Raw genomic sequence first — 100,911 nt, 5'->3', positions numbered from 1 at the left:
CCGGGCCGAACGCGAGGAGAAGGTGCGCCGCGCGCTGGGCATGGTGCGCATGGAGGGCTTCGAGGGGCGCCGGCCCGCCCAGCTCTCGGGGGGCCAGCAGCAGCGCGTGGCGCTCGCCCGCGCGCTGGTCTTCGAGCCCGACCTCGTGCTGATGGACGAACCCCTCGGCGCGCTCGACAAGCAGCTGCGCGAACACATGCAGTTCGAGATCAAGCACATCGCCAACAATCTCGGGATCACGGTGGTCTATGTCACCCACGACCAGACCGAGGCGCTGACCATGTCGGACCGCGTCGCCGTGTTCAACGACGGCGTCATCCAGCAGCTCGCCCCTCCCGACGAGCTCTACGAGCGTCCCCTCAACAGCTTCGTCGCCCAGTTCATCGGCGAGAACAACACGCTCGACGGCACCGTGGCCGCCATCGACGGCGACCGCTGCGTGGTGCGGCTCGATTCGGGCGAGGAGATCGACGCGCGCCCCGTCAACGTCTCGCGCGTGGGCGAGCGCACGAAGGTCTCCATCCGCCCCGAACGGGTCGAGTTCAACAAGGCGCGTCTGCGCCCCGGTGCCCACACGCTCAAGGCGCGCGTGGAGGAATTCGTCTACATGGGTGACATCTTCCGCACGCGCCTGTCGGTGGCCGGCCACGACGACTTCGTGATCAAGACGCGCAACGCCCCCGACCAGGTCCGCCTGCAGCCCGGCCAGGAGATCGAGATCGGCTGGCTGCCCGAGGATTGCCGCGCGCTCGATGCGGCGTGACAGACGACCCAACAAGAACAGGGAGTTCACGATGACGATCCGACATCTTCTGGGCACCGCCGCGCTGGCGCTCGCCCCGGCCGGGCTTGCGCTCGCGCAGGACGTGCCCGAGCTGCCGCCCTGCGAGAACTGTGCCGATTCCATGGTCATCATGTCCTGGGGCGGCGCCTACCAGAACTCGCAGCTCAAGGCCTATGTGGAGCCCTACGTGGCCGCCACGGGCATCACCGTGACCTGGGACGAATCCTCCAACGAGGCCGTGGCCAAGCTGCGTGCCGCGCAGGAGGCGGGCAACCAGCCCTTCGACCTCGTGGACGTGGAGGGCCCCGATTCCCAGCGGGCCTGCGACGAGGGTCTCGCCATCGAGATCGACCATGACGAGGTCCTCGCCCCCGCGCCGGACGGCACGCCGGCCTCCGAGGATTTCGGCGAATCCATCGTCAACGAATGCTTCATCCCGCAGATCGTGTTCTCGACCACCTTCGGCTACCGCACCGACGTGGCCGAATGGGAAGGCCGCACGCCCGACGACCTGTGCGACGTGTTCGACCTCGAGGCCTTCCCCGGCCGCCGCTCGCTCCAGGCCAGCCCCAAGAAGAACCTCGAATGGGCGCTGATCTGCGATGGCGTTCCGGCCGACGAGGTCTATGACGTGCTCTCCGAACCCGAAGGGGTGGAGCGGGCGCTGGCCAAGCTCGACACGATCCGCGACCAGGTGATCTGGTGGAATGCCGGCGCCGAGACGCCGCAGCTTCTGGCCGACAAGGAGGTGGTGATCGGCTCCACCTACAACGGCCGGCTGTTCTCCGTCATCGCCGAGCAGGGCCAGCCGGTGGACATGCTGTGGGACTGGCAGGTGTTCGACTTCGACGGCTGGATCGTGCCCGCCGGCCTGTCGGAAGAGCGCATGAACCGCGTCATGCACTTCCTCCGCTTCGCCACCGACACCCAGCGTCTTGCCGACCAAGCCAAGTACATCGCCTACGGTCCGGCGCGCGCCTCCTCGCAGCCGCTCGTCTCCACCCATGCCGAGCTGGGCATCGAGATGGCGCCGCACATGCCGACCAACCCGGCGAACCAGGTCAACTATCTCGTCAACAGCATCGACTGGTGGGCCGACAACCAGGACGAGGTCGAGGCCCGCTTCCAGAACTGGCTCGCCCAGTAGGCATGCCCCGGCGGGGCCCCCGGGGCCCCGCCCCAGCCGAGGGGAGGCTCCCGCATGGCCGACGCAACTCTGACGGGGCCGATCCCGCCCGCTCCGGGCGGCGCCGCCGCGCGCCCGCCCGAGGCGGGTCCGATGCTGGCCGCCGACGGCACGCCCCTGCGCCTGAGCCTCCAGCGCTCGCTGCGCCGCCAGAAGCTGCGCGCGCTGCTGCTGATCGCGCCCCTGTTGCTGTTCGTGCTTGTCACCTTCGTCTTCCCGATCGGCGACATGCTCATGCGCTCGGTGGACAACCGCATCGTCCCCGAGACCCTGCCCCGCACCGTCGAGGCGCTGGCCGCCGACCCCTCTCCGGTGCCGGGCGAGCCCGTGTTCGAGGCGCTGCTTCTCGATCTCGCCATCGCCGAGGAGCGCAAGGTCCACACCCGCCTCGGCACCCGCCTCAACTACGAATGGGCCGGCGCGTCCTCGCTCTTTCGCGCCGCCGGGCGCGAGGTCGGACGGTTCGACCACTACGCCGACCAGATGCGCGCGCTCGATCCCCGGATGGGCGACGGCGCGGCCTGGGCGGCCTGGATGGGCACGCCCGACGCGCCCGGCCCCCTGCGCGGCCTCGCGCGCAGCCCGGCCGCCTACGACGAATGGGCGGCGCTGACCGCGGCGGCGGGGCGCGACCCGCTCGACCGCGCGCCGGCCGACTGGGTGCTGACCGCGCTCGCACTCGACCTGCGCGGGCCCCTCCCGCCCGAGGCGGCCTCCGCGCTCGCCCCCTTCGACCCCGCCGCGCTCGAACGCGCCCCCATCCGCGACATCTTCCTCGAACAGGACCGCAAATGGGGCGAGCCGGGCATCTGGAACGCGATCCGCCTCTATTCGGGGCCGTTCACGCCCGGCTACTATCTCGCCGCGCTCGACCGCCAGCTCTCGCCCGAGGGCGGCATCGTCCTGCGGCCCGCGACCGAGCGCATCCACGTCTTCCTGTTCGTGCGCACGCTGGTGATGTCGCTCGTCATCACGGGCTTCTGCATCCTGCTCGGCTATCCGGTCGCCTATCTCCTGGCCTCGCTGCCCGCGCGCACGGCGAACCTGCTGATGATCCTCGTGCTGCTGCCCTTCTGGACCTCGCTGCTCGTGCGCACCTCGGCCTGGAAGGTGCTGCTCCAGCAGCAGGGGGTCATCAACGACATCCTCGTCTGGGCGGGGATCGTGGCCGACAACGCGCGCCTCGTGATGATCAACAACCAGGCGGGCACGATCATCGCCATGACGCATATCCTGCTGCCCTTCATGATCCTGCCGCTCTATTCGGTCATGAAGGGCATCCCGCCCAGCTACGTGCGCGCGGCCAGGTCGCTCGGGGCCAACGACTGGACGGCCTTCTGGCGCGTCTATTTCCCGCAATCGGTGCCCGGCATCGGCGCGGGCTCGATCCTCGTGTTCATCCTCGCGATCGGCTACTACATCACGCCCGAACTGGTGGGCGGCACCAGCGGCGTGTTCATCTCCAACCGCATCGCCTATCACATCTCCACCTCGCTCAACTGGGGGCTCGCGGCCGCGCTGGGGGCGCTGCTGCTCGTGTTCGTGCTGATCCTCTACTGGACCTACGACCGCCTCGTGGGGATCGACAACGTCAAGCTGGGGGGCTGAGACATGGCGCTGCCGGCCTATGCGAGCGCGGGCCAGAGGATCTGGCACTACGGCTTCCGCATCCTGTGCGGGCTGATCTTCTTCTACCTGATCGCGCCGATCCTCGTGATCATCCCGCTGTCGTTCAACGCCCAGAACTTCTTCACCTTCACGCCCGAGATGCTGGCGCTGGACCCCGCGGGCTACTCGCTGCGGCACTACCGGGACTTCTTCACCAACATCGACTGGCAGCTTCCGCTCTGGAACTCGCTCAAGATCGCCCCGATGGCGACGCTGATCGCCGTGACCCTCGGTACGCTCGCCGCCGTGGGCCTGTCGCAGAGCCATGTGCCCTTCCGGCGCGCGATCATGGCGGTGCTGATCTCGCCCATGATCGTGCCGCTCATCATCTCGGCCGCGGGGATGTACTTCTTCTATTCCCGCATCGGGCTCCAGGGCACCTATTGGGGGGTGGTGCTGGCCCATGCGGCGCTCGGCATCCCCTTCGTCATCATTACCGTGACGGCGACGCTGGTGGGGTTCGACCGCTCGCTCACGCGGGCGGCCGCCTCGCTCGGGGCGGGGCCGCTGCGCACCTTCTGGCGGGTGCAGCTGCCGCTCATCCTGCCGGGCGTGATCGCGGGGGGTCTGTTCGCCTTCGTCACCTCCTTCGACGAGGTGGTGGTGGTCATGTTCATGGGCGCGGCCGGACAGAAGACGCTGCCCTGGCAGATGTTCACGGGCCTGCGCGAGCAGATCAGCCCCACGATCCTCGCCGCGGCGACGGTGCTGGTGGCGGTGTCGGTGGTGCTTCTGGCCGTGCTCGAACTGTTGCGCCGGCGCAACGAACGGCTGCGCGGCCTCGCCCCGTCCTGACATCGGGGCGCGCGTTAACCGGATCTTAACGTCCTTCTGGCAGAAGGGGGGCAGAGGCCGGGGGCGGATCAATCCCGGCCCGTCATGCCGGGGGGCCGCTCCCCCCCTCAGCGGAGCCAGGACAGCCAGGCTGCCGCGCTCAGAACCGACAGGGCCGTGCCCAGGATCACGGCCGACGCCGCCACGCGCTGCGCGCGCGCGTACATGGCCGCGAACAGGTAGGTATTCGCCCCCGGCGGCATGGAGGCGGTGACGACGGCCGAGCGCAGGCCGTCCTGCCCCAGCCCCGCCCACCAGCCGAAGCCCCAGGTGAGGGCCGGATGCAGGACGAGCGACAGGGCGACAACGAACAGGATCGTGGGCATGTCCCCCTCGGGCCGGTAGCGGGCCAGCACACCCCCGAGGCCGAACAGGGCGGCGGGGATGCCCGCCCGGATCAGGAGGTCGATCCCCTCCCACAGCACGCCGGGCAACGGCAGGCCCGACAGGTTGACCGCGAGGCCGAGGAGGATGCCCACCACCAGCGCGTTGCCGGCCATCGCCCGCAGGACCTTGCCCGGCACGGCGCCCGCGCCCGCGCCCCGCGCGCGCACCATCTCCATCGCGGCGATACCCACCGCATAGCAGAAGGCCGGATGGATGGCGACGATGGCAAAGTTGCCCACCAGCGCTTCGGGTCCGAAGGCCCGTTCGGTGATCGGCAGACCGAGGAGGACCGAGTTCGAGAACAGGGCGACGAAGCCGATCGCGACCGCATCCTCCCATTCGCGCCCGAACAGCAGCCGTGCCCCGAAGAGCCCGGCCAGAAAGCACAGGGTGGAGCCCGCATAGAAGCTGCCCAGAAGGGCCGGATCGAACCCCGCGCCAAGATCGAGCGTGGCCAGCGCACGGAAGAGCAGGCAGGGAATGGCAAAACCTTGCGCGAAGTGCATCAGCCCGTCGATGCCCTCCGGGCCGATCATCCCCCGTCGGGCCGCCAGATAGCCCGCGCCGATGACAACGAAGACCGGCAGGATGACGTCGAGAAGCGCGCTCACGGCTCGAAGGGGATCTGCAGCCCGTCATGGGCGGGAATGACCCCCGGCGGCAGGCGCCCGGCGAGTTCCGTGTGGTCGAGGTCCACATGCATGTTGGTGATCACAGCCCGCCGCGCCCCCACCCGGTCGATCCAGCCCAGCGTGCGCTCCAGATGGGCATGGGTGGGATGGGGCCTGTAGCGCAGCGCGTCCACCACGAAGCAGTCGATCCCCTCGAGGACGGACCAGGCCCCGTCCGGGATCTCCGACACGTCCGGCAGGTAGGCGAGATTGCCGATGCGGAAGCCCAGCGCGCGCACCGAGCCGTGCTCGACCGCGAAGGGCCGGAAGGTCAGCGGACCCCCCCGGCCCTCCACCGTCACCGGGCCGCCGAGGGCGCGCAGCTCGCAGATGGGCGGGTAGTCCGAGCCGGGTGGGGTCTCGAAGGCATAGCCGAACCGCTCGCGCAGCGCCCGCGCCGTGGGTTCGTCCGCCCAGACGGGCAGCCGGCCGCCGCTGTTGTGTACCACCAGCCGCAGGTCGTCGATCCCGTGCACGTGGTCGGCATGGGCATGGGTGTAGAACACCCCGTCGAGCAGCCCCACGCCCGCGTCCAGAAGCTGCGCCCGCAGGTCGGGCGAGGTGTCGATCAGCACCCGCGTCGCCCCACCGGGTCCCCCGCGCGTGACCAGGGCCGAACAGCGCCGGCGCCGGTTGAGCGGATTGGCCGGGTCGCACGCCCCCCAGAGCGGGGCGCCGTCGGCCCCGATCCGCGGCACCCCGCCCGACGAGCCGCAGCCGAGGATGGTCAGGATCGCGCTCACGCGGCGGCCTTCCGGAACAGCCGGTCGAAATTGGCGGTGGTGGTACGGGCGAACTCCTCGGCCGAGAATCCCCAGAGCGGCGCCAGTGCGCGGGCGGTATGGGCGACATAGGCCGGCTCGTTGCGCCGCCCGCGCCGGGGCGGGGGGGCCAGATAGGGCGCGTCGGTCTCGACCAAGACCCGGTCCGGCGGAGCAGCCGCGAAGATGCGACGGAGGTCCTCGCTCCGGGGAAAGGCGGCGATGCCGGAGGCCGACAGGTAGAATCCCATCTCCAGGGCTTCCCGTGCCAGCCGTTCGCCCGAGGAGAAGCAGTGCATCACGCAGGCGAAGGGACGCCGCGCGACACCCTCCCGCAGCAGGCGTGCCACATCCTCGTCCGCGTCGCGGGCATGAACCACCAGCGGCAGCCCGGTCGCCTGCGCCGCCTCGATGTGGCGGCGAAAACTCTCCTGCTGGGCGCCCTTGGTGTCTGGCGTGTAGTGGTAGTCGAGGCCCGATTCTCCGATGGCGACCAGACGGGGATGGCTGGCCAGCGCCACCAGCTCCTCCGGCTCGACCATCGGCTCCTCGGCGGCGCTCATCGGGTGCGTGCCGGCTGCCCAGAAGACGCCGGGATGGTCCTCCGCCAGGGCGCGGACGCGATCCGCATAACGCAGCCGGGTGCAGATCGTGACCATGCGCTCCACGCCCGCGGCCCGGGCGCGGCCGAGAAGATCCGGCAGTTCCCCGTCGAAATCGGGAAAGTCCAGGTGGCAGTGGCTGTCCACCAGCGGAGCGAGGGGCGGGGGGGCATCGGCTTCGGTCATGGCTCAGGCTGCGGCGGCCTGGCGCGCCGTCCGATCAATGGCCAGAAGCGTATCGAGGATGAGCGCCGCAGGGTCAAGATTGACCGCAAGTCCGGCCCGACCGGCCGCCATCGCCGCCGCATGACCCTCGGCCCAGAGGCGGGCGGCTGCCGCATGGGGCGCGAGCTGCCTCAGGACAGCCGTCTCGCCCGGAACGATCTCGACAGCCGGAGGCCGCAAGGGCGCCTGCGCCAGCCGCGCCATGAAGGTTCCCAGAAGGTCCAGAAGGAGGGTTGCCCGCCCCTCCGACCCACGGGAGGCGCCCGCGGTCTCGGCCAGCTGCACCATGGCGGCCCGGTCGGGTCGGCGCGCGGCAAACAGCGACACGATGGTTGCGTAGAGATCGAGGCCGCCGCCCGCGATCAGCCGCACCGCGCGCCCCGGCGAGCCGCCGGCGAGTTCGGCCAGGGCCTCGGGGCGGTCCGTCTCGAGGCCGATCGCTCCGAGGGCGGCGCGGAACGCGGTGGGGGCGAGCGGCTCGAGCCGCAGCAGCCGGCAGCGCGACCGGATCGTGGGCAGGAGGCGTCCGGGCGCATGCGAGACCAGCACGAGCACCGAACGCGGCGGCGGTTCCTCCAGGATCTTGAGGATGGCATTGGCGGCATGCGCGTTGAGGTCGTCCGCGACGTCCACGATGACGACCCGCCATCCGCCATCCGCCGCCGACAGACCGAAGAAGTCCCGCAGTTCGCGCACCTCGTCCGCCGTGATGACGTTGCGCGGCCTGCCATGAGCGTCCTGGCCTCGCCGCAGCACGAACAGCCGGGGATGGGCTCCCGAACGGATGAGGCGCAGGTCGGGATGGTCGGGCGGCAGGTCGAGCGGGCCGGGTCCCAGCCCGCCGGGTCTCCGGGCCAGGAGGGCGCCGGCCATCCGGTAGGCGAGGGTTGCCTTGCCGATCCCTTCCGGCCCCGCGAGAAGCCAGCCCGACGGGATCCGGTCGCCCTCCAGCGCGGCGCAGAGCGCGGCCACGGCCTTCGCCTGTCCGTGGATCGCGGCGGCATCGCGCGGATGGGGCGCCCCGTCCAGACGGTCCGTCTCGGCCGCGACCTCGGCGCCCCGGCGCGCCATCAACGCCCCTCCAGCGCCGCCAGCACCAGGCCCGCGACGGTATCGGCCACCTCCTGTGGCGCGCGGGTGCCGTCAACCACCCGCACCCTGTCGGGCCATCGGCGCGCCAGCGCCAGAAAGCCGGTGCGAAGCCGCTCCTGAAAGGGCAGTCCCATGGTTTCGAACCGGTCCTCGTCCGTCCCGCGGGCGATGCCGCGGGCCAGAGCCGCCGCGGGCTCCGTGTCGATCACGAGGGTGAGATCCGGCTCCTGCCCGATGACGAGGGCATGGAGCGCGTCCACCAGTTCCGCCGGCGCCCCGCGCGCCACGCTCTGATAGACGCGGGTGGAATCCGCGAACCGGTCGGAGACGACCACCGCGCCGCGCCCGAGCGCGGGGGCGATCGTGCGCTCCCAGTGATCCCGCCGGGCTGCCGTGAAGAGCAGCGCTTCCGTTTCGGGGGACCAGCGGTCCGCCCCTCCCGTCAGCAGCAGGCGCCGGATCTCCTCGGCGCCGGGACTGCCGCCCGGCTCCCGCGTCAGGACGACCGCGCGCCCGGTGGCGCGCAGCCGCTCGGCCAGAAGCCGCGCCTGCGTGGACTTGCCCGAGCCGTCGATCCCTTCGAGGCTGACGAAGAAGCCGCGCCGGCTGCGATCAGGCTCCGTCATCGGCGGCCGGTTCGACGGTCTCCGGGTCCGCGGCGGGGGCGGCGGCGCCGACGGGCAGAGAGGGCAGGGCCGGAACGCCTAGACCCGTCTTGCCGAGCAGCACGCTCATCGCGGTCTGCACCCGGGGACCGAATCCCCCTCGCGGGACGTCGGTCTCCGCCACGAGCGGCAGGCGCATGGGCGGCAGCCCTTCGCGCTCGAGGACAAGATGGGCGAGTTCCTGACCCGCCTCGATCGGCGCGGGAACAGGCCCCTCGTACACGACCGAGGCACGCACGCTGGCATCGCCCAGCGTCGGCACGAGGATGCTGGTATCGCGCGGCAGGACCAGACCGACCCGAGGCTGGGCCCCCATCCAGACCTGCGCCTCGCCGAAGCGGGTGCCCGCGTCGCCGAGATCGCGGATGGCGAACTGCCGGAAGGCCCAGTTGACGATACGCTCCGACTCGGTGCGGCGCGCCTGTGCCGAGGGCAGGCCGGTGATGACGAAGATCACGCGCCGGTCGCCTTGGGCGGCCGAGCCCACGAGACCATACCCTGCCTCCTGCGTGTGGCCGGTCTTGAGCCCGTCGGCCCCCGGCACGACCCCGAGGATCGGGTTGCGGTTGAGGTTGTTGGAGGGAACGCGGTTGTCGAAGGCGAACTCGCGCTCGGCGAAGAGGGGGTAGAATTCCGGGAAGTCCTCGATCAGTCGCTCGGCCAGGAGGCCGAGGTCGTGCATGGACATCACCTGCCCCTCGGCCGGCCAGCCGTTGGAGTTGACGAAGTGGCTGTCGGTCAGGCCGAGCTCGCGCGCGCGGGCGTTCATCAGCGTGGCGAAGCCGGCCTCGGTGCCATCCGGCGACAGCGCCTCGGCGATGACGACGGTGGCATCGTTGCCCGACTGGACGATGATGCCGCGGATCAGATCCTCCACCGTCGGGCGGTCCAGCGTGTTGAGGAACATCGACGATCCGCCATAGCTCATGGCGTGCTCGGAGACGGGCAGCTGGGTGTCGAGCGTCAGGTGGCCGTTCCGCACCGCCTCGAAGGCCATGTAGAGGACCATGAGCTTCGACATGGAAGCCGGCGGAAGCTGGTCGTGGGCGTTCTTCTCGAGAAGCACCGTGCCGGTGGTCTGGTCATAGACCCAGGCGGCGCCGGCGGCCGTCTCGAAGGCCTGCGCCCAGGCGGCCGGGGCGGCGACGACAGCGAGAGCGGTCAGGATGTGTCGCATCATCGGGTTCTCCCCATTCAGTTGCGCACGGCATAGGCGTCGGCGAAACCCTCGGCGCGGACGCGATCAAGGAAGCGGGCCCGCTCCGCCTCGGTGGCGGCGGGGCCGACCAGCACGCGCCAGAAGCTCTGACCCTGGGTCGAGGAGCCGGCGATGCGTGCCGGCAGTCCCTTGGCCTCCATCTGCCGGACGAGGCTGCGGGCATTCTCTTCCTGGCTGAAGATGCCGAGCTGGATGAAGGGCCGGTCGAGCGCGGACGCCGCAGCCGCCGGGGCGGGAGCGACGGGCGCGCCCCCGGTCAGGGCCGCCGTGGCGGCTGCGACGGCGGCCGCACCCGGATCGCCGCCCGGCGTGTCGAGCGGGGCGGTGGCGACCGCTTGCGGTGTCAGCGCGGCGGCACCCTCGTCCGGGATGGCCACGGGGGCGGTCGCCTCGGTCGGCACCGGAGCCGTCGCCTCCTGCCGGCGCAGGGCGGTGACGTTGAGCAGGGTGGGCGCCCCCGCCAGCATCCCCAGCGCCTCGGCCGCGTCGGAAGAAACCTGGAGCGCGGGTCCGGGATTGTCGCGTTCGCGCCGGAACAGGGCGCCGATGACGAATTGTCCGTTGGCCTGGTTGCGGATGATGACCCGCTCCGGGTCGCGGGCGGAGGGATGCGCCACCCAGACCCCGCCCAGCGAGGGGCGGCCGTCCCAGAGCCCCTGTTCGGTCACCTGGAAGGCGTCCGGCGCCTCCACATCTGTTTCCACGAGCTGGGTGGTTCCCGGTCCGAGGCCGCCCGGCGCGGGGGCGCCGTCCTCGCCGCAGCCGGCCAGCGCCACAAGCCCGATCAGGGCCGTCACGCGCGGCCCGATCCTGCGCCATCCCCCCATGCTCGTGCCCATTCCCGCCCCTCAGCTTCTGTCGTCCGGGCTGCCTGCACCCGATGGAGGCCGTTGAAGCGGCCCACCCTGTCTGATCCTGCCGTCCCCGCGGCAGCGCACGGACCATAGCCGCCGCCGCGTGCGATGCAAAGCGCCTCGCCGCAGGGGGGGCAGCCTTCCCGCCGAAGTGATCGCCCCCGCCACGGGACGGAGGAGCCGCAGGTGATTCGGCCCTCGGGAGCAGAATGCCACGGAAAGGTTAAGAAATGCTGAAGAACACGGCGAGGCAGCGGCCTGAGCCGTCCTGATCGGCCATGCGCGGGGTGGTACCGCCTCCCCGGCTCGAACGGGGGACCCCCAGATCCACAATCTGGTGCTCTAACCAACTGAGCTAAGGCGGCACGGGAGGGGTCTAGCGATCCGGGCGGGCGATTGCAAGGACCTTGCCCGGCGCAGGGCCGGCGCGCTAGGCCCCGGTCAGCACAGAAGAGGCCGCCATGGGCATCAACAAGCCAAGCGACGTGACCGCCAACCTGCAGATCGGGCCGACCACGCTCGGCATGGTGCGCATCTATGTCGAGGCGGAAGGCGGCATCGAGCTGCCGCTCGACTTCGATCCCGACGAGGCCGAGGAGATCGCCGACGAGCTGCGCGCGGCCGCCGCAGCGGCGCGGGCTTCCGGGCGCAAGGGGCGCTGACGCCTCAGACGCCGCGGGGTCGGATCACGCGGCGGCGGAGCGCGCGCAGCCGCGCCTCGCGCAGGCCGTCGAAGAAGACGGCGAACAGGATCACCGCGCCCTGGATCAGCGGCTGGAGGTAGAGGTTGATCCCCGCGAAGACGAGCCCGGCCTTGACGGCCTGGATGGTCAGCGCGCCGATCACGGCGCTGCCGGCTCCGCCGATCCCGCCGAAGAGCGAGGCGCCGCCCAGCACGGCGGCGGCGATCACGTCGAATTCGCGCCCCCGCCCGAATCCGGCATCGAGCCGCCCGATCTGGGAGATGACCACGAACCCCGCCAGCGCCGCGAGCGTGCCGGAGATCACATAGACGGCCGCCTGGACGCGCCGGACGGGAAGACCGGCCTTGACGGCGGCCGCCGGGTCGTTGCCGAAGGCATAGATGTGCCGCCCGAAGGCCGTGTGCCGGAGCACCACATGGGCCGCCACCGCCACGGCGGCAAAGACGAGGATCGGCACCGGCACGCCGAGGACCGAGGCGAGGCCGAAGCCGCGGATCGCGTCGGGAAAGTCGAGCTGGCGCGACTGGGTGAGCCAGGCGCCGAAGCCGCGGAACAGAAAGAGCGTGGCGAGCGTGGCCACGAAGGGCACCACGCGCAGGCCGACGATGAAGAGCGCGTTGAGCGCGCCGAGCGCTGCTCCGGTCAGGACGCAGACCCCGAGCGCCGCCGCCACCCCCAGCCCCGCATCGCGCATGAGCAGGCCGGCGACCAGCGGGGCGAGATACATGACCGATCCGACGGACAGGTCGATGCCGGCCGTCAGCAGGACAAAGACCATGCCCACGGCCGCGATGCCGATGAAGCTCGCCTGCTTGGCGGTGTTCGACAGGCTCTCGGCGGCGAGGAAGGAGGGGGTGAGCAGGCCGAACACGAGAACGATGACGACGAGGATGAGCACCGGACCGGCGCGGGTGGCGAGGTCGATCGTCGACTGGGGGGCGAGGGGCCGGGCGCTCATCCTTCGGTCCCCGTGGCCGGTTCGGACGCGGGCGCGGCCCCGCTGCGGAAGGCGGCCGCGAGAAGGCGGCGCTCCTCGAAGGCGGGGCGCGCGAACTCGGCCACGATCTCCCCGCGGCTCATGACCGCGATCCGGTCGCACAAGCCCATCAGCTCCTCCATCTCGGACGAGATCATCAGGATGCCCGCGCCCTCGGCGGCCAGCCGGTCGGCGATGGCGTAGATCTCGGACCGGGCGCCCACGTCCACGCCCCGCGTCGGCTCGTCCAGGATGAGCAGGCGCGGCCTGACGGGAAGCCACTTGCCGATGACCACCTTCTGCTGGTTGCCGCCCGACAGCGCCCGGACGGGCTGACGCCCCAGATCGCCGGCCTTCAGGCGCACCGTCTCGCGCAGGGCTTCGGCCGTGGCCGCGATCCGGCCACGGTCGAGACCCGCCGGGCCCGAGAAGCTCTCGATGCCGGGAAGCGCGAGGTTCTCGCGGATGGTGGCGTCCATCATCAGCCCCTCCTCGCGGCGGTTCTCGGTGACAAAGGCCATGCCGGAGCGGACGCGGTCGCGCGGCCCCCCTGCGAGGGGCCGGCCGAGAAGGCGGACCTCGCCCCCGGCGGCCCGGTCGAGTCCCATCAGGAGGCGGGCGAGTTCGCTGCGTCCCGACCCCATCAGGCCGAAGAGGCCGAGGATCTCGCCTTCGCGGACGGTGAGCGAGATGTTCTCCACCACGCCCGGCGCGGACAGCCCCGTCACCTCGAGGACGGGGCGCGATCCGGGGGCGCGGGTGCGTTCGGGGAACACGGCGGCCAGATCGCGGCCGATCATGGAGCGGATCATGCGCGGCACGTCGAAGGAGGCGGCCGGACCCTCGTCCACGAGCCGGCCGTCGCGCAGGACCGCGATGCGGTCGGACAGGCGGCGGACATCGCCGAGGATGTGGGAGATGTAGATGACGGTGCGCCCCTCGGCGCGCAGCCCCTCGATGACGGCGAAGAGGCGCTCGGTCTCGCGCGGGGTGAGCGAGGTGGTGGGCTCGTCGAAGATGATGAGCGACGCCTCGCGGTGGAGGGCACGCGCGATCTCGACGAGCTGGCGCTCGCCGGGAGCGAGCGTGTCGAGCGTCCGTTCGGGCGGCACGTCGAGGCCCAGCCGCGCGAGAAGCCCGGCCGCCCGGCGCTGCATGGCGCCGCGGTCGATGAGACCCCGCAGGAGGCCGCCGCGGCGGGGAAAGCCGTCGATGAACAGGTTCTCCGCCACGGTGAGGTTGGTGAAGAGGTTCAGCTCCTGGTGGATGAAGGCGATTCCGGCCGCGCTCGCCTCGGCTGCGGAGGCGGGAGCATAGGGGCGGCCGCGCCACAGCATCCGGCCGCGCGTGGGCTCGGTGACCCCCCCGATCATGTTCATCAGCGTGGACTTGCCGGCGCCGTTCTCGCCGATCAGGCCGAGGACCTGCCCCTCTGGCACGTCGAGGGTGAGGTTGGAGACGGCGGGCACGCCGAACCAGTCCTTGCCCAGCTCCTCGAAGCGGAGGATCGCGCTCATCCCGTGCTCCGCGCCAGACGGTTGCGGGCGACGTCGAGCAGGGCTGCCGCGAGGATGACCGCGCCCTTGACCATGTCGATGTGGAAGGCCGACAGGTTCATCATGTTGAGCGTGTTCGACAGCAGGACGAAGAAGAGAACTCCCCAGACCGTCCAGAGGATCTTGCCCTTGCCGCCGAAGAGCGAGGTGCCCCCGATGACGGTCGCGCCGATCACGTCGAGCAGGAAGGTCCCCTCGCCGAGGGTGGGGCGGCCGGCCTCGAGCCGCGCGGAATAGAGGATGGCGCCGACCGTGGCACAGAGCGCCGACAGGACGAACACCAGGACGATGACGCGGCGCACGGGCACGCCCGCGATCTCGGCCGCGCGGCGGTTGGCGCCGACGGCCACGACCTGACGGCCGAAGGCCGTCCGCTCGAGCAGCCAGTGCAGCGCGAGGGTGAGCGCCACGGCGATCAGGGCGGCCTGTCCGATGACGGCGTGCAGCTCGCGGCGCGGGATCTCGGGGCGGTCTTGGGGGCCGAAATAGACGGACACGATCTGACCCTTGCCGAGCTGCACGTAACCCTCGGGCAGGTTGCGGATGTTCTCGGACTGGGTGAGCCAGATGGCAAAGGCGCTGACCGTCATCATCGCCACGAGCGTGACCATGAAGGGCGGCATCCGCAGCAGCGCCACGAGCGTTCCGTTGACCAGACCGACCAGTGCGCCCACGGCGAGCATGGCGAGGATCCCCACCCAGACCTGGCCGGCGAAGATCCCGCCCTCCTCGGCGATGAGGGTGCCCCAGATGGGCGCGCGCCCCAGCACCTCGGGCGGGGCCGCGGTGGCGATCAGCGCGGCGGCCACGGTGGAGGTGAGCCCGATCACGGCGCCCTGGCTGAGGTCGATCCCCCCGGCCGTCATCACGAAGGTCTGACCCAGCGCCACCACGAGGAGCGGCCAGGCATTCGACAGAAGGTTGGCGAGGTTGGCCGGCGTGCCGAGCGTGGGCAGAAACGGCAGGAGGACAAGGAAATAGCCCAGCGACAGCCAGAGCACGAAATGGTCCGACAGCAGCACGCGCGCCGCCGCCCTCCGGATGCGGCCGGTCTGCGGGCGCAGGAGCCCGGTGCCCGCCTGGGCCTCGGTGGTCGCCGTCATCGCATCTCTCCGGACGGATGGGGGAGGGCGCGCGGGCCCTCCCCTCGGGTGGCGCTCAGCGCTCGAGGAAGCCCTCGGCCAGCAGGACGCAGCCCCACATGTCCATCTCCCGCTCGCCGATGTTCTCGGACGTGAGGGCGAAGCCCGGGTCCTCGATCACCTCGTTGGGCTGGGTCTCGCCGGCCTCGATGGCGGCAAGAATGGCGTTCATGGCGCTTTCGGCCTCGAAATAGAGGTCCTGCACCCCGGTCGCGTCCACATAGCCGTCCTTGATGAGCTGGCAGGCCGTGGCGTCCCCGTCGAGACCGGCCATCAGGATGTGCCCGTCCTCGCCCCGCGGCACCCACATGCCCCGCGGCTCGAGCACCGAGCGGATGGTGGGAAACAGGAAGTCCGACGAGGTGAAGATCAGGTCGATCTGCGGGTTCGCCGTCACCGCGGCCTCCAGATTGGCCAGCGCGGTCGCCGCGTCCCACTGCGTCGCCACCTCGATGGGCGTGGCGAAGCGGTCGCCATGCGGCTCGAGCGCGGCATAGAAGCCGTCGCGCCGGCCCACCGCGTTCGGGTCGCCGAGATTGCCCACGAGGATCAGCGACTGGATCGGACGGTCGGGAATCTGCTCCAGCGCCTCGGCGGCGACGAACTCGACGGCCTGTCGCGCGATCTCCTCGTTGTCGGCCACCACGACGATGCCGCGCGACAGGTCCGAGGGCGGACGGTTGAACACGGCGATCGGCACGTCGTTGTCCTGCGCCTCGGCGACGATCGTGGTGGCGCTCTCGCCGTCCTGCGGGATCAGGATGATCCCGTCCACGCCCTGGGCGATGCAGTCGCGGACCTGCTCGAGCTGGCGGTTGGCGTCTTCCTGCGCGTTGCGCTCGATCACCGTGTGACCCGCCTCGGTCAGGGTTTCGGTGATCGCCTGGTGGCCTGCGACCCAGAACTCGGTCTCGAGATCCTGGAACGCGAAGCAGATGGTGGCCGCCTGCGCGGCCGGCGCCGCGAGGGCGAGGGCGAAAGCCGCGCCCGCGGTGCCCAGAAGCATGGTACGGATGGTCATGGAACTCCTCCCTGGTTCAGCCCGACCTGGCTGTTGGTGTCGCTGCGATGCGGAGCGGGCGGCGGATCCAGCGTCACGCGCCTGCCCCCATCGGCGGATTCGTAGGCCGCCAGGCACAGCGCGAGCGTGCGGAGATTGTCCGCGCCCGACGGCTGGGGTGCCTCCGTCCCGTCGAGCACCGCGAGGGCGTGACGCTGGAACGCGAGGACCGAATCCTGCACGGCGTGCCACGGCCGTGCGCCCCAGCGGGGGACGGCCGGCTCGACATTCTCCTCCCGGCGGCCTGTGCCGTCGTGAACGACGAGCCGGTAGTCCGCGCGGAGTTCGATCGTCCCCGCATCGCCCTCCAGAAGCGCGAGGGTCTGGGGAAAGGGGTCCGGGTGGTAGCGGCTCGAGAACGAGACCTCGGTGACGGACACGCCCCCGTCGGCATGAGCGACGAGGGCGCAGAAGGCATCCTCTCCCGCGACGCCGGGGTTCAGGCGGCGCGTCTCGCAGGAGACGGCCGCGGCCTCGCCCATCAGGCGGCGGGCGAGGTCGAACAGATGAACTCCCACATCCATGATGGCGAGGCGCGGCGTGGTGCGCAGATAGGGCTGCCCCGCATAGATGTCGAAGCCGTGGCGGAAGGTCAGCCGCAGGAACCGCGCGCGTCCGATCGTCCCGGATTCGAGCAGCTCGATCATGCGGCGGAAGGGCTTCTGCCAGCGGAAGTTCTCGTGGACGAGGAGCACGGCCCCCGCCGCCTCGCAGGCCGCGACCATGGCGCGCGCATCCTCGATCCCCTCGGCCAGCGGCTTCTGGCAGATGACGAGGCGGACATGGGGGGCGCAGAGTTCGACCAGCGGCCGGTGGCTCGGCGGCGTGGTCGCGATGTCCACGAAGTCGGGGCGGATCGCCTCGAGCATCGCCTCGGCCGAGGCGAAGGGCCGGGACCCGAACCGCTGCGCCGCCTCCTCGGCCCGGGCGGTGTCGCGGTCGCAGATGCCCTCGAGGCGCACCCCCTGGGGTGCGAGGTCGCGCCAGGCTTCCAGATGGTTGCGCGCGAAGAACCCGGCCCCGATGAGGCTGCCCCGCCGCCCGCTGGTTCGCTTCGGCTCCATCCCGTCCGGCCCCCCTCTGCGCCGATCATTATACCAGTGAAGGGTTGTTGCAACTGGTATGATGAGAGGGGCGGGGGGTCAGCGGTTGCCGGTCTGCCGATACAGCGCGTTGGCGCGGGTGAGATGGTCGCGCATGGCGCCCGCCGCGCGGTCCTCGTCGCCGGCCGCGATCGCCTCGAGAATCGCCTCGTGCTCGGACAGGGTGAGGCGCTCGAGGCCCGAGGTGCGGACCGCATGGGTGTGGAAGCGGGCCATCCAGTCGAACACGGCCCTGACGACCGACGACAGGACCACGTTGCCGCTCACGCCGGCGATGGCGGCGTGGAAGTCGCCATCGCGCTGCATGAACTCGGCGGGATCGTTGCGGGCCAGAAGCTGTCGCGCCAGGATGTCGCGCAGCATCTCCAGATCCGCCTCCGTGCGCAGGCTGGCGGCGAGGCGCGCCGTCCCGGTCTCGACCACGATGCGGGCCTCCTTGAGCTGGGCCAGGATGCTCTCGTCATGGGTGAGCACGTGCCGCATCGTCAGGGCGAGCTGCTCGGCCAAAAGGTCGAGGCGCGGCGGCGCGAGACGCGGCCGGTCGCCGTGCCGCACGACGATCAGCCCCAGGGAGGCGAGTTGCTGCATCGCCTCGCGGATGGCGGGCCGGCCCACGCCGTAGCGGGTCATCAGCTCGCGTTCGGAGGGCAGCGGATCGCCGGGGCGCAGGTCGCCCGCATTGATCTGGGCGAGAAGCCGCTCGCGCACCTCGTCCGAGAGCTTGCGGCGGCGAATCGGGGCGTCGGGATCGGCTGTCATGGACCCTCTCTGCCTCCAATGTAGCGCGAACACGAGGGCCTGGCGATCCGGAACCGGCCCGTGCTGGTCGGACCAGCGATCCGCCGTGACGTGCGACGGATTGACCGGACCTCCATGCCCTTCTACTGGTATGATGAGTATGCTCCGCTGGGGAGCAAGGGGAGGGGGCGATGGGGGAACGGGTGGCGGTGCTGGGGGCCGGGGGCAAGATGGGCTTCCGGGTGTCCGGAAAGCTGCAACGGGCCGGCTACGACCTGCGCGCCGTCGAGATCGGCGAGCCGGGACGCGCGCGGTTGCGGGCTGCGGGCATCGAGCCTGCGGATCTGGACGACGCCCTGCGGGACGCCGCGGCGGTCGTGCTCGCCATTCCCGACTCGGCGATCGCGCAGGTCGCGGCCGAGATCGTGCCCCGACTCGATCCCGGAACGATCGTCGTCATCCTGGATGCGGCCGCGCCCTATGCGGGGGTTCTGCCCGAGCGGGCCGACATCACCTATTTCGTCGGCCATCCCTGCCATCCGCCGCTCTATGCCCACGACCTCACCGATCCCGACCAGCGGGCGGATGTCCATGGCGGCGTGGCGCCGCAATCGATCGTCTGCGCCCTGATGCAGGGGCCCGAGGAGCATTACGACAGGGGCCGCGCCATCTGCGAGGCGATGTGGTCGCCCATCATCCGCACCCATCGCGTGACGCTCGAACAGCTGGCCATCCTGGAGCCCGGTCTGTCGGAGATGGTGGCCATGGCGTTCATCGACGCGATGACGGAGGCGCTCGACGAATGCGTGGAGCGTTACGGCATCCCGCGCGAGGCCGCGTTCGACTTCCTGATCGGGCACATCAATGTGGAGACCTCCATGTGGTTCGGCTTCACGCCCAAGGTGCCGTCGGATGCCGCGCTGCGGCTGATGCGGTTTGCCAAGTCGGTCGTGCTCCAGCCGGATTGGCGCCAGGCGCTCTCGCCCGCCAAGGTGCGGGAGGCGTCCGAACTCATCGCGCGGGGCTGACGGCGCCATGCTGCCCGCCGTCTCGACGGCCGCCTTCGACGGGCACTCCCGCCCTGCGGCCTTCGAGCGGCTCGCCGGGCTGGGGCTTCGCGAGATCGAGGTGGCCTTCATCCGCGGCTATACCGATTTCGACGAGGACGACCTGTCGGAGGCCGAAGCCCGGCGCCTGCGCCGCGACGCGGCCGCGCTGGCGCTCGGGGTCCGCGCCGTGTCGGCGCACATGGATCTGGGCGCCGACGGGGCGAGGGACATGCTGGCGCGGCGGATCGCCTTTGCCGCGGAATCAGGCGCCGCTCTGCTTGTCACCAATGCGGGCCCCGCGACCTCCCGGCCGGCGATCCTGCGCCGGCTGGAGGAAGCCCTGCCGCGGCTGGAGGCGGCGGGGATCATCCTCGCGCTGGAGAATCCTGGGCATGGCGCGGGCGATCTGATCGGGCGGGGCGAGGACGGCGCGGCCTTGATGGCCGCGCTCGACCATCCGCGGCTGGGGCTGAACGTGGATGTGGGAAACCTCGTGACCTATGCCGGTGCACTCGAGCCGGGCCTGTCGGCTGCGCTGCCTTGGGCGGTGCAGGCCCATTTGAAGGACGTGGCGGAGGACGGACCGGACTGGCGTTTCGTGCCGCTGGGCGAGGGGATGGTGGACTGGCGCGCCACGGCCGCCGCCATGGCGCGCGACGCGCCCGGCCTGCCGGTCACGATCGAATTGCCGCTGCGCCTGCACCGGCCGGGGCGCGCCTCGCCGGTCCGGGCGGCCGCGCCGGTGCCGCTCGACCGGATCGCCGAGGCGCTGCGGCGGTCGCTCGACGCCTGGGAGGGGGCCCGACGCGAAGCCTGATCGCGGGCCCTGGCGGCATCGTGCCCGACCCGCGCGCCCTGTCCCGGACTGGCCGCCGGAGCGCACCCGGCCCCTCACGCGCGCGGCCCCGATTGCCCACGGGTCGGGCCTGTGCCATCAAGATGCCGAGCAGTGCCATCCGGGGGATCGACCCTTGACCGACTTCGCCGCGCGCCGCCGGATCATGGTGGACAGCCAGATCCGTCCGTCGGACGTGACGCGCTATCCCATCATCGAGGCGATGCTGCATGTCCCGCGCGAGGCGTTCGTGCCGCCGGACCGGCGCGAGGCGGCCTATCTGGGCGAGAACCTCCGCCTCGGCCCCGGTCGGGTCATGCTCGAGCCGCGGACCTTTGCCAAGCTGCTCGAGGCCCTGGCGATCGAGCCGGGGGAGCGGGTGCTCCATGTCGGTACGGGCCTGGGCTACGGCGCCGCCGTGATGGCGCGGATGGGCGCCCGTGTGACCGCCCTCGAGGACGAGCCGGAGCGCGCGGCGGCAGCCCGCCGGGCTCTGGGCCTTCATGCGCCGGGTGTGGCGGTCGTCACCGGTTCCCTGGCCGAGGGGGCGCCCACCGCGGCCCCCTTTGACGCAATCCTGATCGAAGGCGCGATCCAGACCCTCCCAGCCGCCCTCGAGGCGCAGCTGGTCGAGGACGGGCGGATCGCCGCGCTCTTTGCGGAGAACGGCCTCGGCGTGGCCCGGATCGGCCGCAAGGAGGCGGGTCATGTGCACTGGCGGGACATCTTCAATGCGGGCGCGCCGGTTCTGCCCGGCTTCGAGGCTCCGCGCGTGTTCGTGTTCTGAGAGGGGCCTGGCAGGGGCGCGCGGGGCGCAGCGCCACAGGGGAGGGCGGCAATGGGACGGACGATCCGACGGGCCATCGCGGCTGCCATGATCTGGGCCGCAGCAGCCGGAGCGGCCGCGGCCGAGACCCTGGCGGATGCGCTCGCCGCCGCCTATCGCAATTCGGGGCTGATCGAGCAGAACCGCGCCCTGTTGCGCGCGGCTGACGAGGACGTGGCCCAGGCCGTCGCCGCGCTGCGGCCGATCCTGAACTGGACCACCAACCTGCAGGCGACCTGGCCCGACCCTTCGCCCTTCGGCAGCACCTATCGGCTGGGCGACGTCGCGCTGACCGCGAATGCGGGGCTTCAGGCAAGCTACACGCTCTGGGACGCCGGCAGCCGCGAACTGGGGGTGGAGGCCCAGAAGGAGATCGTCCTCGCCACGCGGGCCGCGCTCGTCAACGCCGAGCAGCAGGTCCTCTTCCGCGTGGTCCAGGCCTACATGGAGGTGCGGCGCATCTCGGCCTTCGTCGATCTGCGGCAGAACAACCTCCGGCTCATCACGCGGGAATTGCGGGCGGCGCAGGACCGCTTCGAGGTTGGAGAGGTCACGCGCACCGACGTGGCGCTCGCCCAGGCCCGTCTGGCCGCGGCGCAGAGCCAGCTCGCCGCCGAGCAGGGCGCCCTGACACGGGCCGTCGAGGAGTTCCGGGCGGCTGTCGGCCGGGCGCCGGGCACGCTCGCACCGGCACCCCCGGCGCGTCTGCCCGGCTCGCCGGCCGCAGCGAGCGACATCGCGCTGCGGACCCATCCCGCGATCCTTCAGGCCCAGCACGAGGTCGCGGCGGCCGAGATCGCGATCCTGCGCGCGCGCGCGGCGATGCGGCCGACGGTCACGCTCAGCGGACAGGTGCAGATCGATCAGGACTTCAACGAGGGTGCGGCACTGGCGCTGCAGGCGCAGGGGCCGCTCTACCAGGGCGGACGCCTGGCTTCGCAGGTGCGGCAGTTCATGGCCCGCCGCGACGCCGCCCGGGCGCAGCTTCTGCAGACGACCCGCCAGGTGGCGCAGAACGTCGCCAATGCCTATTCGATCCTCGAGGTTGCCCGGGCGGGTCGCCAGGCCTTCGAGGCGCAGGTCCGAGCGGCGCAGGCGGCCTTCGACGGTGTGCGCGAGGAGGCGACGCTCGGCGCGCGCACCACGCTCGACGTGCTGGACGCCGAACAGGAACTGCTTGATGCGCGGGCCAACCTGATTTCGGCCGAGGTGGACGAGACGGTGGCGGGATACCAGATCCTGTCGGCAGCGGGCCTGCTGACCGCGCAGAATCTGGGCCTTGCGGTCCAGATCTACGACCCGACCGCCTATTACAACCTGGTGGACGACGCGCCGACCGCCACCTCCGATCAGGGTCGGGCGCTTGACCGGGTGTTGCAGTCGCTGGGGCGGAACTGAGGGCAGGTGCGTCCGGGCCGCCGCACCTGCCGGCCGATGCGGGACCGGTGATCGGCGCCGTTGCCCGCCCGGCGGGTTCCGGGCTAGGCTCCCTCCGACGGGTCTGCAAGGAGGCTGAAGGGCTGGCCATGACCGATTCCCTCGCGAATGGTCGGCGCGACGAGTTTCTGGCGTCCATCCGGCGACTTGTCGTGGAGCAGTCTCCGGGGGCTGATCCGGGAGGTGCGGCTGCGCCGGCCGACGGTCGGCTCGTCCTGACGCCGGCGCTGCGTGTCGCCCAGCCCGAGGCGGATGCCTCGGGGGCCGCAGACGACCCGCCTCCGCCGGACGAGTGGGACGCCCTTCTGCGCAGCGCGCTGGAGGAGGTATCCGCCAGCGCGGAGCCCGCATCGTCCGGGCCGGAGGAGACGGAGCGCGCTGGCGCACCAGCCGGTCCCGGCAGCGGGGAGGAGCGGAACGAGACCGGTCCTGCCGACGCGTGGGAACCCGATGGCAGCGAGGCGTCGGATCACTGGACGCTGGACCAGCCGCCGCCCGAGCCCCTGTTCCGTCGGCGCACCGTCGGGGGAACAGGTTCGGCTGCGCCCGCACCGGATCGCGAGATGCTCCGGGCCCTCGTGGCCGAGGTGCTGCGCGAGGAGCTGCAGGGGGAGCTGGGGGAGCGGATCACCCGCAACGTGCGCAAGCTCGTGCGGCGGGAGATCCTGCGCGCTCTGGCCGTCGGGGACAGCTGACGCTCAGACGGGCGCCGCGAGCGACTGGACGACATCCAGATCGAGGTGGCGCGCGACATGGTCGGCCAGTCGGTCGAGGGTCGCCTCCACCGTCGCATTCCAGAGCAGCCCGTCATCGGGGGCACCCCATTCGCGCAACATGGCGGCCCGGAATCCGTCGGCCGCAAACAGGCCATGGAGGTAGGTGCCCCGGACGCGCCCGTCGGGGCTCTGTGCGCCCTCGGGCCGGCCATCCGCCTGCAGCCACGGCCGCTCCATGTCCGGTCCGGTCGTCCGGCCCATGTGGATCTCGTAGCCGTCGAGCGTCTCGCCGCTGGAGGGATGGGTCGCGCGGACCAGGCGCAACGTCTTGTCGGGCTCCATCACCGTGATCACGTCCAGAAGACCCAGTCCGTCGGCGGCGCTGCCTGCCGGTCCCTCCACCCCGCGAGGGTCCTCGATCCGCCGTCCGAGCATCTGGAACCCGCCGCAGAGGCCCAGCACGCGCCCGCCCCGGCGCCGATGGGCCAGAAGATCGATGTCCCAGCCCTCCGCCCGGAGCGCGGCGAGGTCCGCGAGCGTGGACTTGGAGCCCGGCAGGATCACGAGGTCGGCATCGCCGGGCAGGGGAAGACCTGGGTTCACGATCACGACCGACACGGCGGCGCTGGCCGCCAGGGGATCGAGGTCGTCGAAATTCGCGATCCGGGGCAGCCGCGGCACGGCAACCTTGACCGGCCCCTCCCGCTGCGGCCCGTGTCCGAGATCGAGGATGTCCTCCGCCGGCAGCCTCCAGGCCTCTGCAAACCAGGGCACGACCCCCAAGCCTGCCCACCCGGTCCGCTCGGCGATCAGCCGGAAGCCGTCGGCGAACAGCGCGGGATCGCCCCGGAACTTGTTGATGACGAAGCCGCGGATCAGGGCGGCATCCGCAGGATCGAGGACCGCCTGCGTGCCCACGACCTGCGCGATCACCCCGCCGCGGTCGATGTCGCCCACGAGGATCACCGGAACTCCGGCGGCACGGGCAAAGCCCATGTTGGCGATGTCGCCGGCCCGGAGGTTCACCTCCGCGGGGCTTCCGGCGCCCTCGACCAGAACGAGGTCGCAGGACCGCGCCAGCCGCCCGAAGCTCTCGAGGACCGGTGCCATCAGACGCGGCTTGAAGGCCGCGTAGTCTCCGGCCCGCAGGCTGGCCACACGCCGGCCCTGCACCACGACCTGAGCGCCCGTCTCGGATTCGGGCTTGAGCAGCACCGGGTTCATGTCCGCGAGGGGGGGCAGGCCGGCCGCGCGGGCCTGAAGCGCCTGGGCCCGCCCGATCTCGCCGCCATCCGCCGTGACGGCGGCGTTGTTCGACATGTTCTGCGGCTTGAAGGGGGCGACGCGCAGGCCACGCCGACGGAACGCGCGCAGCAGACCCGCGACGAGCAGGCTCTTGCCCACGTTGGAGCCTGCACCCTGGATCATCAGGGCGCGCGGCACGGGATCTCCCCCGCCCGAAGGGGCCGGTCAACGATGGAGGGACAGCCGCAGCAGATCAGGCGGCGCGCGCCTTTTCCTCGGCCTCGAGGGCGGCCGCCTCGGCCGCATGACGCCGCTCGCTTTCCTCGCGCGAGAGGGCGACGGAGGTGCGCACCCCCCGCGAGACGAACTCCATGAGCCCCTGGACGACCCGCTCGGTCGGGTCGATACCGGCGCAGGTCAGCACCTCGCGCCCATCCTTGGAGCGCGCCCAGCGGGCGATCTGCTCGGGGCCGTTGCCGTACTTCTTGTCGTCGGCGATGGCGTCATCCAGCGCCGCCAGAACGACGGCCGCGAACAGCTTGCGCGCACGGTTGCCCTGCTCGTTGTTGTACGCGGTCACGTCGATGCCGTCCGTCATGATGCTTCCTTTGCCTAATTCTTGCTCTTGCCCGCCAAGAAGCCCGGCGCACTTATGCAGACCCGACGCCACAGGAGGGTTGTTGTTTCAACATGCCCGCCATGCGCCCCCGACATGGCACAGGGAGATGCCGTCCGCATCCGGTTGCCTTTCCAGGCAGGGGCGCGCGAGATATAGGGGCTTTGCCGCACCGGTCAAGTTCCTGACGCGGCCCCGTCACGGAGTTGCCATGTCGTCCCCTGCCGGCGCCGCCCGTTCCGGCGGCAGCGATGCCGAGATCCTGTCGGCCGAGCGGCGCGCGCTGCTGCTCTCGGCCGTGCGCGAGGCGGCCGCGCAGGCCATCCTGCCGCGCTTCCGCGCCCTCGAACCCTCGCACATCGCCACCAAGAGCGGCCCCGCCGATCTGGTGACGCTCGCCGACACGGAAGCCGAAGCCCTCATCCAGCAGCGCGTCGGCGCCTCCTGGCCCGCGGCGGTCGTCCTGGGCGAGGAATCCGTGGCCGCGAGTCCCGACCTGCGCGAGATCATGGGCACGGCCGATCCCTGCGTCGTCGTCGATCCGGTGGACGGGACCTGGAACTTCGCCAAGGGCCTGGCGGTGTTCGGCGTGCTGCTGGCGGTCCTGCGCCAAGGCCGTCCGGTCTGGGGGCTGCTCTATGATCCGGTCATGGACGACTGGATCGAGGCCCTTCCCGGCCAGCAGACCCGCTTCGTCTCGGCCAGGGGCGTGTCGCAACCGCTGGCCACCTCGTCCGAGATCCGTCCGGGGCGGCTGACGGGCTACATGCCGCTCGGGCTGTTCCGGCGCGAGGACCGGGCGCGGATCGTGGCGGAGTTCCCGGATTTCCTGCGCATCACCTCGCTGCGCTGCGCGGCGCACGAATACCGGATGGTGGCGCAGGGTCATGCCGAGTTCTGCCTGTCCGGCCCCACCCCGCATCCCTGGGACCATGCGGCGGGCGTGCTCGCCGTCGAGGGTGCGGGAGGGGTCGCGCGGTTTCTGGACGGCTCGCCCTACGATGCGCGACGCCGCAAGGGCGTCCTGCTCGCCGCCGGGTCGCAGGCGGCTTGGGAGCATCTGGCCGAGCGCTTCGCCTTTCTGGCCTGACGATCCCCGCGGGGGGGCTGATTCAGCGGCCGGGTCCTGCGATCGAGAGGGGCCAGTCCGGATCGGGCGAGACGCGCGCCTGGCCGGCCCGCAGGTCCGGGGCGGCCCGGTCGAAACGCAGGTGGGCGATGGCGCGACCGTTCCGGGCCGTGAACAGGGTGCCCGCCTCGCGGCCATCGGGGGCGAGCAGGGGCGTTCCCGGCGGAGCCTCCCCCTCGATCAGGACGCGCACGAGCCCCTTGCGCAGCTCGGTCTTGTGGCGCATCCGCGCCGTCACCTCCTGACCCACATAGCAGCCCTTGCGGAAATCCACCCCGTTCAGTCGCTCGAAGCCGGCCTCGAGCGGGTAGGTGTCGGCGGTCAGTTCGATCCCGCTCTCGGGGATGACATGGGCCACCCGGATCGCGTCCCAGTCGGTGCCGTCGTCGCCCTCCTCCTCGCCGTAGAGGCGCCAGCCCAGAGCCGGATGGCGGGGATCGGACAGGGCCCCGGCAGGTGCCGGACCGGTTCCCCGACGCACCCGCAGGCCGGTTGGCGCGATTTCCACATCCGCCCGCAGCTTGTAGAGGGCGAGACGCTGCGCGAGCGGTCCAGCCAGAAAGGCGGCTGCATCGAGAAGGATGCGCTCGCCCGTCTCGTGCAGCAGGAAATCGGCGATCCACTTGCCCTGCGGGGTCAGGAGAGCGGCATAGACGAGGCCGCCGCGGGCCGCGCGGACATCGTTCGTCACGAGGCCCTGCAGGAACGTCTCGCGGTCGGCGCCGGAGACGGACAGGATCGTTCGCTCCATCGGTTCCTCCTGGGACTAGTCGGGGGCGACGAGCGCGCCCGGCACCGCGGTGCCCCGCTCGGCCATGTGGTGCAGACGGGCGTAGAGGCCCCCCCCGGCGATCAGCGCATCATGGGTTCCGGTCTCCACCGCCCGGCCGCGATCGAGCACGACGATGCGGTCTGCCTCGCGCACCGTATGGAGGCGATGGGCGATGACGATCGCCGTGCGACCGGCGGAGAGTGCCCGCAGGGCACCCTGCACGCGCCGCTCGGTGGCGGGGTCGAGGGCGCTCGTGGCCTCGTCGAGCAGCAGGACGGGCGCATCCCTCAGAAGCGCCCGGGCAATGGCCACGCGCTGGCGCTGCCCTCCCGACAGGGCCGAGCCCCGGGGGCCGGCCGGCGTGTCGAGGCCGAGGGGAAGATGGGGCAGGAACTCGGCGACGCCGGAAGCCTCCAGTGCGGCAGCGAGGCGGCTGTCCTCCACCGGCGGGCCGCCAAGAAGGAGGTTGTCGCGGATCGTCTCGTCGAACAGGAGCGCATCCTGCGCGACGACGCTGAACAGGCCGCGCAGGGCAGCCGGATCAAGGGCCGAGACGGGGACCCCGCCGACCAGCACCTCGCCCGCATCGGGCTCGAGAAGACGGCCGAGAAGGGCGAACACCGTGCTCTTTCCGGCGCCCGAGGGCCCCACCAGGGCGGTCGTGCGGCCCGCCGGCGCGGTCAGGCTCAGGCCGTCCAGGACACGATGCCCCCCGAGCTGCAGATGCACGTCGCGCAGGACGATCTCGGGGGCGCCGGGCGGCGGCGGAACCGGGCGGGCCGGCGGCCGCAGGCGCGGGCGCTCCTCGAGGATCGCGCGGATGCGGGCCACGCCGGCGGCGGCCTGGCTCCAGACGCCGGACAGGCCCGCCAGCCTCCGCACGGGCTCGAAGGCCAGGGCCATCGCGGTGAAGAAGGCCATGAACTGGCCCACGGTCTTGGAGCCGTCGGCGATCTGGGCTCCGCCATAGAGGAGCACCGCCACGAAACCCACGCCCGTCATCAGGTCCACGAGCGCGGGGATCGCGGCCCGTCCGGCGGCTCCGCGCACCTCGGCCCGGACGCGCCGAGCGAGAAGGTCGTCGTAGCGGCGCGTCATCCAGCCCTCGATCCCGTTGAGCTTGACCGCCGCCAGCCCGTGAAAGACCTCGTCGAGCCGGGTCGCCATGCGGGCCGCGATCTCGCGCGCGGCGGCGGCGCGGCGCTGGACGAAGCCCTGCGCCAGAGCGGCGGGCAGGGCCAGAAGCGGAAGCCCGACCAGGGCCACGAGCGTCCAGAGCGGGTCCACCGCCACGGCCACCGCGAGAAGCGACACGAGCGCGACCGCGTCGCGCCCCACCCCTGTCAGGACCGTGGCCCAGCTCTGGCTGACGGCCGCCACGTCGCCCTGGACCCGCTCGATCAGGTAACCCGGCGGATGCCGCTGGTGCCAGCCGCCATCGAGCCGCATCAGATGGGCGAGCAGGTCGTGCTGAAGTCGCGCAGCCGTCCGTTCGGTCGCCTGCGCAAGGGTCACGCGCTGGAGGGCGGAGGCGGCAGCGCGCAGCACGAAGATGCCCGCCACGGCCACGGCCACAAGCCCGATCGCCTGCGGCTCTCCGCCAACGAAGACCCTGTCGAAGAGCGGCTCCATGGCTGCGGCGAAAAGGCCCAGCGTCGCGCCCTCGAGCGCCATCAGCAGCATGGCGGCGGCCAGAAGCGCCCGCTCGCGCGACAGGTAGGCGCGCCACAGCCAGCCGAGAAGTCGCCGTTCCGCGCCCCCGGGTGCCGGGATCTCAGCGGCGGCGGTCAAAGCCGGCCTGCGCCGCATCCGCGTCATAGGCGTCGCGGAACCACTCCTCCACCCCGATTCCCGTGCGGTCGCGGGCGGCGGCATAAAGGTCGAGCACGTGATCGAGCACGCCCGTGCGCGATCCCCGCACATGGAGATAGCGCCACGACAGATGCTGCCGGGCCTGCTCCATCGAACCGCCGGACCACAGGACATAGAGGGCCGAGGCGAACCCGGCCCGATCCGCGCCGGACTTGCAGTGCATCAGAAAGGGCCGCTCTGCGCTGCGGAAGGCGTCGAAGAGCGCGAGGACCTGATCGCGCTCGGGCGCCTGGCGGGCCTGCAGGCGGACGGCGATGAGGCGCAGGCCGAGCGCCTCGCAGCTTTCGCGGGCAAAGAGCCAGGGCGGTGCGCCGTTGTCGCCGCGCAGGTTGATGATGGTGCGGATGCCCTGGGCGCTCAGTGCCGCGAAGCGGGCATGGGTGGGATGATTCGAGCGCCACACGCCGGGCGCGATCTCGGCCATGTTGGTCCAGCGATGCCGCAGGAGCGCATGGTCTGCGAGGATGTAGTGCCACCAAGCACGCCGCCGAGCCGCAGGATCCGCCAGGCTCCAGCCCGGGCGTCGGCGGTCACGCCGCAGCCGCGCCAGAAGGCCCCGCGGGGGCCGTCCGTCCGTTTCGTTCGCCATGCTGCCGCCGGTCGCATCCACCGGTCCGACATAGGCGCCGGGCCGGCGTGGAGCAAGCCGGCGGGTCTGGAAGCCCGACGCGCTCCGTCCTATGGCGCAGCCCGTCCCAGCGGAGTGTGTCATGACCGGCGTCCCCTACCGTGCGATACCCGGCCCTTCGGTCATGCCGGAGGCCGTCCTGCGCGCCATGCAGCGCGCCGCCCCCGACATCTATGCCGCCGATCTCGAGGCGCTCGCCCTGTCGCTGGCCGAGCGGTTGCGCCGCGTGGCGCGCAGCTCGGGCGAGGTGGCGATCTGGATCGGCAACGGTCATGCGGCCTGGGAGGCGGCGCTCGCCAATCTGGTCGCGCCTGGCGAGCGGGTGCTCGCCGCCGTCACCGGCCATTTCGGCAGGGGCTGGGCGGCAACGGCCCGGGCGCGCGGTGCAGAGGTGGACATCCTCGACCACGGGCTGGACCGGGCCATCGACCCCCATCGGGTGGAGGAGGCCCTGCGGCGTGACCGCGACCGGCGCATCCGTGCGGTCCTTGCGGTGCAGACCGATACGGCGAGCACGGTGCTGAGCGACCTGCGGGCCGTTCGCGCCGCCATGGATGCCGCAGGACATCCCGCCCTTCTCGTCGCGGATTGCGTGGCCTCTCTGGGTTGCGACCGCTTCGAGATGGATGGCTGGGGCGTGGATGTGGCCCTGTCGGCCTCCCAGAAGGGGTTGATGACGCCGCCCGGCCTGGCTTTCGTGTGGTTCAATGCAAGGGCGGATACGGCGCGCGACCGGCTCGGAGCGGTCTCGCCCTGGTGGGATTGGCGCCCCCGGGCGAGACCGGAGGCGTTCTGGCAGCGCTGGGGCGGCACGGCACCGACCCATCACCTCTGGGCGCTCGATGCGGCTCTGGATCTGATCGAGGCCGAGGGGATCGAACGGGTCTGGGCGCGCCACGAACGGCTGGCCCGAGCGGTCTGGGCGGCCGGCGAGGCCTGGGGCGAGTCCTTGCGGCCCTGTCTGGGCGATCGCGCCATCCGGTCGCACGCCGTCACGGCCTTTGCCATGCCGCCGGGTCAGGCCGATGCCCTGCGCGCCTGGTGCGAGCGCGAGGCGGGGCTCACGCTCGGGATCGGTCTGGGACGGGAACCCGCCTCGGCCCATCTGCGGCTCGCCCATATGGGGCATGTGAACGCCCACATGACGATGGGCGCCCTGGGCTGCATGGAGGCGGGCCTGAGGGCGCTGGGCCTCGATGTGGGGGAGGGCGCCCTGTCGGCGGCCGCGGCGGCGCTCTCCGGCTGACCGGGAGCGGGACCGTCGCGCCGAGCGGATGGCGGGTCGCCCTCACTCGGCCGGCACATGGGCCCAGCGGGCCTCCCGCAGGGGCTCGGCCGTGGCGTGGATGCGTTCGGAGGGGTCGCGGCCCACCACGCGCCGCCGGCGGGCCAGGAAGATCTTGCCCCAGCCCCGCCACGTCCCGATGGACGGGGCGTGCGGATCGCAGGGAAACCGCAGGTGCCAGCCCGCTGGCAGCGGCAGCCCGCAGGCTTCGAGCCGCGACAGCATCCAGACAAGGGGGACGTTGCTCAGCGGACGGCTCGCCGGATGCTCGCCCACATGGCCGCCGACATCCCCGTGGGCACCCGGGAACCAGACCTGCTCGACCACGCCCGGCCGGCCGGGCGGCGAATCCCACAGCACCGGGGCAAAGGCGCAGCGCGTCTCGTGCAGCGCGAGCGCGTGGAAGGCGCGCCTGATGTGCGGACCGATGGCATGGTTGTGGAAGGCGTAGCGCCGCTCGGCCCAGCGCCACAGGACCGGCAGGCGCACGCCGAGGCCAAGCGCCTTCACCGTGTCCCAGCACCCGAGGGCTGCGATCTCCACCTGCTCGTGGCAATGGAGGCGGCGGAATGCCGCAACGGTGCGCCCCGCCGTGCCAAGCCGGTAGTGCCGGTAGGCCAGCCGCACGGCGCGCGCGGTGGCGGCGTCCGCGCGCAGCAGCCCCACATGGTCGATCACCCCCGCCAGGCTGCGCACGGCATAGGCACCCCGCGAATAGCCCATCAGGATGATCCGGTCCCCCGGCCGGTAGCGGCAGGCCAGCCAGCCATAGGCCCGCTCGATCTGGCGGTCGAGGCCGCGTCCGGCGATCACGTCGAGGCAGCCCGCCCAGTCGCGCCACTGGATGCCCGCCTCGTACCAGACCGAGAGGTTGGCCCGGCGCCCCGCCTCGCGCAGGAGCTTGTAGGTCAGGCCCGCATTCGACTCGTGGCCGGGCGCGAGCGAGGACATGGTCCCGTCGAGGATCACCACATGCGTGGCGGGCCCCCGGTGGCGCGCGCGCCTCTCCTTGAGGCGCGGCCGCCGGTCGAACAGCCCGAGGAGGCGATCCACCCGCCCCGACCCGCGCTGTCCCATGCCCGCTTGCGACCGTTCCATGCCGTTCTCCGTCGCCTTCAGCCTCTCACATCCTCCGCCTGTTCCCAAGGAATGTCGCTGCCGCCGGGTTCCCGCGCCGAAACAATCGCCTGCCCGTCGGCCTTTTCCCCGCCCCGGCCATCCGCTATCCCGCAGGCCACCCGCACGAGGAGGGGAGACGGTCATGGACAAGACCTTTGCGGCGGCCGAGGCGGAGGCGCGCATCAGGGACCTGTGGGATCGTGCCGGGGCCTTCCGTGCAGGGGCCGGCGCCCGTCCCGGCGGACAGCCCTTCTCTATGGTGATCCCGCCCCCGAACGTGACGGGCTCGCTCCATATGGGGCACGCCTTCAACAACACGATCCAGGACATTCTCGCGCGCTGGCACCGGATGCGCGGGGACGACGTGCTCTGGCAGCCGGGCACCGACCATGCGGGCATCGCCACCCAGATGGTCGTCGAGCGCGAGCTGGCCCGGACCGGCCGCCGCCGCACCGACATGAGCCGCGAGGAGTTCCTTGCCCTCGTCTGGCAGCAGAAGGAGCGGTCGGGCGGCACGATCCGGGCCCAGCTCGAGCGGCTCGGCTGCTCGTGCGACTGGTCGCGCGAGGCCTTCACGATGGACCCGCACTTCCAGCGCGCGGTGCTCGAGGTCTTCGTGCGCTTCCACGAGGAGGGGCTCATCTTCCGCGGCAAGCGGCTGGTGAACTGGGACCCGCATTTCGAGACCGCGATCTCCGACCTCGAGGTGGAGAACCGCGAGGTGCAGGGCCACATGTGGCACTTCCGCTACCCGCTCGCGGGAGGAGAGACCTACACCTATATCGAGCGCGACGCCGAGGGCCGGGTGATCCGCGAGGAGGTGCGCGACTGGATCTCCATCGCCACGACGCGGCCCGAGACGATGCTGGGCGACGGCGCCGTGGCGGTCCATCCGTCCGATGCGCGCTATGCCCCCCTCGTGGGCAAGTTCTGCGAGATTCCGGTGGGGCCGAAGGAACATCGCCGGCTCATCCCGATCATCGCGGACGAATACCCCGATCCCGCCTTCGGGTCCGGCGCGGTCAAGATCACGGGTGCGCACGACTTCAACGACTACAGGGTGGCCCAGCGTCACGGCATCCCACTCTACGTGCTGATGGACGGCCGGGGGCGCATGCGCAGCGACGGCCTCCCCTACGAGGAGAGCGCGGCCCTCGCCTCCGCCATCGCGCGCGGCGAGCGTCCGGCCGGCGACGTCTCGGCCATCAACCTCGTCCCCGAGGATCTGCGCGGCCTCGACCGGTTCGAGGCGCGCCGCCTCGTCGTTTCGCAGATCGAGGCCGAGGGGCTCTCGGTGATGACCGAGGGGCCGGAGGGGCCGATGCCCCTTGTCGAGTCGAAGGCGATCATGCAGCCCTTCGGGGACCGCTCGGGCGTCGTGATCGAGCCGATGCTGACCGACCAGTGGTTCGTGGACGCCGCCCGGATCGTCGGTCCCGCCATCGAGGCAGTGCGCGACGGGCGCACCCGCATCCTGCCCGAGCGCGACGCCAAGGTGTACTTCCACTGGCTGGAGAACATCGAGCCCTGGTGCATCTCGCGCCAGCTCTGGTGGGGGCACCGGATCCCGGTCTGGTACGGGCTTGACCTCCATCGCGGCACGTTCACGGACGACCAGGGCGACGACGCGCTCGACGAAGTGGAGATCCTTGCCCTTCTGGGTCAGCGCGACTTCGTGGGCGAGACGCCGCGCCACCATGCCGCCGCCGACTTCGAAGCCGTCGCCCGGCGATTTGCCGACGACCTGGCCGGGCTGCCCCACCCGCTCGACCATGCCCGCGTGGTCGAGGTGGAGGACCGCGCCGCGGCCATCCATGCCTTTGCCGAGGGGCTGGCCGCCTACAACCTCAGCCAGGACCCCACCCGCCTCGTCTATCCGGTCTGGCGCGACCCGGACGTGCTCGACACCTGGTTCTCGTCGGGGCTCTGGCCCCTCGGGACGCTCGGCTGGCCCGAGGATACGGAGGAGCTGCGCCGCTACTTCCCGACCTCCGTCCTCGTGACGGGCTTCGACATCCTGTTCTTCTGGGTCGCGCGGATGATGATGATGCAGCTCGCCCTGGTGGGCGAGGTGCCGTTCCGCACGGTCTATGTCCATGCCCTCGTCCGCGACGAGAAGGGCAAGAAGATGTCCAAGTCGCTGGGCAACGTGATCGACCCGATCGAGCTGATCGACAGCTTCGGGGCGGACGCCGTGCGCTTCACGCTCGCCTCCATGGCGGCGATGGGGCGCGACCTGCGCCTGTCGCGCGACCGCGTCGCGGGCTACCGCAACTTCGGCACCAAGCTGTGGAACGCTCACCGCTTCGCCGAGATGAACGGCGTCTTCGCCGCCCTGCGCCCGGACGGCATCCCGCCCGCCACCGCCCCCGTCAACCGCTGGATCCTGGGCGAGACCGCCCGCGTGCGCGAGGCCGTGGACGAGGCGCTTGCCGCCTTCCGCTTCGATGCGGCGGCACAGGCGCTCCACGCCTTTGTCTGGGGGGTGGTCTGCGACTGGTATGTGGAGTTCTCCAAGCCCCTCCTGTCCGGCACGGACGACGGGCTGCGGGCCGAGACGCAGGCGGTGATGGCCTGGGTGCTCGCCCAGTGCCTGAAGCTCCTCCATCCCTTCATGCCCTTCGTCACCGAGGCGCTGTGGCAGGACACCCGTGCTGGGGTGGGGCTTCTCGCCCATGCGCCCTGGCCGGACTTCGCGGCGGCCGACCTGGTGGACCCGGCGGCCGAGGCCGAGCTGCGCTGGGCCATCGCGCTGATCGAAGGGGTGCGCTCGGCGCGCGCGCAGATGAACGTGCCCGCCGGCCTGACCGTCCCGGTCGTCCTGGTGGAGGCGGACGAGGCCGCGCGCGCGGCGCTCGCGCGCAACGAGGCGCTGATCCGGCGGCTGGCCCGGATCGAGGCCCCGCGCCCTGGCGCAGCCCCCCGCGGCTCGGTCACCGTGCCCGTCCCCGGCGCCACCTTCGCGCTGCCGCTCGAGGGGCTGATCGACGTGGCCGCCGAGACCGAGCGGATGCGCAAGGGCCTCCTGAGGGCCGAGAAGGAGGCCGCGGGACTGCGCGGGCGGCTCGGCAATCCGGGGTTCCTGTCCTCCGCTCCGCCCGAGGTGGTGGAGGAGGCGCGCGCCGCGCTGGCCGCGCGCGAGGCCGAGGGCGCGCAGCTTCGCGCCGCGCTCGCCCGGCTCGAGGAACTGGCCTGACGGGACGGGCGCTCAGCCCTCCCCGTAGGGGATCCAGATCGTCTTGACCTCGGTCGCGGCCTCGATGAAGGCGCGGTCGTCGGGCTGCGTCCAGTCGCGCGCGCGCGTCTCGACCCAGGTCCGCTTGAGGTTGCCCGCCGCCAGCCGCTCGATCTCGGCCGGGGAACAGCCGGGCGAGAAGCTCCAGACCGCATCCACGTCCCTGTGCGCGGCCAGCACCGGCCCCAGTTCCGCGTGCGATCCGGTCAGGATGTTGAGCACGCCGCCCGGCAGGTCGGACGTGTCGAGCACCCCGTAGAAGTCCGTTGCTGCGAGCGGGAAGGGCTCGGAGGCGACGGCGACGACCCGGTTGCCCAGCGCGATGGCGGGCGCCGCCGCCGCCACGAGGCCCAGAAGCGGGAAGGCGTCGGCGCAGAGCAGGCCCACATTCCCCACCGGCTCGCGCATGGCGAGGGCGACGCCCCGCAGCGGCACGCCCGCGGCGCGCCCGTCCACCTTGTCGGCCCAGGCGGCCCAGCGGAAGAGCGCACGCACCGCGTGCTCGACCTCGGCCGCCCCGCCCGAGCCCGTCAGCGCGTCCACGCGCGCCGCGAATTCGGCCGCGCGCGCCTGCAGGTTCTCGGCGATGTAGTAGAGGATCTGCGCGCGCGCATGGCCCGTGCTCCGGCTCCAGCCCCGCGCGGCATTCGCGGCTTCGACCGCGTTGCGCACGTCCTTGCGGTTGGCGAGCCCCGCATGACCGAGAAGCGCCCCCTCGGGTCCGTGCACGGCGCGCGAATGGCCTCCGTCGGGCCGGGCCTGCTTGCCGCCCACATAAAGCTTGGCCGTGCGGTCGATCGCGTCGCGGGGCGCTCCCTCCCCCGCAAAGGCCGGGACGGGGCGCAGCGGCTCGCCCGCCTCGCGCGCGGCGCGGGTATAGGCCCCGAGGCCCTCCCAGCCGCCCTCGCGGCCGAACCCGCTCTCGCGCACCCCGCCGAAGGGAGCGGCGGCGTCGAAGAGGTTGGTGGCGTTGACCCAGACCACCCCGGCGGCGAGCCTGGGCGCGATGTCGAGGGCGAGGTTGACGTTCTCGGTCCAGACGCTGGCGGCGAGGCCGTAGCGGGTGTTGTTGGCCAGCTCCACCGCCTCGGCGGGCGTGCGGAACGTGCCCGAGACGAGGACGGGGCCGAAGATCTCCTCCTGCATCAGCGGTGCCGCCGGCGACAGGCCGGTGATGAGCGTGGGGGGATAGAAGCAGCCCGTCGCAGGCAGGGGGACGCGGGCGACGTGGCGCGTCCCCTCCTCGGCCTCGTCCACCATGCGGCGGATGCGCTCGAGCTGGACGGGGTGGACGATGGCGCCCACGTCGATCGCCTTGTCGAGCGGATCGCCCACGCGCAGCCGGTCCATGCGGGCCGCGAGCTTGCGATGGAAGGCGTCGGCCACCCCCTCCTGCACCAGAAGGCGGCTGCCCGCGCAGCAGACCTGGCCCCCGTTGAACCAGATCGCGTCCACCAGCCCCTCGACGGCCGAGTCGAGGTCGGCGTCGTCGAAGACGATGTAGGGCGACTTGCCCCCGAGCTCGAGCGTCAGCGCCTTGCCCGTGCCGGCCGTGGCCTCGCGGATGCGGCGGCCCACCTCGGTGGAGCCGGTGAAGGCGACCTTGTCCACCTCCGCCTCCACGACCATCGCGCCCACCGCGCCGTCGCCCGTCAGCACGTTGAGCACGCCGGGCGGCAGCCCCGCCTCGCGCGAGAGGTCGGCGAAGAGGAGCGCGGTGAGCGGCGTGTACTCGGCGGGCTTGAGCAGCACCGTGTTGCCCATGGCGAGCGCCGGCGCCACCTTCCACGCCAGCATCAGGAGCGGGAAGTTCCAGGGGATCACCTGCCCGCAGACGCCCAGGGGGGCGCGGTCGGGCAGCGCCGTCTCCATCAGTTCGGCCATCCCCGCATGGTGGTAGAAGTGGCGCGCGGCGAGGGGGATGTCGATGTCGCGGCTCTCGCGGATGGGCTTGCCGTTGTCCATCGACTCGAGCACCGCAAAGAGGCGCGAGCGCTTCTGGATCAGGCGCGCCAGCGCATAGAGGACCCGAGCCCGCCCGTGCCCGCCGAGCGCCGCCCAGGGGCCCTGCGCGCGCCGCGCCGCCGCGAGCGCGCGCTCCACGTCGGCCTGCGTGGACTGGGTGACATGGGCCAGCACCTCGTCCGTGGCGGGGCTGCGCGTCTCGAACGTCTCGCCCGGCGGGGCAAAGGCGCCGTCGATGAAGGGGCCGAAGCGCCCCCCGTGCCCGGCGATCCAGGCGCGCGCCTCGCGGCCGCCCTCGGGGGCGGGGCCGTAATCCATGCTCTCGAAGATCTGCTTGATGGTCATGGCGCGTTCCTCAGGCCAGCGCGTGGCGCCAGGAGGCCGAGTAGGCCCCCGTCACGTGGTGTTCGAGCTGGCGCTCGATGTCCCCGAGCAGCGAGGAGGCGCCGAAGCGGAACAGGTCGGGGCGCAGCCAGCGGTCGCCGAGCTCGTCCTTGACGAGGGCGAGATAGGAGAGCGCGTCCTTGGCCTTGGCGATGCCGCCCGCGGGCTTGTAGCCCACGCGCAGGCCGGTCGCGTCGTGGTAGTCGCGGATGGCGCGCAGCATCACCAGCGTGACGGGCAGCGTGGCGTTGACCGCCTCCTTGCCGGTGGAGGTCTTGATGAAGTCCGCCCCCGCCATCATGCACACGAGCGAGGCGCGCGCGACGTTGCGCAGGGTGCCGAGTTCGCCCGTGGCCAGGATCGCCTTCATGTGGGCGGCTCCGCAGGCCTCGCGCATCGCGCGCGTCTCGTCGTAGAGGGCCTGCCAGTTGCCGGTCAGCACGTGGCGGCGCGAGATGACGATGTCGATCTCCTGCGCGCCGGCGGCGACCGATTCGCGGATCTCCTCGAGCCGCAGGCGCAGCGGCGAGAGGCCCGCCGGGAATCCCGTGGAGACCGCCGCCACCGGGATGCCCGAGCCGCGCAGCGCGTCCACGGCCGCCGGGACCATGTCGTGATAGACGCAGACGGCCGCGACCGTGAGCCCCTCCATCCCGAGCGCGGACAGGAGGCGGTCGGAGACGGGGCGGCGGGCCTTGGCGCAGAGGCGGCGGACGCGCCCCTCGGTGTCGTCGCCCGAAAGGGTGGTCAGGTCGATCAGGCTGATCGCGCGGCAGAGCCAGGCGGCCTGCCACTCCTTCTTGACGGTGCGGCGGGCGGGCAGCGTGGCCGCGCGCCGCTCGATGGCCGAGGTGTTGGCCTGCACGCGCCGCACCCAGCCGAGATCGAGCGGGATGGGGTCGTTGCGCCGCTCGTGAAGCTGGGGCAGGCCGGCGGGCGCGGCCGCCTGGGTGGTCGGGGCTTCGTTCCGCATGGGGCGTCCCTCCCGTGGGATGGGGCGGTTTCGCATGGAAGGGGGGGCGGTGTCCACGCTCAGCCCCCGTCCGGTGCCGACAGCCGGGCGATGGCGGCGACGCCGCTCTCGCCCAGGGGGATGGCGGCGAAGGGGCCGCCCAGCCGCGAATGGGCCGGATCGGCCGGGTCCGGGCGGGGGCCCGAGAGCAGCCGCGGCGCCCAGTCCTCGGCGTTGTCGCGGGGGCGGTAGCCGAGAAAGGCGGCCGGAGCGTTCGACACGGGGGCGCGGTCGTTGGCGCTGATCCCGTGGACCACGCAGAAGCCCGTCACGGGCGTGTCCACCGCGCGTTCGACCAGATGCACGAGGTCGCCACGCGACAGCCAGGTGCCGAGCGCGCGGGCATTGCCCGGCTCCTCGGTGGCGGAGAAGATCCGCAGGCAGACGGCCTCAAGGCCCCGCTTCTCCCAGTAGAGCCGCGCGAGATCCTCGGAGAAGCACTTGGAGAGGCCGTAGAACGTGTCGGGGCGGTGCGCCGCGTCGGGGCCGATGCCGGCATTCGTCTCCCACATGCCGACGGCATGGACCGATGAGGCATAGACGACGCGGCGGGCGCCGGCGCGGTGCGCGGCCTCCCACACCACGTAGGAGGCGACGAAGTTGGGGCGCAGGAGCTCCTCGAAGGGGCGCTCGTCGGGGATGGCGGCGAAGTGGACGACCGTGTCCGCGCCTTCCATCAGCGGCGCCATCGCCTCCATCTCGGCGCAGTCGGCCTGGACCCAGCTCTCGTTGGCGGGGCCGGGGGAGGGGGCGGGGGCGAGATCCACGGAGGTCAGCGCCTCGGCCATGCGCGAGAGCGGCTCGCGCAGGGCGGAGCCGAGGGCACCGGCCGCACCGGTCAGGACGATCTTGCGGAGCATGGGCGGGGTTCCTTCAAATGATGGCGCGCTCGCGCAGGGGCGCGTTGCGCAGGACGCGGTCCCAGCCGAGCGGCGAGAGGTCGAGCGAGCGCCAGGCGCCGTGGACGATCCATTCGGCGAGGCCGCGCCCCACCGCGGGAGCCTGCTGGAAGCCGTGCCCGGAGAAGCCCGCGGCCGTGAGCAGGTTCGGCACCTCGGGATGGGGGCCGAGGATCGCGTTCTGGTCGAGCGTGCAGTAATCGTACTGGCCGACCCAGGTGCGGATCACGCGCAGCCGCTCGAAGGCGGGGACGCGGGCGGCGATCGTGGGCCAGACGAGATCCTCCCAGGCGTCCTCTGCCATGGCGAAGTCGTCGGGGTCGGCGGGCGGGTCGGGGTCGGGCGTGTAGCCGGACAGGTAATAGGCGCCGTCGGTGCGGGCGAACACCCCGTTGGGGTTGATGACGAGGGGGTGGTCCTGCCCCAGGGGCTGGGCCGCAAAGAGGAAGGACAGCCGCTTGCGCGGCTCGACCGGAAGCGACAGGCCCGCCATGGCGGCCACCTGCGGGCTGCGGGTGCCGGCGGCGTTGAGCACGGTCCCGGCCGCCACGCGCGTGCCCGAGGCGAGGCGCAGATGGGTGACGCGGCCGCCCGCGAGGTCGAGTCCCGTCAGCTCGTCGTGGATGTACTCGACCCCCATCGCGCGCGCCTTGCGGCGGAACCAGTCGAACACGGTGGCGCCGTCGAAATAGCCTTCGTCCACCGGGTTGTGCGAGCCGCAGACGAGGTCGTCCACCTCCATGAAGGGCCAGAGCGCCCTGATCTCGGCCGGGGAGAGGATGCGCGTCGCGGCGCCGAGGCCGTTCTGCATCCGCGCATTGTCGCGCAGCACGGCGGCGAAGTCCTCGGTGTCGGCGAGATAGAGATAGCCGAAGCTCTGGAGCCGCGGCACGGGGGCGGAGGGGTCGTCCATCCAGCGGGGGAAGTCCCGGATGAACTCGGCCCCGAAGCGGGAGATGAGGACGTTGACGGGCGATCCGAACTGCTGGCGGATGCAGGAATGCGAGAGCGTCGAGGCCGCGCGGGCATAGGTGGGGTCGCGCTCGATCACGAGGATCCGGCCCCGGAAGGCGGGGTCGCGCGCCGTCCACCAGGCGACGGCCGAGCCGATCATGCCGCCCCCGACGATGGCGAGGTCGTAGGAGGAATGGGCGGGCATCCTCAGCCCTCCCAGCCGTAGTCGCGGCGCGCGGCCTCCTCGGAGACGTAGCCGAGGCGCACGTCGCGGGCGACGGCCTGGGCGTCGCGCTCGGACGGGGGGCCCATGCCGCCGCCGCCGGGAAAGGCCAGGCGGACCGTCTGCCCCTCGGGGACGGGAAAGCGCGCCTTAGCGGGAAAGCGGGTGCCGTCCGACAGCTCGACCACGGTGGGGGCGCCGTCCCGGCCGCCGTGCCGGCCGCGGGGGGGATGCCGCATGCGGTCGAACTGGGCGCGGAACTCCATGGAATGGCCGGGGCGGGGCCCCACCTCCATGCATTGGCCGAGGCCGCCGCGGAACCGGCCGGGGCCGCCCGAATCGGGGCGCAGCTCCTTGCGCCAGACGACCACGGGGCCGGCATGCTCGGTCGCCTCGACCGGCATGGTCATCACGCCGGAGGGGAAGGCCGTGGCGTTGAGCCCGTCGAGGCGGGGGCGCGCGCCGGTGCCGCCCGAATTGAAGGTCAGCACCTCGGTCGCGCGGCCGCCGTCGTGGGGACGCAGCGTCACCTGGAAGTTGCAGAGCGCGCCCGCCCCCTCGGCCGGGACGGTGTCGGGGAGGATCTGGTCGAGCGCGCCGAACACCGTGTCGGGGATCAGGTGGCCGATGACGTGGCGCAGCGCCACGGGGGCGGGGCGGCGGGCGTTGAGGATCGTCCCCTCGGGCGCGGTGACGACGAAGGGCGCGAGGGAGCCCGCATTGTTGGGCACCTCCGGGGCCACCGCGATCTTGAGGGCATAGGCGCCGTAGGCCTGGGTGTAGATGAGGGGGACGTTGATTCCCTTGGGGTCCGGCCCCGACGTGCCGGCGAAGTCGCAGGTGATGCGGTCGGGGTGGGTCTCGACCGTGCAGGCGAGCGTGATGGGGGTGGCGTAGCCGTCCGTCACCATGCTGTGGGAGGCGCGCGCGCGGGGGAGCGCCGCGATGGCGCGGACCGTGGCGGCGTAGGAGGAGTCCACGATGAAGTCCGCGAGCGCCTCGATGTCGGGGAGCGCGTATTCGTCGAGCATGGCGCGGAGGCGGCGCAGGCCGACCTCGTTGCAGGCGGCGAGCGCGTAGAGGTCGCCCGCGACCTGGTCGGGCTCGCGCACGTTGGCGCGCAGGAGCGCGACGAGGGTGCGGTCCACGGCCCCGCGGTCGGCGAAGCGGGTGATGGGGATCTGGAACCCCTCCTCCCAGAGCGATTCGCCCTCGGCCCCGAAGCCGCGGCCGCCCATGTCCACCACATGCGCCGTGCAGGCGAAGAAGCCCACGAGCGCGTCGCGGTGAAAGACCGGGGTGCAGACGGTGATGTCGTGCAGATGGCCCGTGCCCATCCAGGGGTCGTTGGTCACATAGACGTCGCCGGGCGCCATCGTGTCCCGCCCGATCTCGCGGATGAAGTGCCTGACGGCCTCGGCCATGGCGTTGACGTGGCCGGGCGTGCCGGTGACGGCCTGGGCGAGCATCCGGCCCCGCTGGTCGTAGATCCCGGCCGAGAGGTCGCCCGCCTCGCGCACGGAGGTGCTGAAGGCGGTGCGCACGAGGGCCTGGGCCTGTTCCTCGACGATCGAGACGAGGCGGTTCCACATGATCTGGTTCTGGACGCTCATCGGGCGCTCCGGCTTGGGGTCATGCGGAAAGGATGCCGCGGAATGGTTAACGAAACCTTGGGGCACCGCGCGTTGCGCGGGCGTGCAAGCCACTGGAAGGGCGGGGAAAAAGTGTTAACGGGCGTTAACCGTCCGGTCATGGCCGCCCCGTGCGCCGGATGTCGAGCACCCCGTCGGCGCGGCCCGTGACCGTAAAGCCCGCGGGCACGATCACCGTGGTCTCGGCCTCGGTGACGGCGCAGGGGCCGGTGGCGGTGGCGCCGTCGGCGAGGTCGGCGCGGGGGATCTCGTGCGCGTCGGTCCAGGCGGCGGCGACGGGGTCCCAGAGGCGGCGGGGCGTCCCCTCGAGCCGCGGACCGGGCGGCGCGGGCGGCGTGGGGCGGGGCGGGGGCACGGGCGTGGCGGCGTTGACGGCCCAGACGGTGATCTCGACCGGAAGGCCGTCCACGGCGCGGCCGAAGAGCGCAGCATAATCCTCGGTGAAGCGGGCGAGCAGCCCCCGGGCCGTGGGCGTGGTGGCGAGGGGGCCGTCGAGCGGGACGGGGATCTCCCAGCCCTGGCCGCGGTAGCGCATGTAGAGGCGCGTCTCGGTGCCGATCGGGGCATGGGCGTCGCAGGAGCGCACGAAGGAGGACGCCTCCTCGGCGAGGTCGGCGAGGATGGCGGCGGCCTCCTTCTCGTCGAAGGCGTCGAGGCGCATGTAGGCCGATCGCGTGGCCTCGAAGGCGTAGGGCGCGCGCAGGAAGCCGATGGCCGAGCCCACGCCCGCGCCGGGCGGCACGAGGAGGCGGTCGATGCCGAGCTTCTCGCACAGGCGGCCGGCATGGAGGGGGGCGGCGCCGCCGAAGGCGATCATGGTGTAGTGGGCGAGGTCCTCGCCGTTCTCGACGGCATGGACGCGGGCGGCGTTGGCCATCGTCTCGTCCACGGTCTCGGAGACGCCGAAGGCGGCGCCGGTGGCGTCGAGCCCGAGCGGCTCGCCCACATGGGCGCGCAGGGCGGCCGTCGCACGGTCGGGGTGGAGCGAGAGCGTGCCGCCGGCGAAGTTGGCCGGGTCGAGCCGGCCGAGCACGAGGTCGGCATCGGTGACGGCCGGGCGCGTGCCGCCGCGCCCGTAGGCGGCGGGTCCCGGCTCGCTGCCGGCGCTCTCGGGGCCCACCTGGATGCGGCCGAGGCCGTCCACGCGGGCGAGGGAGCCCCCGCCCGCCCCGATCTCGACCATGTCGATGACGGGGATGGAGATGGGCATGCCCGAGCCCTTCTTGAAACGGTAGCTGCGGGCGACCTCGAACACGCGGGCGGTCTTGGGCTGGCCGTCGCGGACGAGGCAGATCTTGGCCGTGGTGCCGCCCATGTCGAAGGAGAGCACGCGCGCGAGCCCATGGCGGCGGGCCACGTCGGCGGCGAAGATGGCGCCCCCCGCGGGGCCCGATTCCACCAGCCGGACGGGAAAGCGCGCGGCCGTCTCGACCGAGACGATGCCGCCGCCCGAATGCATCAGAAAGACGGGGCATTCGGCCCCCAGCGCGCGCAGCCGGTCGCGCAGGCGGCCGAGATAGCTCTCCATCATCGGGCGCACATAGGCGTTGGCGCAGGTGGTGTTGAACCGCTCGTATTCCCGCATCTGGGGCGAGACCTCGCTCGAGAGCGAGACGGAGAGGTGCGGCAGCCGGCGGGCCAGCACGTCGCGCACGAGCCGTTCGTGGGACGGGTCGAGATAGCTGTGGAGGAAGCCCACCGCGACGCTCTCGAACCCTTCGAGGGCGGGCAGGCGCGCCTCGACCGCCGCGGGGTCGAGCGGACGCAGGACGCGGCCCGTGGCGTCCACGCGCTCGGGCAGGGTGAAGCGGGCGTCGCGGGGGATCAGCGGCTCGGGCAGGACGAGGTTGAGGTCGTACTGCTCGAAGCGCGATTCGGTGCGCATCTCGAGCACGTCGCGGAAGCCCTCGGTGGTGACGAGGGCGGTGCGGGCGCCGCGCCGCTCGATGAGGGCGTTGGTGGCGAGCGTGGTGCCGTGGATGATCCGGGACAGGCGGCCGGGCGCGATGCCGGCGGCGGCGCAGACGCGGGCCGTGCCGTCGAGGATCGCATCCTCGGGGGCGGCGTAGGTGGTCAGGACCTTGGTGGAGTGGAGGCGCGGGCCGGAGGGGCCGGGCCCCTCCAGCACCACGTCGGTGAAGGTGCCGCCGATATCGACGCCGAGATTGAAGCTGTCCGTCATGGTGGCCGGACGCTAGCGGCGGCGCGGGGGGAAGGGAAGGGTGCCCCTCAGCGCGAGGGCTGTGCAGAGGGAGGGGCGGGGCCGGCGAGCCAGGCCCAGCCATGGGCGGGCAGGCGCAGCGTGCCGCGGGCCTCGGTGCCCTCGAAGGCGGCATGGCACGGGCCCGCGGGCAGGCCGCCCCGTGTGGTCAGGACGGCAGGGCGGTCGGAGAGGTTGAAGAGCGCCGCCACCGCGCCGCCGGGCCCCTGCCGCAGGATGCCGAGCAGGGGCTCGGGCAGGTCGAGAAAGCCGGTCGTGCCCAGCCGCAGCGCGGGGGTGGCGCGGCGGAAGGCGAGGACGGCGCGGTAGGTCTCGAGCACCGAGCCCGCGCGGCCCTTCTGGCGGTCCACGGCGCGGGCCTGCTGGGGCGGCTTGACGGGCAGCCAAGGCGTGCCGGTCGTGAAGCCGCCATGGGGGGCGTCCGCCTCCCAGACCATGGGGGTGCGGCAGCCGTCGCGGCCCTTCAGCTCGGGCCAGAAGGCGATGTAGCCGAGGTCGCGCAGCTCGTGGAACGCGATGTCGGTCTCGGTCTGGCCCAGCTCCTCGCCCTGGTAGATGCCGAGCGTGCCGGGAAAGGAGCACAGGAGCGCGATCGACTGGCGCGCGACCACGTCCGTGTCCCCGCCCGGCGGCGTCCAGCGCGAGACGTGGCGCACCACGTCGTGGTTGGAGAAGCTCCAGCACGGCCAGCCGTCGGGGGCGGCCTTGAGGAAGCGCTCGATCCGGGAGCGGAAATGGGCGGCCGAATGGTCGGGGCTCAGGAACTCGAAGGAATAGGCCATGTGCAGCTTGTCGCCGCCCGAGGAGTAGAGGGCCATGATGTCGATCTGGCGCGCGGCCTCGCCCACCTCTCCGACCATCATGATGTCGCCGTAGCGGTCGGTGAGCGCGCGCATCCGCTGGAGGATGGCGAGGTTCTCGTCCTGGGTCTTGCTGAAGCGGTGCTCCTGCGCCTCGTAGGGGTTGGGGGGAAACTCGGTCCACGGGGCGGGCGGGTTGTCGCGCAGGCGGTGGTCGTGGACGTAGAAGTTGACGGTGTCGAGGCGGAAGCCGTCCACCCCGCGCTCGAGCCAGAAGCGCATGGCGTCGAGGAGGGCGTCCACGACCGCGGGGTTGTGGAAGTTGAGATCGGGCTGGGCGGCGAGGAAGTTGTGGAGGTAGTATTGCCGGCGGCGCGCGTCGAAGGTCCAGGCGGGGCCGCCGAACACCGACAGCCAGTTGGTGGGCGGCGTGCCGTCGGGCCGGGGGTCGGCCCAGACATACCAGTCGGCCTTGGGATTGGTGCGGTCGCGACGGGATTCGACGAACCACGGATGCTGGTCGGAGGTGTGCGAGAGCACCTGGTCGATGATGACCCTGAGCCCGAGGCGGTGCGCCTCCGCCACCAGCGCGTCAAAATCGGCCATGGTGCCGAAGAGCGGGTTGACGGCGGTGTAGTCGCTGACGTCGTAGCCCATGTCTTTGTCGGGCGAGGCGAAGAAGGGCGAGAGCCAGATCGCGTCCGCGCCGAGATCGGCGACGTGGCCGAGGCGGCGGGTGATGCCGGGCAGGTCGCCCACGCCGTCGCCGTCCGAATCCTGGAACGAGCGGGGGTAGATCTGGTAGATCACCGCGTCGCGCCACCATTCCCGCGATCCGTCCGCCATGCCCCGAGCCCCTTTTTCCATGCCGCACCGCGGCATGGCCCTTAGCGCAGCCGGACGTCGCGGCAAAGGGGGAGTCAGTGGACCCGGCGCCTCTGCAGCAGAAGGCGTTCGAGCGCGAGGCCGGCCTGTTCGGCCAGATGGACGAGCGCCGGCGCCTGGTCGGGCCGGACCATGACGCAGCCCAGCATCAGCGCATCCTCGCGCGCGCCGGAGGCGGCGAGGTCCACGAGGCGCGCAAGCGCGGCCTCGTCCTCGCCCAGGCAGGGGCAGGCGGCCTCGTGGCGCTGGAGGGGCCTGCGGGCGGCGCCGAGGCAGTGGCGGCAGAGCGCGTCGAAGGCGAGAGCCGCGGCCGGAGCACCGTCGGCAGGACCCTCGCCCAGATCGGCCGCGAGCGCCTGGGGTCCGCCGTCGCACCAGCGGCGCAGGGCCCGCACGACGAGACCCGGCAGGGGCGCGAGGGCGGCCAGATGGCCGATCGCGGCGCCACCGGGAGCGGGGCGCGCGCTCATTTGGTCAGGATCAGCTTGCCCGCGCGCGTGATGCGCAGGACATAGCTCTGCGATCCCAGCCGGATCACGGCGCGGCCGTCCGGGCCGGTCAGCGACTCGGCCCGCCATTCGGGGAGCGCGGGGCAGGGGGCGGGTTCGCGCGGAGCGGGAGAAAGCGGGGTTCCGTCGGGCATGGCTCGACCTCGGGGCAAGGGGAGGTTCGGGCTTCCCCCGGAGGGGTGGCTGGAACATGCCGCGAAGTTGATAAAAAAGGTTGGTCTTGTCAAGCGGGCTGCGCGTCAGCCCTTGAGCATCCGCAACCCCTGGGTGACGTCCGTGCGCACGGCCAGCCGCAGGCCGGGCTCGTCGCCGGCGCGCAGCGCGGCGATGATGAGGCGGTGGTGGCGCGGCGGCTCGGTCCGTTGGAGACGGCCGTAGAGGGCGCGCATGGTCGGGCCGAGCTGGAGCCAGACCGTCTCGGCCATGGCGAGCATGGCCGGCGACTGGGCGCGCAGGTAGAGGGTGCGGTGGAACTCGAGGTTCTGGCGGATGTAGCCGGGGGCGTCCCCGGCCGCGACGATGCGGGCGATGGCCGCATTGGCGGCCTCCAGCCGGTCGAGCAGCGCCCAATGGGCGCGCGGCAGGGCGCGGGCGGCGAGCTCGGGTTCGATCAGGGCGCGCAGGGTGGCCAGTTCCTCGATCCGCTCGTTGGACAGGTGCGGCGTGGCCACCCGGCCCGAGGCCGAGAGGATCAGCGCGCCCTCGGCCGCCAGACGCTGGACGGCCTCGCGCGCGGGGGTCATGGAGACGCCGAAGCTGCGTCCGATCCCGCGCAGCGTGAGCGCTGTCCCGGGCGCGATCTCGCCGTGCATGATGCGGGTGCGCAGGGCGCGATAGACGCGGTCGTGGATGCGCCCGCCCGCCCCGTCCGCGCTTCGGGCGATGGTGTCCATGGCGGCAGATTAGGCGCCGGAGACGGCCGGGTCGAGCCGGAGCCTGTGAAGCGAGGCGCCCTGCTGCCGCAGCCAGCGGCGGGGGGCCGCATGACCGGGGCAGAGCCGCGCGACGACGGCCCAGAAGGCGGGCGAATGGTCCATCCGCTCCAGATGGGCCACCTCGTGGGCGGCGACATAGTCGAGGACCGCCGGCGGCGCGAGGACGAGACGCCAGGAGAACATCAGATCCCCTGCCGCCGAGCAGGAGCCCCAGCGCGAGCGGGGATCGCGCAGGACGAGCCGCCGCCAGCGCCGGCCGAGCGTCGCGGCATGGCGGTCGCAGGCCGCGAGCAGGCGGGTGCGCGCCTGCTCGCGCAGCCAGGTCTCGAGCCGGGGCGCCAGCCTGTCCGGGTCGGGGGGCACGAGGAGGACGTCCCCGGCGCGGCACGGCACGGGTCCCGGCGCGGCCTCGAGCCGCAGCAGCCCCCCTTCGAAGGGGATGGACAGGCCCGGCGCGGGCCGGATCGGCGGCGGCTGGCGGGCGAGGTGGTCGCGTAGCCAGCCTTCGCGCGCCCGCAGGAAGGCAAGCGCGGGGCCCAGCGCGGCGCGGGCGGGCAGGGTCAGCGTGGCCCGGCCGTCCGCGCCCAGCCGCAGCGACACGCGCCGCGCCCGGGCCGAGCGGCAGAGCGCCACGGTCAGGGGCGGCTCGCCGGGCAGGACGTGGCAGGAGGGAAGGGGCTTTGACACGGCGCGGCTCTTGTGGCAGGGGGTTCCACCGCCCTGCAAGCAGCCGCCCGCAGAGCCCGAACAGAGGATGCACCGTCATGCCCAAGGAGGAATGGGGCCGCAAGCGCCTGTGCCCCACGACCGGCAAGCGATTCTATGACCTCAACCGCAATCCGGTGGTGAGCCCCTACACGGGTCAGGTGGTCAACATCGAGATCGGCCGCGCGCGGACCATGGTCGCCGATGCGGAGGACCCCTCGCTCAAGCGTCTCAAGCTGGCCGAGGACGACGACCTGCTGCTCGACGACGAGGATGCGGCGGTGGACGATGCCGATCTGGGCGACGAGGTCCTGGAGGACGACGGCGACGAGGAAGTGTCCTTCGAGGATCTGGGCGACGTCGCCGGGGACGACGAATAGGACCGGCTGCGGACGCCGGGGAAGCGGCAAAGACCCTTGCGCTTCTCCGGCCGCCCCGCTACAGACCGCCGCGCGGGGACGATCCCAAGCCCGCCGATGGGGCCATAGCTCAGTTGGGAGAGCGCTTGCATGGCATGCAAGAGGTCAGGGGTTCGACTCCCCTTGGCTCCACCACTTCCCCCGGACCGATCCGCAGACAGGGCGATGGCGTAGTTCCGGGCCCGAGGCCGGTCGCGGCCGCGCGGGCGGCCCGGTGCGATTCCGGCAGGGCGTCTCTCAGGCCGCGGGTGCGGCGCCGCGGGCGAGTGCGACGAGGGACACGAGTTCGAAGGCGACCACCATCGCGACCTGGGCCGTGATCCCGTTCGGGCTGTCCTTTGTCGGCATCAGGCAGACGATGTCGCCGCCGATGATGTCGAGCCCGGCGAGCCCCTGAAGGAGCCGCGTCGCCTCGCGGATCGACAGGCCGCCCCAGCCGGGTTCGAGGTTCGACACGCCGGGCGCCACCGCGGGGTCGAGCACGTCGAGATCGAAGGTCACATAGGCCGGCCGGTCGCCGACGCGGGCGCGGATCTCGGCCAGCACTCCCCCGACCCCCAGCGCCTCCACCTCGTCGATGTCGATGACGCGGTAGCCCAGATCGCGGCTCGACTGGCCCGTGCGGCCCTGGTGGAGAAGGCCCGACGGGTGCCCGCGCACGCCGATCTGGAGGCTGGCGGCCGGGTCCACGGCGCCCTCGCGCACCGTGTAGGCCGCCCAGTGCGCGGCCGACCGGCGCGCCCCCAGCCAGTGGGGGATGTGTTCGTAGCTGTCGGTATGCGCGTCGAAGTGGATCAGCGCGCAAGGCCCGCCCCGCGCGAGACGCCGCCCCGGCCCGGCGAGCGCCTTGAGGATCGGCCCGGTGATCGAATGGTCCCCGCCGATCGCCACGGGCCTCGTGCCGGCGGCATCGAGGCGGGCGAAGAAGGCCTCGATGTCGCGGACGCAGGCCTCGTTGTTCATGGCCTCGGGCAGGGGCACGTCGCCGAGGTCGTGCACGCTCAGCGCCTCGAAGGGCGCGATGCGGTGGCGGGCATGCGCGCGGCGGTAGAAGCCCGAGACATGCCGCACCGCGCGCGGGCCGAGGTGCTGGTCGCGCTCGGTCGAGCCGTTGCCCGAGGAATGCGGCACGCCCACGAGCGCGATGTCGCAGGCCGCCGGATCGGGGTTCCAGGGGCAGCGGAAGAAGGTCGGAACCCCCCACCAGTACCAGCTTTCGCTCGAGCGTCGGGCGGCGTCGAGATCGGGATCGGGCATCGGAATCTCCGAGGGGTCAGGCACGGCGGGATGCGGCCGGAGCGCGTGCCGACCAGGCGAAGCGGCGTTCGATCCGCGCCTGCAGGGCCATCAGGCCGAACACCATGACGAGGTAGTAGACCAGGGCGGCCGCGTAGTGCTCGGCGAACTGGAAGGTGCGGGCCACGGTGATCTGCGTGACCGTCATCAGCTCCTGCAGCGAGATCACCGATGCCAGCGATGTGAGCTTGAGCAGCGTGATGAACTCGTTGACCGTGGGCGGCAGGGCGGTGCGCACCGCCTGCGGCAGGACGATCAGCCGGAAGGTCTGCCAGCGCTTGAGGCCGAGCGCGTCCCCGGCCGCGATCTGGCCTTCGTCCACGGCGGCGAGCGCGGCGCGGTTGATCTCGACCTGATAGGCGGCCTCGTTGAGGGCGAGCGCGACGAAGGCGGCCAGAAACGGGGTGAACCACGGCTCGCGCAAGGCGGGCAGCACCTGCGGCAGCGCGTTCCACACGATCAGGAGCAGCAGCAGCGTCGGGATCGCCCGGAAGAGCCCGACATAGGCGACGACCGGCCACCGCCAGCGTCGCCCCGGCCGCCGCAGCAGGATTGCGAGCGGGATGGCGATGACGATGGCGGCGGCATGGGCGAGAGCCGCGAGCGCGAGCGTCAGGGCTGCCCCGCGCGCGAAGGCGGCCGAGGTCAGGGCGCCCCAGAAGACGGCGGTGTCGAAGCCCAAGCGCCTACCGCAGGTTCTCGAGCATGGTCGCAGGCAGGCCCCATTCCGCCAGGATCGCTGCCATGGTGCCGTCGGCGACGAGGGCGTCGACGGCCGCCGTCACGGCCGCGCGGTCCTCCTCGGACTTGCGGAAGTAGATGGCGTAGGGTTCGACCGTCTCCTGGGGAACGGTCCAGATGACCGAGAACTGGCCGGGATTCTCGCGCTCGCGCCAGGCGATCTCGGTGTCCTGCGTCACCACCCCCTCGACCCGGCCGAGAGCGAGCTGGAGGATGGCGTCGGTCTGCTTGGGATATTGCTGGATCGTCATCGGCGCCAGCCCGCGCGCGGCGAGATCGGCGTTCAGCGCCTCCATCCGCGCGAGATAGGTCGTGCCCGACTGCACCGCGATCGTCCGGCCCGCCAGATCGTCCCCGCTCTCCAGCGGGGGCGCGCCGCTGGGGCCCGCGACCACGATGAAGGTGTTGAGATAGCCCACGCCGTCGAAGCTCTGGAGCCGCTCCTCGGTCAGGAGCATGCCGCTGATCGCCACGTCGCAGCGCCCGGCCGCGAGCGAGGGCAGGATGCCGGTGAACTCCATCGGCTGGAAGGCGACCTCGACAGCCCAGTGGCCGGCCAGCGCGCGCGCCACGTCCACATCGACCCCCATGGGATCGGTTCCGCCCTCGGCCATGAATTCCATCGGCGGAAAGGTCGGATCGAGGCAGACGGAGAGGGTGCCGTCGGCCACGAAGCCGGGCCGGTCGCCGGCCGTCGCGGCCAGCGGCAGGAGGGCGGCGAGAAGGGCGGAGGCGGCGAGGGGGACAGGGTGGCCCATGGAGGATGTCCTGCAGCGGGGAGAAAGCCTGCCGCGATCCTAGCAGAAGTTTGCTCTCAGTAAACTAAGTTCTCTATGGGTTGACAGGAGCTGTTGCGGCGTTGCCCGCCACCCGGCAGAGTGGAACGGTATCCGGACGGTGAAGGGGTTGCGCTGATGACACGGCCGGAGGGCGGCCATCTGGTGGGCCAGAGGCTGCGGGCGCGGCGGCGGGCGCTCGGCCTGACGCTCGAGGAGGTCGCGGAGCGGATCGGGCTGACCAAGGGATTCCTGTCCGAGATCGAGCGCGACCGCACCTCCCCCTCGGTCGCCTCGCTCGTGCGGCTCTGCGAGGTGCTGGACCTGCCCGTGGGCAGCCTCTTTGCCGGTCCCGCGGCCGGGGTGGTGCGCGCCGCCGAGCGCGCGCCGATCGCCTTCGGCGGCCACCGCATCCGCGATGTGCAGATCACGCCCGCCGGCACCCGCTGGCTTCTGGCCATCCATTCGACCCTGGAACCGGGCGGGGGGGGCGGAGAGACGCAGTATTCGCTGCGCTCCGAGGAGGAGATGGTTCTGGTCCTGTCGGGTCGGCTCTGCGTGACGGTGGAGGCCGAGACCTACGAACTGGGGCCCGGCGACGCGCTCACCTTCGATCCGCGCCGGGCCCATACCTTTGTCAATCCGAGCCGGACGGACCCGGCGGAGGCACTGTTCGTCCTCGTGCCGCCGCCGTGAGGCGGATGGACGGCCTCCGGTCCTGCTGCGGGCGGGGGCGTCAGGTCCCTCCGCCCGGCCCCAGGACCGCGTGCACTGCATCGACCGTCGCGGCCACGATCCGGTCCGCCTCCTCGCGCGTGAGGCAGAGCGGCGGGGCGAAGCCGATGATGTCGCCCTGGGGCATGGCCCGCGCGATGACCCGGCTCCGCTCGAGCAGCGTGGCGGCGACCTGCGGCCCGATCCGGCGGGCGGGGTCGAAGAACACCCGGCTGTCGCGATCCTCCACGAGTTCGACGGCGCAGAGCATGCCTGCGCCGCGCACCTCGCCCACATGGGGGTGATCGGCGAGCGCCTCGCGCATCCGGCCCAGCAGGTAGGGCCCGACATCCGCGGCATTCCCGACCAGCCCGAGACTGTCGATGAGCCGCAGGTTCGCGACCCCCGCCGCCGCCCCGATGGGATGGGCCGAGTAGGTCCAGCCGTGGCCGAACGGTCCCAGCCGGTCGGTGCCCTCCTCGAGGACCTTCCAGACGCGCTCGGAGACGATGGAGCCCGAGAGCGGCGCATAGGCCGAGGTCAGCCCCTTGGCCACCGTGATGATGTCCGGCCGGATGCCGTAATGCGTCGCGCCGAACATCGTTCCCAGCCGTCCAAACCCCGTCACCACCTCGTCGAGGACGAGCAGGATGTCGTGCCGGCGCAGGATCGGCTGGATCGCCTCCCAGTAGCCGGCGGGGGGCGGCACGATGCCGCCGGTGCCGAGGACCGGCTCGGCGACAAAGGCGGCGATCGTGTCCGGACCCTCGCGCTCGATCAGCGCCTCGAGTTCGGCGGCGCAATGGGCGGTGAATTCGGCTTCGGTCATCTCCGGGCGGGGGCGGCGGAAGTAGTAGGGCGCCTCGGTGTGGACGACCCGGGCCAGAGGCAGGTCGAAGGCCCGGTGAAAGAGCTCGAGCCCGGTCAGCGAACCGGTCATCAGGCCCGATCCGTGATAGCCGCGCCAGCGCGAGATGATCGTCTTCTTCTCCGGGCGGCCCAGCACGTTGTTCACGTACCAGACGATCTTGACGTTGGTCTCGTTGGCGTCCGAGCCCCCGAGGCCGAAATAGACCTTGGACATCCCCTCGGGGGCGCGTTCGAGGACCATGTGCGCGAGCGTGATCGCCGCCTCGGTGCCGTGACCCATATAAGCGTGGTAATAGGCAAGCTCGTGCGCCTGGGCGGCGATCGCCTCGGCGATCTCGCGCCGCCCGTAGCCCACGTTGACGCAGTAGAGTCCGGCAAAGGCGTCGAGGAAGCGCGTGCCGTCCCGGTCCTCGACATGGACCCCTGTGCCGCTCCTGAGGATGCGTCCGGGCGACTCGCCGCGCGCATGCTGGGCCAGGTGGGTCGAGGGATGCAGGAACGCGTCGCGGTCCCACTGGGCGAGGCGGTCATTGGTCAGCATCGCACGCTCCTGTCCCGATGGCGGTGGCCGGGCAGGGATAGCCCATCGCGGCGGCGCTCGCCATCCCGCTCCGCCCGATCCGGGGGGACGGGTCGCCCCTCCGCCGGCCGGGGCGGTCCTTGCGGAGGCGGGAGAAGACGGGCCATGCTGGCTGTCACCGGCGGGAGCAGCAGGGAGACACGCCATGGGGCAGGACAGCATCCCCTTCGAGCCGGCCGAATATCAGCGGCGGCTGTCCAGGACGCGGCGGGCCATGGAGCAGGCCGGCATCGACCTGCTCTTTGTCACCGATCCGTCCAACCAGTCCTGGCTCACGGGCTACGACGGCTGGTCGTTCTACGTCCACCAGGGCGTGATCGTGCCGCCGGAGGGCGATCCGCTCTGGTGGGGTCGCAGGCAGGACGCCAACGGTGCGCGCCTGACCGTGTGGATGGCCGAGGCGTGCATCCACGGCTATTCCGAGCACCTCGTCCAGGCGACGGACTGTCACCCCATGGAGGATCTGGCCCGCCGCATCCTCGATCTGGGGTTCGGGCGCGCCCGGATCGGGGTGGAGATGGAGAACTACTACTACTCCGCCAAGGCTCACGCGGTGCTGGCCTCGAACCTGCCGGAGGCCATGCTTGTCGATGCGACCGCGCTCGTGAACTGGCAGCGGCTGGTGAAGTCGGAGGCCGAGATCGCCTTCATGCGGCGGGCCGCCGCCATCTCGGAGCGGATCGTGCGTCTGGGCATCGAGCTGGCCCGTCCGGGCCTGCGCAAGAACGAGCTGGTGGCCGAGATCGCGCGGGCCGGCATCCTCGGCGTCGGAGAGGACTGGGGCGACTATCCGGCGATCGTGCCGCTCGTCCCCTCGGGCCGGGAGGCCTCCGCCCCGCACCTCACCTGGAACGGAGCGCCCCTGCGGTCGGGCGAGGCGACCTTCTTCGAGCTGTCGGGCTGCTTCCGGCGCTATCACGCGCCGCTCTGCCGGACCGTCTTTCTGGGCACGCCGCCCGACGCCATGCGTCGGGCCGCCGAGGCGCTGACGGAGGGGCTCGAGGCCGGGCTCGAGGCGGCGCGCGCCGGCAACCGGGCCTGCGACGTGGCGGATGCGCTCGAGGCGGCGATGAGGCGTGCCGGCATCGACCGCCGGGGCGCCCGCTGCGGCTATCCGGTGGGCCTGTCCTACCCACCCGACTGGGGCGAACGGACGGTCTCGCTGCGCGCCTCGGACCGGACGGTGCTGGAGCCGGGAATGACCTTCCACTTCATGCCGGGCCTGTGGCTGGACGAATGGGGGCTCGAGACGACCGAAACCATCCTGATCCGCGAGACCGGCCCGGCCGAGACCCTGTGCCATCTCGAGCGCCGGCTCTTCGTGAAGGACTGAGAGGGTGACGCTGCTGGCGCGGACGCGGGACCTCCTGGCGGAGCTCGTGGCGTTTCCGACCGTCTCGGAGGACAGCAACCTGGCGCTGGTGGAGCATCTTGCCGACCGGCTCGAGGCGGCGGGGGCCCGGGTCCAGATCCTGAGCGATCCCACGGGCCGCAAGGCGAACCTGTTCGCCACGATCGGCCCCGACCGGGATGGGGGTTTCGTCCTGTCGGGCCACACGGACGTGGTGCCGGTGGCCGATCAGGTCTGGACCACCGACCCCTTCCGGCTGACCGAGCGCGACGGGCGGCTCTACGGGCGCGGGACGTGCGACATGAAGGGCTTTGTCGCGGCGGCGGTGGCGACGGCCCCCCTGCTGGCCGCCGCCCGGCCCGAGCGGCCGGTGCACTATGCCCTGACCTACGACGAGGAGGTGGGATGCCTCGGGGCGCGCGCCCTGGCGGACTGGCTCCGTCAGCGCGGCCTGCGGCCCTCTGCCGCCCTGATCGGCGAGCCGACCGGGATGCGCGTCGTCGAGGGGCACAAGGGCTGCTGCGAATACAGCACGCATGTCGCGGGTCTCGAGGGGCACGGCTCGGACCCCGACCGGGGCGTGAACGCGGTCGAGATCGCGGCGCGCTACGTCGCGCGGCTTCTGGAGCTGAAGGAGGTGCTCAGGGCGCGCGCGCCGGCCGACAGCCGCTTCGAGCCGCCCTGGACGACGATCAACGCCGGCGCGCTCCATGGGGGGCAGGCGCGCAACGTCATCGCCGGCCGCGCGCGCGTGGACTGGGAGATGCGGCCCGTGAGCCCGGAGGATGCGACCTTCGTCAAGGCCGAGATGGCCCGGTTCTGCGACGGCACGCTCCTGCCCGCGATGCAGGCCGTCTGGCCCGGCGCGACCATCGTGACCGAAACGGTCGGCGAGGTGGAAGGCCTTGTTCCCGCGGCCGGAAACGAGGCGCGGGACATCGTCATGGCCCTTGCCGGCGCGACGGAGACGGGCCTCGTGCCGTTCGGCACCGAGGCCGGGATCTTCCAGACGATGGGCCTGTCGGCGGTGGTCTGCGGCCCCGGCTCGATCGAGCAGGCCCACAGGCCGGACGAATACCTGGCCCTCGATCAGCTCGCCCGCTGCCTGGCGATGCTCGAGCGTCTCCCCGCCCGGCTGGCCGGCGGGGCCTGACCGGCCATCCGCCCGGCCGGTTGACACCGGCCGCGCGGGGTCTTCTACTGTCCCGACCGGACAGGGGCGTCCGCGCTTCGGCGCGGGCTGAGAGGCACCCTTCGAACCTGAACCAGATCATGCTGGCGTAGGAAGTCCGCGGTGCGACGAACGGGCCGACCTGCCCCCTGCCGTTCCGAGGATCGCGTTTCCCGCGCCCGCGCGGAGAAAGCGATGACCGAACCGGGACCGTATCTCGACCGGATGCGCCAGACGGTGCCGCTGGTGCACAACATCACGAACTTCGTGGCCATGAACGTCATGGCCAATGTCCTGCTTGCCGCCGGCGCCTCGCCGGCGATGGTCCATGCCCGGGAGGAGGCGGCCGAGTTCGCCGCCCTCGCGCAGACCCTGACCGTCAATATCGGAACCGCCGATCCCGCCTGGGGGAGCGCGATGGAGGAGGCGGCGGGGACGATGAACCGGCTCGGCCGTCCCTGGGTCCTCGATCCGGTCGGCGTGGCGGCCACGCGCTTCCGCCGGGACCTGGCCGGGCGGCTCGTGGCGCTGCGGCCGACCGTCGTGCGCGGCAACGCCTCGGAAATCCGCGCGCTGGCAGGGCTGACGGGATCGGCGCGCGGCGTGGATGCGGGCGACAGCGTGGAGGCGGCCACGGATGCGGCCCGCGCGCTGGCCGAGCAGACCGGCGGCATCGTCGCCGTGTCCGGACCGGTGGATTTCGTCACCGACGGACGGGCCGGATACCGCGTGGCCAACGGCCATGCGCTGATGGCGCGCGTCACCGCCCTGGGCTGCTCGCTCAACGGCGTGATCGGGGCCTTCTGCGCGGGACAGTCTCCGCTGGAGGCGACCGTGGCGGCCCTGGCCTTCTACGGTGCGGCGGGCGAGGAGGCGGCGGGCCGCGCCGCAGGGCCGGGCAGCTTCCTGCCCGCCTTTCTCGACGCGCTGGCCGCGCAGACGCCCGAGGGTCTCGATGCCGCGGCCCGGGTGGAACGGGCATGATCGGCCCGGTCTATGCGATCCTGGACCCCTCCGCGCCGCGCCCGGTCCTCGATCAGGCGCTGGCCGCCGCGCGCGGGGGCGCCTGGGCGGTGCAGCTGCGCGACAAGATCGCGCCCGATGCCGAACTGGTCCCGCTGGCCCGGACCCTCGCGGCTGCGCTCCGGCCTTGGGGAGTCAGGCTGATCGTCAACGACCGGCTCGAGGTGGCCCTGGCGGCCGGGGCGGACGGGCTGCATCTGGGGCAGGGCGACGGCGATCCGCGCAGGGCCCGGGCGCGGCTCGGAGCGGGGCGGATCCTCGGCCTGTCGGTGGAGGCGGTCGAGCAATGCGCCGCGATCCCGGTGGGGATCGACTATGTCGGCGCCGGGCCGGTGCGGCCGACCGCGACCAAGCCGGACCACGCCCCGCCCGTCGGGTTCGACGGTCTGGCCGCGATCGCGGCCCGCTGCCCCGTCCCCGTGGTGGCCATAGGGGGTCTGGGGCCGGGCGATGCCGCGGCCCTGAAGCGGGCGGGGGCTGCCGGCATGGCGGTCGTCTCGGCCGTCGTGCGGGCCGAGGACCCGGAAGCGGCCACGCGGGCGCTGGTGGAGGAATGGAGGCGAGCATGATCCCCAACATCCTGTCCGTCGCGGGCTCCGACCCCTCCGGCGGTGCGGGCATCCAGGCCGACATCAAGGCGATCTCCGCCTGCGGCGGCTATGCGATGGCGGCACTCACCGCCCTGACGGCCCAGAATACCTGCGGCGTCGCGGGGGTCCATCTGGTGCCGCCCGATTTCGTGGCCGCGCAGATCGCCGCAATCCGGGCGGATATCCGCATCGACGCGGTCAAGATCGGGATGCTCGGCGACGCCGCCATCGTGAGGGCGGTGGCCGCCGCGCTCGAAGGGCTCGATGCGCCGGTCGTGCTCGACCCGGTGATGGTCGCCAAGGGCGGCGACCGTCTGCTGAGGGCCGACGCCGTCGCAGCGCTTCGCGACCATCTGTCCCTGGCCACGGTCGTCACGCCGAACCTGCCCGAGGCTGCGGACCTGCTCGGGGTCGGGATGGCGGCGACGCGGGCGGAGATGGAGGCGCAGGCCCGGGCGCTGCTCCAACTGGGCCCGCGGGCGGTCCTGCTGAAGGGCGGGCATCTGGACGCACCCGATTGCCCCGATCTGGTGGCCTGGTCCGACGGGCTGACCTGGCTGCCGGGTCCGCGCCATGCCACGCGCAGGACCCACGGCACGGGGTGCACCCTCTCCTCGGCGCTGGCCACCGGGCTCGGGTACGGCATGCCGCCGGTCGCGGCAGCCGCGCGGGCCAAGGCCTATGTCGCCGCCGCCATCGGCGCGGCCGACGCCCTGACCGTCGGACACGGGCAAGGCCCGGTCCACCATTTCCACGCCGATCGCGGAGGGGTCCTCGCATGAGCCGGCCGCTGCAGGAATGCGTCGTCCTCGTCACCGGAGCCGGGCGCGGACTCGGCTCCGCCATCGCCCGCGCCTTCGTGCGCGAGGGGGCACGGGTGGCGATCAACTATCGCAGGAGCCGCGAGGCCGCCGAAGCCCTGGCCGCCGAACTCGGCCCGCGCGCCCGTGCGTTCCAGGCGGACGTGACGGACAGGGAGGCCGTCGCGCGCATGGTGGAGGCGATCGCCGCCGCCTTCGGGCCGCCGGACGTGCTGATCCACAATGCGCTTGCCGATTATGCCTTCGACGGCGACGCACGCACGCCGCTCGATCGGCTCGCCTGGCGCGACATCGCACGGCAGGCCGGAACCGCTGTGGGCGGTGCCCTCCACTGCCTGCATGCGCTGCGGCCGCATTTCGCGGCCCAGCGGTTCGGACGGGTTGTCACCATCGGGACCAACCTCGTGCAGAACCCGGTCGTCCCCTACCACGACTACACGGCCGCCAAGGGGGCGCTGCTCGCCTTCACCCGCACCGCGGCCAAGGAGCTGGGGCCGCTCGGCGTCACGGTCAACATGGTCTCCGGGGGCCTGCTGCGCACGACCGATGCCAGCGCCGCCACGCCCGAGGCCGTCTTCGACATCGTTGCCGCCCAGACTCCCCTGGGTCGCGTCACAACACCGGCGGAACTGGCCGATGCGGTGCTGTTCTTCGCCTCGCCCTGGAGCCGGGCGGTGACGGGCCAGAACCTCATCGTCGATGGCGGACTCGTGTTCGGATAGGGTGGCGTTGCAGTTCCGCGAGGGCTGCGATCCCCGCGCCGGGTCCGGCCGGCATCGTCCCTGTAGACGCCCTTGACGGGAGGCCAGGAGCGTCCTGTCAGGGTCGGGAGGGGGGCGGGATCCGCAACCGGATCGCGGCCGCGACGGATGACGGTCCCTGCCCCGACACGGATGAGGAGGCTGCCGCCCATGACCGCCGCCGCGTTCCGGATAAACCGCTCCGCTCTGCTCGCCCGGATCGCGGCGGACCCTTCGCCGGTGATCCTGATCGAAGCGCCGGCCGGCACCGGGAAGTCCTGGCTTCTGCGCGATCTGGCGGGTCCTGCGGCGATCTGGTCGTCAGCCGATCCACCACCGCCCGGCTTCGGGTTCTGGGATGTGCCGGCGATGGAGCGATGCGCTCCGCTGCCGGAGCGGGACCCACCGCTCGTCGTGGCCAAGCGGCCCGAGACGGCGGTTCCGGGCCTCGCGCGGGCCGAGGTCTATGGTCGGGTGAGCCGCTATGGGGCCGAGGACCTTCTCTTCTCGGAGGCCGAGATCGAACCCGCTCTCTGGGCCGCGACCGGGGGTTGGGCCTGTCTTCTCCCTGTGGCCATGGGCAGCCGGACCCCCGAGGGAGCCCTGGTCGAGTTCCTGCGCGAGGCGATCCTGGCGCCTCTGCCCTCGGCCCAGCTTGTCGCCCTCGACCTTCTCCTGTCCGGCCGCAGCGGCGCCATCCCACCGGATGTCCGGGGAGGGATGCCGTTCGCGACCACGCCCGACGGCGGCCTGGCTCGCCCGCTCGCCGCATGCCGGCCGCATCTCGATCATGCCCTCGCTGCCCTGCTGGCGCAGCGGCTCTCCGACCCGGCGGAGGCGCATGTGATCGCCACGATGCGGGCCCGGATCGGGCAGATCACCGAGGCGATCGCGATCTTCCAGTCCATCGGCGACTGGCAGGCAGCCATCGACACCCTGCGCGCGGCTGGCGGGCCGTTCTACATCCACCGGTACGGGCCAGCGGCGTTCGACCGGATGATCGCGGGCTTTCCTGCCGATCTGGCCGCACAGGACGAGACGCTCGTCCTCTGCCGCGCCGTTCAGGCCGTCAAGCGCGGCGAGCTGCCCCTGACGAGGCGCATCCTGATCGACCGGTTCGGCTCGCTGGTCGAGGACAGCGTCGAGGTGATCGAGCGGCGGGATCTGTTCTCGCTCGAGGTCAGGTTCATCCGCATGCTCCTTCAGACCTGGGAGGATCTCGACCTCCGGCCGCGCTATCTCGACCTGTCCTATCGCCTGCTCGCCGAGATCGGGGCCCAGGACGACTTGCGCCGCGGCGCCTTCTACAATGCGGTGCTCGAATTCTACATGCGCGCGCGCCGCTTTCCCGAGGCCGAGGACAGCGCGATCCGAGCGGCCAGTCACTTCGCGCGTGCGGGTGTGCCGATCCTGTCCTTCTACATCGACTTGCACCGGGGCGTAATCGACCTCATGACCGGCAATCCTGCCGCTGCCGCCAGACATGCGGAGGCCGCAGCGGGACATCTCGCCCGCCTAGACTACGACAGCCCCGGTGACGCACGCATCCTCCGGCTGCTGCGGGCCTGCATCGCGTACGAACAGGGCGCGGCCGAGCCGTTGAACCGCTTTCTCTCGCTCGATCTGGACAGCTTCACCCAGGGCGAGATCTGGCCTTCGATGATCGAGATGATCCTGATCTATGGCAGTCAGGCCATGGCGGAGCACTTTTCCGTCATGGCGGCGCGCAGCTTCCTGGATCGCTGGCGCGTGACCGAGGCACGCTCGGCGCAGTTCGGGACGCTGATCGACATCCGCGAGATCGCGGTCCTGCAAAGCGGCAATCGCTGGCAGGAGGCCATGGCGAGAGCCTCGGCCCTGCCGCTGCCCATCACGATGTCCTTTGTGGAATCGGCCGGCGACGGTCTGGCCGCCCTGTCCGACCGGGACGAAGTGGCACTGGCGCTCGTCTGGCTGCGGCATCTGGCGCAGCACGAGCCTGGCCGGCCGGGGTTGGACCGCCTGCTGGCCGTCATGGCCGAGAATCCGCATCTGACGCATCGCCAGAGAACCGCCGCCGAACTGTGGCTGGCCCGCGTGCTCCGCCGCCAGCGCCGCCAGTCCGACGCCGAGGCCCGGCTGCGGCAGACGCTCGAGACCGCTGCCCGACTGGGGACCATCGCCTCGCTGGGCGAGGAGCGGAGCTTTCTGGCCGATCTCACCGGCCCCAGGCGTCTGCGCGACAGCCTGGCGCAGTCCGACAGCATCCGGCGCCTGCTGCGACAGGTTGCCGATAGCGGACCCGGACAGGCGCGCCGGGGTCGCGCTCACGGCCTCACCCGCCAGGAGACGCGTATCCTGGATGCGCTGGCCGAGGGCGCGACGAACAAGGCCATCGGCAACCTCATGGGTCTGAGCGAGTCGACGGTGAAGTTCCACCTCGCCAACCTCTACCGCAAGCTGGGCTGCGGGAGCCGGCGCGAGGCAGTGGCTGCGGCGCGCGCCCTGCACCTTGTCGCCTGATCCCGGAGCACCGAGGGAAAAACCTAGCCGAAATGCCCCGAAACCTAGCCGCCGCGGGCGTTGTCCCGCGGTGTCTGCCTGTCCGATCCTGTGGTTCGGCAGGGCCGCAGAAGGGCCCCGCGGCTTGTCACGAACGGGGTGAGGACATGGCGATGCGACTTCTCACGACGACCGCGGCTGCCGCTCTGGCGGTGGCCTGTCTGGGTGCCGGCGCCGCGGCGGCGCAGAACGTGGTGACACAGAATACCGTCCAGATCTTCAGTACGATCGATCCGGCCAAGATCAGCGACTATACCGACTACATGGCGAGCGTGAACCTCTACGATGGTCTCGTCACCGTGGACAGCGACGGCAACCTGGTCCCCGAACTCGCCGAAAGCTGGGTCGTGTCGGACGATGCCACATCCGTGACCTTCACGATCCGCCCGGACGCCCATTTCTCGGACGGAAGCCCCGTCGAGGCCAAGGACGTCGTCTATTCCTTCGAGCGTCTGCTGCGCATCAACCAGGGTCCTGCCAACCTGTTCGCCGGCATCGTCGAGCCCGGCAACGTGGTGGCCGAGGATGACAAGACCGTCACCTTCAATCTGTCGCGGACCTTCGCCCCCTTCATGGCGACCGTTCCCTCGCTGCGCATCCTGAACTCGGATGTGGTGATCGCGAATGCCGGCGACGACGACGGAGAGACGTTCCTCGCCACGAATGTCGCGGGTTCCGGCCCCTATCTGCTGGACAGCTGGGATCGCGGCTCGCGGATGATCGTGAAACGCGACCCGAACTACTATCGCGGCTGGCACGAGGGCGCCATCGACGAGGTCCGCTGGATCGTCACCAATGACGAGGCCACGGTGCGCGCCATGGCCGCCTCGGGGGAACTGACCATGACCTCGCCCTACCAGTCGCCCGACACCTACGAGGCCCTGGGCGCCATGGGCCGGTTCCGCATCGACAGCCAGCCGACCTCGACCGCCTTCTACCTCAAGCTCAACAGTCGGCTGCCGCCGACCGACGACATCCACATCCGTCGGGCGATCGCCCATGCAGTCGATTACGAGACGATCCGCGAGGTCATCTTTCCCGGCGAGCCGATGAACACCGTGCTGCCGGAGGCGGGCTTTGCGGCCTTCCACGCCGGGGACGTGGAAGGTCCCGTCTTCGACATGGAGCGCGCGGCAGAAGAGGTGGCGCTGTCCTCCTACGCGGGCGAGGCGATCCCGATCACGCTGGGCTATGTCGCGGGCACGCTCTTCGAGGAAGAAATCAGCCTGATGCTCCAGGCGCATCTGGAGGCGCTGGGCTTCGTCGTGACCCAGCAACCCGATCCGTGGAACCGGATCACCGAGATCGCGGGATCGGTGGAGACCACACCGAACGTGAACCAGATCTTTTTCGGGCCGACCTATCCCAGCCCGGACTCGATGTTCTTCACCCAGTACCATTCGGACGCGGCGGGGACCTGGGCCAGCATGGAGTGGCTGCAGGACCCAGAGATCGACGCCCTGATCGATGCCGCCCGGGCCACGGGCGACGTCGAGGAACAGGCCGAGATCTACAAGACGCTCCAGCACGAGCTGGACGAGCGGATGGTGTCCATCCCGCTTCTGGCGCAGACCGTCCAGCACGCGATGGACAACTGCCTCGAAGGGTTCGACGCCGTCCCGATGATGAGCTTCGACTACGACTTCTATCGCTACCGCTGGACCTGCTGAGATTCGCCCCGCGGCCCGGCCCCGTGCCGGGCCGCGCCCTGCCGCGGCGGCAGTTCTTCCGTCTTCCAGGAGTGATCTCCATGGAGTTCCTGGTCTTTCTGGGACGTCGCGTCCTGTGGTCGCTTCTGGTGCTCTTCGGCCTCTCGGTCGTGATCTTCACCATCGCCCGCGTGGTGCCCGGCGACCCGGCCCGCATGGCCCTTGGCCCCCGCGCCAGCGCCGAGCAGGTTCAGGCCCTGCAGGAGACGCTGGGCCTGAACAGACCGCTCTGGGAGCAGTACGGCCTCTTCCTGTCGGGTCTTGCGCAGGGCGATCTGGGTCGGTCCCTCCTGACGGCGCAGTCCGTGAACGTGGACATCGCGCGCACGTTTCCTGCAACCTTCGAGCTGGTTCTCTGCACCATCGTGCTGGCCTTCGTCCTCGGTGTGCCGCTGGGGGTGGCGGCGGCCCGGTGGAAGGATCGCTGGCCGGACAACCTCGTACGCGCGCTTGCAATCGTCTCGGCGGTGACGCCGACCTTCTTTCTTGCGCTGCTGCTGCAGATCCTCGCAGGTTACGTCCTCAACATCCTGCCCACGACGGGCCGCCTGCCGGCGAGCCTGCCCTTTCAGGCCGACATCACCGGCCTTCTGCTGATCGACAGCCTGATCCGAGGGCGCGGGGACGTCTTCGCTGAGGCGGTGCGCCATCTGCTCCTGCCCACCATCGCGCTGGGTGCTGCCACGATGGGCCAGATCGCCCGCATCACGCGCGCCAGCCTCATCGACGTGAGCCGACAGGACTACATCGAGGCCGCCCGGGCCTTCGGGGTGCCCGACCGGCTGCGGATGTTCAAGTACATGCTGCGCCCCGCCTTTGTGCCGCCGCTGACCATCACGGGTCTCGAGTTCGCCTCGCTGATCGGCAACGCCTTCGTCGTCGAGCTGATCTTCTCCTGGCCCGGCATGGCGTCCTACGGCGTGCGGGCGATCACGCAGAAGGACCTGAACGCCATCATGGGCGTGGTCATGGTCTCCGGCGTCTTCTTCGTGCTGGTGAACCTTCTCATCGACGTTCTGGTCGGCGTGGTCGATCCGCGCATCCGCATCCGGGGGGCGCGGGCATGAGGACCGACGCCGAACAGCACGCCCTGTCGAACGCCTGGCAGAACTGGTTCCGCTTCTCGCGCAACCCCACCGCCGTGATCGGGGCGGTCATCGTCGTCGTCTGCGTGCTTCTGGCGATCCTCGCGCCCTATATCACCCCCTATCCCGATCATGTCGGCGCGGTGGTCGATTTCCGCAACCGCCACCAGCCGCCGTCGGCCGCCCACTGGTTCGGAACCGACAACGTGGGGCGCGACATCTTCACCCGCGTGATCTTCGGGCTTCGCATCTCGCTGATCCTTGCGGTCGTGGTGCTGGGGGTGGCCATTCCGATCGGCGTGATCCTCGGCCTGCTGGCAGGCTATTTCGGCGGCTGGGTCGAGACCGTGATCATGCGGATCACCGACATTGCGCTGGCCATCCCGCCTCTGGTCATGGCGCTGGCGGTCGCGGCCGTGCTGTCGCCCTCGCTCGTCAATTCGATGCTGGCCATCGCGCTTCTGTGGTGGACGTGGCACACGCGGCTGATCTATTCCATCACGCGACAGTTGCGCACGCAGGAATTCGTCGAGGCGGCCGAGACCCTGGGCGCATCGAGGCGGCACATCCTCTTTCGCGAGATCCTGCCCAACTGCGTTTCCGCCATCGCCGTCAAGACCTCTCTCGACGCGGGCTTCGTGATCCTGATCGGCGCCGCCTTGTCCTTTCTCGGCCTCGGAATCCAGCCGCCGACCCCGGATCTCGGCACGATGGTGGCGCAAGGCGCGTCCTTTCTGCCCGATTACTGGTGGCAGTCGCTCCTGCCGGGCTCGGCCATCCTGATCCTTGCTCTCGGCTTCAATCTCCTGGGCGATGGACTGCGCGACCTCTTCGACGTGGAGGACGTGCGATGAGCGTTCTGCTGTCGGTCGAGGGGCTGTCGGTCAGTTTCACGACCTATGGCCGCCGGAGCCAGGTGTTGCACGACGTGTCTCTCGCGGTTCCCGAAGGCGCACAGATCGCGCTCGTGGGCGAGAGCGGGTCGGGCAAGTCGGTCACGATGAAGACGATCATGGGCATTCTGCCCGTTCCCCCGGCCAAGGTAGAGGGCGGACGCATCCTGTTCGCGGGCCGCGACCTGCTGACGATGCCGGAGCGCGACCGTCTGCGCCTGCGGGGCACCGCCATGAGCATGGTGTTCCAGGATCCCATGTCCTCGCTCAATCCGGTCTTCACCATCCAGGACCAGCTCGGCACCATCCTGAAATATGCCGACCGGCGACTGGGACGCGACCGTGACCGGCGCGGTCGCCGGGTGCGCATCCTCGAAGTGCTGGCCCAAGTCCGCATGCGCGACCCGGAACGGGTGGCCCGATCCTTTCCGATCATGCTGTCGGGCGGCATGCGTCAGCGCATCCTGATCGCGATGGCGCTCCTGTCGGAACCACGCCTGCTGATCGCCGACGAGCCGGGCACCGCGCTCGACGTGACGACCCAGGCCCAGATCCTGAAGCTGCTCAAGGACCTTGTGACCGAGAACGGGCTTGCGCTGCTGATGATCACCCACAATCTCGGCGTCGTCCGCCAGACCTGCGGCTACACCTATGTCATGAACAGGGGCCGCATCGTGGAGCACGGGGCGACGCAGGCAATCTTCGAGGCTCCTGCCGAGGATTACACGAGAAACCTGATCGCCGCGGTGCCGCGTCTGACGGGACGGAACGGATGACGGCCAGCCCGGTTCTCGAATTGCGCGACCTGCACAAGGTCTTCCCCCTCAGGGGGACCTTCGGGCGTGTCAGGGGCGAAGTGCGGGCCGTGGACGGCGTGTCGCTGAGCATTCCGAAGGGGCAGGTTTACGGGCTGGCCGGGGAGAGCGGATCGGGCAAGTCCACCATCGCGCGGATGATCATGGGCCTCACTCGTCCGACCGGCGGCGACATCCTGCTGGACGGCGTGTCGATCCTGGGTCGGCAGGCCAGCCTCGCGCACCGGCGAAAGGTGCAGATGGTGTTCCAGAACCCCGGCGCGTCGCTCAACCCCCGGCGGACCGTGGGCCAGTCGATCCGGGTGCCCCTCGACGCACACGGGTTTCCGGGCAATCGCCAGAGGCGCGTGGCCGCTCTTCTGGAGATGGTTCAGCTGCCCCGGCACTTTGCCGAGCGCTATCCGCACGAACTCTCGGGCGGCCAGAAGCAGCGTGTCGCCATTGCCCGGGCCCTCGCGGTCGAACCCCGGCTTCTGGTGCTGGACGAACCCACCTCGGCGCTGGATGTCTCGGTGCAGGCCCGGATCATCGAGCTTCTGGAAGACCTCGGTGGCGAACTCGGGCTGACCTACCTGTTCATCAGCCACGACCTGTCGCTCATGCGGAACTTCGCGCAGACGGTCGGGGTCCTCTATCGTGGGCGGATCGTGGAGACCGGCGCGGTGGCGCAGGTCTTTGGCGCTCCCCAGCACGACTATACCCGCCTTCTCCTGGCCTCGGTCCCCGTGATCTCCGCCGAGGAGGAGGCCATGCGGCCGGCGATCCCTCTCATCAATGGCGAGATTCCGACCGCCGAAGACCTTCTCGCCCTGCGCCAGCAGGCCAGATCCAAGGAAAGACAAGCATGATCCGCATCGGAATCGATGTTGGCGGCACCAACACGGATGCCGTTCTGATGAACGGAACGCAGGTGATGGCTGGCGTGAAGGCGGCGACGACCGCAGACGTGATGAGCGGTGTCGTCCGGGCCTTGCGCGCGGTTCTCGGTGCGGCAGGCCTGCAGGCGGAGCAGGTGGATGTGGTGATGATCGGCACCACGCATTTCACCAACGCCGTTGTCCAGCGCCGCGATCTCGCCCCGACCGCCGCCGTCCGACTGTGCCTGCCCGCCACGGCCAGCCTGCCGCCGATGGTGGACTGGCCTGAGGATCTCCGCGACGTGATCGGCCATCACTGGTGGCTCGCCCATGGCGGCAACGAGTTCGACGGGCGACCGATCTCGAGGCTCGATCCGGACGAATTGCGCCGCATCGCGGGCGAGATCCGGGAAAGGGGCATCCGCTCCGTCGCCATCACCTCGGTCTTTTCGCCTGTCTCCACGGAGTTCGAGCGCGAGGCCGGACGGATCATGGCCGAGGCCTTGCCGGAGGCGCACATAACCCTGTCCTCCGACATCGGCCGCATCGGGCTTCTGGAGCGCGAGAATGCCGCGATCATGAACGCCTGCCTGCGCGATCTGAGCCGCGAGGTGGTGGCGGCCTTTCGCCGGGCGCTGACCGATGTGGGATTTACCGGCCGCTTCTATCTCACCCAGAACGACGGCACGCTCATGGACGCCGACTTCGCCGAGAAGTTCCCCGTCCTGACCTTTGCTTCGGGCCCGACCAACTCGATGCGCGGGGCGGCCTTCCTGTCGGGTGTCAGGGATGCCATCGTCGTGGATATCGGCGGCACCACATCGGATGTGGGAAGCCTCCAGAAGGGCTTTCCGAGACAGGCCACCGTGGCGGTCGAAGTGGGCGGCGTGCGCACCAACTTCCGCATGCCCGATGTGTTCTCGATCGGCCTCGGGGGCGGGTCGCTGGTCGTGGATGGACCAGACGGGGTGACGGTGGGACCCCGGTCGGTCGGCTACCGGATCGTGGACGAGGCGCTCGTCTTCGGGGGTCAGACGCTGACCGCGTCCGACATCGTGGTGGCGGACGGGGGAGCGGAGCTGGGCGACAGGGCCAAGGTCGCGCATCTGAGCCGCGACCTGATCCGTCGCGCCCGCGACAGGATCGCCTCCATGCTCGAGGATTGCGTCGAACGCGCCCGCATCTCGGCAGAGCCTCTGCCGGTGATCGTCGTGGGCGGCGGCTCGATCCTTGTGGAGGGGCCGATCGCGGGGCTCGATCTGATCAAGCCCGATCACTTCGCCGTGGCCAACGCCGTGGGTGCCGCCATCGCACAGGTCAGCGGCGAGGTGGACCGGGTCTATGCCCTGGCCGAGATGACCCGAGATGACGCGCTGGCCGATGCCAAGGCCCAGGCGACCGAGGCCGCCATCGCCGCGGGTGCGCTCGCGGGGAGCGTCGAGATCGTGGATGTGGAAGACGTGCCGCTGGCCTATCTGCCCGGCAATGCCACGCGGGTGCGCGTCAAGGCCGTGGGAGACCTGCATGCGGGGTGACGGTCGCTATCCGCTGACCGAGGCGGACCTTCTGTCGCTCTCGATCGGCGCAGCGCTTCTGGGCACGGGGGGCGGAGGCAATCCCTATGTGGGGATGCTCCGGTCGCGCGAACTGCTGCGCAAGGGCGCGACGGTCGAGGTCCTGCCGCTCGATGCTCTGGCCGACGACGCCTGGGTGGGCGAAGTCGGGGGGATCGGAGCACCGGTCGTGGGCGTGGAAAAGATCGAACAGGGCGAGGAATGCTACCGGGCCCTCCGCGCGGTGGAGGAGGTGTCGGGCGTCAGGATCTCCGCGCTGATCTGCGCGGAGATCGGCGGTGCCAATTCGATGGAACCGGTGATCACGGCTGCGCAGGCCGGCCTGCCCGTTCTGGACGGGGACGGGATGGGCCGCGCCTTTCCGGAAGTGCAGATGACCACCTTCTTCATCTACGGCGCCAAGCCCGCACCCGCCGCGATCGCCGACGACAAGGGCAACACGGTCGTCTTCCGCGACGTGCTGGACATGTACTGGCTGGAACGCTTCGCCCGCGATACCGCCGTGGCGATGGGAGCGGGCGCGGGGTTGGCCATTGCACCGATGCGGGGCGACTTTGTGCGCCGCGCGGCGATACCGGGGACGATGACGCAGGCGCTCGAGATCGGGCGGACGATCCTCGACGCCCGCGCGAAGCGGCAGGATGTGGTAGGCCGCATCATCGCCGCAACGGGTGCCACGCTGTTCTTCACCGGCAAGGTCACCGATATCCGGCGCGAGCTTCTGGGGGGCTTCGCACGGGGCGAGGCGCAGATCGCCGGCTCGGGAGAGTGGCACGGATCGGAAGCCCGCATCGCCATCCAGAACGAGAATCTCGTCCTGTGGGTGGATGGCCGGCCTGTCATCATGGTGCCCGATCTCATCATCAACCTTGATCTGGAGACCGGCGAGCCGATCACCACCGAGGTGCTGCGCTATGGCCAGCGACTGGCCGTCATCGGTCTGCCGGCCCACGAACTCCTCAAGACGCCCGAGGCGATGGCCGTGGTCGGTCCCGGTGCCTTCGGCTACCCCGATCTCGTGTTCTCGCCGCTTGCCGGCGGCCGGGTCGGCAACGGAAAGGATGTCCGATGAAGATCCTGCGCACCGTCGACGTGGCCGATCTCGACGATATCGCCATCGGAGGGGCCGTGCTGGGCACGGGGGGCGGGGGCGATCCCTATATCGGCAAGCTGATGGCCCAACAGGCGATCCGGAAGCACGGGCCGGTCACGCTGGTCGATATGGACGAACTGGCCGACGACGCCCTCGTCGTGCCGGTCTGCATGATGGGTGCGCCCACCGTGATGACAGAAAAGCTGCCGCAGGGCGACGAGCTGATGAATGCCTTCACGGCACTGGAAAAGCGGATGGGGCGCCGGATCGATGCAGTCCTCTGCGCCGAGGCGGGGGGCGTGAATTCCACCACCCCCTTCGTGGTGGCGGCTGCGAGCGGTCTGCCGCTGGTCGATGGCGACGGCATGGGCCGGGCCTTTCCCGAACTGCAGATGGTGACCTTCACGCTGTCGGGCGTCTCGGCCACGCCGATGGTGCTCTGCGACGACAAGGGCAATTCCATCGTCCTCGACACGGTGTCGAACGCCTGGACCGAGCGCCTCGCGCGCGCGGCGACCATCGAGATGGGCGGATCGGCGCTTCTGGCCTTCTATCCGATGAGCGGGAGGGTCGCGAAGGAAGCAGTCGTCCGAGGCACGTTGTCGCTCTGCGCCCGGGTGGGACGGACCCTGCGCAGGGCCCGCAGTGCGCATGCCGATCCGGTGGCGGCGCTGGTCGATCTCCTGGGGGCGCAGGTGCTGTTCCACGGGCGCATCGCGGACATCGAACGCCGCACCGAAGGCGGCTTTGCCCGCGGACAGGCCACATTCCGGGGGGTGGAGCGCGACGCGGGCCGGTCGCTTCGCCTCGAGTTCCAGAACGAATTCCTCATCGCCGAACGCGACGGCGAAGTGCTGGCCACCACGCCCGACCTCATCGGGGTCGTGGAAGCCGACAGCGGGGCGCCGGTGACGACGGATTCCCTCAAGTATGGCCAGCGGCTGGTGACGCTCGCCTGGCCCTGCCATCCGCTCTGGCGGACGCCCGAGGGGATCGAACTGGTCGGCCCGCGCTACTTCAGGTACGACGTCGATTACCGGCCCCTCCCGGCGGGCTGAGCCGCAGGGCGTGGGCCCGACTTCCGAGGGCTGGACGTTCCGGGATGCCGAGGCCAGTCGGGCGTCCCGTCAGCCATGCAGGTGTCGCCTCGGCAAGCGCGGGCTGGGCAGGGCCGCTCAGACGGGTACCACGTGAAGGTCGCGGGGCAGGCGCGAAAGGATCTCGGGTCCCTCCTCGTGCAGGATCACGATCTCCTCGAGCCTGAGGCCGAACCGGCCCTCGATGTAGATGCCGGGTTCGATCGAGAAGACCATGCCGGGGCGCAGGATCGTCCCGGAGGCCTCCGAGATCCAGGGGGGCTCGTGCCCCTCGAGCCCCATGCCGTGGCCGAGGCGGTGGACGAACTGGGGACCGAAACCTGCATCCTCGATCACCCGGCGGGCGGCACGGTCGAGTGTGGAGGCCGGAACGCCCGGCCTGCAGGCGGCAAGCGCGGCCTCCACGGCGGCCTCGACGACGGCATGGACGCGGCCGTAATCCGGGGGCGGCTCGCCGAGACAGGCCATGCGCGTGATGTCGGAGGAGAAGGCGCCCTTCCGCGCCCCGATATCGAGGACGATCACATCGCCGGTCCGCAGGACGGTGTCACCGGTGTGGTGATGCGGAAAGGCGCCGTTTGCAGCAGCGCCAACGATGGTGAACAGCGGCTCTGCCCCGTGGTTCCTGAAGACGTCGCGGGCGACAGTCGCGACCTCCTCCTCGGTCATGCCGGGCCGGAGCGCGGCGAAGATCGCCGACATGGCCTCGTCGCTGATGGCTGCATTGCGGCGGAGTTCGTCCTGCTCGGCTGCATCCTTGCACAGGCGCAGCTCGCCCAGCGTGTCCCGCGCAAAGCCGTGGCCGGCCTGGGGCAGGGCATCGAGCAGCAGAAGCGCGAAATCGCTGCGCATCGCTTCGTCCACGTCCACGCGTCGCGCCGTCGTCGCGCCAAGGTCGGCCAGCGCCTGCTGCAGGGCGGCGTCCGGGCCTTCGGCATCCGTCCACGTCCAGAAGGGAAGGTCGGTCTGCTCGCGCGAGCCTGCGGCATTGAGCGCGGGCATAAGAAATCCTGCCTTGTCCCGCGTGACGAGCAGGAGGCAGGGACGTTCGTCGGCATGGGGATGGAAGCCTGCCACCCAATGCATGTTCGGGCCGGGGCCGAGAGCCACGAGATCGGTGCCTTGTGCAGCCATGGCGGCCCGAAGGCGGGACAGGCGGTCGGCGATTGGCGGAGCGGGCATCGGATTGTCTCCTGTGGCTGCACGAGGCGCGCGGTCCTCGCAGCGGATGGCTGCCCCCGGCGATCGGAGGCCGAAAACAACGGGGTGCAGGTTTGCCGCGGCGGGCCCGTCAGGCCGGAACGGTCACGCGGTTGCCGAAGGGAGCGTTGACATCGAAGCCGCCGATGGCGGCCATCTCGGCTTCGGGCGGCGCCTCGCAGGACCATTTGCGCGAGGGAACCCAGCCGCAGTCGCGCTTGAGGATCGCGGCGTATTCGGCGCGCTTCAGGGCGGCGAGCGAGGGGTCGATCACGGGGACTCCGAGCCTGTCCTCGAGCGCCTTGTGAAAGCCGATCTCGAGCGTGCAGCCGAGGACGAGCGCCTCGGCATAGTCCTCCTCGACCGCGCGGCGGCCCGCCTCGATCAGGCGGCGCTCGGTTTCGGCGTGATCCTTCTGGAATTCGGTGACGCCGAGTTCGACATGGTAGAAGCCGGACAGACGGGCGCCGTGGCCATAGGCATGAACCGTTTCCTGCATCTGTGCCACCCATTTGCGGCGGCCGACGATGATGCCGAAGCGATTGGCGAGCGAGGCCGCGATCTCGCAGGCGGCGACGCAGGGGGCCGTGACGATCATCTCGCCCGAGACCTCCCGCGCCTCGTGCAGGCCGGTGTCGTAGAAGCAGCCGATCACGAAGGCATCGAAGCCCTCCCTGGCGGCGGCGCGGGCGGCCCGGACGATCCCGGCGGTGACCCGGCCCTCGTAGGCGCGGTATTCGATATGGGTGAAGGCACCATCGGCGGGCGGCAGCGAGGTGACGTGGACCTCCGTCCCGGGACGCTTGTGGGCTGCGATGGCCCGGGCGAACAGCCCGTCATAGGCTGCCGAGCCCACCGGGTTGTGGAACATGATGCGTAGCGGATCGGCCATGGCTCAGCCCTCCCAGCCATAGATCTCTCGGGCGCGTTCGGGTGTGACGAGCCCGTTCCGGACGTCTTCGGCCACACGAGCCCGGTCGCGGCGGAGCGGATCGCCGTAGCCGCCGCCATTGCCGGTGATGACGCGGATCACGTCGCCGGCCTTTGTCTGGAGGCCCGAGACGAAGGCATACCGCCGAGGCTCGCCGCCGGCGGGGCGGAACTCGATGATGTTGCCCGAGCCGTCCCGACCCCCTGCCATTCCCCAAGCCGGGAACTTCGATCTCGTGTAGCCGGCGGTCAGGTACCCGCTTTCGGCACGCACGCGATAATCCATGATGATGCCTCGGCCGCCGGCGAACTCACCTTCGCCGCCCGGGCCGGTATTCAGCTCCATCCGGTCCACGATCACGCCGTTGCGGGCTTCGTTGATCTCGGCGGGGCAGTTGTAGGTTTCTCCGTGGAAACCGCAGAACATCGCGGAGTTGCCGTCCGCACCCGCGCGGGCCCCCCAGCCGCCGATCTGCGGTTCGATGATCGTGTACTGGCGGCCGGTATCGGGGTGGATGCCGCCGATGAAGGTTCCGCAGACCGAGGCAAAATGCCCTGCGGCAAGCCGGTCGGGCACATGCGGCGCCAGACAGCGCCACATGATGTCGTACACGCGCAGCTCGATCTCGTAGTAGAAGCCGATCGGGGCCGGCTCGCGCGCGTGGAACACGCTGCCTTCGCGGGTGAGCAGACGGATCGGCCGGAAGCTGCCCTCGTTGGCAGGCGAATACGGATCGGTCAGCGACTTGAAGATCATCTGCGCCGCAACCATGACCCCGTCGCGGCTGGTGTTCACGGGACCGGCAGACTGATCGGGATTGTTGCGCAGATCGACCTCGAACGTGTCGTCGGTGATCCTGATCCTGACGTGGTAGACCGTGCCGTCGTCCTGCTCCTCGGACAGTTCGAAGGTGCCTTTCGGAAGCTGCGCCATGGCCTTGCGGCTGGCCGCCTCGCCGTAATCCATGAAGTTCGTCATGGCGCGCCGGAAGGTTTCCACGCCGTATTTCCCGGCAAGATCGGTCAGGCGGCGGGCTCCGATCCGGACCGAGGCGATTGCAGCCCAGACATCTCCCTCGAGGACGTCTGGCATCCGGCTGTTGGCCTTGAGGATGTCGAAGACGGAGTCGATGGGCCGGCCTGCCCGGATGATGCGGATGGCGGGGAGACGCAGCCCCTCCTGCCAGATCTCGGTCGCCGCGCCGGTCAGGGACCCGGGAGCCATCCCCCCGACATCCGAGTTGTGGGCGATGTTCGCCGTCCAGGCGATGAGTTCACCATCCACGAAGACCGGCATGGCGACAACGATGTCGTTGAGATGCGTCACTCCGCCCCAATAGGGATCGTTGGTGGCGAAGATGTCGCCCTCGCGGATCTCGTCGCGTGGAAACTTGGCCAGCAGCACCTTCACCGACTTGTCCAGCACGCCGATGAAGGCAGGAATCCCGGCGCCGGAGCAGGCGAGGCCGCCTTCTGCGTCGAGGATGCCCGTGCCCATGTCCAGGACCTCATAGATGATCGAGGACATCGCAGTCTTCTTCATGGCGGCGAACATCTCGTCGGCGGCCGCCTGCAGGCTGTTCTGGATGATCTCTTCGGTGATCGGATCGTTGTCCATGGCTGCGCTCAGATCGAGATGTGAAGGTTGCGGAAGCCGTCCATGCGGACGGTGTTGCCGGGGTGGATGACGACCGTTGTTCCGGCATCCTCGATGATGGCGGGACCCCCGAAGGTCATGCCCGGCCGCAGGCGGTCCCCATCGTAGATCGTGGCCTCATGGATGCCTTCGAGAGCGTAGTCCACCGGACGCCTGCCCTTGACGGCGGCTGACGCGTCTTTGGGACCCAAGGGCTCTTCCTTCATCGCAAGCTTGCCGACCTCGGCCGTGGCAACGACATGGAGGCCCACCATCTCGACCGGTGCCGAGAGGCGATAGGTGTATTCGCGTTCATAGGCTGCGTGGAAATCGTCGACGATGCGCTGCAGGGCTTCGGGAGTCAGGACGCCGTCGAGCAGCGGCACCTCGACGGTATGCTCCTGGTTCTGGTAGCGGAACTTCCCGTGGCGCCGGAGGCGGACCGCGTCCTTCCCGATTCCCTCGCCCGCGAACTGGTCACGCGCCCGCATCTCGACCTCGGCAAACGCCGCCTCGATTCCCGGAGCGGCTTCCGGCGTCAGGCCGGACAGGCGGGTGACGAAATAGTCGCGCCTGAGATCGGACATCATCATGCCCCAGGCCGAGAAGACCGGCGCACCGAACGGCACGACGATCTTCTTCACGCCCAGATCGGCGGCCAGTTCGACCGCATGCATCGCCCCCCCGCCGCCGAAGGCCAGCAGGGTGAAATCACGCGGATCGTGGCCACGGTTCAGGCTTACGAGTTTGAGCGCGTTCACCATGTTGTTGTTGGCGATGCGGATGATGCCGCGAGCGGCCTCGTCCGTCGTCACCCCCAGACGGGCGCCCACCTCGGACAGCGCCCGCTCGACGGCTTCCATGTCGGCCGTCACCGAGCCCCCGCAGAAGTAGTCGCGGTTGATGCGGCCGAGCCAGAGATTGGCGTCGGTCGTCGTGGCGCTCGTGCCCCCACGGCCGTAGGCGGCCGGTCCCGGCTGCGCCCCCGCCGAATGCGGCCCGACATGGAGCTTGCCGAAATCGTCCACCCAAGCGATGGAGCCCCCGCCGTTTCCGATCTCGACCAGATCCACCACGGGCACCATGATGGGATAACCCGCCGACCTGCGGTCGCGCTCGATCCAGTAGTCCGTCATGATCCGGACCTGACCATTCTCGATGAGCGAGCACTTGGCCGTGGTGCCCCCGATGTCGAGTGCGAGGATGTTGGGTTCGCCGATCATCCGGCCGAGTTCGGCGGCCCCCCAGAACCCGGAGGCGGGGCCCGACTCCACCATGGTGATCGGAATGCGGGCAGTGGCCGCAAGGCTGTCCACGCCGCAGTTCGACTGCATGATGTAGGGCTGGCCCTTCAGTCCGCGGGCCTGGAGCGCTTCGCCGAGTCGTCGCAGGTAGCGTTCGGCGATGGGCTGGACATAGGCCGACAGCACCGCCGTGTTTGTCCGCTCGTACTCCCGCCATTCGCGCGTGATCTGATGGGCGGCGACAGCGGGTACCTCGGGCCAGAGGCGGCGGAGCTCGGCCAGCGCCGCCTCCTCATGAGCCGGATTGGCGTAGCTGTGCAGGAAGGAGATGGCGACCGCTTCGACGCCTGCGGCCTTGAAGGTGGCGACGATGTCGGCCAGCGGAGACAGGTCGAGTTCCCGCATGACCTCACCGCGGTAGGTCATCCGCTCCGGAAGCTCCCGGCGGAGATAGCGGGGAACAAAGGGCTTGGGCTTTTCGTAGAAGAGGTTGAAGAAGTCCGGCCGGTTGCCGCGGGCGATCTCGAGCGTGTCGCGGAACCCTTCGGTCGTGATGAGACCGACCCGGACGCCCTTGCGTTCGGTGAGGGCGTTGATGACGACGGTAGTCCCGTGGGCCAGGAAGTCGATCCGGACCGGATCAATCCCGCCCTTGTCCAGAACGTCGAGCACTCCCTGTTCGTAGTCCGGCGGTGTCGTGTCCGACTTCGCGGTGCGGATCGTGGTGGTGCCGTCCGGATGAATCTCGAAGGCGACAAGATCCGTGAATGTGCCGCCGACGTCCGTGGCGACGCGCAGGGTGCCGGGCATCAGGATGTCCCCTTGGACTTGAGCGTTTCATTGAGCAGGAAGGCCGCAAGGCCGGGCAGGCGCAGGGTCGCGTCGATGGCCGCGATGCGGTCGGGGGTGAAGTAACCCTCGGCATCCAGGATGTTGGCGGTGCCGAGCACACGGCCCATGGCCACAAAGGGCAGGTTCATGCAGGATGCGCACCCGAGCGACGCGATGAGGTCGTGGTCCGGGAAGACCTTGCGGATGCCGTCGATCGTGTTCGCCACAAAGGTCTCGTGCCGGTCGAGCACCGTGCGCGTCCAGATCGTGTCCTCGGCCGGTTTTGTCCCCGCGACGGGGTAGTGGAGGTCGTCGGACGTCCAGACGCGTCCGGCCTCGCGCGTGGCCGCGTCGAAGGTCATGAGGGTCACGAGACGGGCGCCCGACACGTCCTGCGCAAGCCGGCCGAGCGCCTCGAATGTCCGGCTGGGCTGATCGTCGGCGGCGGCTATGGCGGTCAGCACCGTCATGCATCCTCCCAGGCGAGCCTGTCGCGCATAGCCTTCTCCTCTTCGGTGATGACGGGGACGGCGGCCATGAGCCGCCGGGTGTAGGGATGACGCGGGTCGGTGAAGAGCGCCTCGGTGGCAGCGAGTTCCACCAGGCGGCCGCGCTGGAACACGGCGACGCGGGTGGCGATGTTCCGCACCACGGCAAGGTCATGGGTGATGAACAGGTAGGTCAGGCCATGCTCAGCCTGCAGCCTGGCCAGAAGCCGCAAGACCTCTGCCTGCACGAGCACGTCCAGCGCGGAGGTCGGCTCGTCGAGTACCACAAGGCGCGAGCCGCAGGCGAGCGCCCGGGCGATGGCGACACGCTGACGCTGACCACCCGAGAGCGCGGAGGGTGCCCGGGAGGCGAGATCGGCGGACAGTCCCACATCGGCCAGAAGGGCCGCGACCCGGGACCTCCGCTCGGCGGGGGCCCCGATGCCGTGCACGTCGAGCGCCAGGCGCAGCGAGGCCCCGATGGAGCGCCGGGGATTGAGCGCGGAGGCGGGATTCTGCTGCACCAGCTGGATCGCCCGGCGGTGAACGAGCGTCCGGGTGGCAGGCAGGACTCTACCTTCCAGCAGGATCTCTCCCGTTGTCGGCGGATAGAGGCCAAGCACGAGGCTGGCCAGGGTCGATTTCCCCGAGCCGCTCTCGCCCACGATGGCGAGGCATTCGCCGCCGGCAACGTCGAGCGAGACATCGACCAGCGCCTGCACCTCATGACCGGCGGTGCGGAACGTCTTGCAGAGATGGCGCAGCGACAGGATCGGCGTCATGGTGCCGCCTCGTGCTCGATCAGCGGGGCAAGGAAATCGTCGGACCGTTCGGGGATGTCCGGCAGACCGCCGCCCGTGATCCGTGGCTGGGCCGCCATGAGGGCGCGGGTATAGGCGTGACGGGGATCGTGGAAGATCGCTTCGGTTGGACCCGCCTCGACGATACGACCGCGATAGATGACATAGGTGCGGTCGGCGAACTCCCGCACGACGCCCAGATTGTGGCTGATGAAGAGGACCGAGGTCCCGTGGTCGACCACGAGTTTGCGCATGAGGTCGAGCGTCTGGGCCTGGATGGTGACGTCGAGAGCGGTGCCCGGCTCGTCCGCCAGCAGCAGCGCAGGGCGATTGGCCAGAGCCATGGCGATCATTATGCGCTGGTTCATGCCGCCCGACAGCTGGAACGGATAGCTGTCGAGGACGCGGGCCGCATCGGGGATGGCGACCTCGTCCAGAAGCTCGGCGGCTCGGGCGCGTGCGGCCTTCTCCGAGAGGTCGGGCGTCGCGCGCGCCAGCACCTCGCGGAATTGCGGTGCGATGCGGAAGACCGGATTGAGCGAGGAGGTCGGGTCCTGGAAGATCATGCTGATCCGGGTGCCGCGCACGGCCCGACGCTCCCGGGGAGGGAGGCGCAGGAGATTGCGGCCCTGGAAGACGATATCACCCGCGAGGCGGACGCCCCGCTGCTCCTGAAGCAGGCCGAGGATGATACGGGCGGTGACCGACTTGCCCGAACCGCTTTCGCCCACCAGTGCCACGCGCTCGCCTCGTGCGATGCGGAGCGAGATGCCATGCAGCACCTCGACCGTGCCGACAGGGAGGCGGAACGACAGCCGCAGATCGCGGATCTCGAGCGTGTTCACCGGTCCGCCCCCAGAACATCGCGCAGACCGTCTCCGATCAGGTTGAAGCCGAAGACGGCCACGAGGATCGCGAGCCCCGGAAAGACCGCGAGCCACCAGCTGTCGGGGAGGTAGCGCGCCCCTTCCGCGACCATGGAGCCGAGGTCCGGGGTGGGGGGCTGCACGCCCAGACCCAGAAAGGACAGCGAGGACACGATGAGGATGACAAAGCCCGCATCGAGCGTCATCTTGGTCAGGACCGCGGGGATGCAGTTCGGCAGGATCTCGCGGAACATGACATGGATGCGCGAGGCCCCGATCACCTCCGCAGCGAGGACGTAACCCTCGACCTTCTCGCCTCGCGCGATGTTGTAGACGAGCCGGGTGTACCAAGGCCACCACATCGCCGTCACGGCGATCATGCCGTTGACGAGCGTCGGCGCAAGCACCCCCATGATGGAGATGGCGAGCACGAGCGGCGGGATCGACAGGAACACGTCCGTCAGCCGCATGATCGCATATTCCCACCAGCCGCCGAGATAGCCCGCCATCAGGCCGAGCGTCACCCCGATCGGCACCGCGATCGCGAGCACGACCACGGCGAGCAGGAGCGAGATGCGGTAGGCGTAGAGGATCCGGGTAAAGAGGTCGCGGCCGACCACGTCGGTGCCCATGACATGGGTGGCCGAGGGGGGCTTGTTGAAGTTGGTGAAGTCCACGACGGCGCCGCGATGGTCGGGGAAGGGGGCCAGGACAGGCGCGAAGACCGCCCCCACGATCACGAGGCTCACCAGAAGGACGCCGAGCAGCGAAAGCGGGTTGGCGGCAAGGATCCGTGCCGTGCGCCTCATGGCGTGGCTCCCCTCTGGGCATGGCGGATGCGCGGGTTCAGCAGAACGGTGAGGACATCCACGATGATGTTCACGAGGATGAACATGGCCGAGATGATGAGGACCGTGCCGACGATAGCGTTGAGATCCTTGCGCAGGATGACCTGCACGCCGTAGCGCGACAGACCTGGCCAGCCGAAGACCGCCTCCACGAGAAAGGCGTTACCGAGCAGGGCCGCCAGATCGAGACCGATGATCGTCAGGGACGGGATGAGGGAGGGCCGGAAAGCGTAGCGGTTCGCGACGCGCCGTTCGGGAAAGCCGTAGGCGCGGGCCATCTCGATGTAGGGGGTTTCATAGGTCTCGATCATGTTGGCGCGCGTCAGGCGCGCGGCCTGTCCGATGCCCGAGAGGGCAAGCGCAAAGGCAGGAAGGACGAGGTGCGCTGCCGCGCTCCGAAAGGCGGCACCGTTGCCGGCGAGGAGCGTGTCGATCAGCAGGAAGCCCGTGACGCGGCCGATCTCGAACTGGCTGGCGATCCGGCCGGCGATGGGGAACCAGCCGAGATAATAGGAGAAGACGAGCATCAGGCCCACGGCCCAGACGAAGGACGGGGCCGAGACACCGAGTAGCGAGAGGACGCGGATCAGATGATCGGGCCAGCGGCCGCGGAAGCGGGCTGCGAGAATCCCCAGCGGCAGGCCGAAGGCAATCATCATGATCCCGGCGACCAGGATGAGTTCCAGCGTTGCGGGAAGGAATTCGGCGATGTCCGTGGTGACGGGACGATTGGTGTAGAGCGACCTCCCGAGATCGCCACGGGCGAGATCGGCCAGGAAGTGGCCGTATTGCGCAACAAGGGGTTCGTCGAGGCGCAGCTGGGCACGCAGGTTTGCCACCTGCTCGGCCGTGGCGTTGGGCCCGAGCGCCACGCGGGCGGGATCGCCGGGAATGACCCGGGCGATGCAGAAGATGAGGACAGACACCCCGAAGAGGACAAGAAGGGAGGTGCCGATCCGCTTGGCTGCGAGGCGCAGGACGGGGATCATGGAAGGCCGCGAGGGAAACGGCCGGGGAGTGTCACCACGTCCCCGGCGGCGGGGGGCGTCAGTCGTCGAGCGTCATGAGGCGGAAGCTGAAGCCCATGCCATCAACCCCGAAGGCGGCCGCCGGATCGGTCAGGGCCGGAGCCGAGACGCGCGGACTGGCTGCGAAGACCGAGTTGCGGTCGAAGGCGTAGATGGTCGGCGCCAGGTCCATCAGCCGCGCGTTCAGGGCCGAATAGGCCGCCTCGCGGGCGTCGTCGGAGTCTGCGCTCCGGCCCTCCTCAAGCAGCCGGTCCACCTCGGCGTCGTCGAGATATTCGGGCGACTGCCATGTGCCGGCGGCCGAGGAGTGATACATGGGAAAGAGCAGCGTGTCGGGATCGCCCGTCACGGCCGTGACAAAGACCTGGCTGATGTGGGGAGTGGATTCGGGATTCGTCACCCGCTCGGTGAAGAGGACCCACGGCACCCGCACGATTTCGGTGTTGAAGCCGAGTTCCGAGAAGTTCGCCTGCATCAGGAGGGCGAAGCGTTCCTCGATGGGGACTTCCGCAATCCAGCTCACTTCCAGCGTGTGCTCGGAAGGATTGTAGGCGCAGGCCTCGAGATGAGCGCGGGCTGCCTCCATGTCGCGGACGAGAGGCTCGTCGGCGGGATTGGCGCCGAACATGCCGACGGGGATCGCGCCGGTCGCAGGCAAGCCGCCGGCAACGCCTTCGGCGATCCGGGTGATCGCGATGGCGGTCTCGTAATCGAAGGCTGCGGCAAGGGCACGGCGGCAGTGCACGTCGTCGAGCGGCGGCTTGGTCGTGTTCAGCTTGATATAGAACCCGCCGGTGCCGCTCTCGCTGAAGAACTGGGCGCCGTCGCCCGCCAGGGCCGACATGACTTCGGGCGGGAGCCACTGCGACGTGATGTCGTGCTCGCCACTCGCCATGAGCGCCCGGATGGTAGCCGGTTCCAGACCGTAGCGCAGCCGGACTTCGGAGGGCGCGCCGGGATCGACGGGCAGGAAGTAGTTGTCGTTGCGGACAAGGACCGTCTCTTCCTGCGGGTTGTGGCTGCGAACGACATAGGCCCCCGTCCCGGCCGAGTTGGCCGAAAGGAAGGCTTGTCCCCAGTCGCCCATCTCGTCGTTGCCCGGGCCGAGATTGGCCATCACCGTCTCCTTGTCGACGATGGGCAGTCGCACGAGCGACGCGATGAAGGGGGCGTAGGGTTCCGAGAGAGTGAAGCGCACCGTCGTGTCATCCACGGCTTCGACGCTCTCGACGACAGTGAACAGGAACGACAGACCCTCCCCGAGGGCCTGCATGCGCTCGACCGAGAAGACCACGTCCTCGGCCGTCATCCGGTTGCCCGAATGAAACGCAACATCATCGCGCAGGGTCAGGGTCACGGTGGTGCCGTCCACCACCCAGTCCATGGCCAGATGCGGCACATGACCGGGCGCTCCCTGCGCGGGCAGCACCAGCGTGTCATAGACGTTGAACATCAGGAGCGAGTCAGCATAGTCCGATGCCTTCGCCGGGTCGAGTTCGCCGACCGGCACCTCGTCGAGTCGAAGGACGCCCTCGGCCCAGCTCGGAGCGGCCGCAGCAACCATCGCCGTCATCGCGAGTGCGGATGCAGCGATCCTGAGATAGGTCTTCATCGCAGTCTCCCTGTTTCTTGTCAGTCGCTCGTTTGTGCGGCGGCAACCCCGCCGGGGTGGTGGGCGGCGCGTCGGGCGTCGCCGAAGACGTCCATCGTGCAGGTATGCAGAAGCGTTGTGACCTGATCGGTATGGTTCCAGCTCGAATGGACGCGGGTTGACGCGAAGTGGATCGAGTCACCGGCATTCAGAACGTGGCGCTGCCCCTCGATTTCGACCGTCAGGGCACCGGACAGGATGAAGAAGAGTTCCTCGCCTTCGTGCCGGATCGGCTCGGTCCGGTGACCAGGCGCCTCGTGGATGAGCACGGCGCGCAGCACGTTGCCGGGGAAGGTGGTCGAGAGGCGCTCGTATCCGATCTGGGAGGTATCGAAGCCGTAGACCGGACGATGGCCAGCCCGGGTCATCGGGCCGGGATCTGACGGCTGAACAAGGAAGGCACCAGGATCGAGCCCGAGAACCCGGCTGATCGCGGTGAGAGAGGAGAGCGAGGGTGCCGTCAGGCCACGTTCGACCTGGCTGATGAAACCCGCTGTCAGTCCGGCCTCCTCCGCGACGGTCTGGAGCGTCAGTCCGAGTGCCTTGCGCCGTTCGCGCATCCGCAATCCGAGGAAGGTCTGCGGATCAAGCGCGGGTTCGTGTTCGTGGGATTGAGCCTGAGCGGTGGACAGCAGCATGAGAGCCTTTAGTGCAGCTAAAATTACAGTGAGACTAAAAGGGCGCCGCGCGTCAATGTCTTTCTTGTGGGTCCTGCCCGGCCGCGGCGGAGGCGGACTCGCGATCGAGACGCCTTGCAGGCGCAGCCCTTGGCGGATGGGGTCGCGGGTCCCGCAACCTGTGCACCAATACAGAGCTTCTGCCCCGACGAACGCATCCCAGCGAATGACGGGGATCCCACGCCTGCCCGAAGGCCCGACAGGGGTTTATGAGGTCGCGGCAGGGCTGGGTTCCGGAACGGCGGCCCGGGGCTGCTTCGCCTTCCCGTGCTGCGTTGCTCACGAGGCGATGGCGTCTGTCGTCAGGGCGACTCTTCCCGCTCCTGCGGGAATTGACGGCTGAGGCCCTTCCTCGGGGCGGCGGCCCAGCCGTGACCGTCCGGCGAGGCGTCGAGACGACCCTCACCCGGCCGCGAAGCGAATGATCCACAGCCCTGCGGCACGAGGATGCGGGTCGAACGTGCCGCCGACCAGCCCCAGCGCCCCGCGAGATGAACGGATCCGGACCGGAAGGGCATGCGAGGCGGAAACCGCCGGTGGGCGGAGAGTGGCCGGATGCCGGACAGGACGTCCACGACGGTGACAAGGCACCGCTCACGACCTACGATCATCCCCGTCAAGGAAAGGGATCGACATGGTGATCACCCGCCGCCGTCTGCTCGGCTCCGCCATCGGCGCACTGGCCTGCTCGGGCTCCGTCCGTCGGGTCTGGGCCGCCACGGAAGTTGCACTGGCCGGCGGGCGGCTGCTCAGCCTGAGCGACGGCGCCCTTGTTCTGCCCGAAAGCTTCGTCCTGGGCGGCCTGCCCGAGGAGGAGGCGCGCGCGCTGCTCGCCGCCGCCGGGGTGAGCGGGCCGGAGCTGCGGGTGCCCTGCAACGTCGCGCTCTGGCAATCGGAGGACCGGACGGTGCTGTTCGACACGGGCGCTGGACCCGACTTCATGCCCAGCACGGGGCATCTGCTGGATGCGCTCGGGGCGGCGGGAATCGATCCCGGCGCGATCACCCATGTGGTCTTCACCCATGGACATCCCGACCATCTCTGGGGCGTCCTCGACGAGTTCGACGAGCCGCTGTTCGCCAATGCCCGTCACCTGATGGGCCGGGTCGAACGCGACTACTGGCTCGATCCCGCGACCGCCGACAGCATCGGTCCCGACCGGCAGTTCTTCGTGGCTGGCGCTGCCCGACGGCTGGGGGTTCTGGGCGACCTGGTGGAGACCTTCGAGGATGGAGACAGCCTGCTGACGGGGCTCGTCGCGCAGGCCACGCCCGGCCACACCCCGGGTCACATGGCCTTTCGTCTCGGCGAGGGGGACGATGCGCTGACGGTCGTGGGCGATGCCATCCCCAACGCCTCAATCGCGCTGGCCCGGCCGCATTGGGAACTGGCCTCGGACCAGGACCCGGCTCTCGCGGCGGCGAGCCGGACGGCGCTGCTCGCCGATCTCGCCGCGCGGGGGCAGCCGGTCATCGCCTTCCACTTCCCCGAAGGCGGGATCGGCCGCATCGAGGCGGCGGAGGAGGGCTATGCCTTCGTCCCCGCCCCGTGAGGGGCGCGCTCAGCCCCCCGTGGCCTCGCGGGCGACGGAATCGAGGAGGGCCTCCACCTCGTCCATCGGCCCGTCGGGATAGGTGCGGTAGCCCACCATGACCTCGCCCTCGCGCTCGGCCACGAAGATGCCGTAGGGGCAGAAGGCGATGTTCATGGGGTCGGCCTCCATCACGCGGCGCGACACCGCGGCGGAGCAGAACACGTAGATGTCCGCCTCGTCGAAGAGGACCACGTCGCTGCCCACATCGGCGCCCGTGCGGTTGAGCATCTCGCCGACATGGCTGGTGTAGTCGATCACCAGCCCCTGGTTGGTGATGGCCGATTCCACGGCAAAGGCGGCGTCCTCGAAAGAACCATCGAAGGGATAGACGACCACCGCCTCCTCGGCACGAAGGGCGGCAGCCCCCGCCAGGCAGAGGGTCAGGGTCAGGATGACGCGGCGCATGGTGGTGCTCCTGTGATGGGGGAGGGGCGGATGGGTTCCGCCCGGACCTCGTTTCCGCGGGAACCGCCCGGATCCGCTCCGGCGGAACGGGCGGACGGCCCCCTTCCCGTCATTCGGGATGGCTCTGCAGGAAGGCGATCACGGCCGCGATCTCGTCGTCGGAGCGCAGGCCCTGGAAGGCCATCTTGGTTCCCGGCATGTAGCCGCGCGGGTTGGCCAGATAGGCCGAAAGCTCCTCCACGGACCACACGCGCCCGGCCTCGCCCGCTTCCTCGAGAACCCGCGAATAGCGGAAACCCTCCTCGGAGGCGATGGGGGCACCGACCACTCCGTTCAGCACCGGCCCGGTGCGCGTCCGCGCTCCCTCTCCCACCTCGTGACAGGCCGAGCAGCGGCGGAACACCTGCTCGCCCGCGGCGACCAGGGCCATGTCGAGAGCGTCCGCCTCCGGAACGGCTTCGGTCATGACAGGCTCAGCCGCCGGTGCCTCGTCCGGCACAGCGGCCATCTCCGCCGTGGCGTCCGGCGCTGCGGCCTCGGTCGTCTCGGCCTGTGCCGCCTCGGCCTCGGTGGTGTTGGTGCCGCCCACAGCCTCGGCCATCGCCGGCTCCTCGGCCACCGCCACGGCGGCGTCGGCCGCATCCGCCACGTCGAACCCGTCGCCCGGGGTCACATCCAGCACGGTCGCCCGCATGGTGATCTCGACCGATTCCTTGCAATTCTCCATGCAGGGCTCGCGCGAGAATTCCACCAGTTCGACCTCGTCGCGGTCGTCCTCGAAGAAGCCGTCGGCATTGGGCATCTGGACCGAGGCGAAGGTCTCCGGGCTCAGGACGAAGTCGTCGTCCACCAGATCGTTGAGGTGCAGGATGTAGGCCGTGATCGCGTAAGTCTCGTCGGCCGTGAGCGACTGCGCATCCCCGAACGGCATGGCGCGGTGGATGTAGTCGATGGCCGTCGACAGATAGGGCCAGAAGGACCCGACCGTTTTCACCGGATCGTCGCCGTCGAGCGTGCCGAACCCTCCCGCCAGCTGCGGCCAGCGCCCGGCCCCCTCGCCGAAATCACCGTGGCATACTGCGCAGCGTTCGACAAAGAGCTCCTCGCCCGTCCAGACATCGCCGGAACCCTCGGGCAGGCCCTGCCCGTCAGGCCGCACGTCGATGTCCCATGCGGCGATCTCCTCGGGCAGCGCTTCGCGGCCCAGACCGTATCCGCCCGGCCGCGAGGGGGCGGGCTGTTCCTCGAAGGCGACCGGCACGACGGCACCGGCGGCATTCGCCGGGGCGTCCCCGCCTGTCGCGACCATCCCGGGGGCGGGCTGTTGCGCAGGCGCCTCCGGGTCAGGCGAAGGGTCCGCCGCGGCCGTTACGGAGGGCGTCACCTCCTGCGCGGCCGGAGTCTCGACGACCTGCGCCTGTGCTGCGCCGACGAGGACAGCATCGTTCGCCCCGCCGCGCCCCGATCCGTGGATGCTGTTGGTGACCAGGACGCCCGATCCAAGGAACGCGGCGGTGCCTGCCGCCACCAGTCCGAAGAACGGCAGCGGCTCAAGAAATCTCGACATTCTCGGCCTCCCCCGCCTCGTTCACGGCCCATGTCTGGATGCCGTTGTTGTGATAGATGGAATTCTCGCCTCGGATGGCCCGCAGGGCCTCCTTGGTCGGCTGGACGTAGCCCGTGGAATCATGGGCGCGGCTCTGGAGCAGCAGCGGGCGTCCGTCCCAGTCGAACTCGAAGTAGAAACGGTGCATCGACTTGTCGAGGCTGGGCCCCGACATGCGCGCCTGATGCCAGTTGATGCCGCCGTCGAGCGTGACGTCCACGCGCGGGATGGTACCGCGTCCCGACCAGGCCACGCCGGTGATGACCACGGGCCCCGGTCCGGTGCGGATGGGCGCCTGCGGCGAGGGGTTGGTGATGACCGATTTCGCGTCCATCACCCAGGTGTGCCGCCGCGACCGCCCGTCGGCGAGCGTGTCGGTATATTTCGACGTCTCCTCGCGCTGCCCCCAGTGCTGGTCGCCGACCTCGATCCGGCGCAGCCACTTGATCCACATGTTGCCTTCCCAGCCCGGCACCACCAGCCGGAGCGGATAGCCCTGCTCGGGGCGCAGCGCCTCGCCGTTCATCTTGAAGGCCACGAGGCAGTCGTCCATCGCCTTCTCGAGCGGGATGGACCGGGTCATCGCCGCCGCATCCGCGCCCTCGGCCAGGATCCAGGAGGCCGAGCCCTTCAGCCCCGCCTCCTCGAGCAGCAGGCGCAGCGGCACGCCCGTGTACATCACGTTGTGGATCATGCCGTGCGTGTACTGGCAGCCGTTGAGCTGCGCGCCCGCCCACTCCATCCCCGTATTGGCCGCGCATTCGAGGAAGTAGATGCGGTTCTCGCGCGGGAAGCGCAGGATGTCCTGCATCGTGAAGACGAGCGGCCGGTCCACGAGGCCGTTGATCATCAGCCGGTGCTGCGCCGGGTCGATCTCGGCGATGCCGCCGTGATGACGCTCGAAGCACAGCCCGTTGGGCGTGATGATCCCGTCGAGCTCGTGCAGCGGCGTGAAGTTCACGGAGGAGACCGGGTCCGCCGTCAGCCACGGCACATGGCGCCGCACGACATGGGCCTCGAACTCGGACGGCTTGCCGTAGGGGCGTGCATCCACACCGTCGCCCAGAAAGCGCGTCCAGGGCTGGAGGGTGGTGATCGCCGGGTCCGGCGCCGGGCCGGCTCCCTGCGCCAGCGCCATCCGGGCACCGACCAAGGCGCCGCCGGCCGCAGCCGCACCCGTCAGAAGGCGGCGGCGGTCGGGGCGGAAGGGAAGCTCCCTGTTGCTCATGCCTCGCTCCTTTCTCAGATGCCGGTGACGGTCACATGGCTCCGCGGCTCGGCGCGCACCGTGCCTTGGGACCGGATATGGGCCTCGACGACCTCCCAGATGGGAGGGCCTTCGGTTCCCTCGTTGACGCTGGCCCAGCCCGCCACGGCATAGGCCCGAGCCGGATCGATCGGCTCGCCGCTCGACAGCAGGACAAGGTCCGAGATGCGCGAGCCCATGGGCGCGCCCACATCGATGCGATAGCCCAGACCTCCCACGCGGACCATGTCGCCCCCCTGCTGGTAGTAGGGGTCCGGGTTGAAGAGGTTGTCGGCCACGTCCTCGAGCACGATCTTGAGCATCTCGCCCGTCATCTCGGTCCGGTAGGCCGCCGGATAGGACATCGCGGTGACGTTGAAGACGTCCTCGCGCGTGATCGTCTCGCCCGGCATCACGCTCGCCCCCCAGCGGAAGCCGGGCGACAGCGCGATCTCGGCGTCGCGCTGCGACAGGAGCGCGTCGCAGATCACGTCGTCCCAGGTGCCGTTGAAGTTGCCGCGCCGGTAGAGCAGCGACTCGGTGGTTCCCAGCGCCTCGGCCATCTCCTCGGCGAAGGGCGCGCGCGTGGCCTCCACCAGCGCCGCCATCTCCGGGTCGGGCGCGATCACGTCCGAGAAGACGGGAATGAGCCGGTGCGCGAGGCCCTGCATCCGCCCGTCCCTCACGTCGAGATCGATCCGGCTCACAAACTTGCCGTGGCTGCCCGAGGCGATGAGGAAGGTCTCGCCGACCTGCACCGGCTCCGGGATCGCGTCATGCGTGTGGCCGGTCAGGATCACGTCGATGCCGGGGACGTTCCGGGCGATCTTGCGATCCACGTCGAAGCCGTTGTGGCTGAGCAGGACCACGACCTCTGCGCCGCCGGCGCGCGCCTCGCTCACGACCGCAGCCAGCCGCTCCTCGCGGATGCCGAAGGAATATTCGGGAAAGAGCCAGCGCGGATTGGCCACCGGCAGGTACGGGAAGGCCTGACCGATCACCGCCACCTTCGTGCCGCCCCGCTCGAAGACGGCCACCGGTTCGAAGGCGGGCTCGTCCCACTCGGCGTCGAAGATGTTCGCCCCGAGGAAGGGGAAGGCGAGTTGGGTTTCCACGATCTCTCGCACACGGTCCGAGCCGAGCGTGAACTCCCAGTGCGCAGTCATCGCGTCGACGCCCAGTGCGTTGAACAGGTCCACCATGTCCTGCCCGGCCGTGCGCAGCGCAGGCAGCGAGCCCTGCCAGGTGTCGCCGCCGTCGAGCAGAAGCGCGTCGGGCCGGTCGGCACGGATCGCCTTGACCACGGTGGCGATGCGATCAAGCCCGCCCATCTGCCCGTATTCGCGACCCAGCGCGACGAAATCCTCGTAGGTGAGCGCGTAGTCGAGCGCCGAGCCCTTCTCGATGCCGAAGGCGGCGCGGAACTCGGCCCCTGTCAGATGGGGCGGGATGCCCGCGGCCTCGCCCACGCCGAGATTGATCTCGGGCTCCCGGAACCAGACGGGCTGGGTCTGGGCATGGATGTCCGTGATGTGGATCAGGGTCAGATTGCCCGTGCCCGCCGGGCCAATGAGATCGTCCTGCGTCAGACGCTGCTGCGCCGCGAGCCGGCTCCAGGACCCGAATCCCGACGCACCCCAGAGCGCGGAGGCGGCGAGGCCCGCCTGGATGAACTGGCGACGCGGGATCACGGGGACAACCTATGCATTTTCGTGAATGTCTCCAGAGATGAAACGGCCCGCGCTCCTTCCGGGTCGCGGGCCGGGCTTCTCAGTTGCGGACCGACGGCCCCTCGACCGTCAGGCCGTTGCCGCGCGAGGCGACATAGAGTTCGAGCGCCACGAATTCGGGGCTGCCGACCTCGAAGGTCTCGGCCCGCGTGTCGCGGATGCAGCCGCGGAAGCGGTTGTGCACCGAGATCAGCGCCGCGTTGTTGAGACGGTACGCGGGAAAGCCGTTGATCTGCCCCTGGCTCAGATGGTCGGCACGGATCATCCGGCCCGCATTGTCCTCGTGGCAGTTGGCGCAGGCCAGCTCGAGCTGACCGAAACGGGTGTAGTACATCTCCCGCCCCTTCTCCCAGGTGGACTGGGCCGGCCCGTCGATCGCCACGTCCACCACCATCCCGCGCGAGACCGAGGCGATCAGCGCCGACATGTCCACCATCTCGGTGCTGTCGTAGCCCAGCGGCTCGGCGCCCATCCGCTCGGTCAGGCACTCGTTGACCTGCATCTCCACGGTCTGGACGGTCTGCCGCTCCTCGTCCCATTTGGGATAGGTGGCACGGACACCGCGCAGCGCCTCGGGCGTCTCGTGACAGGAGGAACAGGCCTGTCCGGCCGTACCCATCGGCGTGTCGAACATCACGAGCGCGCGCTCGACCCCGAGCATGCCCGGATTGTCGAAATCGTCCATCTGGAGCGCCTGCGTCTCGTCCGTGCGGAACGACCAGCCCGAGATGATCTCGTCGAGGTTCTCCACATGCGGCGGCGCCGGGGCGCGCACGATCATCTCGATCTCGCCGTTGACGATCAGCTCGTCATGGTCGGGATCGGCCAAGGCCGCCCCCGCCAGCAGCAGGACCAGCACGGCCCCGCCGCCGACCAGCCGCTTTGCCTGTCGCATCCCTGCCTCCCCTGCCATCCGCCCCGTCTCCGTCAGGAGACGGTGATGTCCTTGCGTTCCTCGTAGACGGAACCGTCGTCGTCATACCAGGTGAAGACGAAGGTTCCGGACTCGTTGACCAGCGCCTCGAACTCGAAATAGGGATTGGTGGAGATCGCCGGCTCCAGCGTGGCGTCGATCACGGTCTCGCCGTTGAACTCGCAAGTGAAGCGGTTGATGATCGACCGCGGGATCACGTTGCCCTGCGAGTCCTTGCGCTGCCCGGATTCCATCGGGTGGCTGATCAGCGTCTTGATGAGCACAGCTTCGCCCGCGCTCGCAGAGTCCGGGACGCGGACGCGGGGGGTGACGTTCTCTGCCATGTCTGCTCTCCTTGGTCCGTTCCTGCCGTCAGCCGCCGCAGCCGCCGATCGTGACCTTTACCTCGCGCGCGGTCTTGACGAACGAGCCGTCGGCCATCTGCGCGATGGCGATCACGTCTTGGGTTCCGGCCAGCCGGATCCGCGTCGAGGCCATCTGGGAGGCGGCGAGCGGGCCGAAGCGGAAGGTGCCCACGTCCGGGTTGGGGTTGCCGGCCGCCAGCAGCATGATCGCCACCGCACCGGGCGCCTCGACGGAGATCGGCACCGTGTTGCCGTTCTCCGCGATCTCGGGCGCGGTCAGGGTGATGCCGCCCTCGCCGAGCGCAGCACCGCCGGTGAACTCGGCGATCCGCTCCTCGGTCGTGGCGGCGAAGGCAAGCCTAGGGATCCCGGCGGTCGCCACGAGGGCGCCCAAGCCGACCAGGAGGGCCTCTCTGCGGGTATGGGTCATGGGATTCTCCGTGGTCATTCGTCGTGAAGGGTCATCAGATACGCGACCACATCCTCGACCTGCTGCGCGCTCAGGATCGGCGGCAGGTCGGCCGGTGCGGCCTTGCCCGTGTAGCCGTCGCCAGGCCGGGTAAACCCGTCGGTCTTGTAGAAGGCAGGCATGATGCTGTCGGGAAAGGTGCGGTCGGCGTCGATGACGATGCCGCGCAGCTGCGCCTCGCTCCAGCGGTCGGCCACTCCGTCGAGCGACGGCCCGACATCGCCGTGGAAGGGCACATCGGCCATCGCGGTGACCTGATGGCAGGCCACGCAATTGCCGAGGCTGCGAGTCGCCATCACCTCCTTGCCGGCATCGGGATTGCCGGGAACGCCGGTGAGGGACTGCGCCACCTCGCCATACTCGTCGAACTCCACCGCGTTCGGCGCGATCACCGCCTGCGCCGATGCCACGGTCGCAACCGCCACGATCCCGGCAGCCAAGCGCCAAGTCCCTGTCATGTCTCCTCCCGCGGCGGCTGCTCCGCCTCTGGCCTGCGACCCTAAACCGCAGGCTGGCCCGGACGCAACAACAGATTTGAGTCTGTGAATGTCATCCGCCCTGCGTGGCGAACACGCGTGCGTGATACTTCTGGAAGGGCTCGTCGCCGGCATACCCTTCCTCGAGGATCCAGGTCAGCATGTTCTGCGTGGTCCAGCGCTCGAAGGCGCCGGGCATCGTCGCCACCGCGGCCTGCGCGGCGGTCTGGCCCTCAGGCACCTCGTGCGGCAGGAAGATCATCGTCGGCGTGAACAGCACGCCCCAGCGGCGCACCGCGTCCTTCTCGGGCAGCGTCGTGCCGTCGAAGTCCGTCACGGGCACGTCGCCGAACATGTTGATCTGGACAACGAAATAGCGTTCGTCCAGCATCTCGTAGATCTCGGGGATGACAAAGATCTCCTCGTGCAGGCGCGTGCAGTAGATGCAGCCGCGCTGCTCGACGAGCAGCATCATCCGCCGGCCCTCGGCCTCGGCCTCGGCCAGATCCTCGCGCAGGTCCCGGAAGGTCTCGCGCAGCCAAGGGGCCTTGTGGAGCCCGTCGTCGCCCAGGACGGGTTCGGGGATGGACGCCGGTGCTTCGGCGGCGACCGGGGCGGCGATCAGCGCCAGAAGGGCGAAGGCAGTGGGCAGGATGCGCATGGTCCGGTCTCCCCTAGGCTCATCCGATTCGTGCAAAGACGGGAAAGGTCTCGATCATCCATTGCGCGATGCGGTTGACCGAGTTGGTGGCGATCAGCACCCCGAAGGTGACGAGCAGGAGACCCATCGCCTTCTCGACCGTGCCGAGATGGCGCCGGAAGCGCGCCATCAGCCGCATGAAGCCCCCGACAAAGAGGGCGGCGATGACAAAGGGCAGCGTCATGCCGATGCCGTAGGCGAGCAGGAGACCCGCGCCCCGCGCGGCCGTCTCGGTGCCCGCCGCGGTGAAGAGGATCGCGGCCAGAACCGGGCCCACGCACGGCGTCCAGCCAAAGGCGAAGGCGAGGCCCAGCACGAAGGCGCCGCCGAGCGACAGGTCGCGCACATCCCCCATCTCGGCCCGGAACTGGCGATAGAGGATCGGGATCCGCACGACGCCCAGGAAATGCAGGCCCATCGCGACGATGACCCCCGCAGCGACCCATCGCAGGATGTCGAACCACTCCCGCACCAGCTGTCCGGCCATCGAGGCCGTGGCGCCGAGCGACACGAAAACGACGATGATCCCCGCGGCAAAGGCCATGGCGCCCAGGACGGCCCGCATCCGCAGGGCCGGCGTGACGGTTCCCCCCGCCGCCACCGCCTGCGCCCCTGACCCGGCCAGATAGCCCAGATAGAACGGCACCATGGGCAGCACGCAGGGTGACAGGAAGGACAACAATCCGGCCAGCGTCGCCGCGGTCAGGGTCACGTCGAGCACCAGTCAACCCCCGGCGTTGTCGCAATCACGTATTCAGATTAGGTTGTGCGTCACGCGCCCGTCAATCGCCGGATGTTCCATGCTCCGTCTGCTCCTCTCCGTCATCCTCCTGTCCGGCCTGGCCTGGCCCGCGCGGGCGCTCGAACTCGTCATGGTCGAGCAGGCCGGCTGCGCCTGGTGCGCGCGGTGGGACAGGGAGGTGGCGCCGGAATATCCCCTGACCGAGGAGGGGCAGGCTGCCCCCCTGCGGCGCATCGACCTGCACCAGCCCGTCCCGGACGACCTTGTCCTCCAGAGTCGTCCCCGACTTACCCCGACCTTCGTGCTCGTCGATGACGAAGGCCGCGAGCTGGGGCGGATCGAGGGCTATCCGGGCGAGGACTTCTTCTGGGGCCTCCTCGGTGTCCTGCTCGAACGGGCCGGATGGTCACGAACCGAACAGGATTGAGCCAAAGCCTTGAGCCGTATAGGGTTAAGGTGCTCCATGGAACCCGAGGATGGCTGCCCTGACCCTTCCTGCCTTCGACGAATCCCTCTCCGACACCGAACTTGAGCGGATGATGGAAAAGGCCCAGCAGGCCTCGGACGTCCTCAAGGCGCTCAGCCACGAGGGTCGGCTGCTGATCCTGTGCCATCTCGTGACGGGCGAGAAATCGGTGGGCGAACTCGAGCGCCTGCTGTCGGCGCGCCAGGCGGCCGTATCCCAGCAGCTCGCCCGGCTGCGGCTGGAGGGGCTGGTCCGCCCGCGACGCGACGGCAAGACCATCTATTACAGTTTGACCGACGACCGGCCGCGCCGCATCCTCGAGCTCATCTACGAACTCTACTGCAAGGCCTGAGGGCGGCAGGCTCCGCCCCCCGCGGCCGGACAGCCGGAGGCACGCCATGATCGACGCGCTCGGGATCGACTGGTCGCTGTTCGCCGTGGGGGCGGGGGGCGGCCTTGTCCTGGGCCTCGCCGCCCGGCTGGGGCGGTTCTGCACGCTGGGCGCGATCGAGGATCTCCATTACGGCGGCAACGCCGCACGGATGCGGATGTGGGCGGTGGCGCTCGGGACAGCGATCCTCGCCACCTTCGCGGCGGCCCTGGCCGGGCTCGTGAATCCCGATGCGGTGGCCTATCTCGGGCCGGGGGCGCCAACGATCCTCGGGGCGGCGCTGGGCGGCGTCATCTTCGGCTACGGCATGGCGCTGGCGGGCAATTGCGGCTACGGCGCGCTGGCCCGGCTGGGCGGAGGCGACCTGCGTGCGTTGATGATCGTCCTCGTGCTCGGGATCTCGGCCTATGTCACGCTGTCGGGTCCACTCGCCGCCCCGCGGGTGGCGCTCTTCGTCGTCGAGACGCCCGCAGCCCCGCGCGGGCTCGCGCAGGGGGCCGGGGCGCTGCTCGGCCTGCCTGCGGCCGTGCCCGGGCTCCTTGCGGGGCTTCTCGTGCTCGCGGTTGCGCTCCTGCCCGGACGCGATCGGCCGTCCTCGGGGCAGGCCGCCTGGGGCGTCGCGGTGGGTCTCGCCATCGCGTCGGGCTTTGTGGGCGTGCAGGCGGTGATCGAGCACGGCCTCGCCGCGGCGCCCCTCGCTTCCCACAGCTTCGCGGCCCCCGTGGGCGAGAGCCTGCTCTACGTCATGACCGCGAGCGGCGCGCGCCCCTCCTTTGCCGTGGGTTCGGTCGCGGGCGTGCTGGCCGGCGCCTTCGCGGGTTGCCTGCGCCGCCGCCATTTCCGCTGGGAGGCCTGCGAGGACCCGCGCGAGCTGCGCCGTCAGATCGGGGGCGCGGCGCTGATGGGGCTGGGCGCGGTGCTGGCCGGGGGGTGCAGCGTGGGGCAGGGGCTCTCGGGCTTCGCCGCTCTCGCGGTCACCGCGCCGGTGGTGCTCGTGGCGATCTGGCTCGGCGCCGCACTCGGGCTGCGCCAGCTCATCGTCGGCTTCCGTCCCGCCGCCTGAGCGTCGCGTCCTCAGCCCAGAACCGCCCGGATCAGCAGCCCCACGGCGCCCAGCACGGCGACACCCCCGGCCCAGAGCCCGACAAACCAGAGGACCTGCCGGCCCGACGGCCGCCGCATGGCCATCAGTGATAACCCGCCTGCGGATCGACCTTGCCGCGGAACACCCAGTAGGCATAGGCCGTGTAGGCTAGGATGACCGGGATCAGCACCGCCGCGCCCACCAGCATGAAGATCTGGCTCGCCTCCGGGGCCGCGGCTTCCCAGATGGTCACGCTGCGCGGGATCACGTAGGGCCACATGGCCACCCCCAGCCCCGCGAAGCAGACTGCAAACAGCCCGAGCGCGAGCAGGAAGGGACGGTACTCGTGCCGGTGCACCGCGAGCGAGCGCTCCATCAGCCCGGCGAGGACCAGAACCGCCACCGCCACCGCGCCGGCCGCCGCGAGCCCCCAGCCCGAGAACCAGCGTGCATAGTAGCCCTCCTGCAGGAAGGGGGTCCACAGGCTCACCGCGCCGATGAAGCCCACCGTGAGAAGGCCCAGCCAGCGGGCGCGGGTGCGCATCCGCTCCTGCAGGGGGCCGGCGGTCTTCATGACGAGCCAGGTGGCGCCGAGCAGCATGTAGCCCACGACGACGGCGACCCCCACGAAGAGGGAGAAGGGCGTGAGCCAGTCCCACCAGCCGCCGCCGTAGGCCCGCGCGGCCGGATCGACCGTGATCCCTTCCAGGAGGGCCCCCAGCGCCACCCCCTGCGAGAAGGCCGCCAGCGCCGAGCCGCCGATGAAGGCGAGGTCCCATACCCGCCGCCAGCGCTCGGTCCTCCAGCGGAACTCGAAGGCGACGCCCCGGAACACCAGCGCAAGCAGCATGGCGAGGATCGGCACATAGAGCGCCGGCAGCACCACCGCATAAGCCAGCGGGAACGCGGCGAACAGCCCGCCGCCGCCCAGCACGAGCCAGGTCTCGTTGCCGTCCCAGACCGGAGCAACCGAGTTCATCATCACGTCTCGGTCCTCGCGCGCAGGCTCGGCGGCGAAGAGCACGCCCAGCCCGAGATCGAAGCCGTCGAGCACCACATAGACGAACACTGCAAAGGCGATCAGGAACGCCCAGATCACGGTGAGGTCGAACGACACCCCCTCGGCGATCGGCATGGTCAGCCTCCCGTCGGCTGCGGCCGGCCCTGCCGCGCGGCCTCGAGGGGCGCAGGCGTGATGCCGGCGGTCCGGAGGGGCCCCTCGACCACGTCCTTGAGCCGCGGCTCGTCGGGCTTGGGCGGGCGCGACAGCAGCCGCAGGATGTAATAGGTGCCCGCTCCGAAGACCGCGAAGTAGATCACCACGAAGGCGATGAGAGACCAGGCCACGGCCGGCGCGGCCAGCGGGCTCGCGCTTTCGGCGGTGCGCAGCAGGCCATGGATGGTGAAGGGCTGCCGGCCCACCTCCGTCGTGATCCAGCCCGCCAGCACCGCCACGAGACCCGACGGGCCCATCGCCACGGCGGCGCGGTGAAGCGCGGGCGAATCGTAGAGCCGCTTCCGCCATCGTGCCCAGAGCGCCCACACCCCGAGGGCGATCATCAGAAGCCCGATCCCCACCATGACGCGGAAGGACCAGAAGACGACCGCCACCGGCGGCTGATCCTCGTCGGGGATCGTGTCGAGGCCCGGCAGGGGCGAGGTGAAGTCGTGCTTCAGGATGAGGTTCGACAGGCAGGGGATGCCCACCGCATAGTCGAGCCGCTGCTCGGCGTCGTTGGGCAGGCCGAACAGGTAGAGCGGTGCGCAACCCTCGGGGTGGGATTCGTAATGCCCCTCCATCGCCATGACCTTGGCGGGCTGGTGGTGAAGCGTGTTGATCCCGTGCAGGTCGCCCAGCAGCAGCTGCACGGGCGCGACCACCACCGCCATCCACATCGCCATGGAGAACATCGTGCGCGTGGCGGCGCTCGGGCTCTCGCCGCGGCGCCGCGCGCGCAGCAGGTGCCAGGCGCCCACCCCGCCGATGATGAAGGCCGTCGTCAGGTAGGCAGCGGTAACGGTGTGGGCGAGACGGTAGGGGAAGGAGGGATTGAAGATGATCGCCCACCAGTCCTCGGGCAGGAACTGCCCCGTGGCCTCGTCGATCGTGTAGCCCGCCGGCGTGTGCATCCATGAGTTGACCGACAGGATCCAGAAGGCCGACAGGACCGTACCCCCCGCCACGGCGAGACAGGCCGCCATGTGCAGGGCCGGCCCGACCCGCTCGCGTCCGAACAGCATGATCCCGAGGAACCCGGCCTCGAGGAAGAAGGCCGACAGGACCTCGTAGGCCATGGGCGCCCCGATCACCGGCCCCGCACGGTCGGCGAAGACCGACCAGTTGGTGCCGAACTGATAGGACATCACGATGCCCGACACGACACCCATCGCGAAGGCCAGCGCGAAGACCTTCACCCAGTAGCGGAACAGCTCGAGATAGCGGTGCTCGCGCGTCCACAGCCACAGCCCGTTGAGCACCGCGAGATAGCTCGCCAGACCGATGGTGAAGGCCGGGAACAGGAAGTGGAAGGAGACGGTGAAGGCGAACTGGATGCGGGCCAGGAAGACGGCATCGAGATCGGCGAACATGGCTTGCGAGCTCCGTGGCAAACCGGCGGCTGGTCGGCAGCCCATGGAGAGCGGCTAGCATTGCTGCACCTGCCGACCAAGGGCTCCCGCGGCGGAGCGGCCGCGGCCGAAGCGCGCAGATCCGGGGCGGCGCGGCACGGGCGCGGCGGGGTGCCGGCCCCGATGCCGACGGGGCGGACGCGGTGGTCCTCCGGTCTCCGCCCGTCCGGCCGCCGGCGAGCGGATGGATGGCGGCAAGCCGGAGAGGGCGCGCGCGGTGCCCTGCGGCGACCGGGCCTCCGTCGATCGGGGCGAGACGCTCTCGGCGGCAGGGCTGCCCGCGCTGGGACCCCCGTCCGGATGCGCCTAGGCCGACGGCCCGCGCCCAGGGGGCGCGGTGGCGGCAAGGGATCGTGGGCCGGCGGGCCGGTCGCATCGGAGGTCTCCGCGATTCGGGGGGATTTCCTTCTTGATGCCATGGACAGGTTAAGGTCCGGTTAACGCCGGCGCGGGAACCGGAGCGCACCGGGGCTGTTCCCCCGGCGTGCCCGCGGCAGGCCCCCGCGAGGGGCCCGGCGGGCCGTTGGCCCTGGAGTCCAGCCGGAGAGACCGATGCCCGAGCCCAAACCGATCGACCTCGCGCTGCAGGGCGGAGGAGCGCATGGCGCCTTCACCTGGGGAGTGCTGGACCGGCTGCTCGCCGACGACCGGCTGCGGATCGAGGCGATCAGCGGCACGAGCGCGGGCGCGATGAACGCGGTGGTGCTGGCCGACGGGATGAACCGCGGCGGGCGCGAGGGCGCGCGCGCGGCGCTCGAGCGGTTCTGGCGCGCCGTGAGCCGGGCAGCGATGGCGAGCCCGATCCGCCGCTCGCCGCTCGACGTGCTGCTCGGGCGCTGGAGCCTCGATGCCTCGCCGGGCTTTCTGGCCTTCGACTGGCTGACGCGGGCGGTGTCGCCCTACGAGTTCAACCCCTTCGACATCAACCCCTTGCGCGACCTGCTGGTGGAGCAGGTGGATTTCGACAGCGTGCGCTGCTGCACGGCCGTCAAGCTCTTCATCGCCGCGACCAACGTGCGGTCCGGGCAGGCGCGGGTGTTCCGGGGGCCGGAAGTGACGGCGGACGCGGTGATGGCCTCGGCCTGCCTGCCCTTCCTCTACCGGGCGGTCGAGATCGACGGAGAAGCCTACTGGGACGGCGGCTACATGGGCAACCCGGTGCTGTTCCCGCTGATCGACGAATGCGCGGCGCGCGACCTCGTCATCGTGCAGATCAACCCGATCCGGCGCGAGGAGGTGCCGCGGCGCGCGCAGGACATCCAGAACCGGCTCAACGAGATCACCTTCAACGCCTCGCTCATCCGCGAGCTGCGGTCGCTGATGCTGCTCCAGGCGCTGGTGGACGAGGAGGGGACGAACCGGTCGAAGTCGCGCGACGTGCTGCTGCACCGGATCGAGGGGGAGGACGCGCTGCGCGGTCTGGGGGTGTCGAGCAAGCTCAACGCCGAATGGGCCTTCCTGCGGCACCTGCACGGGATCGGCTGGGCGCGGGCGGAGGCGTGGCTCGAGGCGAGCTACGACCGGCTGGGCGAGACCTCCACCTTCGACCCTGCGGCGCTCTTGGCCTGAGGGTCGGTCCGTCCGCGCGCCGAGGGCGGCCCTCCGCGCTGCGCGGCACGGCGGCGACCATGCGGTATCCGGGTGGCGATCGGGCCGGAGCGGGCGCGGATCGGGGGCGGACGGCCTGCGCGTTCAGGCCGACCGGAGGGCTCCGGCCGGAGCGGGGGCCACGTGATCGCGGGCCACGGACATGGATTTCAGGATGGCATGAACCGGCTCGCTCGGCCGCAGCGCCATCCGGTCGGCCGCGCGGCGGGTGATGCGGGCCAGGATGTCCTGCTCGCCCACCCGGACATGCACCATCACGGCGGGCCCTCGTCCCGGCACGATCGCCGTCACCCGCCCGGCCAGGATGTTCTGGGCCGACAACCCCTCGGGCCGGTCCCGCGACAGGATCACCTCGTGGGCCATGATCCGCACGCGGACCCGCGTTCCGACCGCGCCCTCCACCTGCGGCAGGAACAGGGGCCCGGTCGCGGTGTCCAGCCGGGTGAGGCCGTCGGGCAGATGTTCGGCGATCGTCGCGGGCAGCATGGCCGCCGCCTCGCGGATGCCCATGGCGCGAAGTGCCTCGGGGTCGGCCATGACGTCCGCCGTCGTCCCCTCGCGCACGACGCGGCCCTTCTCGATCACCGCCATCCGGTCGGCCAGAAGCTGCGCCTCGTTCATGTCGTGCGTCACGAGCACCACGGGCATCGCCAGGTGTCGGCGCAGCGCGATGATCTCGGCATGGAGCTTCTCGCGCGTGGCGCGGTCCACCGCCGAGAAGGGCTCGTCCAGCAGCAGCGCCTGCGGCCTGCGGGCCAGCGCGCGCGCCACCGCGACGCGCTGCTGCTGGCCGCCGGAGAGCTGCGCAGGCTTGCGGTCGGCCAGTCCGTGCAGGTTGACCAGATCGAGGAGGCGCTCCGCCTCGGCCCGGTCGGGCCGGTCCATGGCCGCCATGACGTTGCGCAAGGCCGTCATGTGCGGAAACAGGGCATAGGACTGGAACACCATCCCCACGCGGCGGCGGTGCGTCGGCCGATCGATCCCCGCCGCGGTGTCGATCCAGATCGTGCCGTCCACCGCGACGCGCGCCCGTTCGGGTCGCCACAGGCCCGCCACCGTGCGCAGCAGGGTCGTCTTGCCCGATCCCGAATGGCCCACCAGCGCGAGCAGCTCCCCCGGCTCGACCCGGAAGGCCACGTCCAGCGGGATCGGGGCTGCGGCCCGCGCCATCACCTCCAGCGCCATCAGGACAGCCTCCGGCCGACGCGGGCCGACAGCCAGAAGGTGATCGCGATGGTGAACAGGCTGATCGCCACCAGCGTGGCGGACATGATGGCCGCGCCGCGGTCGTCGAAGGCCTGCACCCGGTCGTAGATGGCGATGGCGATGGTCTTGGTCTCGCCGGGGATCGACCCGCCGACCATGAGCACGATCCCGAATTCGCCCAGCGTGTGGGCA

95 protein-coding genes, 2 tRNA genes and 1 riboswitch (1 of these 98 cut by a window edge) are annotated in these 100,911 nt (G+C 70.7%); of the genes, 36 read left to right on the top strand and 61 right to left on the bottom strand.

What is annotated here, in order from left to right; translation table 11 throughout:
• From GT358_RS02910 to GT358_RS02895, 4 genes are all read left to right on the top strand, one after another.
• The coding region (locus tag GT358_RS02910; protein WP_166581039.1) for an ABC transporter ATP-binding protein at positions 1-763 on the top strand (763 nt) is incomplete at its 5' end.
• A gap of 31 nt (positions 764-794) precedes the next feature.
• Positions 795-1,931: an extracellular solute-binding protein gene (locus GT358_RS02905; RefSeq protein WP_166581038.1), complete on the top strand. Its 1,137-nt coding sequence runs from the start codon at positions 795-797 to the stop codon at positions 1,929-1,931.
• Between the two features lie 54 nt (positions 1,932-1,985).
• A complete protein-coding gene (locus GT358_RS02900) occupies positions 1,986-3,578 on the top strand; it encodes an ABC transporter permease (protein ID WP_166581037.1) in 1,593 nt (530 codons plus the stop codon).
• A 3-nt stretch (positions 3,579-3,581) separates the two neighbouring features.
• Positions 3,582-4,433 carry an ABC transporter permease gene (locus GT358_RS02895; RefSeq protein ID WP_166581036.1) on the top strand — a complete coding sequence of 284 codons (852 nt, stop codon included), beginning with the start codon at positions 3,582-3,584 and terminating at the stop codon, positions 4,431-4,433.
• Positions 4,434-4,540: 107 nt separating this feature from the next.
• On the opposite strand, the gene GT358_RS02890 is transcribed toward GT358_RS02895, so the two are convergent.
• The 8 genes from GT358_RS02890 to GT358_RS02855 all read right to left on the bottom strand — a co-directional run bounded on the left by GT358_RS02890 (position 4,541) and on the right by GT358_RS02855 (position 11,313).
• Positions 4,541-5,470, bottom strand: coding sequence for an AEC family transporter (locus GT358_RS02890; RefSeq protein WP_166581035.1), 930 nt, complete (start codon positions 5,468-5,470; stop codon positions 4,541-4,543).
• Positions 5,467-6,273, bottom strand: a complete 807-nt coding sequence (locus tag GT358_RS02885; RefSeq protein ID WP_166581034.1) for an MBL fold metallo-hydrolase — start codon at positions 6,271-6,273, stop codon at positions 5,467-5,469. The genes GT358_RS02890 and GT358_RS02885 overlap by 4 nt, the downstream gene beginning before the upstream one ends.
• Positions 6,270-7,079, bottom strand: coding sequence for a TatD family hydrolase (locus tag GT358_RS02880; protein ID WP_166581033.1), 810 nt, complete (start codon positions 7,077-7,079; stop codon positions 6,270-6,272). Before GT358_RS02880 ends, GT358_RS02885 begins: the two co-directional genes overlap by 4 nt.
• Before the next feature lie 3 nt (positions 7,080-7,082).
• Complete coding sequence (locus GT358_RS02875) at positions 7,083-8,189, bottom strand: DNA polymerase III subunit delta' (protein WP_166581032.1); 1,107 nt, start codon at positions 8,187-8,189, stop codon at positions 7,083-7,085.
• Complete coding sequence (tmk, locus tag GT358_RS02870) at positions 8,189-8,836, bottom strand: dTMP kinase (RefSeq protein ID WP_166581031.1); 648 nt, start codon at positions 8,834-8,836, stop codon at positions 8,189-8,191. The genes GT358_RS02875 and tmk overlap by 1 nt, the downstream gene beginning before the upstream one ends.
• On the bottom strand, positions 8,823-10,055 hold the full coding sequence (locus tag GT358_RS02865; RefSeq protein WP_166581030.1) for a D-alanyl-D-alanine carboxypeptidase family protein: 1,233 nt from the start codon (positions 10,053-10,055) through the stop codon (positions 8,823-8,825). The genes tmk and GT358_RS02865 overlap by 14 nt, the downstream gene beginning before the upstream one ends.
• A 14-nt stretch (positions 10,056-10,069) precedes the next feature.
• Positions 10,070-10,933 (bottom strand): SPOR domain-containing protein, encoded by an 864-nt coding sequence (locus GT358_RS02860; protein ID WP_166581029.1) that lies wholly within the window; start codon positions 10,931-10,933, stop codon positions 10,070-10,072.
• Between the two features lie 303 nt (positions 10,934-11,236).
• Positions 11,237-11,313 (bottom strand) — tRNA-His (locus GT358_RS02855).
• A 96-nt stretch (positions 11,314-11,409) separates the two neighbouring features.
• On the opposite strand from GT358_RS02855, the gene GT358_RS02850 reads away from it, so the two are divergent.
• A complete protein-coding gene (locus tag GT358_RS02850) occupies positions 11,410-11,610 on the top strand; it encodes a DUF6324 family protein (protein WP_166581028.1) in 201 nt (66 codons plus the stop codon).
• 4 nt (positions 11,611-11,614) lie between these two features.
• Here the strand turns inward: GT358_RS02850 and GT358_RS02845 are convergent, their stop codons facing one another.
• The 6 genes from GT358_RS02845 to nanR all read right to left on the bottom strand — a co-directional run bounded on the left by GT358_RS02845 (position 11,615) and on the right by nanR (position 18,248).
• Positions 11,615-12,610: an ABC transporter permease gene (locus GT358_RS02845; RefSeq protein ID WP_166581027.1), complete on the bottom strand. Its 996-nt coding sequence runs from the start codon at positions 12,608-12,610 to the stop codon at positions 11,615-11,617.
• Positions 12,607-14,145: a sugar ABC transporter ATP-binding protein gene (locus GT358_RS02840; RefSeq protein ID WP_166581026.1), complete on the bottom strand. Its 1,539-nt coding sequence runs from the start codon at positions 14,143-14,145 to the stop codon at positions 12,607-12,609. Before GT358_RS02840 ends, GT358_RS02845 begins: the two co-directional genes overlap by 4 nt.
• Positions 14,142-15,287: an ABC transporter permease gene (locus GT358_RS02835; RefSeq protein WP_166581025.1), complete on the bottom strand. Its 1,146-nt coding sequence runs from the start codon at positions 15,285-15,287 to the stop codon at positions 14,142-14,144. The genes GT358_RS02840 and GT358_RS02835 overlap by 4 nt, the downstream gene beginning before the upstream one ends.
• Before the next feature lie 55 nt (positions 15,288-15,342).
• Positions 15,343-16,347, bottom strand: coding sequence for a sugar ABC transporter substrate-binding protein (locus GT358_RS02830; RefSeq protein WP_243730655.1), 1,005 nt, complete (start codon positions 16,345-16,347; stop codon positions 15,343-15,345).
• The gene (locus GT358_RS02825) at positions 16,344-17,450 is read right to left on the bottom strand and encodes a Gfo/Idh/MocA family protein (protein ID WP_166581024.1); all 1,107 of its coding nucleotides are present in this window, start codon (positions 17,448-17,450) and stop codon (positions 16,344-16,346) included. The genes GT358_RS02830 and GT358_RS02825 overlap by 4 nt, the downstream gene beginning before the upstream one ends.
• 78 nt (positions 17,451-17,528) lie before the next feature.
• Positions 17,529-18,248: a transcriptional regulator NanR gene (nanR, locus tag GT358_RS02820; protein ID WP_166581023.1), complete on the bottom strand. Its 720-nt coding sequence runs from the start codon at positions 18,246-18,248 to the stop codon at positions 17,529-17,531.
• 170 nt (positions 18,249-18,418) lie between these two features.
• Here nanR and GT358_RS02815 point away from each other — a divergent pair, with 170 nt between their 5' ends.
• The 5 genes from GT358_RS02815 to GT358_RS02795 all read left to right on the top strand — a co-directional run bounded on the left by GT358_RS02815 (position 18,419) and on the right by GT358_RS02795 (position 23,069).
• Complete coding sequence (locus GT358_RS02815; protein WP_166581022.1) at positions 18,419-19,255, top strand: phosphogluconate dehydrogenase C-terminal domain-containing protein; 837 nt, start codon at positions 18,419-18,421, stop codon at positions 19,253-19,255.
• A gap of 7 nt (positions 19,256-19,262) precedes the next feature.
• The gene (locus GT358_RS02810) at positions 19,263-20,093 is read left to right on the top strand and encodes a sugar phosphate isomerase/epimerase (RefSeq protein WP_166581021.1); all 831 of its coding nucleotides are present in this window, start codon (positions 19,263-19,265) and stop codon (positions 20,091-20,093) included.
• Between the two features lie 154 nt (positions 20,094-20,247).
• Positions 20,248-20,898 carry a protein-L-isoaspartate O-methyltransferase gene (locus GT358_RS02805; protein ID WP_166581020.1) on the top strand — a complete coding sequence of 217 codons (651 nt, stop codon included), beginning with the start codon at positions 20,248-20,250 and terminating at the stop codon, positions 20,896-20,898.
• 51 nt (positions 20,899-20,949) lie between these two features.
• Positions 20,950-22,335: a TolC family outer membrane protein gene (locus GT358_RS02800; RefSeq protein WP_166581019.1), complete on the top strand. Its 1,386-nt coding sequence runs from the start codon at positions 20,950-20,952 to the stop codon at positions 22,333-22,335.
• Between the two features lie 128 nt (positions 22,336-22,463).
• A complete protein-coding gene (locus tag GT358_RS02795; protein WP_166580527.1) occupies positions 22,464-23,069 on the top strand; it encodes a hypothetical protein in 606 nt (201 codons plus the stop codon).
• A gap of 3 nt (positions 23,070-23,072) precedes the next feature.
• Here the strand turns inward: GT358_RS02795 and GT358_RS02790 are convergent, their stop codons facing one another.
• A complete protein-coding gene (locus tag GT358_RS02790) occupies positions 23,073-24,533 on the bottom strand; it encodes a cobyric acid synthase (protein WP_166581018.1) in 1,461 nt (486 codons plus the stop codon).
• A 55-nt stretch (positions 24,534-24,588) separates the two neighbouring features.
• Positions 24,589-24,933: a DUF6280 family protein gene (locus GT358_RS02785; protein ID WP_166581017.1), complete on the bottom strand. Its 345-nt coding sequence runs from the start codon at positions 24,931-24,933 to the stop codon at positions 24,589-24,591.
• A gap of 229 nt (positions 24,934-25,162) precedes the next feature.
• Between GT358_RS02785 and GT358_RS02780 the strand changes: the two genes are divergently transcribed.
• On the top strand, positions 25,163-26,041 hold the full coding sequence (locus GT358_RS02780) for an inositol monophosphatase (protein WP_166581016.1): 879 nt from the start codon (positions 25,163-25,165) through the stop codon (positions 26,039-26,041).
• A 22-nt stretch (positions 26,042-26,063) separates the two neighbouring features.
• On the opposite strand, the gene GT358_RS02775 is transcribed toward GT358_RS02780, so the two are convergent.
• The 3 genes from GT358_RS02775 to GT358_RS02765 are packed head-to-tail and all read right to left on the bottom strand — an operon-like array spanning position 26,064 to position 29,436.
• Positions 26,064-26,831: a folate-binding protein YgfZ gene (locus GT358_RS02775; RefSeq protein ID WP_166581015.1), complete on the bottom strand. Its 768-nt coding sequence runs from the start codon at positions 26,829-26,831 to the stop codon at positions 26,064-26,066.
• Positions 26,832-26,846: 15 nt separating this feature from the next.
• Complete coding sequence (locus tag GT358_RS02770) at positions 26,847-28,643, bottom strand: ABC transporter ATP-binding protein (RefSeq protein WP_243730654.1); 1,797 nt, start codon at positions 28,641-28,643, stop codon at positions 26,847-26,849.
• Positions 28,627-29,436 carry a tyrosine-protein phosphatase gene (locus tag GT358_RS02765; protein ID WP_243730653.1) on the bottom strand — a complete coding sequence of 270 codons (810 nt, stop codon included), beginning with the start codon at positions 29,434-29,436 and terminating at the stop codon, positions 28,627-28,629. Before GT358_RS02765 ends, GT358_RS02770 begins: the two co-directional genes overlap by 17 nt.
• On the opposite strand from GT358_RS02765, the gene GT358_RS02760 reads away from it, so the two are divergent.
• Complete coding sequence (locus GT358_RS02760; RefSeq protein WP_166581013.1) at positions 29,435-30,598, top strand: alanine--glyoxylate aminotransferase family protein; 1,164 nt, start codon at positions 29,435-29,437, stop codon at positions 30,596-30,598. The genes GT358_RS02765 and GT358_RS02760 overlap by 2 nt on opposite strands.
• Positions 30,599-30,640: 42 nt before the next feature.
• On the opposite strand, the gene GT358_RS02755 is transcribed toward GT358_RS02760, so the two are convergent.
• On the bottom strand, positions 30,641-31,735 hold the full coding sequence (locus tag GT358_RS02755) for a DUF2235 domain-containing protein (RefSeq protein ID WP_243730652.1): 1,095 nt from the start codon (positions 31,733-31,735) through the stop codon (positions 30,641-30,643).
• 163 nt (positions 31,736-31,898) lie between these two features.
• Between GT358_RS02755 and GT358_RS02750 the strand changes: the two genes are divergently transcribed.
• On the top strand, positions 31,899-34,952 hold the full coding sequence (locus GT358_RS02750; RefSeq protein WP_166581012.1) for a valine--tRNA ligase: 3,054 nt from the start codon (positions 31,899-31,901) through the stop codon (positions 34,950-34,952).
• Between the two features lie 12 nt (positions 34,953-34,964).
• On the opposite strand, the gene GT358_RS02745 is transcribed toward GT358_RS02750, so the two are convergent.
• The 11 genes from GT358_RS02745 to GT358_RS02695 all read right to left on the bottom strand — a co-directional run bounded on the left by GT358_RS02745 (position 34,965) and on the right by GT358_RS02695 (position 48,117).
• Positions 34,965-37,301, bottom strand: coding sequence for an aldehyde dehydrogenase family protein (locus GT358_RS02745; RefSeq protein ID WP_166581011.1), 2,337 nt, complete (start codon positions 37,299-37,301; stop codon positions 34,965-34,967).
• Positions 37,302-37,311: 10 nt separating this feature from the next.
• The gene (deoC, locus tag GT358_RS02740; RefSeq protein ID WP_166581010.1) at positions 37,312-38,313 is read right to left on the bottom strand and encodes a deoxyribose-phosphate aldolase; all 1,002 of its coding nucleotides are present in this window, start codon (positions 38,311-38,313) and stop codon (positions 37,312-37,314) included.
• Between the two features lie 59 nt (positions 38,314-38,372).
• Positions 38,373-39,212 (bottom strand): NAD(P)-dependent oxidoreductase, encoded by an 840-nt coding sequence (locus tag GT358_RS02735; protein WP_166581009.1) that lies wholly within the window; start codon positions 39,210-39,212, stop codon positions 38,373-38,375.
• 13 nt (positions 39,213-39,225) lie between these two features.
• Positions 39,226-40,410: an FAD-binding oxidoreductase gene (locus GT358_RS02730; RefSeq protein ID WP_166581008.1), complete on the bottom strand. Its 1,185-nt coding sequence runs from the start codon at positions 40,408-40,410 to the stop codon at positions 39,226-39,228.
• Positions 40,411-40,412: 2 nt separating this feature from the next.
• The gene (locus GT358_RS02725; protein ID WP_166581007.1) at positions 40,413-42,041 is read right to left on the bottom strand and encodes a hydantoinase B/oxoprolinase family protein; all 1,629 of its coding nucleotides are present in this window, start codon (positions 42,039-42,041) and stop codon (positions 40,413-40,415) included.
• 136 nt (positions 42,042-42,177) lie between these two features.
• The gene (locus tag GT358_RS02720) at positions 42,178-44,262 is read right to left on the bottom strand and encodes a hydantoinase/oxoprolinase family protein (RefSeq protein WP_166581006.1); all 2,085 of its coding nucleotides are present in this window, start codon (positions 44,260-44,262) and stop codon (positions 42,178-42,180) included.
• A 47-nt stretch (positions 44,263-44,309) separates the two neighbouring features.
• Entirely contained in the window at positions 44,310-45,947 is a 1,638-nt protein-coding gene (locus tag GT358_RS02715) for an alpha-amylase family glycosyl hydrolase (RefSeq protein WP_166581005.1), read from the bottom strand.
• A gap of 74 nt (positions 45,948-46,021) precedes the next feature.
• Positions 46,022-46,456, bottom strand: a complete 435-nt coding sequence (locus GT358_RS02710; RefSeq protein WP_166581004.1) for a hypothetical protein — start codon at positions 46,454-46,456, stop codon at positions 46,022-46,024.
• Complete coding sequence (hemP, locus tag GT358_RS02705; RefSeq protein WP_166581003.1) at positions 46,453-46,629, bottom strand: hemin uptake protein HemP; 177 nt, start codon at positions 46,627-46,629, stop codon at positions 46,453-46,455. The genes GT358_RS02710 and hemP overlap by 4 nt, the downstream gene beginning before the upstream one ends.
• 105 nt (positions 46,630-46,734) lie before the next feature.
• The gene (locus tag GT358_RS02700; RefSeq protein ID WP_166581002.1) at positions 46,735-47,388 is read right to left on the bottom strand and encodes a GntR family transcriptional regulator; all 654 of its coding nucleotides are present in this window, start codon (positions 47,386-47,388) and stop codon (positions 46,735-46,737) included.
• A 9-nt stretch (positions 47,389-47,397) separates the two neighbouring features.
• Entirely contained in the window at positions 47,398-48,117 is a 720-nt protein-coding gene (locus tag GT358_RS02695) for a SprT family zinc-dependent metalloprotease (RefSeq protein ID WP_166581001.1), read from the bottom strand.
• 77 nt (positions 48,118-48,194) lie between these two features.
• Between GT358_RS02695 and GT358_RS02690 the strand changes: the two genes are divergently transcribed.
• Complete coding sequence (locus GT358_RS02690) at positions 48,195-48,515, top strand: TIGR02300 family protein (protein WP_166581000.1); 321 nt, start codon at positions 48,195-48,197, stop codon at positions 48,513-48,515.
• 98 nt (positions 48,516-48,613) lie between these two features.
• A tRNA-Ala gene (locus GT358_RS02685) sits at positions 48,614-48,689 on the top strand.
• A 102-nt stretch (positions 48,690-48,791) separates the two neighbouring features.
• Here the strand turns inward: GT358_RS02685 and GT358_RS02680 are convergent.
• The 3 genes from GT358_RS02680 to GT358_RS02670 are packed head-to-tail and all read right to left on the bottom strand — an operon-like array spanning position 48,792 to position 51,349.
• Positions 48,792-49,811 carry an arginase family protein gene (locus tag GT358_RS02680; RefSeq protein WP_166580999.1) on the bottom strand — a complete coding sequence of 340 codons (1,020 nt, stop codon included), beginning with the start codon at positions 49,809-49,811 and terminating at the stop codon, positions 48,792-48,794.
• 16 nt (positions 49,812-49,827) lie between these two features.
• Positions 49,828-50,532 carry an amino acid ABC transporter permease gene (locus GT358_RS02675; protein ID WP_166580998.1) on the bottom strand — a complete coding sequence of 235 codons (705 nt, stop codon included), beginning with the start codon at positions 50,530-50,532 and terminating at the stop codon, positions 49,828-49,830.
• 4 nt (positions 50,533-50,536) lie between these two features.
• Positions 50,537-51,349, bottom strand: coding sequence for an ABC transporter substrate-binding protein (locus GT358_RS02670; protein WP_166580997.1), 813 nt, complete (start codon positions 51,347-51,349; stop codon positions 50,537-50,539).
• 156 nt (positions 51,350-51,505) lie between these two features.
• Here GT358_RS02670 and GT358_RS02665 point away from each other — a divergent pair, with 156 nt between their 5' ends.
• Positions 51,506-52,063 (top strand): cupin domain-containing protein, encoded by a 558-nt coding sequence (locus GT358_RS02665; protein WP_166580996.1) that lies wholly within the window; start codon positions 51,506-51,508, stop codon positions 52,061-52,063.
• A 40-nt stretch (positions 52,064-52,103) separates the two neighbouring features.
• On the opposite strand, the gene GT358_RS02660 is transcribed toward GT358_RS02665, so the two are convergent.
• The gene (locus GT358_RS02660) at positions 52,104-53,492 is read right to left on the bottom strand and encodes an aminotransferase (RefSeq protein ID WP_166580995.1); all 1,389 of its coding nucleotides are present in this window, start codon (positions 53,490-53,492) and stop codon (positions 52,104-52,106) included.
• Between the two features lie 184 nt (positions 53,493-53,676).
• On the opposite strand from GT358_RS02660, the gene GT358_RS02655 reads away from it, so the two are divergent.
• The 15 genes from GT358_RS02655 (at position 53,677) to GT358_RS02585 (ending at position 70,852) form a co-directional block, all read left to right on the top strand.
• On the top strand, positions 53,677-54,864 hold the full coding sequence (locus tag GT358_RS02655; RefSeq protein ID WP_166580994.1) for a M24 family metallopeptidase: 1,188 nt from the start codon (positions 53,677-53,679) through the stop codon (positions 54,862-54,864).
• A 4-nt stretch (positions 54,865-54,868) separates the two neighbouring features.
• Complete coding sequence (gene argE, locus GT358_RS02650) at positions 54,869-56,035, top strand: acetylornithine deacetylase (RefSeq protein WP_371416199.1); 1,167 nt, start codon at positions 54,869-54,871, stop codon at positions 56,033-56,035.
• A gap of 52 nt (positions 56,036-56,087) precedes the next feature.
• Positions 56,088-56,186: riboswitch (TPP riboswitch) on the top strand.
• A gap of 62 nt (positions 56,187-56,248) precedes the next feature.
• Entirely contained in the window at positions 56,249-57,037 is a 789-nt protein-coding gene (thiM, locus tag GT358_RS02645) for a hydroxyethylthiazole kinase (protein ID WP_166580993.1), read from the top strand.
• Positions 57,034-57,645, top strand: coding sequence for a thiamine phosphate synthase (gene thiE / locus GT358_RS02640; RefSeq protein WP_166580992.1), 612 nt, complete (start codon positions 57,034-57,036; stop codon positions 57,643-57,645). The genes thiM and thiE overlap by 4 nt, the downstream gene beginning before the upstream one ends.
• Entirely contained in the window at positions 57,642-58,448 is an 807-nt protein-coding gene (gene thiD, locus GT358_RS02635) for a bifunctional hydroxymethylpyrimidine kinase/phosphomethylpyrimidine kinase (protein WP_166580991.1), read from the top strand. Before thiE ends, thiD begins: the two co-directional genes overlap by 4 nt.
• Entirely contained in the window at positions 58,445-59,209 is a 765-nt protein-coding gene (locus GT358_RS02630; protein ID WP_166580990.1) for a 3-oxoacyl-ACP reductase, read from the top strand. The genes thiD and GT358_RS02630 overlap by 4 nt, the downstream gene beginning before the upstream one ends.
• Positions 59,210-59,398: 189 nt before the next feature.
• Positions 59,399-61,729: a helix-turn-helix transcriptional regulator gene (locus GT358_RS02625; RefSeq protein WP_166580989.1), complete on the top strand. Its 2,331-nt coding sequence runs from the start codon at positions 59,399-59,401 to the stop codon at positions 61,727-61,729.
• 152 nt (positions 61,730-61,881) lie between these two features.
• Positions 61,882-63,438, top strand: coding sequence for an ABC transporter substrate-binding protein (locus tag GT358_RS02620; RefSeq protein WP_243730651.1), 1,557 nt, complete (start codon positions 61,882-61,884; stop codon positions 63,436-63,438).
• A gap of 80 nt (positions 63,439-63,518) precedes the next feature.
• Complete coding sequence (locus GT358_RS02615) at positions 63,519-64,544, top strand: ABC transporter permease (protein WP_166580987.1); 1,026 nt, start codon at positions 63,519-63,521, stop codon at positions 64,542-64,544.
• Positions 64,541-65,416 carry an ABC transporter permease gene (locus GT358_RS02610; RefSeq protein ID WP_166580986.1) on the top strand — a complete coding sequence of 292 codons (876 nt, stop codon included), beginning with the start codon at positions 64,541-64,543 and terminating at the stop codon, positions 65,414-65,416. The genes GT358_RS02615 and GT358_RS02610 overlap by 4 nt, the downstream gene beginning before the upstream one ends.
• On the top strand, positions 65,413-66,231 hold the full coding sequence (locus GT358_RS02605) for an ABC transporter ATP-binding protein (protein ID WP_166580985.1): 819 nt from the start codon (positions 65,413-65,415) through the stop codon (positions 66,229-66,231). The genes GT358_RS02610 and GT358_RS02605 overlap by 4 nt, the downstream gene beginning before the upstream one ends.
• The gene (locus GT358_RS02600; RefSeq protein WP_166580984.1) at positions 66,228-67,118 is read left to right on the top strand and encodes an ATP-binding cassette domain-containing protein; all 891 of its coding nucleotides are present in this window, start codon (positions 66,228-66,230) and stop codon (positions 67,116-67,118) included. The genes GT358_RS02605 and GT358_RS02600 overlap by 4 nt, the downstream gene beginning before the upstream one ends.
• Positions 67,115-68,662, top strand: a complete 1,548-nt coding sequence (locus GT358_RS02595; RefSeq protein WP_166580983.1) for a hydantoinase/oxoprolinase family protein — start codon at positions 67,115-67,117, stop codon at positions 68,660-68,662. Before GT358_RS02600 ends, GT358_RS02595 begins: the two co-directional genes overlap by 4 nt.
• The gene (locus tag GT358_RS02590) at positions 68,652-69,773 is read left to right on the top strand and encodes a DUF917 domain-containing protein (protein ID WP_166580982.1); all 1,122 of its coding nucleotides are present in this window, start codon (positions 68,652-68,654) and stop codon (positions 69,771-69,773) included. The genes GT358_RS02595 and GT358_RS02590 overlap by 11 nt, the downstream gene beginning before the upstream one ends.
• Complete coding sequence (locus GT358_RS02585; RefSeq protein WP_208103264.1) at positions 69,770-70,852, top strand: DUF917 domain-containing protein; 1,083 nt, start codon at positions 69,770-69,772, stop codon at positions 70,850-70,852. Before GT358_RS02590 ends, GT358_RS02585 begins: the two co-directional genes overlap by 4 nt.
• A 117-nt stretch (positions 70,853-70,969) precedes the next feature.
• Here the strand turns inward: GT358_RS02585 and GT358_RS02580 are convergent, their stop codons facing one another.
• From GT358_RS02580 to GT358_RS02530, 11 genes are all read right to left on the bottom strand, one after another.
• Complete coding sequence (locus tag GT358_RS02580) at positions 70,970-72,073, bottom strand: Xaa-Pro peptidase family protein (RefSeq protein ID WP_166580981.1); 1,104 nt, start codon at positions 72,071-72,073, stop codon at positions 70,970-70,972.
• A gap of 109 nt (positions 72,074-72,182) precedes the next feature.
• Positions 72,183-72,983: an aspartate/glutamate racemase family protein gene (locus GT358_RS02575; protein ID WP_166580980.1), complete on the bottom strand. Its 801-nt coding sequence runs from the start codon at positions 72,981-72,983 to the stop codon at positions 72,183-72,185.
• 3 nt (positions 72,984-72,986) lie between these two features.
• On the bottom strand, positions 72,987-74,639 hold the full coding sequence (locus tag GT358_RS02570) for a hydantoinase B/oxoprolinase family protein (RefSeq protein ID WP_208103263.1): 1,653 nt from the start codon (positions 74,637-74,639) through the stop codon (positions 72,987-72,989).
• Between the two features lie 8 nt (positions 74,640-74,647).
• Positions 74,648-76,711: a hydantoinase/oxoprolinase family protein gene (locus GT358_RS02565; RefSeq protein WP_166580979.1), complete on the bottom strand. Its 2,064-nt coding sequence runs from the start codon at positions 76,709-76,711 to the stop codon at positions 74,648-74,650.
• Positions 76,711-77,202: a GAF domain-containing protein gene (locus tag GT358_RS02560; RefSeq protein ID WP_166580978.1), complete on the bottom strand. Its 492-nt coding sequence runs from the start codon at positions 77,200-77,202 to the stop codon at positions 76,711-76,713. The genes GT358_RS02565 and GT358_RS02560 overlap by 1 nt, the downstream gene beginning before the upstream one ends.
• Positions 77,199-78,002 (bottom strand): ABC transporter ATP-binding protein, encoded by an 804-nt coding sequence (locus tag GT358_RS02555; RefSeq protein ID WP_166580977.1) that lies wholly within the window; start codon positions 78,000-78,002, stop codon positions 77,199-77,201. Before GT358_RS02555 ends, GT358_RS02560 begins: the two co-directional genes overlap by 4 nt.
• A complete protein-coding gene (locus tag GT358_RS02550) occupies positions 77,999-78,865 on the bottom strand; it encodes an ABC transporter ATP-binding protein (protein WP_166580976.1) in 867 nt (288 codons plus the stop codon). Before GT358_RS02550 ends, GT358_RS02555 begins: the two co-directional genes overlap by 4 nt.
• The gene (locus GT358_RS02545) at positions 78,862-79,695 is read right to left on the bottom strand and encodes an ABC transporter permease (protein ID WP_166580975.1); all 834 of its coding nucleotides are present in this window, start codon (positions 79,693-79,695) and stop codon (positions 78,862-78,864) included. The genes GT358_RS02550 and GT358_RS02545 overlap by 4 nt, the downstream gene beginning before the upstream one ends.
• Positions 79,692-80,723 carry an ABC transporter permease gene (locus GT358_RS02540; RefSeq protein WP_166580974.1) on the bottom strand — a complete coding sequence of 344 codons (1,032 nt, stop codon included), beginning with the start codon at positions 80,721-80,723 and terminating at the stop codon, positions 79,692-79,694. The genes GT358_RS02545 and GT358_RS02540 overlap by 4 nt, the downstream gene beginning before the upstream one ends.
• 58 nt (positions 80,724-80,781) lie before the next feature.
• Positions 80,782-82,374, bottom strand: a complete 1,593-nt coding sequence (locus GT358_RS02535) for an ABC transporter substrate-binding protein (RefSeq protein ID WP_243730650.1) — start codon at positions 82,372-82,374, stop codon at positions 80,782-80,784.
• A 20-nt stretch (positions 82,375-82,394) separates the two neighbouring features.
• Entirely contained in the window at positions 82,395-83,051 is a 657-nt protein-coding gene (locus GT358_RS02530) for a helix-turn-helix domain-containing protein (RefSeq protein ID WP_166580973.1), read from the bottom strand.
• Between the two features lie 673 nt (positions 83,052-83,724).
• On the opposite strand from GT358_RS02530, the gene GT358_RS02525 reads away from it, so the two are divergent.
• Complete coding sequence (locus GT358_RS02525; protein WP_166580972.1) at positions 83,725-84,642, top strand: MBL fold metallo-hydrolase; 918 nt, start codon at positions 83,725-83,727, stop codon at positions 84,640-84,642.
• 9 nt (positions 84,643-84,651) lie between these two features.
• On the opposite strand, the gene GT358_RS02520 is transcribed toward GT358_RS02525, so the two are convergent.
• The 10 genes from GT358_RS02520 to GT358_RS02475 form a co-directional block, all read right to left on the bottom strand.
• On the bottom strand, positions 84,652-85,089 hold the full coding sequence (locus tag GT358_RS02520; protein WP_166580971.1) for a DUF302 domain-containing protein: 438 nt from the start codon (positions 85,087-85,089) through the stop codon (positions 84,652-84,654).
• Positions 85,090-85,198: 109 nt separating this feature from the next.
• Entirely contained in the window at positions 85,199-86,656 is a 1,458-nt protein-coding gene (locus GT358_RS02515; RefSeq protein ID WP_371416198.1) for a c-type cytochrome, read from the bottom strand.
• The gene (gene soxC / locus GT358_RS02510; RefSeq protein WP_166580970.1) at positions 86,640-87,923 is read right to left on the bottom strand and encodes a sulfite dehydrogenase; all 1,284 of its coding nucleotides are present in this window, start codon (positions 87,921-87,923) and stop codon (positions 86,640-86,642) included. Before soxC ends, GT358_RS02515 begins: the two co-directional genes overlap by 17 nt.
• A 14-nt stretch (positions 87,924-87,937) precedes the next feature.
• Positions 87,938-89,632 (bottom strand): thiosulfohydrolase SoxB, encoded by a 1,695-nt coding sequence (soxB, locus tag GT358_RS02505; RefSeq protein WP_166580969.1) that lies wholly within the window; start codon positions 89,630-89,632, stop codon positions 87,938-87,940.
• A 79-nt stretch (positions 89,633-89,711) separates the two neighbouring features.
• Positions 89,712-90,566, bottom strand: a complete 855-nt coding sequence (soxA, locus tag GT358_RS02500; RefSeq protein WP_166580968.1) for a sulfur oxidation c-type cytochrome SoxA — start codon at positions 90,564-90,566, stop codon at positions 89,712-89,714.
• A gap of 32 nt (positions 90,567-90,598) precedes the next feature.
• A complete protein-coding gene (gene soxZ, locus GT358_RS02495; RefSeq protein WP_166580967.1) occupies positions 90,599-90,928 on the bottom strand; it encodes a thiosulfate oxidation carrier complex protein SoxZ in 330 nt (109 codons plus the stop codon).
• 28 nt (positions 90,929-90,956) lie between these two features.
• Positions 90,957-91,379 (bottom strand): thiosulfate oxidation carrier protein SoxY, encoded by a 423-nt coding sequence (gene soxY / locus GT358_RS02490; RefSeq protein ID WP_166580966.1) that lies wholly within the window; start codon positions 91,377-91,379, stop codon positions 90,957-90,959.
• 14 nt (positions 91,380-91,393) lie between these two features.
• Positions 91,394-91,876, bottom strand: a complete 483-nt coding sequence (gene soxX, locus GT358_RS02485; RefSeq protein WP_166580965.1) for a sulfur oxidation c-type cytochrome SoxX — start codon at positions 91,874-91,876, stop codon at positions 91,394-91,396.
• 91 nt (positions 91,877-91,967) lie between these two features.
• A complete protein-coding gene (locus GT358_RS02480; RefSeq protein ID WP_166580964.1) occupies positions 91,968-92,555 on the bottom strand; it encodes a thioredoxin family protein in 588 nt (195 codons plus the stop codon).
• Positions 92,556-92,574: 19 nt separating this feature from the next.
• The gene (locus tag GT358_RS02475; protein WP_166580963.1) at positions 92,575-93,315 is read right to left on the bottom strand and encodes a cytochrome c biogenesis protein CcdA; all 741 of its coding nucleotides are present in this window, start codon (positions 93,313-93,315) and stop codon (positions 92,575-92,577) included.
• A gap of 79 nt (positions 93,316-93,394) precedes the next feature.
• On the opposite strand from GT358_RS02475, the gene GT358_RS02470 reads away from it, so the two are divergent.
• The 3 genes from GT358_RS02470 to GT358_RS02460 are packed head-to-tail and all read left to right on the top strand — an operon-like array spanning position 93,395 to position 95,256.
• Positions 93,395-93,763, top strand: a complete 369-nt coding sequence (locus GT358_RS02470; protein WP_166580962.1) for a transcriptional regulator — start codon at positions 93,395-93,397, stop codon at positions 93,761-93,763.
• Between the two features lie 49 nt (positions 93,764-93,812).
• Positions 93,813-94,154: a helix-turn-helix transcriptional regulator gene (locus GT358_RS02465; protein ID WP_166580961.1), complete on the top strand. Its 342-nt coding sequence runs from the start codon at positions 93,813-93,815 to the stop codon at positions 94,152-94,154.
• A gap of 46 nt (positions 94,155-94,200) precedes the next feature.
• The gene (locus GT358_RS02460; RefSeq protein WP_166580960.1) at positions 94,201-95,256 is read left to right on the top strand and encodes a YeeE/YedE family protein; all 1,056 of its coding nucleotides are present in this window, start codon (positions 94,201-94,203) and stop codon (positions 95,254-95,256) included.
• Positions 95,257-95,267: 11 nt separating this feature from the next.
• Here the strand turns inward: GT358_RS02460 and GT358_RS16475 are convergent, their stop codons facing one another.
• From GT358_RS16475 to GT358_RS02450, 3 genes are read right to left on the bottom strand one after another with little or no spacing between them, the layout of a single operon-like run.
• Positions 95,268-95,381 carry a DUF2474 domain-containing protein gene (locus GT358_RS16475; RefSeq protein ID WP_243730649.1) on the bottom strand — a complete coding sequence of 38 codons (114 nt, stop codon included), beginning with the start codon at positions 95,379-95,381 and terminating at the stop codon, positions 95,268-95,270.
• Positions 95,381-96,412: a cytochrome d ubiquinol oxidase subunit II gene (gene cydB / locus GT358_RS02455; RefSeq protein WP_208103262.1), complete on the bottom strand. Its 1,032-nt coding sequence runs from the start codon at positions 96,410-96,412 to the stop codon at positions 95,381-95,383. Before cydB ends, GT358_RS16475 begins: the two co-directional genes overlap by 1 nt.
• Before the next feature lie 2 nt (positions 96,413-96,414).
• Entirely contained in the window at positions 96,415-97,866 is a 1,452-nt protein-coding gene (locus tag GT358_RS02450; RefSeq protein WP_166580959.1) for a cytochrome ubiquinol oxidase subunit I, read from the bottom strand.
• Positions 97,867-98,457: 591 nt separating this feature from the next.
• On the opposite strand from GT358_RS02450, the gene GT358_RS02445 reads away from it, so the two are divergent.
• Positions 98,458-99,474 (top strand): patatin-like phospholipase family protein, encoded by a 1,017-nt coding sequence (locus GT358_RS02445; protein WP_166580958.1) that lies wholly within the window; start codon positions 98,458-98,460, stop codon positions 99,472-99,474.
• 123 nt (positions 99,475-99,597) lie between these two features.
• Here GT358_RS02445 and modC read toward each other — a convergent pair whose 3' ends face one another.
• Together modC and modB are read right to left on the bottom strand one after the other, a co-directional pair.
• Complete coding sequence (modC, locus tag GT358_RS02440; RefSeq protein ID WP_166580957.1) at positions 99,598-100,698, bottom strand: molybdenum ABC transporter ATP-binding protein; 1,101 nt, start codon at positions 100,696-100,698, stop codon at positions 99,598-99,600.
• Positions 100,698-100,911, bottom strand: partial view of a molybdate ABC transporter permease subunit gene (gene modB, locus GT358_RS02435; RefSeq protein WP_166580956.1) — the 3' end only. The gene runs 455 nt beyond the window's last position; the window shows 214 of its 669 coding nt (coding positions 456-669); the start codon falls outside the window, past its right edge; its stop codon occupies positions 100,698-100,700. The genes modC and modB overlap by 1 nt, the downstream gene beginning before the upstream one ends.

It is taken from the genome of Rubellimicrobium sp. CFH 75288 (assembly GCF_009904055.1).
Classification (GTDB): domain Bacteria; phylum Pseudomonadota; class Alphaproteobacteria; order Rhodobacterales; family Rhodobacteraceae; genus Rubellimicrobium.
Note: the sequence above shows the minus strand (reverse complement) of the source record. Positions and strands in the feature narration are given on the sequence as shown.

Coding starts and splice junctions, on each gene's coding strand:
- GT358_RS02555 (WP_166580977.1), bottom strand. CDS start 78,002: ATGACGCCGATCCTGTCGCTGCGCCATCTCTGCAAGACGTTCCGCACC.
- GT358_RS02515 (WP_371416198.1), bottom strand. CDS start 86,656: ATGTCGAGATTTCTTGAGCCGCTGCCGTTCTTCGGACTGGTGGCGGCA.
- GT358_RS02465 (WP_166580961.1), top strand. CDS start 93,813: ATGGCTGCCCTGACCCTTCCTGCCTTCGACGAATCCCTCTCCGACACC.
- GT358_RS02860 (WP_166581029.1), bottom strand. CDS start 10,933: ATGGGCACGAGCATGGGGGGATGGCGCAGGATCGGGCCGCGCGTGACG.
- GT358_RS02895 (WP_166581036.1), top strand. CDS start 3,582: ATGGCGCTGCCGGCCTATGCGAGCGCGGGCCAGAGGATCTGGCACTAC.
- tmk (WP_166581031.1), bottom strand. CDS start 8,836: ATGACGGAGCCTGATCGCAGCCGGCGCGGCTTCTTCGTCAGCCTCGAA.
- GT358_RS02680 (WP_166580999.1), bottom strand. CDS start 49,811: ATGCCCGATCCCGATCTCGACGCCGCCCGACGCTCGAGCGAAAGCTGG.
- GT358_RS02655 (WP_166580994.1), top strand. CDS start 53,677: ATGGGGCAGGACAGCATCCCCTTCGAGCCGGCCGAATATCAGCGGCGG.
- soxC (WP_166580970.1), bottom strand. CDS start 87,923: ATGAGCAACAGGGAGCTTCCCTTCCGCCCCGACCGCCGCCGCCTTCTG.
- GT358_RS02865 (WP_166581030.1), bottom strand. CDS start 10,055: ATGATGCGACACATCCTGACCGCTCTCGCTGTCGTCGCCGCCCCGGCC.
- GT358_RS02535 (WP_243730650.1), bottom strand. CDS start 82,374: ATGAAGACCTATCTCAGGATCGCTGCATCCGCACTCGCGATGACGGCG.
- thiD (WP_166580991.1), top strand. CDS start 57,642: ATGATCCCCAACATCCTGTCCGTCGCGGGCTCCGACCCCTCCGGCGGT.
- GT358_RS02580 (WP_166580981.1), bottom strand. CDS start 72,073: ATGCCCGCTCCGCCAATCGCCGACCGCCTGTCCCGCCTTCGGGCCGCC.
- GT358_RS02590 (WP_166580982.1), top strand. CDS start 68,652: ATGCGGGGTGACGGTCGCTATCCGCTGACCGAGGCGGACCTTCTGTCG.
- GT358_RS02725 (WP_166581007.1), bottom strand. CDS start 42,041: ATGAGCGTCCAGAACCAGATCATGTGGAACCGCCTCGTCTCGATCGTC.
- GT358_RS02835 (WP_166581025.1), bottom strand. CDS start 15,287: ATGACGGCGACCACCGAGGCCCAGGCGGGCACCGGGCTCCTGCGCCCG.
- GT358_RS02665 (WP_166580996.1), top strand. CDS start 51,506: ATGACACGGCCGGAGGGCGGCCATCTGGTGGGCCAGAGGCTGCGGGCG.
- GT358_RS02745 (WP_166581011.1), bottom strand. CDS start 37,301: ATGACCATCAAGCAGATCTTCGAGAGCATGGATTACGGCCCCGCCCCC.
- GT358_RS02520 (WP_166580971.1), bottom strand. CDS start 85,089: ATGCGCCGCGTCATCCTGACCCTGACCCTCTGCCTGGCGGGGGCTGCC.
- soxA (WP_166580968.1), bottom strand. CDS start 90,566: ATGCGACAGGCAAAGCGGCTGGTCGGCGGCGGGGCCGTGCTGGTCCTG.
- GT358_RS02615 (WP_166580987.1), top strand. CDS start 63,519: ATGGAGTTCCTGGTCTTTCTGGGACGTCGCGTCCTGTGGTCGCTTCTG.
- GT358_RS02850 (WP_166581028.1), top strand. CDS start 11,410: ATGGGCATCAACAAGCCAAGCGACGTGACCGCCAACCTGCAGATCGGG.
- GT358_RS02830 (WP_243730655.1), bottom strand. CDS start 16,347: ATGACCATCCGTACCATGCTTCTGGGCACCGCGGGCGCGGCTTTCGCC.
- soxZ (WP_166580967.1), bottom strand. CDS start 90,928: ATGGCAGAGAACGTCACCCCCCGCGTCCGCGTCCCGGACTCTGCGAGC.
- GT358_RS02560 (WP_166580978.1), bottom strand. CDS start 77,202: ATGACGGTGCTGACCGCCATAGCCGCCGCCGACGATCAGCCCAGCCGG.
- GT358_RS02785 (WP_166581017.1), bottom strand. CDS start 24,933: ATGACGGACGGCATCGACGTGACCGCGTACAACAACGAGCAGGGCAAC.
- GT358_RS02845 (WP_166581027.1), bottom strand. CDS start 12,610: ATGAGCGCCCGGCCCCTCGCCCCCCAGTCGACGATCGACCTCGCCACC.
- GT358_RS02780 (WP_166581016.1), top strand. CDS start 25,163: ATGTCGTCCCCTGCCGGCGCCGCCCGTTCCGGCGGCAGCGATGCCGAG.
- GT358_RS02840 (WP_166581026.1), bottom strand. CDS start 14,145: ATGAGCGCGATCCTCCGCTTCGAGGAGCTGGGCAAGGACTGGTTCGGC.
- GT358_RS02470 (WP_166580962.1), top strand. CDS start 93,395: ATGCTCCGTCTGCTCCTCTCCGTCATCCTCCTGTCCGGCCTGGCCTGG.
- deoC (WP_166581010.1), bottom strand. CDS start 38,313: ATGCGGAACGAAGCCCCGACCACCCAGGCGGCCGCGCCCGCCGGCCTG.
- GT358_RS02660 (WP_166580995.1), bottom strand. CDS start 53,492: ATGCTGACCAATGACCGCCTCGCCCAGTGGGACCGCGACGCGTTCCTG.
- soxX (WP_166580965.1), bottom strand. CDS start 91,876: ATGACAGGGACTTGGCGCTTGGCTGCCGGGATCGTGGCGGTTGCGACC.
- GT358_RS02620 (WP_243730651.1), top strand. CDS start 61,882: ATGCGACTTCTCACGACGACCGCGGCTGCCGCTCTGGCGGTGGCCTGT.
- GT358_RS02595 (WP_166580983.1), top strand. CDS start 67,115: ATGATCCGCATCGGAATCGATGTTGGCGGCACCAACACGGATGCCGTT.
- GT358_RS02585 (WP_208103264.1), top strand. CDS start 69,770: ATGAAGATCCTGCGCACCGTCGACGTGGCCGATCTCGACGATATCGCC.
- GT358_RS02760 (WP_166581013.1), top strand. CDS start 29,435: ATGACCGGCGTCCCCTACCGTGCGATACCCGGCCCTTCGGTCATGCCG.
- GT358_RS02460 (WP_166580960.1), top strand. CDS start 94,201: ATGATCGACGCGCTCGGGATCGACTGGTCGCTGTTCGCCGTGGGGGCG.
- soxY (WP_166580966.1), bottom strand. CDS start 91,379: ATGACCCATACCCGCAGAGAGGCCCTCCTGGTCGGCTTGGGCGCCCTC.
- GT358_RS02445 (WP_166580958.1), top strand. CDS start 98,458: ATGCCCGAGCCCAAACCGATCGACCTCGCGCTGCAGGGCGGAGGAGCG.
- nanR (WP_166581023.1), bottom strand. CDS start 18,248: ATGACAGCCGATCCCGACGCCCCGATTCGCCGCCGCAAGCTCTCGGAC.
- GT358_RS02540 (WP_166580974.1), bottom strand. CDS start 80,723: ATGATCCCCGTCCTGCGCCTCGCAGCCAAGCGGATCGGCACCTCCCTT.
- GT358_RS02710 (WP_166581004.1), bottom strand. CDS start 46,456: ATGAGCGCGCGCCCCGCTCCCGGTGGCGCCGCGATCGGCCATCTGGCC.
- GT358_RS02610 (WP_166580986.1), top strand. CDS start 64,541: ATGAGGACCGACGCCGAACAGCACGCCCTGTCGAACGCCTGGCAGAAC.
- GT358_RS02450 (WP_166580959.1), bottom strand. CDS start 97,866: ATGTTCGCCGATCTCGATGCCGTCTTCCTGGCCCGCATCCAGTTCGCC.
- GT358_RS02775 (WP_166581015.1), bottom strand. CDS start 26,831: ATGGAGCGAACGATCCTGTCCGTCTCCGGCGCCGACCGCGAGACGTTC.
- GT358_RS16475 (WP_243730649.1), bottom strand. CDS start 95,381: ATGGCCATGCGGCGGCCGTCGGGCCGGCAGGTCCTCTGGTTTGTCGGG.
- GT358_RS02825 (WP_166581024.1), bottom strand. CDS start 17,450: ATGGAGCCGAAGCGAACCAGCGGGCGGCGGGGCAGCCTCATCGGGGCC.
- GT358_RS02800 (WP_166581019.1), top strand. CDS start 20,950: ATGGGACGGACGATCCGACGGGCCATCGCGGCTGCCATGATCTGGGCC.
- GT358_RS02605 (WP_166580985.1), top strand. CDS start 65,413: ATGAGCGTTCTGCTGTCGGTCGAGGGGCTGTCGGTCAGTTTCACGACC.
- GT358_RS02795 (WP_166580527.1), top strand. CDS start 22,464: ATGACCGATTCCCTCGCGAATGGTCGGCGCGACGAGTTTCTGGCGTCC.
- hemP (WP_166581003.1), bottom strand. CDS start 46,629: ATGCCCGACGGAACCCCGCTTTCTCCCGCTCCGCGCGAACCCGCCCCC.
- GT358_RS02565 (WP_166580979.1), bottom strand. CDS start 76,711: ATGCCCGGCACCCTGCGCGTCGCCACGGACGTCGGCGGCACATTCACG.
- GT358_RS02735 (WP_166581009.1), bottom strand. CDS start 39,212: ATGCTCCGCAAGATCGTCCTGACCGGTGCGGCCGGTGCCCTCGGCTCC.
- GT358_RS02525 (WP_166580972.1), top strand. CDS start 83,725: ATGGTGATCACCCGCCGCCGTCTGCTCGGCTCCGCCATCGGCGCACTG.
- thiE (WP_166580992.1), top strand. CDS start 57,034: ATGATCGGCCCGGTCTATGCGATCCTGGACCCCTCCGCGCCGCGCCCG.
- GT358_RS02880 (WP_166581033.1), bottom strand. CDS start 7,079: ATGACCGAAGCCGATGCCCCCCCGCCCCTCGCTCCGCTGGTGGACAGC.
- GT358_RS02750 (WP_166581012.1), top strand. CDS start 31,899: ATGGACAAGACCTTTGCGGCGGCCGAGGCGGAGGCGCGCATCAGGGAC.
- thiM (WP_166580993.1), top strand. CDS start 56,249: ATGACCGAACCGGGACCGTATCTCGACCGGATGCGCCAGACGGTGCCG.
- GT358_RS02570 (WP_208103263.1), bottom strand. CDS start 74,639: ATGGACAACGATCCGATCACCGAAGAGATCATCCAGAACAGCCTGCAG.
- GT358_RS02715 (WP_166581005.1), bottom strand. CDS start 45,947: ATGGCGGACGGATCGCGGGAATGGTGGCGCGACGCGGTGATCTACCAG.
- GT358_RS02765 (WP_243730653.1), bottom strand. CDS start 29,436: ATGACACACTCCGCTGGGACGGGCTGCGCCATAGGACGGAGCGCGTCG.
- GT358_RS02755 (WP_243730652.1), bottom strand. CDS start 31,735: ATGGAACGGTCGCAAGCGGGCATGGGACAGCGCGGGTCGGGGCGGGTG.
- GT358_RS02630 (WP_166580990.1), top strand. CDS start 58,445: ATGAGCCGGCCGCTGCAGGAATGCGTCGTCCTCGTCACCGGAGCCGGG.
- GT358_RS02905 (WP_166581038.1), top strand. CDS start 795: ATGACGATCCGACATCTTCTGGGCACCGCCGCGCTGGCGCTCGCCCCG.
- GT358_RS02720 (WP_166581006.1), bottom strand. CDS start 44,262: ATGACGGACAGCTTCAATCTCGGCGTCGATATCGGCGGCACCTTCACC.
- GT358_RS02625 (WP_166580989.1), top strand. CDS start 59,399: ATGACCGCCGCCGCGTTCCGGATAAACCGCTCCGCTCTGCTCGCCCGG.
- GT358_RS02670 (WP_166580997.1), bottom strand. CDS start 51,349: ATGGGCCACCCTGTCCCCCTCGCCGCCTCCGCCCTTCTCGCCGCCCTC.
- GT358_RS02810 (WP_166581021.1), top strand. CDS start 19,263: ATGCTGCCCGCCGTCTCGACGGCCGCCTTCGACGGGCACTCCCGCCCT.
- GT358_RS02690 (WP_166581000.1), top strand. CDS start 48,195: ATGCCCAAGGAGGAATGGGGCCGCAAGCGCCTGTGCCCCACGACCGGC.
- GT358_RS02700 (WP_166581002.1), bottom strand. CDS start 47,388: ATGGACACCATCGCCCGAAGCGCGGACGGGGCGGGCGGGCGCATCCAC.
- GT358_RS02530 (WP_166580973.1), bottom strand. CDS start 83,051: ATGCTGCTGTCCACCGCTCAGGCTCAATCCCACGAACACGAACCCGCG.
- GT358_RS02730 (WP_166581008.1), bottom strand. CDS start 40,410: ATGCCCGCCCATTCCTCCTACGACCTCGCCATCGTCGGGGGCGGCATG.
- GT358_RS02575 (WP_166580980.1), bottom strand. CDS start 72,983: ATGGCCGATCCGCTACGCATCATGTTCCACAACCCGGTGGGCTCGGCA.
- GT358_RS02815 (WP_166581022.1), top strand. CDS start 18,419: ATGGGGGAACGGGTGGCGGTGCTGGGGGCCGGGGGCAAGATGGGCTTC.
- GT358_RS02900 (WP_166581037.1), top strand. CDS start 1,986: ATGGCCGACGCAACTCTGACGGGGCCGATCCCGCCCGCTCCGGGCGGC.
- GT358_RS02480 (WP_166580964.1), bottom strand. CDS start 92,555: ATGCGCATCCTGCCCACTGCCTTCGCCCTTCTGGCGCTGATCGCCGCC.
- cydB (WP_208103262.1), bottom strand. CDS start 96,412: ATGCCGATCGCCGAGGGGGTGTCGTTCGACCTCACCGTGATCTGGGCG.
- GT358_RS02545 (WP_166580975.1), bottom strand. CDS start 79,695: ATGAGGCGCACGGCACGGATCCTTGCCGCCAACCCGCTTTCGCTGCTC.
- GT358_RS02875 (WP_166581032.1), bottom strand. CDS start 8,189: ATGGCGCGCCGGGGCGCCGAGGTCGCGGCCGAGACGGACCGTCTGGAC.
- modC (WP_166580957.1), bottom strand. CDS start 100,698: ATGGCGCTGGAGGTGATGGCGCGGGCCGCAGCCCCGATCCCGCTGGAC.
- GT358_RS02600 (WP_166580984.1), top strand. CDS start 66,228: ATGACGGCCAGCCCGGTTCTCGAATTGCGCGACCTGCACAAGGTCTTC.